The organism is Thalassotalea algicola (assembly GCF_012932965.1).
In the GTDB taxonomy this organism is placed as follows: domain Bacteria; phylum Pseudomonadota; class Gammaproteobacteria; order Enterobacterales; family Alteromonadaceae; genus Thalassotalea_F; species Thalassotalea_F algicola.
The window spans coordinates 57672-173014 of the sequence record NZ_JABBXH010000002.1; the positions used below are offsets into that span (position 1 = coordinate 57672).

The 115343-nt window shown below is 38.8% G+C and carries 102 protein-coding genes (2 of these 102 cut by a window edge); 71 read left to right on the top strand and 31 right to left on the bottom strand.

Features of this window, described 5'->3' with window-relative positions:
• The 3 genes from HII17_RS04860 to HII17_RS04870 all read left to right on the top strand — a co-directional run.
• Positions 1-570: the 3' portion of a hypothetical protein gene (locus HII17_RS04860; RefSeq protein WP_169074239.1), read on the top strand. It extends 6 nt beyond the left edge of the window; 570 of the gene's 576 nt are visible here — the last part of the coding sequence; its start codon lies beyond the left edge, outside the window; it ends in the stop codon at positions 568-570.
• A gap of 249 nt (positions 571-819) precedes the next feature.
• On the top strand, positions 820-2076 hold the full coding sequence (gene glyA / locus HII17_RS04865; RefSeq protein ID WP_169074240.1) for a serine hydroxymethyltransferase: 1257 nt from the start codon (positions 820-822) through the stop codon (positions 2074-2076).
• Positions 2077-2384: 308 nt separating this feature from the next.
• The gene (locus tag HII17_RS04870) at positions 2385-3146 is read left to right on the top strand and encodes a substrate-binding periplasmic protein (RefSeq protein WP_169074241.1); all 762 of its coding nucleotides are present in this window, start codon (positions 2385-2387) and stop codon (positions 3144-3146) included.
• Positions 3147-3303: 157 nt separating this feature from the next.
• On the opposite strand, the gene HII17_RS04875 is transcribed toward HII17_RS04870, so the two are convergent.
• The gene (locus HII17_RS04875; RefSeq protein WP_169074242.1) at positions 3304-5670 is read right to left on the bottom strand and encodes a hypothetical protein; all 2367 of its coding nucleotides are present in this window, start codon (positions 5668-5670) and stop codon (positions 3304-3306) included.
• A gap of 2 nt (positions 5671-5672) precedes the next feature.
• Positions 5673-6305 (bottom strand): cohesin domain-containing protein, encoded by a 633-nt coding sequence (locus tag HII17_RS04880; RefSeq protein ID WP_169074243.1) that lies wholly within the window; start codon positions 6303-6305, stop codon positions 5673-5675.
• 623 nt (positions 6306-6928) lie between these two features.
• Here HII17_RS04880 and HII17_RS04885 point away from each other — a divergent pair.
• Genes HII17_RS04885 through HII17_RS04895 form a run of 3 tightly spaced genes read left to right on the top strand, consistent with a single transcriptional unit; the run spans position 6929 to position 9642 of the window.
• On the top strand, positions 6929-8011 hold the full coding sequence (locus HII17_RS04885; RefSeq protein WP_169074244.1) for a 3-deoxy-7-phosphoheptulonate synthase: 1083 nt from the start codon (positions 6929-6931) through the stop codon (positions 8009-8011).
• 19 nt (positions 8012-8030) lie between these two features.
• Positions 8031-9158: a bifunctional chorismate mutase/prephenate dehydrogenase gene (gene tyrA, locus HII17_RS04890; RefSeq protein WP_169074245.1), complete on the top strand. Its 1128-nt coding sequence runs from the start codon at positions 8031-8033 to the stop codon at positions 9156-9158.
• Between the two features lie 7 nt (positions 9159-9165).
• The gene (locus HII17_RS04895; protein ID WP_169074246.1) at positions 9166-9642 is read left to right on the top strand and encodes a thioredoxin family protein; all 477 of its coding nucleotides are present in this window, start codon (positions 9166-9168) and stop codon (positions 9640-9642) included.
• Positions 9643-9706: 64 nt separating this feature from the next.
• On the opposite strand, the gene HII17_RS04900 is transcribed toward HII17_RS04895, so the two are convergent.
• A complete protein-coding gene (locus HII17_RS04900; RefSeq protein WP_169074247.1) occupies positions 9707-10342 on the bottom strand; it encodes a hypothetical protein in 636 nt (211 codons plus the stop codon).
• A gap of 66 nt (positions 10343-10408) precedes the next feature.
• Entirely contained in the window at positions 10409-11065 is a 657-nt protein-coding gene (locus HII17_RS04905) for a hypothetical protein (protein ID WP_169074248.1), read from the bottom strand.
• Positions 11066-11244: 179 nt separating this feature from the next.
• Here HII17_RS04905 and HII17_RS04910 point away from each other — a divergent pair, with 179 nt between their 5' ends.
• From HII17_RS04910 to HII17_RS04920, 3 genes are all read left to right on the top strand, one after another.
• Positions 11245-12297, top strand: a complete 1053-nt coding sequence (locus HII17_RS04910) for an efflux RND transporter periplasmic adaptor subunit (RefSeq protein ID WP_169074249.1) — start codon at positions 11245-11247, stop codon at positions 12295-12297.
• A 2-nt stretch (positions 12298-12299) separates the two neighbouring features.
• Positions 12300-15386, top strand: coding sequence for an efflux RND transporter permease subunit (locus tag HII17_RS04915; RefSeq protein ID WP_169074250.1), 3087 nt, complete (start codon positions 12300-12302; stop codon positions 15384-15386).
• Positions 15387-15556: 170 nt separating this feature from the next.
• Entirely contained in the window at positions 15557-16396 is an 840-nt protein-coding gene (locus tag HII17_RS04920; protein ID WP_169074251.1) for a DUF2059 domain-containing protein, read from the top strand.
• Positions 16397-16468: 72 nt separating this feature from the next.
• Here HII17_RS04920 and pheA read toward each other — a convergent pair whose 3' ends face one another.
• Together pheA and HII17_RS04930 are read right to left on the bottom strand one after the other, a co-directional pair.
• A complete protein-coding gene (gene pheA, locus HII17_RS04925) occupies positions 16469-17644 on the bottom strand; it encodes a prephenate dehydratase (RefSeq protein ID WP_328824467.1) in 1176 nt (391 codons plus the stop codon).
• A 190-nt stretch (positions 17645-17834) separates the two neighbouring features.
• Entirely contained in the window at positions 17835-20201 is a 2367-nt protein-coding gene (locus HII17_RS04930; RefSeq protein ID WP_169074253.1) for a penicillin acylase family protein, read from the bottom strand.
• Positions 20202-20499: 298 nt separating this feature from the next.
• Between HII17_RS04930 and HII17_RS04935 the strand changes: the two genes are divergently transcribed.
• The 8 genes from HII17_RS04935 (at position 20500) to HII17_RS04970 (ending at position 29122) form a co-directional block, all read left to right on the top strand.
• Entirely contained in the window at positions 20500-20853 is a 354-nt protein-coding gene (locus tag HII17_RS04935) for a hypothetical protein (RefSeq protein ID WP_169074254.1), read from the top strand.
• Between the two features lie 195 nt (positions 20854-21048).
• Positions 21049-22962 carry a putative bifunctional diguanylate cyclase/phosphodiesterase gene (locus HII17_RS04940; protein ID WP_169074255.1) on the top strand — a complete coding sequence of 638 codons (1914 nt, stop codon included), beginning with the start codon at positions 21049-21051 and terminating at the stop codon, positions 22960-22962.
• 126 nt (positions 22963-23088) lie between these two features.
• Positions 23089-24291 (top strand): aminotransferase class V-fold PLP-dependent enzyme, encoded by a 1203-nt coding sequence (locus HII17_RS04945; protein ID WP_169074256.1) that lies wholly within the window; start codon positions 23089-23091, stop codon positions 24289-24291.
• Between the two features lie 2 nt (positions 24292-24293).
• The gene (gene sufU, locus HII17_RS04950; RefSeq protein ID WP_169074257.1) at positions 24294-24710 is read left to right on the top strand and encodes a Fe-S cluster assembly sulfur transfer protein SufU; all 417 of its coding nucleotides are present in this window, start codon (positions 24294-24296) and stop codon (positions 24708-24710) included.
• 24 nt (positions 24711-24734) lie between these two features.
• A complete protein-coding gene (locus HII17_RS04955; protein WP_169074258.1) occupies positions 24735-25739 on the top strand; it encodes an XdhC family protein in 1005 nt (334 codons plus the stop codon).
• 25 nt (positions 25740-25764) lie between these two features.
• Complete coding sequence (locus tag HII17_RS04960) at positions 25765-26370, top strand: nucleotidyltransferase family protein (protein ID WP_169074259.1); 606 nt, start codon at positions 25765-25767, stop codon at positions 26368-26370.
• Positions 26371-26396: 26 nt separating this feature from the next.
• Positions 26397-26870 carry a (2Fe-2S)-binding protein gene (locus HII17_RS04965; protein ID WP_169074260.1) on the top strand — a complete coding sequence of 158 codons (474 nt, stop codon included), beginning with the start codon at positions 26397-26399 and terminating at the stop codon, positions 26868-26870.
• Positions 26870-29122, top strand: coding sequence for a xanthine dehydrogenase family protein molybdopterin-binding subunit (locus tag HII17_RS04970; protein ID WP_169074261.1), 2253 nt, complete (start codon positions 26870-26872; stop codon positions 29120-29122). Before HII17_RS04965 ends, HII17_RS04970 begins: the two co-directional genes overlap by 1 nt.
• A 73-nt stretch (positions 29123-29195) precedes the next feature.
• Here the strand turns inward: HII17_RS04970 and HII17_RS04975 are convergent, their stop codons facing one another.
• On the bottom strand, positions 29196-30383 hold the full coding sequence (locus tag HII17_RS04975) for an HD-GYP domain-containing protein (protein ID WP_169074262.1): 1188 nt from the start codon (positions 30381-30383) through the stop codon (positions 29196-29198).
• Positions 30384-30538: 155 nt separating this feature from the next.
• Here HII17_RS04975 and HII17_RS04980 point away from each other — a divergent pair, with 155 nt between their 5' ends.
• The 7 genes from HII17_RS04980 to HII17_RS19305 all read left to right on the top strand — a co-directional run bounded on the left by HII17_RS04980 (position 30539) and on the right by HII17_RS19305 (position 36816).
• Entirely contained in the window at positions 30539-31090 is a 552-nt protein-coding gene (locus HII17_RS04980; RefSeq protein WP_169074263.1) for a DUF2058 domain-containing protein, read from the top strand.
• A 126-nt stretch (positions 31091-31216) separates the two neighbouring features.
• A complete protein-coding gene (locus HII17_RS04985) occupies positions 31217-31585 on the top strand; it encodes a glutaredoxin family protein (protein WP_169074264.1) in 369 nt (122 codons plus the stop codon).
• 74 nt (positions 31586-31659) lie between these two features.
• Positions 31660-32664 carry a protein-methionine-sulfoxide reductase catalytic subunit MsrP gene (gene msrP, locus HII17_RS04990; protein WP_169074265.1) on the top strand — a complete coding sequence of 335 codons (1005 nt, stop codon included), beginning with the start codon at positions 31660-31662 and terminating at the stop codon, positions 32662-32664.
• A 35-nt stretch (positions 32665-32699) separates the two neighbouring features.
• Positions 32700-33281: a protein-methionine-sulfoxide reductase heme-binding subunit MsrQ gene (msrQ, locus tag HII17_RS04995; protein WP_169074266.1), complete on the top strand. Its 582-nt coding sequence runs from the start codon at positions 32700-32702 to the stop codon at positions 33279-33281.
• Between the two features lie 171 nt (positions 33282-33452).
• The gene (locus HII17_RS05000; protein ID WP_169074267.1) at positions 33453-34847 is read left to right on the top strand and encodes an amidohydrolase; all 1395 of its coding nucleotides are present in this window, start codon (positions 33453-33455) and stop codon (positions 34845-34847) included.
• Positions 34848-34862: 15 nt separating this feature from the next.
• On the top strand, positions 34863-36104 hold the full coding sequence (locus HII17_RS05005) for an amidohydrolase family protein (RefSeq protein WP_169074268.1): 1242 nt from the start codon (positions 34863-34865) through the stop codon (positions 36102-36104).
• 193 nt (positions 36105-36297) lie between these two features.
• Positions 36298-36816 carry a pilus assembly FimT family protein gene (locus tag HII17_RS19305; protein ID WP_169074269.1) on the top strand — a complete coding sequence of 173 codons (519 nt, stop codon included), beginning with the start codon at positions 36298-36300 and terminating at the stop codon, positions 36814-36816.
• A gap of 2 nt (positions 36817-36818) precedes the next feature.
• On the opposite strand, the gene HII17_RS05015 is transcribed toward HII17_RS19305, so the two are convergent.
• Genes HII17_RS05015 through HII17_RS05025 form a run of 3 tightly spaced genes read right to left on the bottom strand, consistent with a single transcriptional unit; the run spans position 36819 to position 39080 of the window.
• The gene (locus HII17_RS05015; RefSeq protein WP_169074270.1) at positions 36819-37679 is read right to left on the bottom strand and encodes an amidohydrolase family protein; all 861 of its coding nucleotides are present in this window, start codon (positions 37677-37679) and stop codon (positions 36819-36821) included.
• Positions 37680-37710: 31 nt separating this feature from the next.
• Positions 37711-38436: an SDR family NAD(P)-dependent oxidoreductase gene (locus HII17_RS05020; RefSeq protein WP_169074271.1), complete on the bottom strand. Its 726-nt coding sequence runs from the start codon at positions 38434-38436 to the stop codon at positions 37711-37713.
• Positions 38436-39080 (bottom strand): TetR/AcrR family transcriptional regulator, encoded by a 645-nt coding sequence (locus HII17_RS05025; RefSeq protein ID WP_169074272.1) that lies wholly within the window; start codon positions 39078-39080, stop codon positions 38436-38438. Before HII17_RS05025 ends, HII17_RS05020 begins: the two co-directional genes overlap by 1 nt.
• Positions 39081-39176: 96 nt before the next feature.
• Between HII17_RS05025 and HII17_RS05030 the strand changes: the two genes are divergently transcribed.
• The 4 genes from HII17_RS05030 to HII17_RS05045 all read left to right on the top strand — a co-directional run bounded on the left by HII17_RS05030 (position 39177) and on the right by HII17_RS05045 (position 43680).
• Positions 39177-40607 carry an amidohydrolase family protein gene (locus HII17_RS05030; protein ID WP_169074273.1) on the top strand — a complete coding sequence of 477 codons (1431 nt, stop codon included), beginning with the start codon at positions 39177-39179 and terminating at the stop codon, positions 40605-40607.
• On the top strand, positions 40607-41197 hold the full coding sequence (locus tag HII17_RS05035) for a hypothetical protein (protein ID WP_169074274.1): 591 nt from the start codon (positions 40607-40609) through the stop codon (positions 41195-41197). The genes HII17_RS05030 and HII17_RS05035 overlap by 1 nt, the downstream gene beginning before the upstream one ends.
• A 49-nt stretch (positions 41198-41246) precedes the next feature.
• A complete protein-coding gene (locus HII17_RS05040; RefSeq protein ID WP_169074275.1) occupies positions 41247-41672 on the top strand; it encodes a DUF3010 family protein in 426 nt (141 codons plus the stop codon).
• A 211-nt stretch (positions 41673-41883) separates the two neighbouring features.
• Positions 41884-43680, top strand: a complete 1797-nt coding sequence (locus HII17_RS05045; RefSeq protein ID WP_169074276.1) for an acyl-CoA dehydrogenase C-terminal domain-containing protein — start codon at positions 41884-41886, stop codon at positions 43678-43680.
• 77 nt (positions 43681-43757) lie between these two features.
• On the opposite strand, the gene HII17_RS05050 is transcribed toward HII17_RS05045, so the two are convergent.
• The gene (locus tag HII17_RS05050; protein WP_169074277.1) at positions 43758-44168 is read right to left on the bottom strand and encodes a hypothetical protein; all 411 of its coding nucleotides are present in this window, start codon (positions 44166-44168) and stop codon (positions 43758-43760) included.
• Positions 44169-44328: 160 nt separating this feature from the next.
• On the opposite strand from HII17_RS05050, the gene HII17_RS05055 reads away from it, so the two are divergent.
• Positions 44329-45495 (top strand): hypothetical protein, encoded by a 1167-nt coding sequence (locus tag HII17_RS05055; RefSeq protein WP_169074278.1) that lies wholly within the window; start codon positions 44329-44331, stop codon positions 45493-45495.
• Between the two features lie 5 nt (positions 45496-45500).
• Here HII17_RS05055 and HII17_RS05060 read toward each other — a convergent pair whose 3' ends face one another.
• From HII17_RS05060 to rpsT, 4 genes are all read right to left on the bottom strand, one after another.
• Positions 45501-46028: a TlpA family protein disulfide reductase gene (locus tag HII17_RS05060; RefSeq protein ID WP_169074279.1), complete on the bottom strand. Its 528-nt coding sequence runs from the start codon at positions 46026-46028 to the stop codon at positions 45501-45503.
• A 136-nt stretch (positions 46029-46164) separates the two neighbouring features.
• The gene (locus HII17_RS05065; RefSeq protein ID WP_169074280.1) at positions 46165-47766 is read right to left on the bottom strand and encodes a GMC family oxidoreductase; all 1602 of its coding nucleotides are present in this window, start codon (positions 47764-47766) and stop codon (positions 46165-46167) included.
• 139 nt (positions 47767-47905) lie between these two features.
• Positions 47906-49561 (bottom strand): dipeptidyl-peptidase 3 family protein, encoded by a 1656-nt coding sequence (locus tag HII17_RS05070; protein WP_169074281.1) that lies wholly within the window; start codon positions 49559-49561, stop codon positions 47906-47908.
• Positions 49562-49704: 143 nt separating this feature from the next.
• A complete protein-coding gene (rpsT, locus tag HII17_RS05075; RefSeq protein ID WP_169074282.1) occupies positions 49705-49965 on the bottom strand; it encodes a 30S ribosomal protein S20 in 261 nt (86 codons plus the stop codon).
• 245 nt (positions 49966-50210) lie between these two features.
• Here rpsT and murJ point away from each other — a divergent pair, with 245 nt between their 5' ends.
• The 12 genes from murJ to HII17_RS05135 all read left to right on the top strand — a co-directional run bounded on the left by murJ (position 50211) and on the right by HII17_RS05135 (position 64409).
• The gene (murJ, locus tag HII17_RS05080) at positions 50211-51800 is read left to right on the top strand and encodes a murein biosynthesis integral membrane protein MurJ (protein ID WP_169074283.1); all 1590 of its coding nucleotides are present in this window, start codon (positions 50211-50213) and stop codon (positions 51798-51800) included.
• Between the two features lie 94 nt (positions 51801-51894).
• On the top strand, positions 51895-52824 hold the full coding sequence (ribF, locus tag HII17_RS05085) for a bifunctional riboflavin kinase/FAD synthetase (protein WP_169074284.1): 930 nt from the start codon (positions 51895-51897) through the stop codon (positions 52822-52824).
• A 48-nt stretch (positions 52825-52872) separates the two neighbouring features.
• Positions 52873-55710, top strand: a complete 2838-nt coding sequence (gene ileS, locus HII17_RS05090; RefSeq protein WP_169074285.1) for an isoleucine--tRNA ligase — start codon at positions 52873-52875, stop codon at positions 55708-55710.
• Positions 55711-55804: 94 nt separating this feature from the next.
• Positions 55805-56302, top strand: coding sequence for a signal peptidase II (gene lspA / locus HII17_RS05095; RefSeq protein WP_328824471.1), 498 nt, complete (start codon positions 55805-55807; stop codon positions 56300-56302).
• Positions 56303-56307: 5 nt separating this feature from the next.
• On the top strand, positions 56308-56739 hold the full coding sequence (gene fkpB / locus HII17_RS05100; RefSeq protein ID WP_169074286.1) for an FKBP-type peptidyl-prolyl cis-trans isomerase: 432 nt from the start codon (positions 56308-56310) through the stop codon (positions 56737-56739).
• Positions 56740-56747: 8 nt separating this feature from the next.
• Positions 56748-57677 carry a 4-hydroxy-3-methylbut-2-enyl diphosphate reductase gene (ispH, locus tag HII17_RS05105; protein WP_169074287.1) on the top strand — a complete coding sequence of 310 codons (930 nt, stop codon included), beginning with the start codon at positions 56748-56750 and terminating at the stop codon, positions 57675-57677.
• 283 nt (positions 57678-57960) lie between these two features.
• Entirely contained in the window at positions 57961-58470 is a 510-nt protein-coding gene (pilV, locus tag HII17_RS05110; protein ID WP_169074288.1) for a type IV pilus modification protein PilV, read from the top strand.
• A gap of 1 nt (position 58471) precedes the next feature.
• Complete coding sequence (locus HII17_RS05115; protein WP_169074289.1) at positions 58472-59452, top strand: PilW family protein; 981 nt, start codon at positions 58472-58474, stop codon at positions 59450-59452.
• The gene (locus HII17_RS05120; RefSeq protein WP_169074290.1) at positions 59440-59955 is read left to right on the top strand and encodes a PilX N-terminal domain-containing pilus assembly protein; all 516 of its coding nucleotides are present in this window, start codon (positions 59440-59442) and stop codon (positions 59953-59955) included. The genes HII17_RS05115 and HII17_RS05120 overlap by 13 nt, the downstream gene beginning before the upstream one ends.
• 35 nt (positions 59956-59990) lie before the next feature.
• Complete coding sequence (locus tag HII17_RS05125; RefSeq protein WP_169074291.1) at positions 59991-63668, top strand: pilus assembly protein; 3678 nt, start codon at positions 59991-59993, stop codon at positions 63666-63668.
• Positions 63668-64087 (top strand): type IV pilin protein, encoded by a 420-nt coding sequence (locus tag HII17_RS05130; protein ID WP_169074292.1) that lies wholly within the window; start codon positions 63668-63670, stop codon positions 64085-64087. The genes HII17_RS05125 and HII17_RS05130 overlap by 1 nt, the downstream gene beginning before the upstream one ends.
• A gap of 1 nt (position 64088) precedes the next feature.
• Entirely contained in the window at positions 64089-64409 is a 321-nt protein-coding gene (locus HII17_RS05135; protein WP_169074293.1) for a TapY2 family type IVa secretion system protein, read from the top strand.
• An 84-nt stretch (positions 64410-64493) separates the two neighbouring features.
• Here HII17_RS05135 and HII17_RS05140 read toward each other — a convergent pair whose 3' ends face one another.
• From HII17_RS05140 to nadE, 3 genes are all read right to left on the bottom strand, one after another.
• Positions 64494-65075, bottom strand: a complete 582-nt coding sequence (locus HII17_RS05140) for a GspH/FimT family pseudopilin (RefSeq protein WP_169074923.1) — start codon at positions 65073-65075, stop codon at positions 64494-64496.
• Between the two features lie 90 nt (positions 65076-65165).
• Positions 65166-65723, bottom strand: a complete 558-nt coding sequence (locus tag HII17_RS05145; protein WP_169074294.1) for a GspH/FimT family pseudopilin — start codon at positions 65721-65723, stop codon at positions 65166-65168.
• An 86-nt stretch (positions 65724-65809) separates the two neighbouring features.
• Positions 65810-66643: an ammonia-dependent NAD(+) synthetase gene (gene nadE, locus HII17_RS05150; protein ID WP_169074295.1), complete on the bottom strand. Its 834-nt coding sequence runs from the start codon at positions 66641-66643 to the stop codon at positions 65810-65812.
• Between the two features lie 185 nt (positions 66644-66828).
• On the opposite strand from nadE, the gene glnB reads away from it, so the two are divergent.
• Complete coding sequence (glnB, locus tag HII17_RS05155; protein ID WP_169074296.1) at positions 66829-67167, top strand: nitrogen regulatory protein P-II; 339 nt, start codon at positions 66829-66831, stop codon at positions 67165-67167.
• Here glnB and HII17_RS05160 read toward each other — a convergent pair.
• Both HII17_RS05160 and HII17_RS05165 read right to left on the bottom strand, forming a co-directional pair.
• Positions 67160-68080, bottom strand: a complete 921-nt coding sequence (locus HII17_RS05160; RefSeq protein ID WP_169074297.1) for a ketopantoate reductase family protein — start codon at positions 68078-68080, stop codon at positions 67160-67162. The genes glnB and HII17_RS05160 overlap by 8 nt on opposite strands.
• Positions 68077-68433, bottom strand: a complete 357-nt coding sequence (locus tag HII17_RS05165; RefSeq protein ID WP_169074298.1) for a VanZ family protein — start codon at positions 68431-68433, stop codon at positions 68077-68079. Before HII17_RS05165 ends, HII17_RS05160 begins: the two co-directional genes overlap by 4 nt.
• A gap of 126 nt (positions 68434-68559) precedes the next feature.
• Between HII17_RS05165 and HII17_RS05170 the strand changes: the two genes are divergently transcribed.
• Together HII17_RS05170 and HII17_RS05175 are read left to right on the top strand one after the other, a co-directional pair.
• Positions 68560-69042 carry a YajQ family cyclic di-GMP-binding protein gene (locus HII17_RS05170; RefSeq protein WP_169074299.1) on the top strand — a complete coding sequence of 161 codons (483 nt, stop codon included), beginning with the start codon at positions 68560-68562 and terminating at the stop codon, positions 69040-69042.
• Between the two features lie 183 nt (positions 69043-69225).
• Entirely contained in the window at positions 69226-70575 is a 1350-nt protein-coding gene (locus tag HII17_RS05175; RefSeq protein WP_169074300.1) for a sodium-dependent transporter, read from the top strand.
• Positions 70576-70650: 75 nt separating this feature from the next.
• On the opposite strand, the gene HII17_RS05180 is transcribed toward HII17_RS05175, so the two are convergent.
• On the bottom strand, positions 70651-71337 hold the full coding sequence (locus tag HII17_RS05180) for a TIGR01621 family pseudouridine synthase (protein ID WP_169074301.1): 687 nt from the start codon (positions 71335-71337) through the stop codon (positions 70651-70653).
• On the bottom strand, positions 71337-72695 hold the full coding sequence (locus HII17_RS05185) for a Na+/H+ antiporter NhaC family protein (protein WP_169074302.1): 1359 nt from the start codon (positions 72693-72695) through the stop codon (positions 71337-71339). The genes HII17_RS05180 and HII17_RS05185 overlap by 1 nt, the downstream gene beginning before the upstream one ends.
• Before the next feature lie 189 nt (positions 72696-72884).
• Here HII17_RS05185 and gshA point away from each other — a divergent pair, with 189 nt between their 5' ends.
• The 3 genes from gshA (at position 72885) to HII17_RS05200 (ending at position 77233) form a co-directional block, all read left to right on the top strand.
• Positions 72885-74456, top strand: a complete 1572-nt coding sequence (gshA, locus tag HII17_RS05190; RefSeq protein WP_169074303.1) for a glutamate--cysteine ligase — start codon at positions 72885-72887, stop codon at positions 74454-74456.
• A 642-nt stretch (positions 74457-75098) separates the two neighbouring features.
• A complete protein-coding gene (locus HII17_RS05195) occupies positions 75099-75719 on the top strand; it encodes a transglycosylase SLT domain-containing protein (RefSeq protein ID WP_169074304.1) in 621 nt (206 codons plus the stop codon).
• A 119-nt stretch (positions 75720-75838) separates the two neighbouring features.
• Positions 75839-77233: a DEAD/DEAH box helicase gene (locus tag HII17_RS05200; RefSeq protein ID WP_169074305.1), complete on the top strand. Its 1395-nt coding sequence runs from the start codon at positions 75839-75841 to the stop codon at positions 77231-77233.
• 38 nt (positions 77234-77271) lie between these two features.
• On the opposite strand, the gene cobA is transcribed toward HII17_RS05200, so the two are convergent.
• Positions 77272-78072: a uroporphyrinogen-III C-methyltransferase gene (gene cobA / locus HII17_RS05205; protein WP_169074306.1), complete on the bottom strand. Its 801-nt coding sequence runs from the start codon at positions 78070-78072 to the stop codon at positions 77272-77274.
• 219 nt (positions 78073-78291) lie between these two features.
• Between cobA and HII17_RS05210 the strand changes: the two genes are divergently transcribed.
• The 5 genes from HII17_RS05210 (at position 78292) to HII17_RS05230 (ending at position 85451) form a co-directional block, all read left to right on the top strand.
• Positions 78292-79689 (top strand): M28 family peptidase, encoded by a 1398-nt coding sequence (locus tag HII17_RS05210; protein WP_169074307.1) that lies wholly within the window; start codon positions 78292-78294, stop codon positions 79687-79689.
• Entirely contained in the window at positions 79689-81011 is a 1323-nt protein-coding gene (locus tag HII17_RS05215; RefSeq protein WP_169074308.1) for a M24 family metallopeptidase, read from the top strand. Before HII17_RS05210 ends, HII17_RS05215 begins: the two co-directional genes overlap by 1 nt.
• A gap of 123 nt (positions 81012-81134) precedes the next feature.
• A complete protein-coding gene (locus HII17_RS05220; protein ID WP_169074309.1) occupies positions 81135-81863 on the top strand; it encodes a cupredoxin domain-containing protein in 729 nt (242 codons plus the stop codon).
• Between the two features lie 75 nt (positions 81864-81938).
• Positions 81939-84212, top strand: coding sequence for a bifunctional diguanylate cyclase/phosphodiesterase (locus HII17_RS05225; RefSeq protein WP_169074310.1), 2274 nt, complete (start codon positions 81939-81941; stop codon positions 84210-84212).
• Entirely contained in the window at positions 84213-85451 is a 1239-nt protein-coding gene (locus tag HII17_RS05230) for an outer membrane beta-barrel protein (RefSeq protein WP_169074311.1), read from the top strand.
• Between the two features lie 107 nt (positions 85452-85558).
• Here the strand turns inward: HII17_RS05230 and suhB are convergent, their stop codons facing one another.
• On the bottom strand, positions 85559-86362 hold the full coding sequence (gene suhB / locus HII17_RS05235) for an inositol-1-monophosphatase (RefSeq protein ID WP_169074312.1): 804 nt from the start codon (positions 86360-86362) through the stop codon (positions 85559-85561).
• A 477-nt stretch (positions 86363-86839) separates the two neighbouring features.
• On the opposite strand from suhB, the gene trmJ reads away from it, so the two are divergent.
• From trmJ to fdx, 10 genes are all read left to right on the top strand, one after another.
• The gene (trmJ, locus tag HII17_RS05240) at positions 86840-87607 is read left to right on the top strand and encodes a tRNA (cytosine(32)/uridine(32)-2'-O)-methyltransferase TrmJ (RefSeq protein WP_169074313.1); all 768 of its coding nucleotides are present in this window, start codon (positions 86840-86842) and stop codon (positions 87605-87607) included.
• A 19-nt stretch (positions 87608-87626) separates the two neighbouring features.
• Entirely contained in the window at positions 87627-88436 is an 810-nt protein-coding gene (gene cysE / locus HII17_RS05245) for a serine O-acetyltransferase (RefSeq protein ID WP_169074314.1), read from the top strand.
• 40 nt (positions 88437-88476) lie between these two features.
• Complete coding sequence (locus HII17_RS05250) at positions 88477-89238, top strand: substrate-binding periplasmic protein (protein WP_169074315.1); 762 nt, start codon at positions 88477-88479, stop codon at positions 89236-89238.
• A 177-nt stretch (positions 89239-89415) separates the two neighbouring features.
• Positions 89416-89919, top strand: a complete 504-nt coding sequence (gene iscR, locus HII17_RS05255) for a Fe-S cluster assembly transcriptional regulator IscR (protein WP_169074316.1) — start codon at positions 89416-89418, stop codon at positions 89917-89919.
• Positions 89920-89957: 38 nt separating this feature from the next.
• On the top strand, positions 89958-91172 hold the full coding sequence (locus HII17_RS05260; protein WP_169074317.1) for an IscS subfamily cysteine desulfurase: 1215 nt from the start codon (positions 89958-89960) through the stop codon (positions 91170-91172).
• Positions 91173-91190: 18 nt separating this feature from the next.
• Entirely contained in the window at positions 91191-91574 is a 384-nt protein-coding gene (gene iscU, locus HII17_RS05265) for a Fe-S cluster assembly scaffold IscU (RefSeq protein WP_169074318.1), read from the top strand.
• Positions 91575-91583: 9 nt separating this feature from the next.
• Complete coding sequence (gene iscA / locus HII17_RS05270; RefSeq protein WP_169074319.1) at positions 91584-91907, top strand: iron-sulfur cluster assembly protein IscA; 324 nt, start codon at positions 91584-91586, stop codon at positions 91905-91907.
• Positions 91908-91940: 33 nt separating this feature from the next.
• Positions 91941-92468, top strand: coding sequence for a co-chaperone HscB (gene hscB, locus HII17_RS05275; protein WP_169074320.1), 528 nt, complete (start codon positions 91941-91943; stop codon positions 92466-92468).
• 85 nt (positions 92469-92553) lie between these two features.
• The gene (hscA, locus tag HII17_RS05280) at positions 92554-94416 is read left to right on the top strand and encodes a Fe-S protein assembly chaperone HscA (protein ID WP_169074321.1); all 1863 of its coding nucleotides are present in this window, start codon (positions 92554-92556) and stop codon (positions 94414-94416) included.
• 2 nt (positions 94417-94418) lie between these two features.
• On the top strand, positions 94419-94757 hold the full coding sequence (gene fdx, locus HII17_RS05285; RefSeq protein WP_169074322.1) for an ISC system 2Fe-2S type ferredoxin: 339 nt from the start codon (positions 94419-94421) through the stop codon (positions 94755-94757).
• Between the two features lie 99 nt (positions 94758-94856).
• Here fdx and HII17_RS05290 read toward each other — a convergent pair whose 3' ends face one another.
• Complete coding sequence (locus HII17_RS05290) at positions 94857-95537, bottom strand: hypothetical protein (protein WP_169074323.1); 681 nt, start codon at positions 95535-95537, stop codon at positions 94857-94859.
• 251 nt (positions 95538-95788) lie between these two features.
• Here HII17_RS05290 and HII17_RS05295 point away from each other — a divergent pair, with 251 nt between their 5' ends.
• The 4 genes from HII17_RS05295 (at position 95789) to HII17_RS05310 (ending at position 103322) form a co-directional block, all read left to right on the top strand.
• Entirely contained in the window at positions 95789-96475 is a 687-nt protein-coding gene (locus HII17_RS05295) for an ABC transporter ATP-binding protein (protein WP_169074324.1), read from the top strand.
• A gap of 2120 nt (positions 96476-98595) precedes the next feature.
• Positions 98596-98952, top strand: coding sequence for an FtsX-like permease family protein (locus HII17_RS19375; RefSeq protein WP_408033881.1), 357 nt, complete (start codon positions 98596-98598; stop codon positions 98950-98952).
• A gap of 250 nt (positions 98953-99202) precedes the next feature.
• Positions 99203-100333 carry a GGDEF domain-containing protein gene (locus tag HII17_RS05305; RefSeq protein WP_169074326.1) on the top strand — a complete coding sequence of 377 codons (1131 nt, stop codon included), beginning with the start codon at positions 99203-99205 and terminating at the stop codon, positions 100331-100333.
• A gap of 316 nt (positions 100334-100649) precedes the next feature.
• Positions 100650-103322 (top strand): TonB-dependent receptor plug domain-containing protein, encoded by a 2673-nt coding sequence (locus HII17_RS05310; protein WP_169074327.1) that lies wholly within the window; start codon positions 100650-100652, stop codon positions 103320-103322.
• A gap of 167 nt (positions 103323-103489) precedes the next feature.
• On the opposite strand, the gene HII17_RS05315 is transcribed toward HII17_RS05310, so the two are convergent.
• The 4 genes from HII17_RS05315 to trhP form a co-directional block, all read right to left on the bottom strand.
• Positions 103490-104650: an HD-GYP domain-containing protein gene (locus HII17_RS05315; RefSeq protein WP_169074328.1), complete on the bottom strand. Its 1161-nt coding sequence runs from the start codon at positions 104648-104650 to the stop codon at positions 103490-103492.
• Between the two features lie 122 nt (positions 104651-104772).
• A complete protein-coding gene (locus HII17_RS05320) occupies positions 104773-105237 on the bottom strand; it encodes a four-helix bundle copper-binding protein (protein ID WP_169074329.1) in 465 nt (154 codons plus the stop codon).
• A 137-nt stretch (positions 105238-105374) separates the two neighbouring features.
• Entirely contained in the window at positions 105375-105623 is a 249-nt protein-coding gene (locus tag HII17_RS05325; RefSeq protein WP_169074330.1) for a YfhL family 4Fe-4S dicluster ferredoxin, read from the bottom strand.
• A gap of 197 nt (positions 105624-105820) precedes the next feature.
• Complete coding sequence (trhP, locus tag HII17_RS05330) at positions 105821-107185, bottom strand: prephenate-dependent tRNA uridine(34) hydroxylase TrhP (RefSeq protein ID WP_169074331.1); 1365 nt, start codon at positions 107183-107185, stop codon at positions 105821-105823.
• Positions 107186-107434: 249 nt separating this feature from the next.
• Between trhP and HII17_RS05335 the strand changes: the two genes are divergently transcribed.
• Complete coding sequence (locus HII17_RS05335) at positions 107435-108277, top strand: HDOD domain-containing protein (protein ID WP_169074332.1); 843 nt, start codon at positions 107435-107437, stop codon at positions 108275-108277.
• 87 nt (positions 108278-108364) lie between these two features.
• Here the strand turns inward: HII17_RS05335 and rdgC are convergent, their stop codons facing one another.
• Both rdgC and HII17_RS05345 read right to left on the bottom strand, forming a co-directional pair.
• The gene (gene rdgC / locus HII17_RS05340) at positions 108365-109294 is read right to left on the bottom strand and encodes a recombination-associated protein RdgC (protein WP_169074333.1); all 930 of its coding nucleotides are present in this window, start codon (positions 109292-109294) and stop codon (positions 108365-108367) included.
• A gap of 113 nt (positions 109295-109407) precedes the next feature.
• Positions 109408-111159: a sensor histidine kinase gene (locus HII17_RS05345; protein WP_169074334.1), complete on the bottom strand. Its 1752-nt coding sequence runs from the start codon at positions 111157-111159 to the stop codon at positions 109408-109410.
• A gap of 299 nt (positions 111160-111458) precedes the next feature.
• Between HII17_RS05345 and HII17_RS05350 the strand changes: the two genes are divergently transcribed.
• The 4 genes from HII17_RS05350 to HII17_RS05365 form a co-directional block, all read left to right on the top strand.
• Entirely contained in the window at positions 111459-112388 is a 930-nt protein-coding gene (locus HII17_RS05350) for a porin (protein ID WP_169074335.1), read from the top strand.
• Positions 112389-112623: 235 nt separating this feature from the next.
• Positions 112624-113319 (top strand): phosphate regulon transcriptional regulator PhoB, encoded by a 696-nt coding sequence (gene phoB, locus HII17_RS05355; protein ID WP_169074336.1) that lies wholly within the window; start codon positions 112624-112626, stop codon positions 113317-113319.
• Positions 113320-113323: 4 nt separating this feature from the next.
• Positions 113324-114628, top strand: a complete 1305-nt coding sequence (gene phoR, locus HII17_RS05360; RefSeq protein WP_169074337.1) for a phosphate regulon sensor histidine kinase PhoR — start codon at positions 113324-113326, stop codon at positions 114626-114628.
• 231 nt (positions 114629-114859) lie between these two features.
• On the top strand, positions 114860-115343 hold the 5' portion of the coding sequence (locus HII17_RS05365; RefSeq protein WP_169074338.1) for a PstS family phosphate ABC transporter substrate-binding protein. 482 nt of this gene lie beyond the right edge of the window; the window shows 484 of its 966 coding nt (coding positions 1-484); the start codon lies at positions 114860-114862; its stop codon lies off the right edge, out of view.

The following is a 115343-nucleotide window of genomic DNA, read 5'->3' on the forward strand; positions in this document are numbered from 1 at the left end:
GACAAAACGCCTTTAGATGAGCAATGGGATAGTTTAGTTGAAGACTGGCAATCTCAACCTTATGAAAAAGTAAATATTACTAAGCTTATTCATCAACTTAAAAAACGAACCTTATACGCCAAAAGTGTTTTAGGGTTAGATGTATTAGCGACGCTATTTTTATTTTCTGCCTTATTTTATGAACTAAAACAAGTGCCTGTAGATATTGCTACGGTAATATTTGTCGGAATTGGTGCGGTAGGTTCTTTGATATACACCATTGTCGAATTTAACATTCGCATTAAAACCTGGCGGTTAGATGCTAGTGATCCTAAGCAAGCATTTGAAAAAAACATCAGTGGTTTAAAAGGAGCAATTCAGTTTGCTAATCTTTGGCTTTATAGCTGCTATATTATTTGCCCTATTGTTAATTGGTATATCTGGGAGTTAAGTAAAACCAGTGAAAAACCAATACTACCTGCATATCTATTTGCCAATGGCCTAGTAGCAGTAATGCTCATTGGTGCCTACATCTATAAAAACAAACGACAAACTGAATTAAAACAAATGAATGATATTATCAACGGATAATCACTCTTTATTCTGTTTATAATTTTGTTTTTCTTGTTAGGTGTGAATTATATTTGTTGAATTGAGTTGTTTTCTGCCTTATATTGATTTCAGGTTTTCTGTGAATGATTGCATGAAATATTTTATAGCGACATTCATTGATATTTACCCGAAAAGTACGCGCTTTATCGTGTACAAATCAATCAAATTCGGGCAAAATATGCCGCCTTAAAATATCAACATTAACGTTATCACCACAGAGGATAAAACATGCTTACTCGTGATATGAATATTGCTGACTTCGATGCAGAACTATGGCAGTCCATGCAAGATGAAGTTGCTCGTCAAGAAGCGCATATTGAACTTATTGCATCTGAAAATTATACCAGCCCACGTGTACTTGAAGCACAAGGTTCACAGTTAACTAATAAGTACGCTGAAGGTTACCCAGGCAAGCGTTATTACGGTGGTTGTGAGTTTGTTGATAAAGCTGAAGAATTAGCGATTGAGCGAGCTAAAGAGTTATTTGGTGCAGATTACGCTAACGTACAGCCGCATGCAGGCTCACAAGCAAACGCTGCTGTATTCCAAGCATTAGTTACACCAGGTGCAAAAGTGCTTGGTATGAGCTTGGCACACGGTGGTCATTTAACTCACGGTTCTCATGTTAACTTTTCTGGTAAGTTATACGAAGCAATCCAATACGGTTTGCACCCAGAAACTGGTGACATCGACTATGAAGAAGTAGAGCGTTTAGCATTAGAACATAAGCCAGAAATGATCATTGGCGGTTTCTCTGCGTTCTCTGGTGTTGTTGACTGGGCACGTATGCGTGAAATTGCTGATAAAGTAGGTGCATACTTTATGGTTGATATGGCACATGTTGCAGGCTTAATTGCAGCGGGCCTTTATCCAAACCCAGTGCCACATGCACATGTAGTGACTACAACCACTCATAAAACATTAGCTGGCCCACGCGGTGGTTTAATTGTTTCTGGTTGTGGTGATGAAGACGTTTATAAGAAGTTAAATTCTGCAGTATTCCCAGGCGGTCAAGGTGGCCCATTAATGCATGTAATCGCAGCTAAAGCTGTTGCGTTTAAAGAAGCATTACAACCAGAATTTAAAGAATATCAACAACGTGTATTAGATAATGCAAAAGCGATGGTTTCTGTTCTTCAAGAGCGTGGTTATAAAGTGGTATCTAACGGTACTGAAAACCACTTATTGCTTTTAGACTTAATCGATAAAGACATCACAGGTAAAGATGCTGATGCAGCTTTAGGTCGTGCACACATCACAGTAAACAAAAACTCTGTGCCAAATGATCCGCGTTCTCCGTTCGTAACTTCTGGTCTTCGTTTAGGTACTCCAGCAATTACTCGACGTGGCTTTGGTGTTGAAGAGACTCAGCAATTAACCGGTTGGATCTGTGACATCTTAGATAACATGGGTGATGATGCGGTAATTGAGCGTGTAAAAGAACAAGTTTCTGAGATTTGCTCTCGTTTTCCTGTTTACGCTTAATTTGGAAGATTATTGATTAGCGAGTTATCGTCATAAGTACTCACGTATGTTTATACGCTATGCGTTTACTTATTAAGTATTCTCACTAAGAATGTCTTCGTTAAATTATTGTTATATATTAAAGGCCGCAATAGCGGCCTTTTTTTATTTTATTAATAACGTGGCGTGATTTTTCTGACTAAACAGACATAGTTAACTATACTTGATTGTGTTATACCCTGTAATTTGTTGATATTTAAGGACTGAAATCGATTCATTTATTTATAAAATATTACGTTCGCATATTTGATTTGGAGTAGGACAAATATATGTTAAGGCTTTTTATCTTCATTCACTTAATATTAATGTGCTTACCCCTGCAAGCTAGAGAATTTGTGATCGGCCTTAACGAGAGAGATGTATATCGATTTAAGAATGAACAGAATAAATGGGCAGGTATCGACATAGAATTGATCAATGCTATTGCCAATAAAACGCCATACACTTTCAAATATATTGAGATGACTTGGCCGAGAGTATTAAAAAGTGTTGAAAGAGGAGAGATCGATATAGCGCTTTCGACAAGTGTGACTGAAGACAGGGAAAAATATGCCTTGTTTTCCAATGAACCCTTTCGCTATAGCCTCCATATGTTATTTGTGCGTAAATCTAAACTTAAATCATTTAAATCAGTAAGCAAGTTATCTGATCTTATTAATGCCCCAGTAACTATTGGGGCATTACGCGGAGCAATTTATAGCGACGCATACCAACACTTATTAAATAATGATGCCTTTAAAAGTAGAATTGCATTTATTGATAACGACAAACGAATGCCTAATTTTGTATTGAAAGGACGAGTCGATGGATATATCGAGTCTGAGATTGAAGGCAAAGCATATTTAACGAAAAACCCAGCTTTTGAAAAGGAAATTGTACCGTTTATTTACTTGAATAAAGAAGACAATATTTCAGGTAAGTTAATGTTTAGTAAAAAAACGGTTTCTCAAGATACGGTAGATATATTCGATGTCGCACTTAAAGAAATACACGAAAGTGGTGAATATCAAGCAATTATGAGTAAATATTAACGTTGAAATATAGAAAAGTCATGATTTAATGGCTACTTCGCTGGCTGTTTTGATTGTTTTATGAAGTTTCATTAGTTGCTACTCGAATGCTTAAGTGTAAAAAGGGCAATGCTATTTTACATTGCCCTTATAGACGCTCAATTCAATAATCTTAAAATCACCCCGCAGGAGCACCTAATACTTTTCCATTGTCACGTAAGCTTTGTAGAAATGCTATTTGGACATTGATTTCGGCAAGACCTTCAGTAGAAAACTTGGAGATTGCCATAAGGTCAGTCGCCACTTGTAGAGCATCTTGCAAAATAAAATCAAAAGTAGCGGCAGTTGAATAGGTAATAACGCCAACAGGCTTAAATAAGTCGCTGCCCAAATTGATATTAGTGCTCAACTCTAGATCAATGTCTTTTCGCATTTTATCAACGTTAAGTAGTACGACTGACTCAAAGTGGTCGAGTATTTCTTGATCCAATGTTCCACCATCATAACCAAAGAATTGTAATTTGGCGGATATATCGAAACCACATCTAACGAACTCACTAACACCTAGTGCCGTGTAAGCCAAGCCATCCGGTGAAAAAGATAAGTATTCTCGACCTGCGCGATCTAAAAACTGCAGTATTGAGTCGCTTATTGAATATATCCCGGTGCCACCAAATTGTTCATAAGCAACGTGATTTTTGACTATTTCACCTATTAAATTTAAAACTTCAGGATGTATACAACCGTAACCTTCTGAACCACCAAATGCAGCACTTGGATCGATAAATGGTAGATGGTCGAGTAGTCGCTGTTCATAAATTGGGTCAACATTGTCGAGGAATGCTTCAGCGTATTGGTGAATAATTTCAGTAGCAATATCAAATAATTCTTGGCCTCTTTCATCTCCTATTGCTAGAAGCCGAGCTGCTGTAGTTATTATGGTACTAATATCGCTTTCGGCTTCGGATATGCCATGTTGTTTGAAATCAAGTGGCCGGCTTAACAATAAATTTGCTAACTCCATTGCATGTTCAAACGATAAATCATCATCTTGTCCAACATTAATGTCATATTGAGCCTGTTCGGTTTGGCATATATTTGTGAATTCGGCTACCCCCATTATTGTGGTTCTAGTTTGATCGAAAACGTTAAGACGACCAGAGAAGCCAGCTGGAGCATTAATAAAATGGAAGTTATTGTTGTTAATACTACCTGGGAAAAACCACCGGTTAATCGCTGGCGGTGAGTCAATTGTTAGCAGAAATGATAATTTGCTTATTTCGTCAGCATCCAACAATTTCCCATCTAGATCACTTAATACGAACTGGGCACTGGGACATTTTGCACCAAAATGCCAATCTAAGTTAAAGTAGCTAAGATGGTTAATGGGGAAGATCAAATCAAACATGCCATCTAAAAAATAAAGGTCTTGAACTGTTCCCTCTTTTTCATAGCTCCACTTACCAGTGTCTTCGTCATATGACCAAATAGGAATCGTATCGCCTACCTTGATAGTATTCCCTTCAGCATCTTGAGTGCCCCATTTCACTTGCATAGCAACTTCTATGTCTTGTGAAAAGCGTTTAACTTTATTTCCTGCGTCATCTTCAATGTTAATGGCGGCAAAACCTGCTGATTTAAAATTTATTTCACGTTCACCATCTTGGACTTCTCCATTAATACTAAAGCTTGTCGCATCAGCAATGACATTTAGACCACCTGGGTAGGCATCGAGAGCTTGTGCTTCATAAGGATCATAAGTAACTACTTTGAGTTTGGTTGCATCGATAAGGTTACCTGTACTGCCAGTCATTTCTGTGCCGGCAGGAATGCTTACACGAATTGCTGGCGAACCAAAAGCAACTTCACTAGTAAGTTCAATTGGTGAGACTACTTTGCCATCTTTAATGTTATTTTGAATTGACTGACTAGTTACCAATATACCTGGTGCAGCTTCCCCGTCTTCATCTTTAACTAACATAAGCTCGACATAGTAGTGCTGCTGATTTGGTGACAAAAGAATGGAGGCGCCAGTATCAATATAGCCGTCAGCGTTAGCGACGATCTTAATATCTTGACCTTCTTCAGGAGTCGCTCTTAGCTGTAAAGTCGCAAGTTTTATAGGTCCAGTAAGCGTCAGTGGATTAACCGTTTCAATATCTTCATTGACTAGCTCAGGGCCTGAAAAATTCAGCTTGACTGAGCTGCTCGCCTCAAGTTTTGTTGGATTAGCATTGCTGATAGCAACGACGATTTTATATTCACTTATTTCAGGTTCAGGCTCAGGCTCGGCACATCGAGGTAAAGTACAGCTTCGCTGACATAATCGACCATCAGTAATATTGATTAGCATATTACTATCGGCATCTCTTGGATCGTCAATATTAACGGCTGATTTACCACGATCTTTAAAAATCTGGGAGATATCGAGGCGGTCAATATCATTATCTTGATCAACGTCACATTTTGTCGCAAGTGCACTAAAGCATAGAGTGCTAAGTATGAGACTAAATAAAAGCTTTAGCGCCGTGTTTGAATGTCTCATGGTTATTCTCCAAAACGTGATTGGCAATTTGTACTGTGTTTTTGTTGCCGATATACAACAAACAAGCCGAACACCATTAATAGCCAGATATTAGGTTCAGGTACTTGGGTTGAATTGATATCAAAAGTCAGCGTATTCGCTGGACCTGAAAAGGATTCAATAAAAGGATCTGCACCGGTAACTAAAGCGTTGGCAATTGATATTTGAGTCGTCCCTGTTTGCTCAGTGAGGAATGATAGAGAGCCAAGAATGAAGTCAGTCCCTCCTTGTAGTGAAGATAAGTCGAATTCAGACAAAAAAGAAATTTCAGCAAAGTTTATATAATTGCCAAAGTCTACAGCATCTTGGATTGAATCTATTCCACCGCCCAATAAGCTGCCGAAACTTGCTGATTGAAGCGATAAAATCGCTGGGTCAAAGTTAATATCAACGTCATAACCGCTTACAACATCGAGCCCTAAATCTCTTACCCACAAATCAATAGTTAACGTGTCGCCTTGGTTGGGGCTAAATGTTGAGGCTTCTATGCTGATGATGGTTGCGCTTGCTTGGTTTTGCCATAGCACTAAAAATGCAATTAGCAGGCTACCAGCAGCCTTATTGATAAGTTTTTTTATTGGTAATTTGTAATTCATAAATAACTCCTTTTGTAGTGGTACTCCTAAAAGCCATAGTTAACTTGTTGGTGCGTATAATTGACACCGAACAATTTACTAACCGATGAAAAGGAGTATTTTACGGAGTTCATAAAATAGCCACTGGATTTGTTTGAATTTACTTGAATTAACTTGAAACTTTTCAAAAACAAGAAGTTATATTGATGTTTGCTGGAGAAATAATGTTAGGTTTTTTAGGAGGAACTTGATCTATTCTCGCGAACTCAATCAATTGTATTGATTTAATCAGTACGCAATTTTCTCTCTCATCGTTGAATATTTACATTTTTATCTTCGCTGTATATCACTATAAATAGTTGGTGTACCTAATAGTGTACAAAAGGTGAAAATAATACTTTACACTTATGTTGTTTACTTCTAGTATGTCAACAAATGAGCAGAGTAAAAGCTCAATAAGCAGTTTTGATTACACAACCCTTTTATTTAAAGCGACGATAATGCAGCATAATTTCCTCACAATTTGTTATCGATATCCGCGATATTACCGCTATCTAGGCTTTACCTACTTTATTAAGTAAGCATTGCTTACTGACCCCATTATTCTATATTTATTTTAATTAACGACTTCATTGGAAGATATTATGGCTACAGCACCTCACGTTAAAACATTGAACGATATTCACGTTAATGCAGAAGAAGTATTAATTACTCCTGACCAACTGCGAAAAGCATTGCCGCTAAGTAACGAAGGAAGAGAGTTTGTAAAAGCATCGCGACGCGTTATTTCTGACATTATCAACAAGAAAGATCATCGGCTATTAGTGATCAGTGGGCCTTGTTCTGTACATGATGTTGAAGCGGCAAAAGAATATGCGCACAAGCTCAAGGAATTAGCGGAAAAGCATAAAGACTCTTTATATGTTGTTATGCGAGTGTATTTTGAAAAACCACGTACTACAGTTGGTTGGAAGGGATTGATTAATGACCCTCATATGGACGGGTCATTTGATGTAGAAACAGGCCTGCTAAAAGCGAGAGAGTTGCTTATTTATTTAACAGAACTTGGATTACCGCTAGCGACAGAAGCACTGGATCCTATAAGTCCTCAGTACTTGGCTGAATTATTTAGCTGGGCGGCGATAGGTGCTCGTACAACAGAGTCGCAAACCCATCGTGAAATGGCTAGTGGTTTGTCAATGCCAATTGGCTTTAAAAATGGAACCAATGGTAGTTTAGATGTCGCGATAAATGCGTTGCAGTCGGCAGCATCTTCACATCGCTTTATGGGAATAAATAAGCAAGGTCAGGTGGCACTGATAAAAACTTCAGGTAACCCTGATGGTCACGTTATCTTACGTGGTGGTAAGCAACCTAATTATGATTCAGTTAATGTTGCATTGTGCGAACAAGACTTAACTGCTAAAGGTGTTGAACCTGCTATAGTGGTAGACTGTAGCCATGGCAATTCAAATAAAGATTATCGTAGACAGCCCTTGGTTGCAGATAATGTGGTCAACCAAATTTGTGAAGGCAATAAGTCAATTATTGGAATTATGTTAGAAAGCAACATTAATCCAGGTAATCAAAGTGCAAACTTACCTCCTGCTGAGTTAGCATATGGTGTATCAGTCACTGATGCTTGTGTTGACTTTGACAGCACTGAAGCTATTTTTGCACAGGCAAGTGAAAAGTTAGCGAGTGTTTTACCTAAACGATTTAGCTAATTAGTTAGCGAAAGACTATATGAAAGATATCTCTCAAGATCTAGCAAAGTACAGAAATAAAATCGACCAACTTGATAGTGAGTTGGTCGAACTTTTAGCTAAACGCAGAAAAATCACGACTAAAATTGGTGCATTAAAAAGTGAAGTAGGCATGCCTATCTATGCACCTGAACGTGAAGCTAGCTTGTTAAGCGAACGACGCTCACAGGCAGAAGATAAAGGTGTTAATCCAGAACTTATTGAAGACATATTGAGGCGTATGATGCGTGATTCATACTCTAGCCAAGATGAAAGTGGTTATCGATGTGTTAACTCTAAATGTAATGAAGTGATTATCATTGGTGGCCAAGGACAACTTGGCGGTATTTTTGTCGATTTGTTTAAACGCTCTGGATATAGCGTTCATATTATCGAAAAAGATGATTGGGATTATAGTGAGCAAATATTAGCTAAAGCTAGTTTAGTAGTTGTGGCAGTGCCAATACGTTTAACTGCTATGGTGATTCAGCGCCTTTCGAGCTTGCCCGACAATTGTATATTGGCTGATGTTACCAGTATAAAAGAATCACCATTGTATGAAATGATGAAGGTTCATTCTGGCCCTGTGGTTGGTCTTCACCCAATGTTTGGCCCAGATGTTTCAGGTTTAATTAAACAAACTATAATCATTTGTGAAGGGCGAGGGGAGTCTGACTACCAGTGGTTACTTGAGCAGTTTAAAGTATGGGGCGCAACGGTTTATCCTGTTTCTGCATTTGAACATGACAAAGCTATGGCCATGGTTCAAGTTATGCGTCACTTTTCAACAATTGCATATGGCTATCATTTAATGACCGAAGGGGCTGACTTACAACAACTGGTTGATATGAGCTCACCGATTTATCGCTTAGAGTTGATCATGGTTGGTCGTTTGTTTGCCCAAGATCCTGTTTTATATTCAGATATTATTTTTGCCAATTCTGATAATGTCGCTATGATGAAGCGCTTCGCCTATCGTTTTCTTGAATTACTAGAAGATGTCGAAACAGGTGATAAACAAGCTTTTGTCTCAATGTTTGAGCAAGTGGCTGATTGGTTTGGTGATTACGCTGATATTTTCTTAGCGGAAAGCAAAACTATGTTGCTGAAAGCGAACGAAATAAAATAGGAACAAAATGTTAAGAATAAAGCAATTTTTTGCATTAATAGTTGTCGTGCTTGGCCTTGCATCGTGCGCATCAACTAGTGATAAGCCTCAGGACCACATTGGTGAAATTAGTCAAGCTCAGTTAAATAAGCGATTTCTTATATTTAATAAGAATTATAAGGCGTTTGCATTAACCAAAGAGCAAATTGACGTAGTTAAGGCGTTACCGAAAGACTTATCGGTTGATATTTATTTTGGTACTTGGTGTCATGATAGCGAACGAGAAGTACCAAGAATGTTGAAGGCTTTAACACACAATAGCTCGGTGTCTATTAATTTAATCGCGTTAGATTATCAAAAGCAAGATCCGAAAGGGGAAGCGATAAAAGCTGGTATTAAATTTACTCCTACGTTTGTTATTAAACAAAAGGGGCAAGAAATTGGCCGGATTATTGAGCGACCTCAAATTGATTTAATTGCAGATCTTGCAAAATTTGTTGGTTAAATAGTCACAAATAAAACAAAAAAACGCCAGTGGTTAACTGGCGTTTTTTTTAGTTTTAATTGAATTAAAAGGCAAAGGCTAAGCCAATTGAAACAGCGGTATCTATGTATAATGCGTCATCGAATTCAGCCGCACAAACATCGTTTTTACAGAATAAATCTTCATCTTCATCGGTAAGTGTTGCATAGGCACGCAATTCGGTCGTTAAAGCAAAAAAGGGCGAAAACTCATAACGAGTACCAAAAGCAACTGTCGCAGAAGGGTAAAAACCGCTTTCATAGTCAGAATCTAAATAAGCACCACCTAAACCAAGTGAAAACGTGGTTACGTATGACTGCTGCCTAAATAGAGCAACGCCGCTAAAGTGCGTATACAAGATGTTTAGGTCTTCCGAACTACCGTCAATTTCACTGTCGAACTCATGGCTCACATAGTTAATTAGCACTTGACCTTGGCCGCTTCCTTGTGGGGAGTCTTTCCAAGAGAAGGCAATGCCAAAGTGGCCATCATTAGATAATTCAATTTCATCGCCACCTGTTGAACTAATGTCTGAGCCAAACATATAGCCAAAGTAAGGGGTAAATTCGTAAGTTGCATCGCCATTTACTTGGTTGGCATTGGCACTATAGCTAGTTGTTAGGCAAAGTGCTAAAAGTGCAAAAATGGACTTGGCTATATTTGTAGTGCTCTTGCTAAACATAAGCGTTTCCTTGTTCTTGTTTTATATATAGATTACACCGCATTACGGTTAATACAAGTTAAGTGGTTATTTTCCGTAGGAAACTAGTGTTTCAGAAGCATGCATTGTCAAAATCTGGATAAGTTTTGCGCCAGTGATGCTCATGGGGTTATTTTCCTTTAATTGTTCAGGGCTCAGTGAAAGCTTATTAACAATTATTTCCTCAATAGGTGTTTTGTTATCTTGAAGTTTTATATAAAGGTTTTCGATTACTAGTTTTTGAATATTTACATTGAATTCTTGACGGCCATTTAAGCCAAGTTTATTGCTCATCGCTTGACCAACTAATGTATCGATATCGGCAGAAAATTTTGCCAATGCAACTCTAGGTTGATTGATAGGAATAATGAATTCAACACTAGGTAAATTAACGTATTCAACAACAACGTTTCCTTTTTTCAAACTTCGTTTTTCATATTGCCAATTAATTTCATTTATTTTAATTGTTGCGCTATCTTTTTCTGTTACAGGGATGGTTAAATCAATATCAAATAAACTCCCTTGGTTATTCGCATTCATTAATTGAATATCGCGAAGAGCAAAATGACTGCCGCGTGGTAATTGTTGATTGATCTCTTGTTGGTATTGGACAAGATATTGTTGCATTGAACCATTGGCGGCATACCACATAAGTCCACCAAGTATTAAAAAAACGACAATGGCAAGGCTAGCTAATTTATTCACATTCAATTCGTTACTCAATTTGGAATGAAAATAGTATATATGATTTGCTTTAAGAAAATGAATTTCTTCGAAAATTGTCTATTTTTCGCCTAACGTCCTATATTTTCAGATGAATAACCTCGTTGCCTACGAATAAGTTAGGTATATTTCACGCTTCAAAATTTTAAGAATAAGTTGTTATGTCTAGCTCTATTAAAAACCGTTTACCATTTTTATTGATATTAGCATTGTTAGTCGCTTTAGTTGCTTATATTAACTGGCCAGCAGAACAGGTTCAGAAACAACGAAAAGCTAGGGTAGTCGCGGTTAAAGTAGCTAAGGTACAAAATGCTGACTTTAAAGATGTAATTGAAGCTCTTGGTAATGCGAGAGCGAATGAGCAAGTGTTAATTACTTCAAAATACGCAGATCTTGTCGATGAAGTTTCATTTCATGATGGTGCACTAGTTCGTAAAGGCGATATTTTGGTTAAACTTAATAACCAAGAAGAAGCGGCAAAGGTTAAAGAGTTAGAAGCTAACTTAGCTGAATCGGTAGCACAGCTTAATCGCTACCAAGATTTACTTAAAAATAAAGCGACGTCCAAATCTCAAGTAGACCAGCACGAAGCGCAAACTAAGGCGATCGCTGCACAGTTATTAAGCGCAAAAACAAAACTAAATGAATTAACCATTACCGCACCGTTTGACGGAGTATTAGGTTTTCGTCAAATCAGCGTTGGTGCCTATATTAAGTCGGGTGATGTAATTACCTCACTCGACGATTTAGGTATTGTTAAAGTTGACTTCTCAGTGCCTGAACGCTTTTATACGACGATCAAAATTGGCCAAGTGATAGAAGCAACTAATACTGCATACGTGAACAAAATATTTGCAGGAAAAGTGACGTCGATAGACCCTAGAATCGATAATGTCACAAGAATGGTAAAAATTAGAGCTGAAATTCCTAATCAAAATTATGAGCTTAGAGCGGGGATGTTGCTTAAAATCAAGGTAGAGCGCAGTATCGAGAAGGTGCTACAAATCCCAGAAAGCGCGATCATCCCTATTGAAGATAAACATTTTGTCTTTGTTATTGATGATAATAAAGCGTTGCGCAAACAAGTTATTGTTGGCAGACGAAAGCCTGGTATTGTTGAAGTTGTAGATGGCTTGATGGAAAGTGAATCGGTAGTCACTGAGGGGGCTTTAAAGCTTCGTGACGGCACTAATGTTAACGTGCTGGAGCAATAATTGTGATTCTATCGGATTTATCGGTAAAGCGCCCAGTCTTTGCCACTGTATTAAACTTGTTAATAGTCACCTTTGGTGTTGTCGCGTTTTTCTTGTTACCTCTTAGAGAATATCCTGATATTGATCCACCTGTTGTCAGTATTAATACGACATATCCTGGAGCCTCTGCTGCGATTATTGAAACTAAGATAACTCAGGTATTAGAAAACCGAATTAGTGGCGTCGAAGGGGTGAAAAATATTACTTCTAGCAGCCGAGTAGGACGCTCTAGTATTACGATTGAATTTGAATTAGATCGAAATATAGATGCCGCGACTAATGATGTCAGAGATAGAATTTCACGTGCGCTAAGGCAATTACCAGAGCAAGCAGATCCGCCAGAGGTATTTAAAGCTAATAGCGATGAAAGTGTCATTGTATGGTTTGTTATGCAAAGTGAAACCATGACGACCCTTCAGCTTACTGACTATGCTGAACGCTATATTATCGATCGATTTGCGGTAGTTGATGGCGTTGCACAGGTCCAGGTAGGTGGTGGTCGCACTTACGCGATGAAAATATTTTTAGATCGTGTGGCTATGGCTGCGCGAGGTGTGACGGTTGATGATATCGAATCAACATTAAGAGCACAAAACATTGAATTACCTGCTGGTGAAATAGAATCTATTGATCGAGACTTTTCAATACGTGTCGAACGAAGTTACCGTTCAGAAAGTGACTTTGCACGTATGGTTGTGGCTAAAGGTGCTGATGGTGAATTGGTTCGTTTAGCTGATATTGCAAAAGTTGAAGTTGCTGCTGAAGATGACGAAAACATGTTTCGTGGTAACGGTAAAAATATGGTTGGACTGGGCATAATAAAACAGTCTAAGGCCAACACACTTGACGTAGTCAAAGCTGCTCGCAAAGAAATGGCTAAAATTCGAGATTCATTACCTGTTGGTACCACTATTACCAATAGTTATGATTCATCGGTGTTTATACAAGGCTCAATTGATGAAGTATATAACACCTTGTTCATTGCCATGATGATGGTAATAACAGTTATCTTCTTGTTTTTAGGTAATATTAGAGCAACGTTAATACCCGCAGTAACAGTGCCCGTAGCACTAATTGGTTCAATGATGGTGCTTTCAGCGTTAGGCTTTTCAATAAATTTATTGACCTTATTAGCGCTAGTATTGGCTATAGGTTTGGTGGTAGATGACGCCATCGTCGTCCTTGAAAATATTTATCGTCGAATTGAACAAGGTCAACCTCCTTTATTGGCTGCTTTTGAAGGTGGAAGAGAAGTGGCATTTGCAGTTGTCGCAACAACATTAGTGTTAGTCGCGGTTTTTGTTCCTTTGATATTTTTATCGGGCAATATGGGACGGCTTTTTACTGAGTTCGCTTTAGCAATTGCTGCGGCAGTTGTATTTTCTAGTATTACCGCATTATCTTTGACACCTATGCTTTGTTCAAAAATGCTTAAACACCGTGAACGAAGTTCGTCTTTTGGTCAAATGTTAGACAAAGGTTTTGCACGTTTAGAGCAGGCGTATGCCAATTCTTTAAAGGGTACTATTAAACAACCAGCATTATTAGTGATGATAATTATGCTGTCGCTCTATGCGGTTTATAGTTTGTTTTTGTTATTGCCAAATGAATACACTCCTAAGGAAGATAGAGGTGATATTTTTATTCTGATGCGTGGCGCTGAAGGTGCAAGTTATGAAAACAACGTTAAGAATATGCAGAAAATTGAAGATAAGTTAATGGCTTATCAAGACAAGGGTGAGTTGGATCGGGTTATTGTGCGTGTACCTGGTTTTGGCGGTGCCGGCGGAATTGCAATTGTAGGTTTGCCCAAGTGGGGCGAAAGAGCGTTCTCGACATTTGAGTTTGCAGCTAATATAAACCAAGAATTATCTTCGATAACAGATGTCAGGGCATTTGCTATTTTAAGACAAGGTCTGGGGGGCGGACGTGGTGGGAACCAGCCCGTTCAATTTGTGATTCAAGGCAATACCTATGAAGAATTAGCAAAATGGCGAGATATATTATTAGCTGAGGCTCAGAAAAACCCCAAGCTGAGTGGGGTTCAAAGTGATTATAAGGAAACGTTTCCACAACTAATCGTCGAAATTGATCATAATCGAGCTTACGATTTGGGTGTACCAATAGGTGATGTTGGTAAAACTTTAGAGACCATGTTGGGACAACGAAAAGTGACTAATTTTGTTGAACGTGGGGAAGAGTATGATGTGATTATTGAAGGTAATGAAGCGGACTTTAGTAGTCCAAGTGATATCGACAATATCTATGTGCGCTCTCGTGAATCTGGCCAATTAATCCCGTTGTCGAATTTAATTACTATTACCGAAAATGCGACATCGTCTCAGTTAAATCGTTATAACCGGCTAAGAAGCGTAACGATAACTGCAAACTTAAGCGATGGTTATTTGCTTGGCGATGCTCTTGAATTTTTGAATGATGTAGTGAAAGAGCATTTACCAGATGAAGCTCAAGTTGACTATAAAGGCCAATCGCTATTGCTAAAAGAGTCAGGCGCGTCTGTACTATTTATTTTTGGCTTGGCCTTATTGATAACGTATTTTGTTTTATCTGCGCAATTTGAAAGTTTTGTTCATCCATTCGTTATATTGTTAACTGTACCGTTGGCATTAGTTGGTGCTTTAACTGGCTTAGAATATATGGGGATGAGCCTAAATATTTATAGCCAAATTGGTATTGTTATGTTAATCGGTTTAGCGGCCAAAAATGGTATCTTAATTGTCGAGTTTGCCAACCAACTTAGAGATCAAGGTGAAGAGTTTGAGCAAGCCTTAATTCATGCCGCGCAGCAACGATTGCGTCCTATCATCATGACGACATTCACCACAGTTATGAGTGCTGTACCTTTAGTTTTAGCGTCTGGCCCCGGGCACGAAAGTCGGATGGTTATTGGTGTAGTAATCTTTGCAGGGGTATCTCTAGCGAGTGTATTTACCTTATTTGTTGTGCCAGCAGCGTATTATTGGTTGTGTCGACATACTGGTTCACCACAAGCGATTGCACAAAAATTGGAAAAACTACAACGAAAATAATAGGTTAAATTAATGCTAAAAAGGCTAGCTATTCAGCTTGCCTTTTTAGGTTGCGAAAGAAAATTTCTTGGCTAGAATGATAGGGCGTATTGTTCGAGTGTTAGTATCTTTTTAATTTAACAATGCGTTAATGTTTCTCATTTTTCTACCCTGTTTTAATAAGGATTTTCGTGAAAAAGGTATTTCTTTTCTTCAATTGTTTACTGCTTTCCTTTTCAGTGTTCGCCAAGGTGCAACAGCCTGCAAAGGAACAATTATTAACGAGTTATTTTGAGATGATAGGTGTCAATCAGCTGCTAACTTCTGTACCAGCACAAGTTGAATCTATGTATCAAGATACGATTGCCGAGCAAGGGAAAGATGCCCCTGATAGTAAAATTCTTGCCGCATTAGTAAATGCGTGGAAACAACAGAATATTAAGAGCAATATTATTGCGTCAGTTGCTAACCGATTAGAGCATGCTCAGCTGCAGCAGTTAGTAAGTTGGCAAACTGGTGAACTTGCAGTTCAATTAAAAGCACAAGATGCGTTAGCTGAAAAAGATGATTTTGCGAACGAATTTTTTGCTTTTGCTCAGCAACTACCTCAAAGCTTACCGTCAAAAGAAAAAATGGCATTAATTAATCAGCTGATCGACTCTAAACAAATGATTGATTCTATGGTTGATTTAACGATTTCGGTAAGTGAACCAGTAATGATCGCATTATTGGCTTCGCCTTCGGCCAAGGAAGATGGTTTTAACTCGCAAGCCGTAAACGAACAGTTGCGAGAGCTTAGAGTATTGTTAGAAGAAGACTTATCTCAACAGATAGCATTGTTATCTTATTATTTATACCGTGATTTTTCTCTTGAAGATTTACAAGCTTATGTAGACTTTTACCAGTCAGATTTAGGCCAATTAGAATTAACTATTTTGTCTAACGCGCTTCACCAATCTATAGCGTTATGGCAAGCCAACTATCACAGTGAAAAATTAACGACTATGCCGCCTTTAGCTGCGCTCAATTAATTAAGTTTTCCTAACGTTACAATACATAGAGCCGCTAGTAGAATTATTCCACTAGCGGCTTTTATTTAGTTACTAAATTTCGCTACTAGGTACGCTTGTCGGACTAATATGTTCAATAGGGTAACAGCCGAGTACTTTGATAAACTTAGTTAACTCGGTTAACTCTGCGATTGCTTCTTGCATTGCCATAGTTTTATAGTTTGCTTCAACATCAATATAGAACATCTCTTCCCAAGGTCGGCCTTGAATTGGACGAGACTCAAGCTTACACATATTAATACCTTTATCCTTAAGTATTAATAAACATTCAACCAAAGCACCTGGTTTTTGGCCGGTTGCTAGAATAAATGTCGTTTTCGCTGGGATTTGTTCAGCAACATCGATTGGCTTACGAGCAACTAAGATAAAGCGGCTATGGTTTTCGTCTTGGTTAGCAATCGACTTTTCAAGTGCATGTAATTGATATAAATGACCACCTTCTTCACTGCCAATCACTGCAACAGTTTCATCTTGTAGTTCAAATACTTTAGCCATAGCATCAGCAGTACTATCGCAATACTCAATGCGCATATCGTGTTGTTTATCTAGGAAGTTACTGCATTGAGTGAACGGTTGCCCGTGAGCATAAATGGTTTGAATATTTTCTAATCGCGTATTTACTGCTGTTAGCAGGCAGTGCTCAATTGGCTGCGTAATTTCACCGACAATTGCTAGGTTAGTGTGTTGAAGTAGATCGTAAACTTCATTAATACTGCCTGAGCTTGTATTTTCGATAGGCAACATACCGTAATCAACATGGCCTGCTTCAACCAATTGCATGATTTCAGCAAAACTCTGACAGCCTGACTCAATAATGTTTTCGGCACGACGAGAAAAGTATCTATGACTAGCTAGATAACTATATGAGCCCTTATTTCCTAAGAATGCAACGCTTACCATTGGCATTTGTATGTTTGGATTGGTCAGTGTTTGTAAAAAGGCCTGCTGGTTTAATACTGAGTCTTCAATAATGGTTTGAAATACGCTAGTAACATAATGGGCATCTAAGCCTAGTTTTTTGCCATTGTTGATTAATCTAATGAGTAGTTCTTGTTCACGTTGTTGATCTCGAACTGGACGAACCTGATGTGCCTTACTTTTGGCTACATTAAGGGTTAACGCTCGACGTTTAGCAAATAATTCTAGCAACTGTTGGTCAGTATCGGTGATTTGCTCTCTTATTACATTAAGATCTAGTTCTTGCTCCACGTTCATTCCTCTGTCGTACTCATTAATTCAGGTAAAAAAAAACCTCCTGTTTAGGAGGTTTTTTGCTCGGTAAATTTTGCCACAAAAAACGCCCCTCAGCTTGCTGAGGTAAAAAAGAAAATAAAGAGAAATGCTGCGTTTTTTATGTTCATCGCTTTACTGTATCGACTGTATAACTAGAGTTCAAGCACTAATAACTTAAAAGCGTTAATTTATATTTGGTTTTACCAGGTAAAAATGGGCTAGGGTTGCCATTTACCCAGTCATTGTGCCCTTTACCAAAGTATGGGCTCCAAGGGTGCCCCGCTTGACTGGTTGGCATATGAAAAATACCAGACTCTTCATGTCCAGGCGACACAATCATACGTTCTGATGCGCCAAAACCACCTCCATCAACACGTGGCATAAAACCATCACCAGCTAATGGTTCCGCTGGCATATTTAAGTATTTACCAAAAATTGGTATCGCACTACTAAGGGGATGATTGATTGCTGCGGCATTTTCTTGTCCCCAAGTTGCTTTAGCTAAAGGCTGATCTTGAGTCATGTCTTCAAGTACCGTATCGAGTGCATCGTTGAACAGTGTTAGCCAAGTGTTTTCTTGAGTTAAAAAACCTTCCGGTTGCATTTCAACTAACTTCCAAAGAGATACTTCTAGTGGGTTACGCACTGTTTTGAATGAGAAATTTGCATCATAGTTTGTTAAATATGAATCTAATTGAGAAAAAACTCGACGTTTGACCTCTGTTTTGAAGTTCTTAACAATACGATAACCTACAGATTCAACGTTTGCAGATAATGTATCCTTAGTTAGGTATTGTTTCGCTTCTTGCCACAGTGGTTTTTGAGACAACATTTGCTCCGTTAGCACTTTTTCTTGGACTAATTTCTGCCAGCGTTTTAAATAAATAGCTTCGGTATCTAAGGCAATGGCTAGCAGGTCTTTTTCAGAAAATTGCTCTTTTTCAAATAGACGTTGCTTAATTTGTTGGCCCCTAGCACCTAGTGCATAGCCGCCGTTACCAATTTTTTTATACATCTCACCACCGACAATACGTGAGTTTGCGGTCCATAATCTACCGTCAGCAGGTGATTTTACGTTTGGATACTCATCAGGTGTTAAATATCCGTCCCACCCAAATTCACCTGTTGACCAATCTTTAGGTAATTCGTCAATTTCGCCACGTTTACGAGGAATGGGTCCCATAATTGTCCACCCAATATCGCCATGAATATCTGCAACCATCATATTTTGAGCAGGAATGCCGGATTGGGCTGCAATATTAAATGCTTGGTCAACATTTGTTGCAGACTCTAATTGTACATGAGCTAAATTGACGGCATTGATATCGTGAGCAACCCAGCGATAGGCTAGCAGTTTTCCGTCTGAATTCTCACCAATAACGGGGCCCCAAATGGTATCTTGTGTTTGAATTTCAATCGACTCTTGATCTTTTATTGCGATCATTTGGCTATGAGACGTAAAGTTTTTAAAGCCATCAGGTGTTAAATATTGGCTTTTATCTTCATTTGTTTCTAATACGATGACATCGCTCCAGTCACCGTAACTGTTGGTAAATCCCCAGGCAATGCTGCCATTACTGCCGACTACTACATTAGGCGTACCGGGTAATGTTGCACCTGTGATCTTTACTGTTTTATCGTTGCTGCTGTAAATCAAGCTTGCTCGGTACCAAGTATTAGGTACTCTAATTCCCAAATGCATGTCGTTTGCGACAATTGCACTACCAGTTGTTGATAGTTTTCCTGAAACTGACCAGTTATTTGAACCGACAAATTTTGGTTCCCGTTTTGAAATGCTTACTGTGCGCCCGTCGCTAGTTATTGTCTTTGGAAAGTTCGCTGGCATTGGTGATTGTGAAAATTGACTGCCGTCAATTGCTGCATCCCACTTACTACCTTTGGGTGTTAAAAAGGCAAATAAGTCAGCAGGTAATGCTTTTCTCATTATATCTAGGCTAAGTTCTCGTTCGCCTGCTGAATACTGTAAATCGAGGTACATGCTAAATACCGACAGTACAGTATCTTCCTCCTGCCAAAGCACAGGGGTTTGTTGAAGCAATAAGTATTCAAAAGGGTTAGCTCCTAGACGCTCTAGTCCTTGATTTACGCCTCTGGTGTATGCTTTTAGTAGTTCAAGTTCATGATTACCTAAGCTATTAACAATGGTTCTTGCGCGCTCTCTGAAACGATGAACTCTAATTTTTTTATCATAATCAAGTGCCATTTCGCCAAATAAACTAGACAACTCTCCTGCTGAATTGCGGCGAAGTAGATCCATTTGAAAAAAGCGCTCTTGCGAATGGACGAAGCCTAACGCCATAGCAGCATCATTTCTGTTTTCTGCTTTTATAGTTGCGATACCGAATTCGTCACGCTCGATATTGACTGTTGCATTTAGACCAAAGAGGGTGGCTTTACCTTCTAGTTGAGGTAGCGCGCTGTCTACTCGACTGTATAGCCAAGCGGCGCCAGTAGCCAAAAAAAACAATAATATTAGTGTAAGAGCAATTGCGAAGGGTTTGATATTTTTCATTATTATTTAACAGACAGATAGCAATTTAGTTAGCTTACTTAGTGTTTGTAGTTTATGCACTATAAATTTAAAAAGGGGCTAGATGAAAAGGTTAAGTAGATGTTTTTTATTTAGAAAAAAGATATACGATTTTTTTGGTAGAAGATTTGTAAATAGGATGTAATAATGTCCGCCCTCAGCGCCCAGCTGTGCTTCTAGGAAGACGATGTCTGTAGGTTGGAATGGATTTCTAATAGCCCTTAGCTATTTACGAACAACCCTAATGTACTAAGATAAAAATAATAATGACGGAGTTTACATGTCAGACAATCTAAATCGTTACATCCAAATTGGCGATTGGTGTTTTGAGCTAAAAATGGTTCGAGCATTAAAAGTTGATGAATATGGTAAACCATATAATGCAATCGCAAATTGCAACATTAATGGTGATTCTATGTATGTCGATGGATTAGTGACTAAGTCAGATGAAGAGTTTACTAAAGATGACTTTATGACGTTTTATAAGTTTACTGAAATGATGGGGTTAGATAACTTTGCTTACCATCGTTACCATAATGGCAAATCAGTAACTAAAGAAGTTAAAGTTAGAAAACCTGAACCTAAAGTTGAACAAAGCATAGAAGAACCTGCCTTTATCAAGTTAGTTAAATAACTAGTGTATTCTGTATACAACTATTTGAAGACATAAAATACCTGCCTTATAAACCAAGTAAAACTGTAACAATAATGGATCGTATGCTTAATTTTTGATACTATCCAGCGCAATTTTTGTACGTCGTTTTATGTGATAATTTTGTTGTATATCTTTAAACGAAAGTTTTATTTTCTTTTCAGTATCTTAGCAGTAATGACGCTTAGCATATTTTTTGTCGCGGCCATGTCGCCGCTCGAAATGTTTGTGGTCAGCGGCATAATTATCGCTATTTCTTTGTATTTGTATCGACGTCAAATAAGCTGGCAGTTGAGTCAGTTGTTAATGCATATGTTGTCGAATGACACCGAAACGCAACCAACGCTTGTTTCTAAATGGCTATCTTCAGTATTTTCACATCTAGAACGCTACGTTCTTCAGTTAACTAATGAACGTAATGGCTACATAGAAACGCTAAATGCTATCAATGATGCAGTAATTCGAACCGACGCAGCCGGGAAGATATCGGCAGTTAATAAAGCGTGCTTGGCGTTGTTTTCTTGTCAACAAGAGAACTTACTGCATAACGATTACGACTTGTGTCAGCGCGCCATTGAAGTACCTGAAGATCATGTGGATTTTCATGAGGTATTGAAAAAGCTTAGCGTTAAGCAGCGAACTAATTTATATAAATCAGTTTTTCATGTTGATATGAACAATCGCATTTTGGCGATCGAAAGACAGGTTACACCCGTATACAGTGGCGATGAGCTTATTGGCACTGTTGTGGTGCTTAGGGATGTCACTACAGCTGAAAAGCTAAGAAAACGTCTTCGTTTTCAAGCAAATCACGACAATGTCACAAAGCTATTTAATCGCTACAAATTTGAGCAACGATTAACTGATGCTTGGCATGATGCACAGGAAAATAGTGAGCAGCACGCGTTGCTGCAAATGGATATGGATCGTTTTAAGCTTATAAATGATAATGCTGGCCACGCAGCTGGTGATCAGTTATTACGTGACGTAGCTAATATTTTAAAACTCAATGTACGCTCAAGCGACATATGTGCGCGTATAGGCGGCGATGAATTTGCTATTTTGCTTTACCAAGTAACACCTGACATAGTGCAGTCAGTTATGAATAAGCTGAACTTGGCATTAAAACAATTACCATTTAGCGCTTCAGGACAAGTATTTGAAGTAGGCGCTAGTATTGGTGGTACTTTAATTAATGCCAAATCTCCACACATCACAGAATTGAAGCGCCAAGCTGATGCTGCTTGTTTTATTGCAAAAAACAAGGGTATAAATAACAATCAGCTCTTCAGTCAAAATGATGATCAATTAATGTCATTGCAACAAGAACCTCGTTGGGCTGCGCGAATACATCAAGCACTAGAAAGTGATGAATTTGCTTTGTTTTATCAATCTATACAAGCGCTTGATAACATCGATAACCCTAAACAACACATCGAAATATTACTTCGTTTACAATCGGGTGGTAAGCTATTGAGCCCTAACGTATTTTTGCCGGCGGTTGAACGCTTTCGTTTAACGGATAAAGTGGATTATTGGGTTGTTTCAAAAACTTTTGCTTGGTTTGAACAACAACCTGAACTTTGGCAAAAACAAGTCATAGCGATTAATTTGTCTGGCGATAGCATTACCAATGAACATTTCATTACCAAGGTGCTTGAATGCCAACGTAGCTATAACTTTCCATCATCAGCTATTTGCTTTGAAATAACAGAAACCGCAGCAATTGCAGATATGAATTTAGCACGTCAAATGGTCGATAGACTTCAAATGGTAGGATTCAACATCGCATTGGATGACTTTGGCAAAGGCTTTAGTACCTTTAGTTATCTAAAAAGTTTGCCTGCACAGTACATCAAAATTGATGGTAGTTATGTCGAGGAAATTCTGACAAGTGAAAGTGATCACTCCATCGTGAAAGCGATAGCTACTATGGCTAAAACCATGGATATGAAAACGATTGCGGAATTTGTGCAATGTGATGAAACTATGAACTTACTAAGTGATTTAGGTGTCGACTTTGTTCAAGGGTATGGTATCGCACTGCCTAAACCGTTAGCTGATTATCACAAAACTGAGCCAATTCATTAATAGTTACACAATGGCTTACTAGCAAAGTTTGCTATATAACACTTATTCGGTAAGCTATCGTCATTATAAGAATAACTTTGACTGTTATTGATGACGTTATCGAGCCCTTGGCGTAAAGATTTTGTAATGTTTGACGATTCACATTACCCATCTTCAAGCCTGCCTCCTTTACATTATTTAGACTCTGCAGCGACTTGTTTAATTCCAGAGCAAGTTGTCGCTGTTAATCAGCGTTATTTGCAATTTGAACACGCGAATAGTCATCGAGGTTTTTACCCCCTTTCTAGTGATTTAACTGATCGCGTAGAGAACACTCGTCAGCAAGTTGCCAGCTTTATTAACGCGCCCTGTGCACAACAAATTATATTTACATCCGGTGCGACATCAGCGATTCATCAAATTGTTCAAGGATACTTTGCAGACAAAATAGCCGCTAAGCATAATATTGTTACTACAGTTGCAGAGCATCACGCAAATTTTGTACCTTGGCAGCAACTTGCACAATCAGTTGGTGCTGAACTTCGCATAGCACCCGTAAAGGCAAGTGGTGAAGTCGATATTGAATTGCTAACCGAGTTGATTGACGAAAATACTTTATTGCTCACAATTAGCCATTTATCCAATGTAACAGGGGTCGAAAATCCACTTGAGCAAATTATTAACCAGATAAAGTCGATTAATAGTTCAGTTAAAGTGGTCGTTGATGGCGCACAATACATTGGTCATTATCCTTTAGATGTTTCAACGTTAGGTTGCGATTTTTATGTGTTTTCTGGACATAAACTCTATGCAGGATTTGGCGTTGGCGTATTGTTTTGCCATCAAAGAGTCATAGAAGCAATGTCACCTGTTGTTTTTGGCGGAGGGATGGTCGAACGTGTTACTAATAACCAAAGTTTATGGCAAACAGGTATCCGTAGATTCGAAGCTGGCAGTTTAAATGCTCAGGCTATCGTGGCGTTAGCTGCAGCTATAGAGTATATCCAATTTGCACGTAGCAATGATGCACAATTATATATGAGTGAGCTTTCCAACTATTTACGACAGCGTTTAAGCGCTATAGGGTTCTGTCAGTTTTTAGTAGCTACAGATAAAGCAACACCGATTGTCGGGTTTAATTTAAAAGGCATTCACAGTCATGATGTAGCATCTATTTTAGCCGAACATAATGTTGCGATTCGTGCGGGTCATCATTGTGCCCAACCATTACATAGTTATTTAAATAAAAACAGTAGCATCAGAGTGTCACTTGCTTTGTATAATGAACAGCAAGATATAGATGCTATGATTGATGGACTTGAAAAGGCACATACAATAATGGCGGTATAAAGATGCAAACTACGCTATATCAACAAGCGCTGTTAAGCCATCATCAAAACCCAACAGGGTTTCAACACAATATTAAGCCTAGCGCAGAAAGTGATGGTTATAACCCTGCTTGCGGGGATGAAATTACAGTAAAAATAAGTACTGAGAAAAATACAATTACAGGTATTTCATTTGAAGGTGAAAGTTGTGCAATTTGCCGAGCGTCTGCTTCGATTATGTGTCAACAAGTATCATCGCTGTCTGATGTGCAGGCTAAAGAATCTATAGCACTTATTGAAAGTTCATTTGCACAAAAGGTGCCGTTTGCTGAAGCACTATCACCATTAAATGGGGTGTTTGATTTTCCGGTACGTCAGCAATGTGCTTTACTACCTTGGCAAACGTTAAAACAGTGTTTGTCACAATTCAAAAACTCATAAATTTATTTAGCACAAAATACAACTATGCAAGAAAACTGGTTAGAAATATCCGCTCAATTTAACACTAGAGAAAGATACGTACTGGCGGTAATTATTAACACGCAAGGTGCAACTTACCGAAAGGCTGGCACACTTATGTTGATAAATGAACGTCAGCAGTGCACCGGTTTACTAAGCGGCGGCTGTTTAGAAGCTGACATAGCTCTGCACGCGCAAGCGGTTTTTAGCGAGCAAAATGTTAAATTGCTCGAATATGATTTAACCGCCGATGCTGATTTACTCTGGGGACTCGGTCTTGGCTGTGAAGGCGCTATTGATATTTTATTGTTACCATTATCTCCAGAAAATAATCACTTAGATTTTAATGTTCTACTGACAACCATCGAGCAACGAAAACAAGGTCGATATTGGATTTCACTTCCAGAAAAAGGCGAGGAATTAGCGTTTCTCGCTAAGGCTATTTTTAGTGGACAGCATAAGGTGCCAAAAGAGGCTAATACAAGTAGTGGTCGGTGGCTTTCTATTCCTGTTACTCCCGCTATCTCGGTCGCAATATTAGGTGCTGGCCCAGACGCTATACCCCTTGCCAATATGGCAATTCAAATGGGGTGGCAAGTTACGGTTCATGATCATAGAGAAAATGCGTTAGCTGCCATTGATTTTGACTTGGCGGTTAATAAAGTAAAATTGAGAGCTGAAAATAGTCAGTCTGGCTATTTTAAACAATTTAATGCGGCGATAGTGATGACGCATAACTTAAGCTTTGATCAGCAATATTTGGCAACGCTACTAACTAGTGAAGTTTCCTATATTGGGTTACTCGGGCCGAAAGCTAGGCGGGACAAAATGTTAGAAACTGTGGGTAGCAATTATGCATCGCATGCTGAACGTGTCTTTGGGCCGGTTGGTTTAAATATTGGAGGAAGAAGTCCACAAGCGATAGCTTTATCAATATTAGCCGAGGTTCAACAACAGATGTCATCTCTGTTATCGGTTAGCCAACTTGATATGGCCTATGTACAACAATAAATCTCACACAAAACATGCAAACGACTTGGCAATTATTATTATAGCCGCCGGTAATTCAAGTCGTTTAGGACAACCAAAGCAACTTGTACATTTCCAAGGCGAGCCGTTATTGCTAAGACAAATTAATTTGGCATTAAGTGTTAGTGATAACGTATATGTAGTGCTTGGCAGTCAATCAGAAAAGTTTCAATCCATGCTAGAAAATATGCCTGTTAACGTGATCGACAATGAAAATTGGCAGCAGGGTATGGGCAGCTCAATTGCCTGTGGTTTTGCACAAATTGGGTCGGTTGCCGCAGCAATGTTGTTATTAGTTGATCAATGGCGAGTAACAACTGATGATTTAGTATTATTAGTGCAATCTTGGCAGCAGCAGCCAGACAATATTCATGCCTGTAGTTGGCATAATCAAGAGGTAGGGAGTGAGAAAGAAAATGTAAGCTTCGGGCCTCCGGTAGTATTTCCGAAAGCATTTTTTACAAAATTAATTGGCCTTTCAGGTCAAATTGGTGCTAAACCTATTCTTAATAAGTATCTTGATCATGTGCAGTTTCATCAAATACGCAATGCTGAATATGACTTAGATACACCATCACAGTTAGCAGCAATAAAAGAATTAGAACAACAATAAAATAAGGCTATCAAGGAAATTAAACCATGATCACCCTCAATGTTAATGGAAAAGCGCATCAATACGATGATGATGAAAATATGCCGATTTTATGGGCATTAAGAGACATTTTGAAATACACCGGAACCAAATATGGCTGCGGCAAAGGGCTATGTGGTGCATGCACTGTGCACTTAAATGGCCAACCAATTCGTTCTTGCGCAACACCGGTTTCTGCCGTTGGTGATCAAAAAATTACCACGATAGAAGGACTTTCTGAAAAAGGTGACCATCCTGTTCAACAAGCTTGGCAAGCGTTAAATGTACCGCAGTGTGGTTATTGCCAATCTGGGCAAATAATGTCGGCGGTAGCTTTACTAGAAAATAATCCTAAGCCTGATGATGAGCAAATTGATATGGCCATGAGTGGCAACATATGTCGTTGTGGTACCTATGAGCGTATTCGTAAAGCCATCCATTTAGCTTCTGATTTAGCGATTGAAGTTAAAGGAGGCAAATAATGAAAGTCATTGAAAATGTCAGCCGCCGAAAATTTCTCAAACAATTTGGTATTGGATCTGGTGCGTTAGTCTTAGCTGTTAACTTTCCGGAAATCTCGTTTATGCCAAAGGCGTTAGCAAGTGGTGCTGCGACGAAGTTCGAACCAAGTGTTTATGTTCATATTAATAGTGACAATACTGTCGGTATCGTTGTCCATCGTTCCGAAATGGGGCAAGGCATTAGAACCAGTATTCCGATGATTGTTGCGGATGAATTAGAAGCTGATTGGCAGCAAGTACAAGTCATTCAAGGCTTAGGTGATAAGAAGTATGGTAGCCAGAATACTGATGGTTCACGCTCTGTGCGTAGATTTTATCAACCGCTAAGGGAAGCTGGAGCAACGGCTCGCACTATGTTAGAACAAGCCGCAGCGAGCCAGTGGCAAGTGCCAGCCAATGAATGCTATGCCAAAGAAAACCATATAATCCATAAGCCCAGTGGAAAGAAGGCAAGCTTTGGTTCTTTAGTAGCGATAGCTGCAACTTTACCAGTTCCAGAAGCTAAAACGCTTGTGCTCAAAGATAAGAAAGATTTTAAGTTTATTGGTAAATCTAATGTTGCTTTAGTTGATGGTCATGATATCGCGACGGGTAATACAACTTATGGTTTTGATGTTGATCTTCCTGATATGGAGTATGTGGTTATTGCTCGTCCACCTGTGCTTGCTTCAAAACTTGGAAGATTTGATGCCAGTAAAGCGAAGAAAATTAAAGGCGTAGTAGATGTTGTTGCTTTGGACAATATCGAAGAGCCGCCTTTATTTAAACCGCTTGGTGGCGTTGCCATTATAGCGACTAACTCGTGGGCGGCGATGCAGGGTCGTGAAGCTTTAGAAATTGAATGGATAAATAGCGGTCATGAGGTTTATAACTCAGACACTTATAAGGCTGCTCTGGCTGCAAGTTGTGATAAAGCTGACACAGTACTGCGAAAAAAGGGGAATGTTGATAAGGCGCTCGCATCGGCTGAGAAGGTATTGGCGGCTGAATATTATGTGCCCGAATTGATACATGCTCCAATGGAGCCACCAGCAGCAACGGCACATTATCATGATGGTATTTTTGATATATGGGCATGTACACAAACACCGCAATCTGCGCAAGGTACAGTGGCGCAGCTTCTTAAAGTTGAACCTGAAAAGGTTAATATTAATGTGACATTATTGGGTGGTGGTTTTGGCAGAAAATCAAAACCAGACTTTGTTGTGGAAGCAGCACTAATGTCAAAGCTTCGTGGTAAGCCTGTAAAAGTTTTATGGACGCGAGAAGACGAAATAAAAAATGGTTACTATCACGCTGTTAGTTATCAAAAACTCAAAGCAGGCATTAGCCAAAATAATGAAGTAACGGCATGGCAGCATAATGTTGCGTTGCCAACTATTGGCGCAACTTTTAGTAAAGGAGCTAATGTTATAGGCTCAGAGGCAAATTTAGGCCTCATTGATATGCCGTATGACATTGCTAATGTTCAGTGTGCGGCAGGTAAGGCTGAAGCACATACGCGAATAGGTTGGCTGCGTTCTGTTACAAATATCAATCAGGCATTTGCGGTGTGTTCATTTGCTGATGAATTAGCTAATCAAGCTGGTGCTGATCCTAAAGACCACTTAATAAAGTTAATTGGCTCAGATCGACAAATAGATTTGGCTCAGGAAAATGCAAAATACGGAAATTACGGCGAAGAACTTTCACGCTATCCGATAGACACTGCAAGGTTAAAAGCAGTTGTTGAACGCGTTGCAAAGCTCGCAAAGTGGCAAGAAAAACGGCCTAAAGGAAAAGCACTTGGTATCGCAGTACATAGGAGCTTTGTCAGCTATGTTGCTTGTATAGCTGAAGTTTCTGAAGCAGCTAGCGGAAAAGTTAAAGTTGATAAAGTTTGGTTTAGTGTAGACTGTGGTACGGCTGTTAATCCTGAACGTATTCGTTCGCAAATGGAAGGTGCTGCTGTTTTTGGTTTATCGTTGACTTTCTTTGGCGAATTAACGGCTAAAGATGGCGTGATAGAACAAAGTAATTTTCATGACTATCCCATGGCAAGAATAACTGATACGCCAGAAACAATTGTTGATATCGTTGAAAGTGAGCATCCTCCAGGTGGTGTCGGTGAACCAGGCGTTCCGCCTGTTGCTCCTGCTATTACCAATGCTATTTTCGCATTAACAGGTAAGCGTTATAGAGAACTTCCACTTGTTAAACAAGGTATTGTTTAATCGTAGGACATTAACCAATGGAGTTTAATTAAGCATATGGCGCTGGGTGAATACCTTGCGCCATTGCTATTCTTTATAAACTAATTTTTCTGATAAGTTTAGGTAGGTTTAATTGATAATCTTCGCTGCGCACCGCAGACAAAATGGTTGCTGAACCTTCTGTAAGATCATAATTTTTTGGTGTAATTAAACTGTTTATTTTGGTGCTATAGATGGTCGTTATTTTGGGTTTAAGCGGCTCATCTCTGTTGCCTTCAGTGACTACGGCTAATTTATCATTCGATAGTTTTACTAATGATCCAACCGGGTGAACGCCCAAAAATTTGATAAATTGTTGAACTAATCCTTGGTCGAATTTATCTTCATTCGATAATAAGTGTCGCAGTGCAACCATAGGTGGCACACCTTTTTTATAGGTTTTATCCCCTGTCATCGCGTCATAGACATCAATTATTGCTGTCATACGAGCAAGTTTTGATAGTTTATTTTGCTCTAATCCTCTAGGGTAACCGGAGCCGTCGAGTCTTTCATGGTGATTGGCGAGCATATCGATGACAATATCGTTAAGAATATTGTCACGTTTACCTATTTCTAGCCCCCAGTGAATATGCTTTTTCACGACCGACATTTCATTATCTGTTAGGCTTTCGTTTTTTTTGAGAATTGCGCTCGGGACTTTCGCTAAGCCGATATCATGAAATAGTGCCCCTAAGGTAACTTGCTTAACGGTGGCCTTTTTTAGCCCTAAATAAAGGCCAAAACCACACATCAAAATTGCGGTATTGATCGCATGCTCCCACTGATAATTGGTTTGCTGACGTATACGAGTCAAAATGGTGATTGCATATTCATTACGAAATACCGACTCGGTTATTTCATCAGCTAATACGAGAATTTTTTCAGTGGTTAGTTTTTGTCCGCCCGCTGCTTGAGCAAAGATCTTTTTTACATTTTCTGTGGCTTGGTCGTAAACTTGTTTTGATTGCTCAAACTCTTCTGCCACTGAAATTAAGGCGCCTTGTGGCTTATCTTTTTGCGGAGTTGTGTTAATTGGAGCTTCATTAGTGGCTGATGCTTGGGCTTGCTCAGGATCGAGTTTGACCACAACACTAACAGCCCCTTGTTTTTTCAAAAGCTCTATAGTGCGAGGAGAGTTTACTTTGCCTTGGTTTTTAACTTTATGTTGCGTATTTTTAAGTCTGATGTCTTGAACGAACATACCTACTTCGAGTTCGTCTATCGCTAAAGTTTTAAGCATCATTTACAACCAGCTTATTGAGTATTTTTATTATTATAGTTGTTTATAGTTGCTTATTTTTACAGCGGATTCAATTTTTGTTTTTATTAGGTGGTGTACATAGGTGTTTACTGTCTTTATTTTTGATAGCATAGCGGCAAAATTTGTGAGGTATTGATATGGCATCTCTTCAAGATCAACTACTAAAAGCAGGCTTGACGACAAAGCAAAAAGCACGGCAAGCGAATACTGATAAACGAAAGAAAAATAAGCAAAAACGTAGCGGAGCTCAAGTTGAATCAAGCATTCAAGAACAAGTGAAGCAAGATATTGCTAAGCAAAAAGCTGAAAAGTTGGCAAAAGATGCAGCGTTAAATGCTGAACGTCAGCTAGAGCTTGCGGCTAAAGAGCTTCATCAACGAATATTACAAATACTGACTCACCACCAAGTTAAAGGTATTGAAGGTGAAACAGAGTATAATTACACCTTTGGCAGTAAAATCAAAAAACTTTTTGTCAATGAGCAAACACAAAAGGCACTTGTTAATGGTCGTTTGTCTATTTGTGGTTTGGATGATGTCACTTATGTTGTTACTGCAGAGACTGCGGAAAAAGTTGCAACATTAGATGAGAATGTTGTGCTATTGCAAAATGATAAGTCGGCAACTGATGAGGTTGATGAAGACGATCCGTATGCTGCCTACCAAATTCCTGATGATTTAATGTGGTAAACATATCTCATAAATAACTAACAGCAAAGTGTAAATGGACTGGCTTTGTTGTTAGGTCTGTGTGAGTTGGGCTAAGCATCAGAATATGCTAATATCCGCGGCTTTTAATAGTAATGGGTATAGATAATGGCAATTATTCGTTGGTTTGTTGGCCAAATTATTTTATTTATCAACTTCTTAACTTTCCCTAAGTCACCTTCGCTTTCTGCTGAGCAACAAGCACAAATGGCAGAAAAGTTAAAACAGTTAAGTTTGTATCAATTACCTGCTTGTCCATTTTGCGTTAAAGTTCGTCGAGCAATGAAGCGAGAAGGTATTGAGTTACCTATTCGAAATATACAGGATAAGCAGCACAATTATCGTGATGAATTAATCCAAGGTGGTGGGAAAGCAACGGTACCTTGTTTAAAGATTGAAACTGCAGATAATGATGTTGAATGGTTATATGAGTCCAGTGATATTATCAATTATTTAAAAGCCAAAGTGGCTAATTAAAATTTTTTAGCAACATATCAGGTCTATTAAAATAATGCTGACAAAATGTCAGCATTATTGTTTGTGGAGATGGTATGTTAATCAAATCAAAAAAACCTTATCAATTAAGTGAAGCACAAGTCACCGACGAGCAAGTTTATATCAACCGCCGCCAATTATTAAAGTCTATGGGCTATATTGGAGCTGGTAGTTTACTTGCAAAGCCTGCAAGCGCTTCACCTTTAGATTTTTGGAATAGTGCAGAAAAAAGCAAGTTTCAATATCGTAAATTAGACTTTAAAATATCTGAAGTTTCACAAGAGCAATTAACGCCAGAAGCGAAAGTTGCAAGCCATAATAATTTCTATGAATTTGGCTTAGATAAATCGGATCCCGCAAAAAATGCTCAAGACTTTAAAGTTAATCCGTGGCAACTCTCGATCTCTGGGTTGGTCAACAAACCACTTACTCTAGATTATGATGATTTGTTTAAACGAGTGCCGCTTGAAGAGCGTATTTACCGTTTACGATGTGTCGAAGCCTGGTCAATGGTTATTCCTTGGGTTGGTTTTTCGTTAGCAGAATTAATCAAAAAAGCAGATCCAAAAAGCAAAGCGAAATATGTTGCTTTTGAAACCTTACACGATCCTAAACAGATGCCAGGCCAAAGAAGTCGCAGAATTGGTGGCGGGATTGATTACCCTTACGTTGAAGGGCTTCGAATTGATGAAGCAATGAATCCGTTAGCATTTCTCAGTGTTGGTTTATATGGAAAAACTCTTCCCCCTCAAAACGGTGCGCCTATTAGGCTGGTAGTACCGTGGAAGTATGGGTTTAAGAGTATTAAATCAATCGTTTCTATTAAACTTGTTGATAAAATGCCACCAACAACATGGAACTTATTAGCGCCAAGAGAATATGGTTTTTACGCGAATGTAAACCCTGATGTAGCTCATCCCAGGTGGAGTCAAGCAAGTGAAAGGCGTATTACATCTGGCGGTTTGTTTGCACGCAACCGAATTCCGACTTTACCGTTTAATGGTTATGGCAATGAAGTTGCACATCTATATAAAAATATGGATTTAAAGCGCTTTTATTAAATTTCAAACAGAGGCTTTTTACCTGAGGTTTTAAAATGCTTACAAGCGTTAAAATTATCGTGCATTTGGCAGCACTTTTACCATTAGTTTGGTTATATTATGGGGCAATTAACGATACGCTAGGCGCAGACCCTGTTGAATATGTTATTCACTTTACCGGTACCGGAGCGTTAAATATTTTGCTTTTAACCTTGGCACTTAGCCCAGCCGCAAAATTTTTTAAAAAGCCTGTGCTTATTAAATTAAGAAGGTTGGTGGGTTTGTGGGCATTTACTTATGCCATTTTTCATTTATTAAATTTTATATTCTTTGAGCTCCAATTTGATTGGCGGCTACTTGTTAGTGAAATCGTAAAGCGGCCTTATATAACCGTAGGTATGATGGCGTTTCTAATATTAAGTTTATTAGCTTTTACATCAATAAATCGCATTAAACGAAAAATGGGTAAAAATTGGCAGCAATTGCATAACTGGGTTTATATTGCTGCTATTGCTGTCGTTATTCATTTCTATTGGTCAATCAAGTCAGATATTTATCAACCGGCTTTATATGCGTTGATTCTGCTTTGGTTATTGTCGTTACGCAGGTCGCGAATCAAAGTTTGGTTATTTAAGTAATCGACATTAATCGTACTGGGCAGGTATTCTGTCGCAATTTGTATCTAAATATTTAGCTTGTGTCTTGTTGTTAACATTTATTCATACTAATGTAGTCGGGTTAACTTTCATATATAACTATATTGCTCGGCTAGCTCCCTCTGGTAAAGAGCAAAAATACAGGAAATAATCATGCAAAAACTGATTCCATCTATGGTGATGGTAGCTGTTTCTGTTGCTTTAACTGGTTGTATGCAATCGGAAAAACAGGACGCTAAGGTTACTATTAATAAATACCCATATCCAAGCACTTATCAAGTGTTGCCTCAACAAAAAACTGTCATTCAAAATGCTACAGTATTAGTAGGTAACGGTGAGCGATTAGATGATGCTGACGTATTGTTTGTTGATGGCAAGATTGCACAAGTAGGCAAAGATTTAGCTGTTGATGGCGCCACTATTGTTGATGGTCAAGGCAAGTGGGTTACACCGGGTGTAATCGATGTACACTCTCATTTAGGGGTTTACCCAAGCCCGTCGGTAGAGTCGCATTCTGACGGCAATGAAATGACATCACCTAATACGTCTGAAGTTTGGGCTGAGCATAGCGTTTGGCCACAAGATCCTGGCTTTCAAGCGGCACGTGCGGGTGGTATTACTACGCTACAATTATTGCCAGGCTCCGCCAACCTCTTTGGTGGTCGTGGTGTAACGTTGAAAAATGTACCAAGTCATACCATGCAAGGTATGAAATTCCCTACAGCACCTTATGGTTTAAAAATGGCGTGTGGTGAAAACCCTAAACGAGTTTATGGTAATCGTAAGCAAGCACCGGGTACTCGAATGGGGAACATGGCGGGTTACCGTATGGCTTGGGCAGAGGCTACTGAATACAAGCGTGCATGGGAAAAATATGATGCTGAATATGCGGCAGGTAAAAACCCAGAAGCACCCGTACGTGATATTGAGTTAGACACTCTTAGAGGTGTGCTTGATGGAGAAATTTTAATTCACAATCATTGTTACAAAGCAGAAGAAATGGCAATGATGATTGACCTAGGCAAAGAGTTTAATTATCACTCAGGTACATTCCATCACGGTATTGAAGCATACAAAGTTGCAGATATGCTAGCTGAAAACGGTAACTGTGCTGCTATGTGGCCAGATTGGTGGGGCTTTAAAATGGAAGCTTACGATATGGTTGAAGAAAATGTTGCTATTGTTGATGCCATGAAAAACTCTTGTGCTGTTGTTCACTCAGATTCAAGTACTACAATTCAACGCTTAAACCAAGAAGCGGGTAAAATTATGTATCGCGCTAATGAGAATGGCTTTAAGTTAACAGAGGCTGATGCAATTCGATGGATCACTAGCAATGCCGCTAAGTCATTAGGTATCGCAGATAAAACAGGCAGCCTTGAGTCTGGCAAAAATGCGGATGTCGTATTATGGAATACCAATCCGTTTAGTGTTTACGCGCAAGCGGAACAAGTATTTGTTGATGGTGCAAAAGTTTATGACCGTCATGATGAAAAGTATCAGGCCCAAAGTGATTTTATGCTTGGGCAAGAGTTAATTCAGGAATAAGGCGAGGAATAGACAATGAAATTATTTAAATCTTCTTTAATCGCCTTAGCACTTGCTTCGGCAACTGCTGCAAATGCAGCGAGCTTGGCAATAACTAATGCAAAAGTACACACCGTAACTGAAGCTGGTGTTTTAGAAAATGCGACAGTTGTAATTGATAATGGCGTCATTACCGCCATTAACCCTGAAACAGTGACGGCAGACCAAACGTTTAATGCACAAGGTAAAATATTAACACCAGGGTTCATTGTTTCGATGAATCAATTAGGTCTAGTGGAAGTAGGTGCTGTAGCGCGCAGTCGCGACGCTGGTGAGAAAAAAGCTGACATTACTTTTGACGCAAGCTTGGCGTACAACCCAAAGTCTACTGCTGTTGCGTTTACTCGCAAAGGTGGAATTACTCGCAGCGTTGTTGCCCCAAATGGCGGTGATGATATGTTTAAAGGCCAAACTTTTGTTGTTAATTTAACGGGAGATTACGATAGCGTAATCGCAAGCCAACAAGACGTTGTTCTTGAGCTAGGTAGCAAGTCAAAAGGTTCACGTGCAACTGATTTACAAAAGCTAACCCACAAGCTTGAAGATGCACAAAAGGCACTAGATAAAGCAGCGAAAGCCAAGAAATCAGATAAGAAAGACAAAAAAGAGCCTAAGCGTGGCGAACAAGCGATTAACCAAATATTAAAAGGTGAAAAATCGTTATTGGTTCATGTTGATCGTGCTACTGATATTCTAGCTATGCTGGCGCTTAAAGAACGTTTTAACCTAGATTTAGTATTATTAGGTGCGGCAGATGCGATTGTTGTAGCTGATAAAATTGCACAAGCAAAGGTACCAGTTGTAATGAATGCCATGCGTAATCTGCCTGGAAGTTTTGACTCACTGCATGCTCACTTAGAGAATGCAGGCAAGTTAAGTAAAGCTGGCGTTAAAGTTGTGCTCACTAAGAATGACACCCATAACGGGCATCAGCTTCGTTTTAATGCAGGTAATGCAGTCGCAAACGGCATGGATTACGATCAAGCTTTAGCATCGGTTACCGCGAATGTAGCGGATGTATTTGACTTAGATAGTGGTCGAATTGCAGTAGGCAAACCGGCTGATATCGTATTGTGGAGTGCCGATCCATTTGAACTAAGCAGTAGTGCAGAAAAAGTTTGGATTAATGGTGAAGAGCAAGTACTAGAGAGCCGCCAAGACAAGCTTCGTGATCGTTATATGACACAATCAGTTATGCCTAAAGCATATACAAAATAATATGCAATTGACGCTGTTTTAAAAGGGACTTATAGTCCCTTTTTTTATGGCAGTTAGCCAACGTATAATGATGGTGATCACAATTACATGTGAGCACTGTTAGCGTTACTAGTTTAATCGCCTAATGTATTGAATAGTTGTTACTAAAATGTATATACTTTGGCGATTTTAATTATTATATAGTAGTACGAATATGGTAAATTCATCGCAAGCTCGCGGTTTCACTTTGATTGAGTTGGTAGTTGTGATTGTCATTCTAGGCATTCTAGCAGCAACCGCTGCACCCAAGTTCTTGAATTTATCAGGTGACGCAAAAGTAGCTACGTTACAGGCGATAAAGGGCACAATGGAGTCAACGATAAAACTAGCTCAAGCTAAAGCTCGGGTAAGTGGCCTGAGTCCTGTAGCTTCTAATCCAGGTGCCGGTCAGTCTGCTTATGTTGTTGACTTTGGATTTGGTTCTGCAGAAGTCGATTTTAGAAATCTATGTCCTGAAAGCAGTGCTGAACTTGGTAATCAGTTAGATATGAAAGATTTTATCGATATTGATGCACAAAGCTTTGAACCGACAGTAACGACCAACCAATACACTTTTATAGGTTATGATATCCCCAGTTCAAGTTCACCATTAACTAATCAAGGTTGTTATGTTATCTATGACTCATTTGGTGATCCTAACTGTACAGTTACTATAGTTACAGAAGACTGCTAGCATCAATCGCTAAAACGATAATAACGGCGTGCATTTTGGTAACAAAGTTGTTCTAACTCGTTAGAAGTAAGCCCGAATGCAACTCGATAGCTTTGCCATAGTTCTTGATAACTACAACTAAACAGCAATAATGGGAAATTGCTGGCGAGCATTACCCTATCCATTGAAAATATTGCTATGCAAGCCTTAATAACTCTTGTTAGTTGATGGTTAGAGTAGTGTCTTGAGAACATTTCCCACCCGGAACACTTTATCGTTACCTTTGGGTATTCACTTAATAGCCCCATTCCATCAAACCAAGCTTGGTTCTGCTTAGCTGTTAATTTCGGTGTACCGCAGTGATTAATGATGACGTTTAAATGCGGAGCGTTTTTTAAAAGCTTTTCAAGTAAAGACACTGCTGCTAGATTTGCTAGTGGCATTTGTAGTTCAAAATGTAAATTATTGGTCGCTAATGTTGCTAAGTTAGTTGCGGTATTTTTGTTGCTAAGAATTTGCTCTGCATCGTCATCTAAAATATGTCTTACGCCAACAATAGAAGAATAAGTTAATAGCTTGCTAACTTGTTTAATAAAATATTGAGGCGAACTGGTTAAATCTATTGACGCAACACTCTTGAAAGGCATAGTGTTCATCGACTCTAGCCAGGCTATTTCTTGCCACGGTTGTTCGTTATTAAACCCTGCTTCAATATGAACAAACCCCGCTAATTCCATAGGGGAAGCTAATTTCATATCATTTTCGTTAAAGTTTTTTTGAATGATAGGTTTGTCAGGCCAAAATGGCGGATTCTCTGACTTTAGCCAATGATAATTTCCTTTTTTTAAGTCAAAAAAATGAACATGAGGGTCAATAATTTTCATTAATTTTAATTTTCCCTTTTGCTTTTATCATTTACTGAGCGGTGTACCCGCCATCAATGACCTGAAGGCTACCGGTAATGAATTTGGCGTTATCTGACGCTAAAAAGTAAGTGAGTTCGGCAACTTCTTCAGGTTGACCTAACCGGCCAAGGGGTTGCAATTTAGCTTCTTCTTGATGAACGTCTTGTTTGTCAGCCCCTGACTTTTCAACATAATTATCTATGGCGTTATGATATAGAGGTGTTTCGATGGTGCCAGGGCAAACAGCATTTGCTCGAATGTTGAACTCTGCGTAATCTAAGGCGGTTGTTTTTGCCATAGAAGCAAGCGCTGACTTTGATAAGTTGTAGGCAAAAGAATTTCGCTTACCAATGAGGGCTTGGTCACTAGCTATGTAGATAATAACGCCATTTTTCTTAGCTTTCATGAAGGGTAGACAAGCCTTAGTCGCAGCGTAGGCGCCTTTGACATTGATATTAAAAACACGTTCGAGTGCTTGTTCACTGGTGTTTTCAATATTAGCTGAATAATGAATCCCTGCGTTGGATACCAATACATCAATGCCGTGTTTTTCACCTATGTTTTTTATTGCATTACTCACCACTGAAACGTCAGTCATGTCACATAAAATATGTTGGCCAGCAGAGCCTGATTGAATATCCAAATTAAATACTTGATAACCTTCAGCTACAAATTTATGAGCAATGCTCAACCCAATACCTGAACTACCACCCGTTATCACACATACTTTAGTCATTATTTTTTGCCTAGGTTATTTGCCGTTAAATAGCTTTGCATCATTAAAGTAATTTGCTCCGTGTTATCGTTTATCGAAATGGGAGAGGCAAGAGCAGGTGTTAATTCTCTATACAATATCTTTTCTATTAAGTTACTGATCAACACAAATATCGCCATATCACAGGCTGTTTTCGCGCATTGATGATTAATTTCATCTGGGTGCAACATCAATATTGCCGATATTCGATTATATTCAGCAGAACGTTCATTGAGCTTACTTGTTGGTAATATTTCAGGATAAAGTCTCGCATTAAGGTGCAAGGTTCTAAAAATCCCTGCGTTTTCTTGCAAAAATTTAGTCATTTTTTCGACTAGATAAGCGACTTGCTCGTTTAAGCTGTCTTTAGTATTTCGCTCCATCTTTTGTACCCATTTATCTAACTTGATACCAAAATTTTGGTACAAAAAGGGTAAAAGCGCTTCTTTATTTTTAAATCGTCGATAGAAAGTACCTACTGAAACACCAGCACGTTCTGTTATTTGCGCGACACTAATGTGCTCAAAAAATTGTTCTTTTAAACAGTCACTTAATGCTTGAAGTAGTTTGTCTTGAGTCTGTTGACTCCGGGTTTGCTTTGCTTGAATTATCGGATCGTTGTGCATGGCTCTTCATTACGAATGTGAATCTGGATTTACATATGTGGATAAATCCGATACATTACGTGGTAGTTTAATTCACAATAAAAGTAGGTGCAGTTTATGTTAACTGTTAATTTAAGTCGAGTCACAGTGTTTGCTCGTATACTACAACTAGTGGCATTGTCGTTTTTTAGCTTTAATTGCTTTGCGAAGGATAACTTTATTATTGATCAGCAAGAGGCTTTTGTTTTACACAACGTTAATCTAGTTGATGGTACGGGTAGCGAAGTTCAAAAAAACAAAGCTATTTTTGTTAAGAGCGGTAAAATTGTTGCCATTGAAAACGCGAGTGAGGAGGTGTCTGCAGATTATGTAGTGCATGACTTTTCAGGTTATACACTCACTCCCGGTTTTGTCATGATGCATGAGCACATGTTTTATCCTACAGGCAAGGCGAATTATACCGAAATGGTGTATAGCTTTCCTAAGCTATACTTAGCTGGTGGTGCAACGACTATTCGGACAGCAGGCACAACGGAGCCCTATGCCGATTTAAATTTAAATCAAGCTATTCAAGCGGGTAAAACTATCGGACCTGACATTGATGTAACCGCTCCGTATTTAAATGGACCAGGGCTTCCAATCAAAAAAATTAAAGCGTTAGAAAATGCCGACGATGCCGAGCGCATGGTGAACTATTGGTCTGCTGAAGGTGCTTCTTCTTATAAGGTGTATATGCATATTCGTAAAAGCGAGTTATCACGCGTGAATAAATTAGCACACCAAAATAACCAAAAAGTAACGGGTCACATTTGTTCTATTACATTTGAAGAAGCAGCTGATTTGGGTATTGACAACATTGAACATGGCTTTGTAGAAGCAAGTGATTTTGTTTTCAATAAAAAAGAAAACGAGTGTCCAAGTGGTAAATTGCAAACTGAGTCAATTTTGGCATTGGATAACGATGATGAAAAAATCAAAAAACTCATTAAACATTTAGTGAAAAATAATGTCGCGATTACCTCAACATTAACGGTATTTGAAACATTTGCTAAGTCACGCCCAATTGCTCCTAAACAAGCACTAGACGTATTAACCACGGATATTAAACACGAGTACTTAGGTCATTGGTCTCGCATTCAGGAAAGTGATAGCGACGTGTGGTTAAAGTTGTTGAAAAAAGAAATGGCTTGGGAAAAGTTGTTTGTAGAAATGGGGGGCCATCTAATGGTTGGCACAGATCCAACGGGTTATGGCGGTGTTATTGCTGGCTTTTCAAATATTCGTGCAATTCAATTACTTACAGAAGCAGGTTTTACGTTTGAGCAAGCAATTAAAATTGCTACCACTAATGGCGCAGAGTATTTGGGTAAGGCCGATACTATTGGTTCAATTGCTGTAGGGAAACGAGCTGACTTTGTGCTGGTAAACGGCTTACCACACATAAATGTTGCCGACCTTAATAAGATTGAGCGAGTGTATAAAGCTGGTATTGGTTACGACTCTCAAACAATATTTAACGCAATGAAAAATACCGTAGGTTTACATTAATGAAGTTAGTTTTGTTTGTTAAATTGGCTGTGATTTTTCTAGCTTGTGCTTTCTTAAATTTGCAGGCAAACGCAGCCAATACAATTAGTGCGAAGTATATGACAGGACAAACACAGGGGTGGAAATATGAATTGATTCCCTTTCCTTTATCCTTTGCTCCAGAAATTAAGTTAGTTGGTGAAGAAGAGCTCTACTTTGCACCAGGTATGTATGAGCCAGTCAACACTAACTTTTTCTCATACGTTTTTGTTTGGCAATTTGATGGTACAGATTTTCTCACGATTGGTGAGCTATCTAGATACATGAAAGCCTATTATAAAGGCTTATACAAAGCCGTAGCTAAACAACAGCAAGCTGGTGGTGAAAAAGTAGATATTAGTATTAAGGGGAGTAAAGCGGTTGGAAGTGGCAGTATCTTGTGGCTAGAGCCTTTTGTGACCAACAAAAGGCAAAAACTACACTTTAGTTATCAGCAATTAACGTGTCCCAACCAAAAGCAGGTACAACTATTCGTTCAGGTATCTCCTCAGTTGAAATCTAGTGAAATTTGGCAAAAATTGTCGGCAATTACAGCAAAAGGCTGTTCTTAGTTTGTAATGAAGCGCATAATAGCGCCATTAAAATTTAGAGGCTAATTCAATGAGAGTTTGTGGTGTAGAGCTTAAAGGTAATGATGCAATTGTTTGTGTTATGGCGTTGGAAAATGGCTTATATGATCTTCCGCAATTACGTGTACAGCGTTTGTCAATTACAGATGCTGGAGACGCTGAGCAAGTGAAGAAATTTCAGTTTTCATTTAAAAAGCTAATGGAAGACTATCAAGTTGAGAAGGTTGTGATTAAAGGTCGCGCGCTTAAGGGAAAATTTGCTGGTGGTCCAGTTGGATTTAAATTAGAAGCGGCAATTCAATTAATTGACGAATTAGATGTCCGTATTGTATCAGGCACATTTGTGAAAACTGCTTTAGCTAAAAGTCAGGTTGGTATCGATTTTAGAGATACAGGCTTGAAGAAGTTTCAACAAACTGCATTTGAAACGGTATTTGCTGATTTTGAAACGAAATAAACTGATTGAGTAAAAGATTTTAAGGAAACAGGGGAAGCAATTGCTTCCCCTTTTTTGTATGAGGCAGATCAATGACCAATCATAATCTATATTTATATTGCTCATATGAACTCGGTTTCTACTTTAAAAATACCTAGAAACGTGATTTAATCGAGAGATTACTACAAGTCCGACCACTTAAGTGTGGTGATATAAATTTGAGGAAGCAACAATGCCAGAGTATAACGCACCAGTGCGCGACATGAAGTTCGTGATGCAGGAATTGTTAGATTGTGAGACCCATTATCAATCATTAGGCTACGAAGATGCGACGCCAGACATGATTGATGCAATCATGGGTGAAGCGGCTAAATTCACCGAAGAAGTTATCGCACCAATTAACCAAATTGGTGATGAACAAGGTTGTACTTGGAATGATGGTGAAGTCACGACACCTGATGGCTTTAAAGAAGCCTATCAACAATATGTTGAAGGTGGTTGGCCTACTTTATCACAACCAATCGAATTTGGCGGTCAAGGTTTACCTCATTCATTGAATACTGCTATTGGTGAATTTAGCTCGGCAGCTAACCATAGTTTTGCAATGTACCCTGGTTTAAGCCATGGCGCTTTGGCAACATTGGATGCTCATGGTACTGAAGAACAAAAAGCCATGTTTATGCCTAAGTTAGTCGAAGGTACTTGGACAGGTACAATGTGTTTAACTGAACCTCATTGTGGTACAGATTTAGGCATGTTACGTACAAAAGCTGAAGCTAATGAAGATGGCAGCTATTCGTTGACAGGTACAAAGATTTTCATTTCAGCAGGTGAGCATGACTTATCTGACAATATTGTTCATATTGTTATTGCTCGAATTCCAGGCTCGCCTGAAGGTACCAAAGGCATTTCATTATTTATTGTCCCTAAATTCAACGTTACTGCAGATGGTGAAAAAGCTGAGCGCAATGGTGTAACTTGTGGCTCTATCGAACATAAGATGGGTATCAATGCGAATGCTACTTGTGTTATTAACTTTGACGGCGCGAAAGGGTACTTAATTGGTGAAGTAAATCGTGGTCTAAATTGCATGTTTACTTTTATGAATGCGGCACGTTTAGGTGTGGCGAATGAAGGTGTTGCAGCAGCAGAAGCTTCTTTCCAAGGGGCGTTGGCTTATGCTAAAGATCGCCTTCAAATGCGTTCGTTAACAGGCCCTAAGAATCCATCAGGCCCCGCAGATCCAATTATTGTTCATCCTGATGTTCGCCGTATGCTACTGACTCAAAAGTCTATTGCTGAAGGTGGACGTGCATTAAATAGTTATTTAGGCCAGTTAGTTGATATCGTTGAAGTTGGTACAGACCCTGCACAAGTAGCAGAAGCAAATAGTAAGCTTGCGTTATTAACGCCAATTGCTAAAGCATTTCTAACTGAACTTGGCTTAGAGTGTACTAGTCACGGTGTTCAGGTATATGGTGGCCATGGTTTCATCAAGGAATGGGGCATGGAGCAGCTAATGCGCGATACTAAGATCAGCTGTCTATATGAGGGTACAACAGGTATTCAAGCGTTAGATTTATTAGCACGTAAGATTCTCGGTTCAAAAGGTGAGTTAATTAAACCATTTGCAGCTGAAGTCACAGAGTTTTGTACTCAAACTATCACTGATGAACAAATGAGTGAATTCATAAAGCCAATGATCACTATTGCACCTAACTGGCAAAAGATGACACAAGAAATTGGCATGAAAGCGATGAAAAATCCAAATGAAATAGGTGCTGCATCGGTTGATTACTTAATGTATTCAGGTTATCTAACACTTGCTTACTTCTGGGCTAAAATGGCTAAAGTAGCTTTTGACAAACTAGCTGAAGGTACAGATGAAAAAGCATTCTACGAAGCGAAAATTAAGACAGCTCGTTTCTATTTTGCTCGTATATTGCCGAGAATTCATGGCCATGCGGCTTGTATCGAAAATGGTGCAGACTCGATGATGGCGCACGATGAAGAAGAGTTTATGATATAAACCTTAAGTCATTTAGAAGTAAAAACGTCAGCTTTGCTGGCGTTTTTTATTTGCTATTTCTAATCTATAACTAACAATTAGCACGCAGTGGCTTCTAGTTGTTTAATCTTATCTTTTGCTTCGTCATAATCATCAAAGAACTGATGCTCAATACCAACCTCACAATAAATATTTTGTAATTGATGTTCGATTAACGTACGAGCGCTTGATTGGACAAAAACGATAGCCGAAAAGTTAAGGCCACGTGACTTTCGGTAGTGGGTTACTGCATACATTTGCTCTAATGCTTCTGGCGTAAAGATGCTTTCTTCACGCATTATGATGATTTGTTGCCAACTTGAATCATTCATTTGATCTATAGCGGCAGTTAGAGCGAGTTGGTAATCTTGTATGGTTTCTTTATTGAAAGGGCCTTGTGCGTCAACGATTAATGTATTTCCTTCACATTTTATTTCAAATGAGCCGTGTCGACGGTTTTTATCAAACATATACACTCCCTATAGTACTTTCAAAACTATAGCGAGTTCTTCCTGCGAATAGCAATAGCTTTTGCAGTAATTTACATACGAAGAATTTAGTAGACATTATTGGATGTTAACGCTACTTTTAATAAATAAGCATTGGAAGTTCTGCGTAGAAGGAGTTTATATGCGATTAATTTTACTGGTATTGATGACATTAGTTGTCAGTGGTTGTAGTTATCAGAAGCTTGCTGAACAACCTCCAGCAGTATCAATACCAATTAATCACCAAATATTTGATACAACAGAAGTTTCTGTAACTTCAGAAGCAGAACTTTTTTATTTAACCCCTTCGCAACAATCTAATTTTTTTGCTTATTTTAATAAAGAAATCTCAAAAGGAAAACTTAAACACGAAGCGATTAGTGACTATTTGCTTAAGCATTTAACGAATTTTTCTTATTACGGTGAAACATTAGCCGCGTCTCAAGCATTAGGCCAAGAAAAAGGGAATTGTATGAGTTTAGCTATTTTAACAACTGCGTTAGCTAAGCTCGTTGGGGTTGAGTATGGGTATCGGGAAGTGATTACTTTACCGGTTTATAAAAAACAAAATAACCTGATTTTGTCTTCTATTCATTTACAGACCAAGCTATTTAATCCAGAACCCAGTGACATAGTACTTAAAAGTGTAGCAGGACGTTCAGGTATTTTGATTGACTACTTTCCTAATGCCAGCAATATAAAAAGTCGCTACCTTAGGTATCCGCAATTTATCGCTATGTATTATAAAAATATTGCATCTGATGCTTTAGTGGAGGATCAACTAAGCGTGGCATACGCCAACGCCATGCGTGCCTATCACTTTGACGGCGGTAATCCAGAAGTGCTTAATTTAATGGCGGTTATTCACCGTCGAGCAGGAGATGAACAAACTGCAGAGCAAATTTATCAAACAGCAAGAGCTATTGATGAAGATAACCTATCTTTGCTGAGTAATCATATTACTTTGCTTAATAGCCAACAGCGTCAAGAAGAGGTGTTGGCACTGAGAAAGCAAATAGATAAGTTAGACGATAGAAACCCATATAGTTGGTTAGAGCAGGCGTATGTAGCTCATAATCAAGGCAAAATGCGTGACGCTGAACGTTACTATAAAAAAACCCTCGAATTAGCGCCATATGTAAACCAAGCCTATTTTGGTTTATATCAAGTTTATATGTCTAAAGATCAAGAACATAGAGCAAAAGCCACGCTTGCCCAAGCGTTAGAGTGGACACATGATAATAGAGAACGTAAACAGCTTAAATACAAGCTCTATGGCCGCAATATCATGTTAAAAGCAAATGAATAATAGTTTCATTTTGTCATTTCTTTTATTGCCAGCGCTAGTCGAGGATCATTTATATCTGAGCTTGTATATTTAAAAATAACGTCACCATGACGGTTTATGAAAAATGTCGTTGGTGTGCCGACTACACCATAACTGGTAGCGATATGCTCACCATTAACTGCGGTTACAAAGTTATGGCCTCGTTCGTCAATAACATTTTGCGGCATAGCACCAGGATCTTCATTGAAGCTAATTCCAATTAAGCTGACATTATCGGTTTTATAACGCTCCGCTAACTCGACTAACTTTGGTTGTAGCTTTTTGCAGTATGGGCACCAAGTAGCCCAGAAATGTAAAATAACGGGCTTGCCTTTATACATTTCCCAACTAATAACTTCGCCGTTTTGTTGCTTGAGCTGCCACGATGGCGCTTTAATCTTGTTGGTTTGTTTGGGTGAATATTGGTCAGCTAATACGCTTTTTATATTAAGTAAGGAAAGTAAAGCAAGGAAAATTAGTGCGCTTTTCGGGAATTTAGATTTAATAGCAATCATATGATAGTCCTGATTAAGTTACAGCATACTAGACCGCTATTCCTCTAATTTATTTCAGGGCTAGTAAAATTAGTTGTCTGGCTGAAAAAAATCTACTACTTTTTATTCAACTGAGCCTGAGGGTATCAGCTTAGAATTATTGATAGGTTTGTAAGATACTGTCAGCTATTTTGGCGGCGATCATAATGGTCGGTGCATTTGTATTACCACTAATTAAGGTCGGCATTATAGACGCGTCTATGACTCGTAGCGCTTCGATACCATGGACTTTAAGTTCTTGGTCAACTACTGCCATATCATCACTACCCATTTTACAAGTGCCTACAGGGTGATAAATAGTATTGGCTTTGTCCTTTAAAAATTTCAAAATGTCTTCATCTGAAGTGCAGTTGTTTCCAGGGAATATCTCTTGGCCAATATCTTGTGCAATTGGTGGTTGTGCGAATATTTCGCGCATACATTTAATTGCTTTGATCATCAATGCCTGATCATCTGGATGATCTAGCATATTAATCTCAATTTTCGGGTGTAAATGTGGTGCTTTACCGAATAAGGTGACTTGGCCAATACTTTTAGGCCTGAGTAAACAAGTATGAATAGCGATACCATATTGGCATAGTAGCTTAATGTTTCTACCGTGATCGTCCATAGCGGCAGGAATGAAATGAACTTGCAAATCTGGGCGGTCCAGTGACTTATCACTTTTTATAAAGCCACCTGCTTCTGCGACGGCGCTGGTTAAAACACCACTACGTTCGGTAAAGAATTTTAATGCACTTGGAATTAGCTTGGTTAAGGCTTTAGGTCTATAGGCAATGATGTCAGTTTTTTTGTATTCATTTACAACAAGTACGTCTACGTGTTCTTGGAGGTTTTGACCAACACCGGGTGATTCCTGTATAAGAGGAATGTCATGTTTTACAAGCTCTTCTTTAGGCCCAATGCCGGAAAGCATCAAAATTTGTGGTGAGTTAAATGCGCCTGCACTTAATATTACTTCTTTATTTGCGAATAGTTGTCGAGTTTTCTGTTTAGTTTTAAATTGAACGCCAACGGCTTTTTTATCTTCTACTAATACTTTCTCAACTAATGCGTCAGTTATCACCGTTAAGTTTTTTCGGTCTAAGTTTGGTGTTAAAAAAGCTTTAGCAGCGCTACAGCGCATACCGTCTTTTTGGGTGACCTGAAAGTAGCCAACGCCTTCTTGTGTTGAGCCATTGAAATCATTGTTTGCAGGGTAACCGGCATTGATAGCAGCATCGATAAAGCGATCAAAAACAGGTAACTTAGAGCGAGACTCCGCGACATTTAGCGGTCCACCAACACCGTGATATTCATTTTCACCGCGTTCTTGGTTTTGGGTTGCTTTAAAATAAGGTAGCACATCGTCGTAGCCCCAACCTTCATTACCTAAATCGCGCCAAGTATCATAATCTTCTTTTTGGCCGCGAATATATAACATAGCGTTTATAGAGCTACTACCACCAAGTGTTTTACCTCTTGGATTGAATATTTGTCGTTGATTTTGTGTTTTTTCAGGAACTGAATTGAATAGCCAGTTGTACTTTTGGCTTTTCATTAATTCAACTACTCCAACAGGAGTATGGATCAGTGGGGAACTGTCTTTTGGACCCGCTTCAATTAAACATACTTGGAACTGGCCACTGGCAGATAGTTTGCCAGCTAAAGTACAACCTGCAGAGCCGCCGCCGATAATTATAAAATCAAAGCTTTTCATGATACACCTAATAATAACCTTATAATGATTTTATAGCGAAAATGAAGCTAAGTTGCGAGAAATAATTGAATCTTGTTGCTAAAAGAGCAAAAAAAGGCCGAAGCAGTGCTTCGGCCTTTAATAGGTGAATACCAATAGATTATTTCAGACCAAGCACCTGTTTACCTTGATCGAAAACAATGTCCACAGGAATATTAGCTTCTTCTAGTTTTGCAAGGCTTGCAGCCAGACCTGGTTTAATAAGACCTTTTTCTAGCACAAGCTGGTCGACACCTTGATAGTCGCCATTACCTTGAAGTGTAAGTATTAATTCAGACAAAGAGTCAATTGCAGCAGTCATTTTATCCATGTCTACGCTGTATTGGCCTTGTTCATTACGGCTAAATGCACCTTGCTCTTGGAAGTAATTAAAACGAACCATGTTTGCTTTACCATGAGCGGAACTAGCGCCAAATCGAACAGAACGGAAAATACCTGCCATGAATGTTACGTAATAATCTTCTAAGACACCTTCAGTAATTGCGCCTTTAGCTAGTAACTGTTTAACCATATACAGCCCTAGTACGTCAGCTTTACCTTCTTCAAGTGCTGAGGCATGTTCTTTTAATGCTTGGCGAACGGTGCCTTTGTCATTAATCGTGTTTTTGATACCTAAACCGTGAGCTACTTCATGGAACATTGTATTAGCAAAGAAGCCAGTAAAGGTTACATGCTTGCGTTGCTCTGGCACGATAAGTTCCTCGGCAATCGGTAGCATAATGGCATCAAACTTAGCGCGCATCGCATTTTTAAGTTGTAGACGTCTAGTACCTTTGGCTAGTTGAACTTCTTCATCGTTTGGTAAATTGATAGCGATAGTTTTGCTGCCAGCGTTAGAGTGACCTGCATAATAAATAACATCATATGCGTTTAGATCGGCATCTGAGCCTGGTGTTTCTTGCTTATACTTTTTAGCAACAGGTAGTTCTTTTTGTAATTCAGGCAAGTAAGCGGCATATTTTGCTAATCGCTCACTCCAGGATAAATCTTTGATTAGTACGTAAGATTCAAATGCTGCACGGTAACCGTATAGCTGATCTTCATAGGTTTCAATTGGGCCTATTACTACGTCGATTGGATTGGTTTTCATGTCCATCCAAGCAAAATCTGACGCTTGATATTCATCGGTTCGAAGTGCTTTAGCGCGCATTGTTAGATAGTTAGCAAAATCCTTGTTATCAGCAAATGTCGCGGCCTTTTCTAATATTGCTGCGGCACGGTTTATCTCATCACTGTAAATTTCAGAATATGCAATCGATGTTAATTCGCCATTACTATCACGTTGGATTACAGAGTATAAACCTTGTTTGTCGTTAACTTTAGCTTGTTCAAATTCAGCTTTTGTCATGTCCGCCGGATAGAATTGAGCACCGTGAGATTTTTTATCGAAGCCTGAAAGAAATACTTTATCGCCGTCTAAGCGATCCCAAGGGCCGTAATTGATATCAGCAAATGTCTTAACTTTTGGATCAGCGATACTTGCTAAAAATTCAGCTTTGCTTTGACCAAATGCTTGTTTCCAAAACAAATCATCCATAATTTTGGAAGCATCAATTAGCAATGAAAGCATTTGTTTTTGATTGTCAGATAAATGGCTTAAATCAGCACTCAAGGTAACTGTTTTGTATATATCTAAACGACTTTCATAGTTTTCGACTAAAGATGGAGTTTGTTGAGTTGTGTGTTGTTTTTCACCACAGGCGGTAAGTGCAGTTGTGGCCATTAGGACGACTGCAGCAATTTTGCTAAATCTCATAGTGTTCTTCTCATTTTATTAGACGGCTAGAGCGTAGAGAAAAATAACTATAAGTGCAAGTGCCACTAAAGTGATAGGTTAGGCTTTTGAACATAAAAAAACCGGCGATTAAGCCGGTTTTTCAAAGAACTTACAAAAACAAATTACAGTGCTTGGATAGCAGCATTTAAGCGACTCTTGTTACGAGCAGCTTTGTTTTTGTGGATAAGACCTTTAGTTGCGTAACGATCTAAGATCGGTTGAGCAGCTGCTAGTTCTTTTGTTGCCAATTCTTTGTCACCGGCTTCAATTGCAGCGATTACTTTTTTAACTAAAGTGCGCATCATTGAACGACGGCTTGCATTGTTTTGACGGCGCTTTTCAGATTGTACCGCACGTTTCTTAGCTTGCTTTGAGTTAGCCAAGGTGAACTCCTAAATATGATAAAATATAGCCTAAATTTAAGGCGACGAAATATGCCTGTTTTCTGCGTAATTGTCAAATGGTTTAGTGATTATTTTAATAAATAATCTGTAACCTGATTCGATAAATGAGCTTGTGGTGCCAAAATAATATGAAAATTAATGCTCAATATAGGCATTATCTACTTGTTTAAGACTTTGAGTTACCGTCATAATATTTGTTTGCAGAGATAACAGTTGGTTAAACGGTGAGTAAAAAGTTAATCAAGTCAGGCATTATTGTTAGCGCGATGACTATGATATCACGAGTACTAGGATTAGTGCGAGATGTCGTTATTGCTAATGTAATGGGAACAGGTGCTGGTGCCGATGTTTTTTTCTTTGCCAATAAAATTCCTAATTTTTTAAGGCGCTTATTTGCAGAAGGAGCGTTTGCTCAAGCTTTTGTGCCTGTACTAAGTGAATATCAAGCTCAAGATGAACAAAATGGTACCAACGAGACGCGAAAACTTATTGCACAAGTATCAGGAACTTTAGGCGTCGTTATTTCATTAGTTACATTAGTAGGCATGATTGCCTCTCCTGTAATTGTTGCTTTATTTGGTTTTGGTTGGTTTCTAGATTGGTTTAATGATGGACCTCAAGCTGACAAGTTTTTGCTAGCATCGAGCTTATTGAAAATCACTTTTCCTTACCTTTGGTTTATTAGTTTAACTGCGCTTGCTGGAGCTATTTTAAATACTTTGGGTAAATTTGCAGTAGCCGCCTTTACGCCAGTATTGCTGAATGTTTGTATTATCGCATGTGCTATTTATTTAACTCCGCTACTTGAACTACCCGCTTATGCTTTAGCATGGGGCGTATTTTTCGGTGGTTTAGTACAGTTCCTCTTTCAAATCCCTTTTTTATATCGAGCAGGAGTGCTCGTTAAGCCCAAGTGGGCGTGGCACTCAAAAGGCGTTAGCAAAATACGCAAATTAATTGTGCCTGCATTATTTGGTGTTTCTGTGACACAAATTAATTTGTTATTAGATACCTTGATCGCTAGTTTTTTAGTCACTGGTTCGATTAGTTGGCTGTACTATGCAGACAGATTATTGGAGTTTCCTTTAGGGTTATTTGGTATTGGTATCGCGACAGTTATTTTGCCAAGCCTTTCTGGTTTACATGCAAGGGATAATAAACAAGAGTTCTCAGCCACTATCGACTGGGGGCTGCGTGTTGTTTCTTTAATGGGAATGCCTGCGCTTGCTGGCCTAATGGTATTGGCTCAGCCAATCATAATGTTGTTGTTTATGCGTGGTGAATTTACGCAAACTGACGTGATGCAGGTCTCTTATGCACTATATGCATATTTGGCAGGGTTAGTCAGTTTCATGTTTATTAAGATTTTGGCACCAGGATTTTATTCGAGGCAAGATACGAAAACGCCAGTAAAAATTGGTATCAAAGCAATGGTGGCAAATATGGTGTTTAATTTAATGTTAGCCCCGTTTTTTGGTTATGTTGGTCTTGCAATGGCAACAACAATGTCTGCAACGTTAAATGCGTATTGGCTTTATCGCGGACTGAAAGCTGATGAAGTTTTTCAGTTATCAAAGACAACTAAGCAATATATTGTAAAGCTCATCGTTGCTGCAGGTATTATGGCAATTAGTGTGTACCAAGTTACGCCTAACTTTGAGCAATGGCTAACGTACTCGCTAAGTGAACTGACAATTAAGGTGTTTAGTTATATAGCGTTAGGGGTTGGAATTTATTTTGTTGTGCTATTTACCTTAGGTATACGCATAGATGACTTTAAAGTAGAGAAAAAGAGCACGAATATTACGCGCTAAGGGCTGATTCTTTGTTCAGACTAATATATAATTCGTCGGTTTTTTATTTGCACAAAGCCTGGCGTTTAGTTTGGGCAAGGTTTTTATCATTCGAATGCAGTTAGTTCGCGGAATACACAATATCAAAGCAGCCGACCATGGTTGCGTATTAACTATTGGTAATTTTGATGGTGTACATTTAGGGCACCGTCGCGTTATATCTGCATTAATTGAAAAGGCAAAGGTGCTAAACTGCGTGCCCGCGGTAATGGTTTTTGAACCTCAACCGCAGGAGCTTTTTAGCCCAGAAACGGCTCCGGCAAGGCTGACGCGTTTACGTGATAAGTATGCGTTGTTGCAAGAGTTAGGTGTTGAGCGTTTAATTTGTGTCAATTTTAATCGAGATTTTGCCAATTTAACTGCACAACATTTTATTGAGCAATTGTTAGTGCGTCAGTTGGGTATCAAACACTTAATTATTGGGGATGATTTTCACTTTGGGAAAAATCGTACTGGTAATTTCGAGATGTTATGCCAAGCAGGCGAACAGTTTAATTTTGGTGTGTCGGATACCGCAAGTTATAAGCTTGAAGAATGTCGAATTAGCAGTACTGAAATTCGACAGGCATTAGAGCAAGATCGCTTAGCAGATGCAAAAACTATGTTAGGTAGACCTTATTCGATACATGGCAGAGTGTTTCATGGCGACAAACGAGGTCGACAATTAGGTTTTCCAACAGCCAATGTAAAATTGAAACGGAGAGTTTCACCAGTTTCCGGAGTTTATGTAGTACAAGTTGTGACTGGATGTGGTAAATTTTACGGGGTGGCCAATATTGGTGCTAGACCAACTGTTGCAGGTATAAGACAACAATTAGAAGTTCATATTTTTAACTTTGCCAATGATATTTATGGTGAAGCGATAGAAGTGGTACTTTTGGAAAAAATAAGAGCTGAGAAAAAATTTGAAAGCTTAACTGAGCTTACTGAACAAATTCAAAAAGATAGCGAGCAAGCGCAACGCTATCTTGAACAAATAAAATAATTATCGTTACTTAACTAGTAAATATTGATTCAACGGATAACGAAATAAATGAGTGATTACAAACATACCCTAAATTTGCCAGATACGGCTTTTCCTATGAAAGGAAATATGGCAAATCGCGAACCTCAAATGTTAAAAGATTGGGCTGCGAAAGGCTTATATGGAAAAATTCGTGCTGCTAAGAAGGGTAAAAAGTCATTCATTCTGCATGACGGTCCTCCATATGCAAACGGTGATATTCATTTAGGTCACTCGGTAAACAAAATTTTAAAAGATATCATTGTTAAATCTAAAACCTTGTCAGACTTTGATGCGCCATATGTACCAGGTTGGGACTGTCATGGTTTGCCAATTGAACTTATGGTGGAAAAGAAAGTAGGCAAGCCTGGACATAAAGTATCTGCTGCTGAATTTCGTCAAAAGTGTCGCGACTATGCGGCGAAACAAGTCAATGGTCAACGCGAAGACTTTAAACGCCTAGGTGTGTTCGGAGATTGGGAAAAACCTTATTTAACGATGAACTTCGATACCGAAGCAAATATTATTCGTGCGTTAGGAAAAATTGCAGAGAATGGCCATCTACAACAAGGTTTCAAACCAGTTCACTGGTGTACAGACTGTGGTTCTGCATTAGCCGAAGCTGAAGTTGAATATAAAGATAAGCAATCTCCTGCCATCGATGTTGCCTTTAAGGTGATTGATGAAACGGTTGCTGATAAATTCTCTCACCCTGAAAATCATGCTGGTGAAGGTGATATATCTGTAGTTATCTGGACAACTACTCCATGGACATTGCCAGCAAACCGTGCTGTTTCTGTTCACCCTGAAGTTGAGTACACATTGGTTCAGTGTGAAAAAGAAGGTCGTAAGTTCCGTTTGATTTTGGCATCAGATCTTGTTCAAGATTGTGTGGATCGATTTGGCATTGAAAAATTTCATGCATTAGGCTTCTGTAAAGGAAAAGACATAGAGCTTGTTAAAGCTCAGCATCCATTCTATGACTTTACTGTTCCAGTTATCTGTGGTGAGCACGTAACTACTGATTCTGGTACAGGCTGTGTGCACACTGCACCTGGTCATGGTGTTGACGATTTCGTCGTTGGTAAACAGTACGATTTAGAAGTGGCAAACCCGGTAGGTGCTAATGGTGTTTACCTTGAAGGAACAGAGCTTTTTGAAGGACAACACGTATTTAAAGCAAATGCTAGTGTTGTTGACGTGTTAAAAGAAAAAGGCGCTTTATTGCATCATCACGCTTACGAGCATAGTTACCCGCATTGCTGGCGCCATAAAACACCAATTATCTTCCGTGCAACACCGCAATGGTTTATCAGCATGGACAAAAATAACCTGCGTGCTGACTCGCTTGAAGAAATTAAGAAAACGCAGTGGATTCCTGATTGGGGACAAAGCCGTATTGAATCAATGGTAGAAGGTCGTCCAGATTGGTGTATCTCTCGCCAACGTACTTGGGGCGTGCCAATTGCGTTATTTATTCATAAAGACACAGGCGCACTCCACCCTCGTAGCGTTGAGCTTATTGAAGATGTAGCGCAACGTGTTGAGCAGTCAGGCATACAAGCTTGGTTTGATTTATCAGCAGAAGAGCTAATTGGTAGTGATGCACAAGAGTATGTCAAAGTACCAGATACGCTAGATGTGTGGTTTGATTCTGGTGTAACACATTACTCAGTCGTTGATGCTCGAGAAGAGTTTGATGGTCGTGCAGATCTCTATTTAGAAGGCTCTGATCAGCATCGTGGTTGGTTTATGTCTTCAATGATGTCGTCAGTAGCGATGAATGGTAAAGCGCCATATAGCCAAGTGTTAACGCATGGTTTTACCGTTGATGTTAATGGTCATAAAATGTCTAAATCTTTAGGCAATGTGATCACTCCAGCTCAAATTACTAATAAGTTAGGTGCTGATATTCTTCGTTTATGGGTTGCATCAGTTAACTACACGCAAGAAATCACCGTATCTGATGAAATATTTAAGCGTCAGGCAGATGCCTATCGTCGTATTCGTAATACTTCTCGATTCTTACTAGCCAATATTAATGGTTTTGTGCCAGCAGAGCACTCAGTTGCTATTGAAGAGATGGTAGCCCTTGATCGTTGGGTTGTTGCGAAAGCTGCAGCGTTACAGGAAGAAATTGTTACCGCGTACAACGAGTATGAATTCCATCAAGTGGTTCATAAATTAATGAACTTTTGTACGACTGAACTAGGTGGTTTCTACTTAGATATTATTAAAGATCGCCAGTACACAGCTAAATCAGACAGTCACGCTCGTCGTTCATGTCAGACGGCAATGTACTTGATTGCCGAGTCGATGACTCGCTGGATGGCACCAATTTTATCTTTTACGGCTCAAGAAATTTGGCAAGCGCTTCCAGTACCTTCAGCAGGTAATCGTGATGAGTTTGTATTTACTGATATATGGTTTGACGGCATTGATGGCGTAACTAATCTAGGCGAACTAAGTGATGGCTTCTGGAACGAATTGCTATTAGTTCGTGCTGAAGTGAATAAAGCGCTTGAAAGCGCTCGTAAAGAAAAAACGGTGGGTAAAGCACTTGAAGCAACCGTAACCTTATACACAAATAAAGCGTTAGCAGATAAGTTAACTCAACTAGGTGATGAACTGCGTTTTGTGTTAATCACCTCTGGAGCAAACGTTGTGATTGTTGACGCTAAACCTGAAAATGCAATAGACACTGAAGTAGATGGCTTATGGTTATCTGTAGCTCAATCGTCAGGTAGTAAATGTGATCGTTGTTGGCACTTTACTGATGATGTCGGTGCGATTGAAGCGCATCCAGAGCTTTGTGGTCGTTGTGTAACCAACGTCGATGGCGAAGGTGAACAAAGGCAGTTTGCATAACTGGATTATCTAAGTAAACCATTTAAATAAACCGCTGTAAAAAGCGGTTTATTTTCATAAAAACACGATTAAATATTTAATTGAGATTGTTATAGTGAAAATTGATTTTTCAGGTTCAGCATTAAAGTGGCTTTGGCTGACCATATTATTTTTAATTCTTGACCAAGTTACTAAACATTGGGTAGCAGGTACGTTTGAATTGTATGAAACGTTACCCGTAATGCCGTATTTTAACTTGTTTTATACACATAATACTGGCGCTGCATTTAGCTTTCTAGCAGATCAAGGCGGTTGGCAGCGCTGGTTTTTTGCCATTATTGCTGCGCTTGCCAGCGGCTTGTTTACTTATTGGTTAGCGAAAACGCCAGCTTCAAACAAGGTACTAGGTATAGGTTTTGCGTTAATGTTAAGTGGTGCAATAGGTAACTTAATTGATCGAGTGCTGCTAGGTTACGTAATTGACTTTCTTGATTTTTATGTGGGTACAGCTCACTGGCCAGCGTTCAATGTTGCAGACTCTGTAATATTTATTGGCGCTGCACTAATGATTTATGATTCATTTACTAATGAATCTACAGATTCTAAGAAGTAAATTTTATGACTCAAATTAATTCAAATTCGAGCATTGTTGCTCACATAACAATGAAGCTTTCAGACGGCTCAGCTGCTGATAGCACCAAAGTAAATAATAAACCTGCTGTAATTAATATGGGCGATGAAAGCATATCGCCTGCTTTTGAAGCAGAGTTGTTGGGCATGACAGCAGGCCAAACGAAAGAGTTCACTTTATGTGCGAAAGATGCCTTTGGTGAAAAGAACCCTGATAATATCCATTATGTTGATATTACTAAGTTTGGTGCTGATACCCCTGCTGAAGTAGGTAGCATAGTTACCTTCACACAACCAGGCGGTATTGAGTTACCAGGAATGATCATTGAAGTTTCTGGTGGCTCTGTAACAGTTGATTTTAATCACCCATTAGCTGGTCAAGATGTCACTTTTGTGATTGATGTGGTGGAAGTAAAATAGGTACGACGATGGAAATTATCTTAGCAAATCCACGAGGCTTTTGCGCTGGCGTAGACAGAGCAATTAGTATTGTTGATAGAGCGTTAGATTTATTCGATGCACCAATATATGTGCGTCATGAAGTAGTCCACAACAAGTTTGTTGTTAATGGCTTGAAAGATCGCGGAGCAGTTTTTGTTGATGAGCTGCATGAGGTGCCAGATGACGCTACGGTAATCTTTAGCGCGCATGGGGTGTCTAAAGCGGTTAGAGAAGAAGCTAAAAGTCGCGGTTTAAAGGTATTTGATGCCACTTGCCCTTTGGTTACTAAAGTACATATGGAAGTATCTCGTGCTAGCCGCAAGGGAGTGGAGTGTGTCTTAATTGGTCATGCCGGTCACCCTGAAGTTGAAGGAACTATGGGCCAGTATGATAGTACTGAAGGCGGTATTTATTTAGTGGAATCGCCAGATGATGTTACATCTCTAAATGTGAAAAATTCTGATGAACTTTATTACTGTAGCCAAACGACGTTATCGGTCGATGATACTAGCGATGTAATCGACGCATTGAGACAAAAATTCCCTGCCATAGAGGGACCGCGTAAAGATGATATTTGCTACGCGACACAAAATCGTCAAGATGCGGTTAGGGCGATCGCTTCACAAGTAGACTTAATGTTAGTCGTCGGTGCAAAGAACAGCTCTAATTCCAATCGTTTGCGTGAACTTGCTGATAAAATAGGTACTACTTCATACTTAATCGATACCGCTGAAAATATTGATGAGTCTTGGTTAGCAAGTGTTGAATCTGTCGGTGTTACCGCAGGCGCATCAGCTCCTGAAGTGCTGGTAAAACAAGTGATAGACAAACTTAAATCCCTTGGTGGACATGAGGTTAGCGAACATCCAGGGCGAGAAGAGAATATTGTATTTGCCGTTCCCGCAGAATTGCGTTAGTCTTAAAGATGGACAAAAGTTAATCAGCGTTATTTTTATTCGATCGCAGTTTCGGATTTGCTAGTAACTTTAAAAGCAACCGTGGGTAGTAACTGTGTAGTGAGTATTTCACAAGCTACCCATTATATGGATATAGGTATGGGTTAATGCAGTTCACTATGGTGATATTTAACACATATGTTGGCCTTAAGGTATTTATTTTCTTAATAAATCGCCTCTTCCCTTTTCTGTGCCAAAAACTCTATACTTATCCTTTCGATTCATCTTGTTATGAGGTTTCTAGATGAGCTCAAAGCAGAAAGGCATGACATTTATCGAAGTGCTCGTTGCACTTTTTATAATCGTTACAGGAATTCTTGGTGCGGTTGCGATGCAGGCGTCTGCCAAAAAAGCAAGTTTTGATGCAATGCAACGTTCTTTGGCATCGAGCTTAGCTCAGGATATTCTCGAGCGAATGCGCAATAATAATTTTGCAAGCTTAGCTGCCTATAGTGGTACGTACGGCGATGGAACCGCACCTGTGCAAGTTTGTGATGAAAATAACTTTTGCAATGCAGCACAGCTTGCACTTCACGATGTGTATGAGTGGGAGCAAGCATTAATAGGCGGAAATGTAACTAACAATGCAAGCGGCCTAGTGGAAACAACGGGTTGCATTACTGTTGCAGGTAACCAAGTTGATGTTGTAATTAGTTGGGAAGGTAGGGAAAAAACTTCTGATGGAGCTAGTGAGAATTGTGGTGACGCGAGTGACAAGCGTCGGCAAATCGTAGTTGAGGCATTCATTTATTAATATGCTTAGCAAGAAACATTCAGGTTTTACCCTGATAGAAATTTTTATTTCATTGGCAATAGGCTTAGTGCTGTTTGCGGGTGTTATGAGTATTTTCGTTGGACTTAGAACGACAACAGCAGAGACATCAAGTTATGGCGCGGTTCAGGAAAATGGCCGTTTTGCTATTAGTATGTTATCAAATGATTTAATGATGCAAAATTTCTGGGGTGACTACCCAGGCACATTGGATGCGACTAATTTAATGGCTGCTTCACCTGGAGCTCCCGTTGGTGAGTGCACTGGTGGTGGGTCAAATAATGGCTCATTCCCTAGTGCCGTCGGACATTTTCGCACTTTATGGGGAATGACTGCTACACAAGCCAGCCATATGGGTTGTATTACCGATGCGAAAGTTAATTCAGATATTATTCAGTTAAAACGTGTAACTGCTTTTCCTCTACCTTCTGTCCCTCCTGCACTTCCTGTAGCTCCAGCAGGTAACTATTATTTTACTAGTAATTTAACAACTGCAGCATTTTTTTTAGGCGGTGGCGCTACGCCAAATATTGAAAACAGCAATACGTGGCAGTATCGACATCATGTCTATTATGTTAGAGAAGAAAGTGTTGGAACTGAGACTGTTCCAGTGCTTATGCGAAGACAATTAACGACAACTATGACTGGTGCGCCTGTTATTGATGGTATTGAAGTTATTCGATTTATGTATGGCGTTGATAGTGATGATGATGGCGTAGTTAATGCGTTTATTTCAGCGGACAATGTATCCGATTTGTTTTGGAATAATGGTAATAGTACTAATATATTAGCGGTAAAAATTTATGTACTAGCCAGAGATGTCCACCCTGATAGGAAGTATGAAAATAAAAATACTTATCAATTAGGAGATCTTGCTTTGACGTTTAACGATAATTATCGTCGCTTACTTTTTAGTTCAACAGTTACCTTATTTAATGCGAGAGTTGATGAATGGCCACCTTAAATAGAATATATTCGCCACGCTATAATCAGCAAGGCGTAGTTTTAGTTGTTTCGTTAGTTTTCCTTGTTGCATTGACTGGAGTGGCTGGGGCTTTGATGCAAAATAGCACTACCGATATGAAAATGTCTGGTGCAAGTCAAGATAAATTGATTGCCACACAAGAAGCTATTAGCGCTGTTGACGAGATTATTGAAGGGCAAGTTACTGCCGATTCGGGTGACAATAATTTTGCACAACCGATAGTAAAATATTCAGAAGGTGGCAACGAAGGTATCAATGTTATCGCTGACGTAACAAATAAAGATGATATTAATGAAGCAAATGTAGATATTGCCAATAATCCATATGGCCTTGAACCTGATTGTCCTCATTCAAGGTCGGCGTCATCAGTTCAAATATTTACCTGTAACGTATTAAGATTAAGGGTAAATAAAAGTTACGGTCGTAAAGGGAATAGCGATATCGATATTAATACCGGTATTGCTCAGCAATTATTAAAGTAGACTTGCCTAGCTGTCGAGTTGTTTAGGGGAAGATTATGAGAAAATTGATTTTAACCAGTTTGTTGACGTTTATGACAACATACGCAGTCAGTGATGATACTGAATTGTATATAAGTGAGTCGATTACAACAGCCGCAGGCTCTAAAAAAGTTCTAATTATTTTTGATAATTCCGGCAGTATGGGAACGCTTCATGACGTTAAGGAAGGTTACGATTCTAGTACTACTTATGATCCCGTTAAAGGGCTGACATCTTTTTCAGATAAGTTTATTTATTTTACTAAAGGTGGCGTAGATGCAGCTAGTGTTCCTGTACCAGATAGCCCTAGTGAAGCGCGTCGATTTTTAGATGATATCAATAATTGTGCTACGGCAAGGCATTTACTCGAAACTCAAGGTTTTTATACCGGACAAATTCGCGAATATACCCAAAAGGGTAATACAGGCACCTGGGCTGAAATTCCAGATAATAATGGCGCTAATGTTGAAATTGTAGACTGTCAAGATGACGTAAAGCTTATACCAGAAACCTTTACTGATAATGATGGAAATCCGATAGTGCCGGCAATAGACTCGTCGATAAATAAAGGACTTGATCCCAATACGGGGACAACTTTTGATAGCCAAGGTACCAAACATCAAGGTTATCCTGTAGACGGTAGTAGTGACAAGAAGGATCCTACTTACTTTGGTACAAAAGCTGAATCTGAAGCTAGTGTTGATTGGTCAGGCGCATTAGTGACCTTATATACCGACAATTATTTACGTTGGTATCATAATGATGATATTCCCAATAAAAGTGAAACTCGTTTAGAAACTGCTCAGCAGAGTATCACTAGTGTAATTAATGGTACCCCGAACGTTGATTTTGGTATTGAGATCTTTAATTATAATAAAGGTGATGGTGCAAATGACTCTAATGGTGGTCGAATTGTCGCAGCCATCAATGAGATGGATCTCGACAATAAAGCTACTTTGCTCGATATTGTCAATAACAAGTTAACGACTTCTACATGGACACCTCTTTGCGAATCACTTTTTGAAGCCTCTCGTTATTTTGCTGGTGATTCGGTTGACTTTGGTGATGATGATAAAAACCAAGGGGGGAGTTATAAAGCAAACGAACCTCCAATGGACGCCGCCGCTGCAACGTCAAGTGTTTATAATACTCCGTTCGGTGGTTGTTCAGATTTAGTTCACGTTATTTTAATTACTGACGGTGAGCCTACTAATGATCATGGTGCTGATACGAAAATTAAAGCATTAACAAGCATAGAGCACAAAGAAGTAGGTGGTGAACTTCAATATGATGGTGATGGTAATCCGATTATGGAGACTCATACCTTTAGTGGTTCAGCGTACAATGACGATGGAAGCGGCAGTTATATGCCAGCGCTAGCTGAGTGGATGAATACTCGTGATGTTAACCCTAATATTGATGGCATACAGAGAGTCTCGATTTCAACTGTTGGTTTTAGTACAGGCGCAGCAGCAGCAGCAGGGCTATTAGAAGAAACGGCTGAATTAGGTGGCGGATCATTCTATTTTGCTGAATCAGGATTAGACCTTACTAACGCTTTGTTAGAAGACTTAAGAAAATTACCTATTACCAACCAAACGTTAACCTCAGCCTCCGTTGCAGCTAATAACTTTGACCGTACGCAAACACTAAATTCTGTTTACTATGCGATGTTCACTCCTCAATCAGGGCCGCGTTGGCAGGGAAACCTTAAAAAATACAAAGTAGCTAATGAGAAACAATATGGAAGTAATGGTAAAGCTGCGATAGATGAAGATTCAGGACACTTTTCCAAAACAGTAAAAAGCTATTGGTCTTCAACTGTAGACGGTAACAAGGTTGCAGAAGGTGGTGTAGCTGAAATGCTTGAAGCTAAAAGTAATCGAACTCTTTATTCTGATACTGGTGCTTCAAGTAGTTTTGAGACATTTAATCAAACCAATATTGAAAGTTTCTATGGGGGAAAAACAGAGGCTGCCACTGCATTAGGTGTTAACGAAGATGATTTAGCCGACTACATCAATTGGGCAATTGGTACAGACGTTGATGATGAAGATAATGATGATTCAGTAACCGATAAGCGCGGTGATATATTTGCCGACCCTCTACATTCTAAACCGCTAGTCGTGAACTATGGTGGTTCAGATGAAAATAATCAGGATGTTCGAATAGTGATAGGAACAAATGGCGGTGCGCTTCATATGTTCCAAGATAAAGGCAATACAGTAGACGAAAACTGGGCATTTATGCCGAATGAGTTTTTTGAATTAATTGCACCGCTAAGAAATAATGCTAGTGGTGGTAGCAAACTATACGGCATAGATGGTCAAATAACTGCATTCTTAGATGACAAGGCGGGAGATGGCACTATAGGTTCTGGCGATCGTGCATGGATATTCTTTGGTTTGCGAAGAGGCGGAACATCATATTATGCCATTGATATTTCTTCACCTTCTTCTCCTAAACTAATGTGGAAAATTGACTCTAGTACTTCAGGTTTTGGCGAGCTTGGTCAATCTTGGTCTAAGCCAAAAGTTATTTATAGCGAATTAAATTTATCCGGTGGCAGCGCTAAACCGACGCTATTATTTGGTGGTGGTTACGATACCAATAAAGACTCTAAAAGTGTCGGTACAGACGATTCACTTGGTCGAGCTGTTTATATGGTTGATGCTGAAACAGGAACGCTGGTTTGGAGCTTAGCACCATCTAGTGCCACAACAACGTTTACTGGCACCGATAGTATACCTTCATCAATAGGTTCTCTTGATAGCAATGCTGACGGCTTAACAGACCGTTTGTATTTTGGTGATACGGGTGGTGATGTTTGGCGTGTTGATATGCCATCTGAAAAAACAGATGATATTTCAGTTTTTAAATTAGCTGAACTTGGTGGCACAACAAATGCTGATGATAGAAGATTTTTCTATGAGCCATCTATTGTTAGAACTTTTATTTCTGAAACCATTGAAACGACCTATAAAGATGAGTTTGGAAACGATAAAAAGCAATATGAGCAGCAAGAACAACCATATGACGCATTATTGATTAGCTCGGGTGATAGAACCAACCCGTTAGGCACAGACACTAATGATAAGTTGTTTATGATCAAGGATGAAAATATAACAACGGATACATTTTCTGATAGTGAAGAGCCATTTAAACCGACAGCAATAACATTATCAGGCTTATATGACTATACCGATGACCCTTTTGGTGGTTATACACCGCCATTGTCAGCATCGGAGCAGGCTGAATTAGATGCGCTTTCTCTTGCCGTAAGCAAGAAATCTGGTTGGTATATCGATTTAACTCAGTCTGGCGAAAAAGGAACTGCTTCAGCACTAGCAATTAATGGTGTAGCTTATTTCACATCGTTTACTCCGCCAGACTTGTCTAATGTTGATAATGTATGTGTTGTACCAAGTGGTAGTGGTTGGCTTTATGCTGTGGATTTAGCGCTAGGTACTAAAATCTATAATTGGGCCGCAGAAGATGCTGATAATCGCAGCGACAGAATTGCTTATATTAGTGAGCAATTCTTAGGTGCACCAACATTGATTGTAACCGATGATGGTGATGCAGATACTGATGATGATGCTAAAGGCAATATAATTGTTGGCCGAAAAATTATGCCAGTAGGCTTTAGCTTAAAAACTATGCGCACCTATATGTATACCACTGAGGATCAGTAATGAAGGTTTCAAAAAAATTAACTAAGGGCTTTACGTTAATAGAGCTGTTGATTGCTGTTGCAATAGTCGGCATTTTAGCAGCGGTTGCTTATCCTGCTTATACCGATAGCGTTGCTCGTTCAAACCGTTCTGAAGGGCAGCGAGAATTACTGAGAATAGCAAATTTAGAAGAGCAATATTATTTGGATAATAGAACTTATACAACCGACATGACGGAGTTAGGGTTGGATAAAAGCCCATTCATTACGGAAAATAAGAACTACTCTATTAGCGCTACAATTAGTGATGGTGGCAATGCATTTACTTTAACTGCTACGGCTCAAAATTCTCAAGCTGCTAATGATGCAAGTTGTAAAAAGCTATTTGTGACCGATACTGGTGAGAAAACTGCAACTAGTACTGACTGCTGGGAGAATTAATATGTTAAAGCAAACGTTGAATATTGTTGGAATTATACTAACTATGACGAGTTTATCGTCATTTGCAGCAAAAAATATAGATAGTGACAAAGTATCGGTGAAATGCTTTGTCGACTTATATGGCGGTTCGCAAACAATTACTGGCGCCGTGGTAAAATCTAAACAAATAGGTAAATTAGCTAATAAACTGGTAAATAATAAAATATTTGTACCAGGGCATTCTAGAAAACAACAGATTTATAAAGTACATGAATGTGTTTTGTCGAGTGGTGAATTTAAAAGCGCATTAGCTAAAAAAGTTGACGAGGCTACACCTAAATAGTTTTCTTCTGTCTAAAAAAAAGGCCAATTGTTTAATGCAATTGGCCTTTTTTATTTAAACTAGGTCTACTAAATTAAAATGCTTTTATGAACAAGAAACTTCGTCACCTGCTCTTGTTTCATCTTTACCATCATTATCCGTATCTGAAGTGGTCGCTACGCGTCCTGATGCAGTTATCACGAGCCCACGATTTAAGTCCGCCCCCTCTGAGGGGCAAAAGCCAATCAACCCTGATGTGGCACTTATCATTTGACCTGTTGCGCCATAAACTATATTTGTTGCGGCAAAGGTCAATTTGTCGCCATCTCTAACAGCATCTTTTACTGTTATTAATCGTTCGTTTACCGCGTCATATGCAGTATTTGCAGCGGTATTGGTAAAAACTGATATTTGACCTGTCCAATCATTCCCACAGGTATTATCAGCCTTGAGAGGGCAGACAGTTACATTACTTTCAGTATTAATCGCAGCGTTTCGTGCTGTTAGTAATAATCTATTAACTTCAGATATTTGATTATCTACCCTCATTTGGGTGTTGAAATCATTTAACGCAGGTACGCCAATAGTGATGACTATAGCAACAATAGCTATGCCCACCATTAGTTCGATTAAGGTAAATCCTTTATTCAAATAATATTGGAACCGGGAGGAAAGATGATTAGCCATACTACTTACCTGTGCAAAAAATCCATTCGTCCTTTATTTATAACATTATCAATTATTGGTAGCTAGCAGATATTGTGTTTTGTACGATTTTTATTCACAGTCAAGTGGCTTACCTGATCTATTTTCTTCTATTCCGTCTAAGTTGCTATCTGTCGATAAATAAAACCTACCGGAAATGGCGAGAATAATTCCACGAGCAAGCTCATATTTATTAGTTGGGCAATAACGAAATGTTCCATTACTTAAACCACTTAAGTTACCTGTCGGCGCATAAGTGACTTTATCTCTAAATTTTGCGTATAAGAGTTTATCACCATGTGAAATACCTTCTTTGGTAAGAATAAGCCGCTCACTAATACTATCGAATTGCTGATTATCGTTTAGATCGATGAAAATACTTAACTCGCTATTCCAATCCCCATTACAAATGGTGCCGCCCTCCAACGGGCAAAGAATGGTATTGCTGCCGGAATTTATTGCGTTATTACGCGTAACTAGCAGTAAACGTTGTAGTTGATGAATTTCGTTGTCGACTCGCATTTTGATAATGAAGTCTTGATAACTTGGCAGGGCAAATATTAATAGAGCACTGACTATGCTCAGTGAAACCATCAGCTCTAGTAGTGTCAATCCTTGACTATTTCGCATAATAAATCCTTTATTAGCTACTAAACAAAATTCCTTTTGTCTTATATATAGTAGCTAATAAAATATTTTGCAAAATAGTAGTAAAACTAATCGTAGATAGTAGGAATAGTTAAACGCTTATGCTGTGTTCTAGTGTAAATATCGATGATAGAATTTTTAACATGGTCAGGCACTTCTTTACCTTCGAGAAAATCATCGAGCTGATCGTAACTTAAGCCAAGTGCATCTTCATCTTTCTTGCCGGGGTCCAAATCCTCTAAATCGGCAGTAGGCGCTTTTTCAACTAGAATAGCAGGTGCTCCTAAATGTTTAGCTAACTGTCGAACTTGGCGCTTTGATAATCCAAATAAAGGTACAAGATCACATGCCCCATCGCCCCATTTTGTGAAAAAGCCGGTAATGTTTTCCGCTGAATGATCTGTGCCAATCACTAGGCCGCCTAATATTCCTGCAATATGGTACTGTGACACCATGCGAGCACGAGCTTTTACATTACCTTTAGAAAAATCGATACGATGTTCATCTGCATGTAGTAATTTAGCATTATCAAGTGCAGTTAATGTCTCTTGATGGACACCATCAACACCTGGTTTTACATTGGTAGTGACAATATGGCTTGGTTTGATAAAAGATAGCGCTTGTTGTGCGTCTTCTTCATCTGCTTGGATACCATAGGGCAATCTTACCGCGATAAATTGATACTCATTGGTATTGTGCTCGCTATTTAATTCGTTAACAGCAAGTTGAGCCAAACGACCACAAGTTGATGAATCTACACCGCCGCTAATGCCAAGTACTAAGTGCTTTAATGAAGAACCTTTTAGTTGTTTTTTTATGAATTCGACACGCCTTTTAACTTCAAATTCTACATCTATTTCCGGCAATACTTTCATCTCATCAATGATTGCTTGCTGATCCATTTGTTTTCCTATTTTACTCTGGCATTAAATTGTTCGTAGTGTACCAAAAAGGACTAGGGAAAGGGGAGACGATTTATAAATGAAAAAAATTCACATATAGCTGATATAAAGCATTTAGCTTTATGTATTTTCCTTTTAGAATGAATGGGTAATTGATTTAAAGTATAAGCATATAGGAATTGCTGATGAAAAAAATTGAAGCGATTATTAAACCCTTTAAGTTAGACGATGTAAGAGAAGCTCTTGGTGAGTTGGGCATTACAGGTATGACGGTACAAGAAGTTAAAGGTTTTGGACGTCAAAAAGGGCACACTGAACTATACCGCGGCGCCGAATACATGGTGGATTTTTTGCCTAAGGTAAAAGTTGAAATTGTTGTTGCGAAAGAAGATGCAGAGCGATGTGTTGAGTCTATTATTGAATCTGCACATACGGGAAAAATTGGTGATGGAAAGATATTCGTTACTGATGTTGAACGTGTTATTCGAATTCGAACGGGCGAAGAAGACGAAGCTGCTATTTAATTAATGCCTTAACTTTCGTTGTTAAATGCTGATTTACAGGTGCATTAAGGTTATGTTGCTGAGCTAGCTTAGCAATATAGCCGTTTATATTATCTACTTCGGTCTCGCGGTTTGCCAGAATGTCGGAAAGCATAGAAGAGCTATTCAGCTGGGTACTTTTCGCTACCTTTAATGCTGTGTCTATGATGTCTTTTGCAGAGAGTTTAATATTTTCTTTTTTTGCAACTTCAGATACTTCGCTGGCAATTTCTTTAATCAAAGGTTGATACTTTTGATTTATAACATCACCATTTTGTATGTTATTAATCGCTGTTATTGGGTTTATTACACAATTTATCGCCAACTTGAACCATTGTTTTTCAACTATATCTTCGTGCCAGTAAAGCTTAGGAAACGCTTGATTTAGCGTTTTAAACCAAGGTGGTGGGTTACTAAGTATGGAGTTACTAGAGCCGATATCGCAGTGACCTATTCCAGTATGAATAGCATGTTGTTTTGTTGTACGGTAACTACCGTGGGTAGTTAGCAAAGTAAAAATATTTTTTTTATCTAAAGTACTATCCAGCCTATTAATGATACCCATTCCATTATGACAAAGGACAATTGCCGTATTTTTTGAAATTAACGTACTTAATTTTCTGAGTTGTTCGACGATATGTATTGATTTTAAACAAACTAAAATTAAATCGGCACTAACGATATCGCTTTCTAGAGCGAGGTTACAACGATAGCTATAACTTAATCCATTTGCGTTAGTGAACGTTAATTGCTGTGACTGTGCAGTAGAGGTTTTTGTGGTTTTTAATAGCGATAATTTGATATGTGGAGATTTATTTAGGTAATAACTCCACAGAGAGCCAATAGCACCTTGGCCAACTACAACGACTTGAAGGGGAATTGGCATGTTATTCATAGCTGTGTTGGCTTTTTCCCATACACAATCCAAACCGACTTCAATAAAGCAAACAATAGAATACCTACTATGTCGGCGACAAAATCTTTTACTTCGCCATTTCTAAAGCCTAAGTAGTACTGACCAACTTCACTAAGCCCTGCATATATTATTAAAGCGAATACTAGCGGTGTCATGGATAATTTAACAAAACTGCTAAGTATCCAGGTGAGAATAAAAAAGCCAATGCAATGGCCAATAGTATCAACTTGTGTGTTTTTAAATATGGTATCTCTAATTTCTGGAGAAATAGATAAAGCCAATACAAAAATTATCAACATTGAGAAAAAGAGAATATGGTGAAGGTTTTTCAAAGGTCTGCCAGTATTTATATTTAGAGCCTGGATAATAGCATGAAGCCCAAAATAAAAAACGCTGGTTTCACTAGAATTAAAGGAATATTTTGATAATATGGCTGGAAATTTTTATGAGAGAAAGCCATGCCTTCATTTGATATTGTTTCAGAAATAAATTTAGAAGAAGTACGTAACGCGGTAGAAAATTCAACGCGCGAATTGAGTACTCGATTTGATTTTCGCGGTGTTGAAGCAAGCTTCGAGTGGAAGTCCCCGGCAGTTTCAGTAAAAGCTGAAGGTGATTTTCAAGTTAAGCAAATGGTCGATATATTAAGAAATCAATTGGTTAAGCGAAAGATCGACCCAAGATCTATGCAAATCTCTGACCCAGAGTTTTCGGGTAAAAATTGCATGCAGCGAGTTACTTTCCAAGAAGGGATTGAAAAAGATGTTGCTAAGAAAGTCGTGAAACTCATTAAAGACAGTAAAGCAAAAGTTCAAGCGGCAATACAAGGCGAGCAAGTTCGTGTAACAGGTAAAAAACGTGACGATTTGCAGTCTGTAATGCAGCTGGTAAGGGAAGCTGAATTTGAACAGCCTTTCCAATTTAATAATTTTCGCGATTAAGCTGGTAACCGATAAAACGAGCCTTGGGCTCGTTTTTTCTATCTAGCTGTAATTATTAAAGTAATTAATAGTTTACAGTTCATGCCAATTAAATTCATACATTACTCACCGTAAAGTGCTTGTCTTTATCATAAGACATTAAGTAAATTATGGCGTTTATATAATAATAAAAGTTGAAAATTCATGGGTGTTTCAAGAGGCGAGTTTAGCTCGCGCATAGGCTTTATAATGGCTGCGGCAGGTTCTGCCGTAGGTCTAGGAAATATATGGGGCTTTCCTACGCAAACGGCTAGCAATGGTGGCGCAGCGTTTGTTTTAGTTTATTTAGTGCTAGCGTTTTGTCTAGCTTACCCTGCATTTATGGCTGAAATTCTAATCGGTCGCTATGGTCAAGCGAATGCCGTGACCTCAATGCAAAAAATGTCACGTAGCATATTTCAAAAACGCTTTGCTTTTGTTGTTGGTTTCGGCGGCATTATTTGTGCCGCACTTATTTTAAGTTTTTATGGCATTTTAGCTGGCTGGATGATGTCATTCGCAGTTGAGCCAATCGCACTCTTCATGGGCGCAGAAAATGTTGCTGAATGGGTCGTTGGCAGCACAGTAGGTCGAAATGTGTTGTTTACTTCAATCTTCATGTTATTGACGGTTTTTATTATTCGAAGTGGCGTTGAAAACGGCATTGAAAAATGGTCTAAACGCTTAATGCCAATGATGATTGGCTTGCTAATCTTACTTATTGTTTATGTAATGACGCTCGAAGGTGCTGCACAAGGTCTTAATGCCTATCTAAACCCTGATATTAGTCGAGTATTAGAGCCTGACTTGTTATTAAGTGCACTTGGGCAAGCATTCTTTTCTTTGTCACTAGGTACTTCTGTAATGGTGATTTACGGCTCATATATTTCTAAACAAGAAAATATGGTAACGATTGGGGCGCAGGTGACGCTAATCGACGTATCTATCGCCTTTTTAGCGGGCTTACTAATCATTCCATCTATGTACGTAGCTCAAGCACAAGGTGTACAAATATTTGCTGATGATGGTAGTTTAATTGCTGGCCCTGCATTGGTATTTACAGTGTTACCAAGTCTATTCGAAGGCATGGGAACATTAGGCTTGTTTGTTGGTTTAGCCTTTTTCGTATTAATGTCAGTTGCGGCATTAACATCTTCTATTTCTATGTTAGAAGGTCCTGTTTCATATTTGGTTGAACGTCATGAAATAGAGCGTAAAACCGCGACTACTTGGACAGGAATCGGTATCTTGGCAATTAGCTTTGTTATTATTTTTAACATTAGTTTTATGTTGGATTTCGTTGCGACGTTAGCAACAGAATACGGCCAGCCTATTATCGCTATGTTGTGTTGTGTTTTTGCTGGTTGGATTTGGCAACGTAACAGTTTGTTGGAAGAAATTAAGCTTGGGTATGAAGAAGCAGAATCTAGTTTATTCTGGAAAATTTGGCCTTGGTACATCAAGGTTGTTTGTCCAGTAGCTATTGCAGCCGTGTTTATTCACAGCCTTTTATAACCAACTGACTATAAATTAAGAATTAAAAAGCCAGTCTAATGACTGGCTTTTTAATGTTGGCGTAGCAATAATTCACTAGATTTTAGGCCAAGGGTGCTGCCATGGTTTTGTTATAGAACTTAGCCAGTGTTGGCATAGTTCGTCAGTGAATCGGGCACCTTGATTAGGAGCTAAACTGTAGTCAAATAATCTATCATTTAATGTAAAGCGTAATGCGTAGGCATGTAAATAACCTCGATCACTTTTTGACTTACCGTACAACTCATCGCCTAAGATGGGAGCACCTATACTTGCTAAAGCAACTCTAATTTGATGAGTTTTTCCACTATGCGGTTTTAAGAGAAAACCTCGGATACTTGGCGCTAAACTATATGAATGAAATTGTGTGATCGCAGGGTTGTTTTGACTTCTTAACAGCTTCCACATGCCACGTCGACTTTTAGTCATGTCGCCTTTGATTAATCCTTGCTTTTTTTTAGGCTTACAATCGCTAATTGCGATGTAATATTTTTCTACTTGATGATGACTGAATAACTGCTGAAATAGCTTAGCTGATTCTGCCGTTCTTGCAAAAATCATAAGGCCCGACGTCAATTTGTCGAGCCGATGAACGGGATATAAATCGGTTATACTTAACTCTTCTTTTATTTTTGAAAATAGGCCACTACCAATGTTCCCTTCATCATGGAAGTTAACATTGGCGTATTTGTTGATAATTAAAAACTCTTCTTGTTTATCAATCAACTCAAAGCAATCATTCATTAGAAACTTAAGCCAATAAATATATAGAGCACAAGAGTAATAATTGCCCCTATAAGCGCATAAGGTAACTGAGTTTTAACGTGTTCATAATGATCGCAGCCACTCGCGATAGAAGCGACAACCGTGGTATCTGAAATAGGCGATGCATGATCACCAAACACGCCACCACCTAACACTGCAGCAACTAAAAATGATATTGGTAAGCCAGTTTCTAGTGCAATTGGTACTGCTATCGGCACCAATATAGCAAATGTACCCCAGGAGGTACCGGTAGCAAATGCCATAATGGCTGCTACGATAAATATAATCGGGGCAATAAGAAATAGCGGTACTTGAATATTCATTAATTCACTGACATAAGCCCCTGTACCTAACGCTTTAATAGCGTCACCAAAGGCAAACGAAAGTACCAAAATAATCACTGCTGGTGCCATATAACCTAGACCATTAACAAATGTTTTGGCAATTTCCTTTACGGTCAATAACCGATAATAGCTAATCATGGTAATAACTAAAGCAGTCGCGGTAACGATTGCCAAGAATACTGAGAATGAGCCAGAGCCGCGTCTCATATCGCCATCACCTGTGATAAATAAAAGTGACAAAGTAATCGCAAGTAATGAAATTAATGGTATCCACATAACTCTAGCAGGCCCGAGTTTATTATCTGTGTCTTGGTTGCTCAGTTCGACTTTGCTTTCAGCGTTAGCCATTGGACCAAACACCTTGCCAGAATATGCCGTGTAATAAGCTAAAGCCACCGCAACTATTGCATAAAAATTATAGGTGACAGTGCCGATAAGCACACCAACAGGGTCGTCAAACGAAAAGCCATCAAGTAATCCTAGAACGTAGGCGCCCCAGCCGTTAATTAAGAAGAGAATACTCACAGGCGCACAGGTTGAATCGATTAAGTAGGCTAGCTTTGCGCGGCTAATTCTGTGTTGGTCAAATAGTTGTTGGCTTGCCATACCTGCAGTGAACATACTTAAGTTAGTATCGGTAAATATACTAGTGCCGATAACTGTTGGTAACATGCTGGCCTGCCGTTTACTTTTAACCAAGTTCAGGTTTGCTAAATGCAAAATAAAGCCATTTACTGCACCAGATTCACTTAACAGTTTGACCATGGCTCCAATAAGTAAACTAAATGAAATAATATATAGATTGCCAGTCGACGAAAAAACGTCAGCGAAACCTGCAATTGTTCCCATAGCACCGTCAATAGGTTGCCAATTGGCCACCATGACATGGCTTAGTATCACACCACAGAGTAGTGCAATTAAGGCATTTTTTCGCCAAATGGCTATGATAATGGCAACCAGAGGAGGAAGTAAGCTTAATGGTGTATCGTGCATATCTTATTCTTTTTATTTATGGAAACAGGGAAGAGCCCTTAATCCCGCTATTTTGGCACTGTCTTGGTAAAATCGCTACTAAGTTTTTTGTTACTTATTTAACTGATTAAATGCTAGCGCATTGAATTTTCATCCATTACCCTTACATAGTTAACAAATCATAAAAAAACGCTATGCGGCGGAGCTATTTTGACTACAACTTTAACTGATTATTTGACAGCCCTTTCAGCTCCAGAAAATTTATCGGCTGTTTCAGGTATAAAACGCGGTATTGAAAGAGAGGCGTTACGTGTCGTCAAGGAAGGGCGTTTGTCGGATATGCCACATCGTCAAAACTTAGGCTCTGCACTTACTCATCCATTTATTACGACGGATTACTCTGAAACCTTATTAGAGTTTATTACGCCCGTAGAAGCTGATGCGGAAACTACACTCGCACAGTTAAAGGATATCCAACGATATACTTATGAGCATATCGAAGGTGAGCTTTTATGGCCGCTAAGTATGCCTTGCTTTGTTGATGATGATGACAAGATTCCATTGGCGCAATACGGTAGCTCTAACATTGGAAAGATGAAAACGGTTTACCGTCAAGGTTTAAAAAATCGTTATGGCAGTATGATGCAAGTGATCGCTGGGATTCATTTCAATTTTTCTTTTTCAGAATCATTTTGGAAGACTATTCAACAAATAGACGGTGACACAAGAGATTTGCAAACCTTTATTTCTGAACGTTATTTTGCGTTGATTAGAAATTACAAAAGATTATGTTGGATGATCCCGTACTTGTATGGAAGTTCACCTGTTATTTGCGGGTCATTTTTACAAAATAAACCGCAGCAGTTGCCTTTTAAGCGTTCAGAAAATGGCTATTTATACTTAGAGTACGCAACATCACTTCGGATGAGTGACTTAGGTTATACGAATAGTGCCCAATCATCTTTAAACATTTGTTATAACGATCTAGACAGTTACGTTACTGGAGTTAAGGAAGCTATATCACTGGTATCAGATGAATTTGAAAATATTGGCGTTAAAGTTGATGGCCAATATCGACAGCTTAACGGTAATGTACTGCAAATTGAAAATGAACTTTATGCACCTATTCGTCCTAAGCGAGTGGCAAACTCAGGCGAAAAGCCTTCTGAAGCATTAAAAGAACGCGGTGTAGAATATATTGAAGTAAGAGCATTGGATGTAAACCCTTTTTCAGATACTGGCATTAGTTTGCAGCAAGTTCGTTTCTTGGATGTGTTTCTTACTTATTGTGCATTAGCGCCAAGCGCAGCCATGACTGCTGAATTGCAAAAGCGCTATGAACATAATATGGATGAAGTTGTATTACGTGGCAGGGATCCTGAATTAAGACTAAATGATGACAATCAATGTAAGTCGCTAGTGGAGTGGGGAACCGAATTGTTTACAGAGTTTGAACAAGTTGCACAGTTATTAGACACAGCGTATCACTCAGAGCATTATACGCAAGCGACATCGATTGAACTTGAAAAAGTAAAAAATAGTAGCTTAACGCCGTCGGCGAAAATTATCGCTTTGGTTGTAGAACAAAATGTTAAATTTGCCGAGCTGGCATTAGAACTGGCCGAGCAATATCGTAATGAGCAGCTTTCAATCGACTATCAAAACTTTAGTTACGAACAGTTAACTAACGCTGCAGTGAAATCACATGAGGATCAAAAAGCGATAGAACAGGCTGACGAGTTAGATTTTGATAGCTTTTTGGCAAACTACTTTGCGCATTAAGATATATCGGCAGAAGTTACAGACAAAAAAAAGCGCGTTAGGGCAACGCGCTACTAAAATCACGAAAGCAGTCCAGGGAGGTTTTGCTCTCAATAGTTAAGACTGCGCTTTTGTTAAATAGTTCAAAAAATGTTCAATAATATTTCAATAAAATTTAATGTTTCTTAAAACCTTTTGTGAATCAAAACCTTCCAAAAATATTTTGATTAATTCTTTTCGTAATTTTCAGGCAAAAAAAACGCGCTTATCATAAGCGCGTATAAATTTCATGAAACACTAAGGGAAATATAAGTCTCTCAATAACTCAGACTCATGTGTTTTAATTTAGTTCAAAAAATATTCAAAAATAAATTTGAGGTAAAAAAAAGCGCGTTATTAAAACGCGCAGAATATAAACATGAAACACTAAGGGAGTAAGCCTCTCATTAAGTAAGAGTCAACAAATCTTAATAAGTTCAAATTAATTTAAAAAAGATAAAAAAAACGCGCCTTAATAAGGCGCGAACTATAAATAAAGGGAAAATATAACAAAAGTCTCTCGTTTAGTAAGAGCATCACCTTCCTAGAAAGTTCATAAAATTTGAGATTTTTTTTCAATGCTCTGGCATGATAACGACAATCACGTTAATACCTTATGAATAAATGCGTAAAACAAAGCTATTTTTTTCTAGCATTATTGCTGTTCTATTATTAACTAGCTGTGCTACTCCGCCGCCTAAAAATCCAGAGAATGTTTGTGAAATATTTCGAGAGCATCGTGACTGGTATTTCGCTGCAAAGGATGCCCGTGAACGGTGGGGCGTACCAATTCATGTGCCAATGAGTATGATGTATCAGGAAAGTTCATTTAGAGCAGATGCATTGCCTCCTAGAGACTATTTATTAGGTTTTATTCCATGGGGCAGAGTGAGTAGTGCGTACGGTTACTCACAAGCTAAGACTATGACGTGGGATGATTATGTGCGCGAAACAGGTAACTCTTGGGCTGATCGTGACGAGTTTGAAGACGCGATTGATTTTATGGGCTGGTTTATATTCAAAACGCAAAAGCTCAATAAAATTTCTAAATGGGATGCGTACAATCAATATTTGAATTACCACGAAGGTTGGGGCGGCTTTAAACGTAAAACTTATAAAAAGAAAGCTTGGTTAGTAAAAGTCGCTAGAAAGGTCGACAATCGAGCAAAGCGTTATTCTAGTCAGCTAAAAAGCTGCGAGGCAGATTTAAATAAAAGTTGGTTATGGCGGCTGTTTTTTGACTAAAAAGGCCGACAGCTCTTTTTAAATATCGTAATCAAAGCAACGCGGAGTTTATCTTTATGGTAAACTCCGCGTTTTTATATTCTATGCTTGTTAAAAGCGTCTAACTGTAAAGGCAATTCATGTTATTTTCCGACCTTGGGCTTGCGCCGCAACTATTAAAAGCAATCGAAGAACAAGGATACAGTTCGCCTTCACCGATACAAGAACAAGCAATTCCTGCCGTACTTAAAGGTAGAGACGTGATGGCCGCAGCTCAAACGGGGACAGGTAAGACTGCTGGTTTCACTTTGCCTATTTTGCAACAGTTGAGCGATAGTAAAAAAAGGGCATCTAGCAATTGCATTAAAACGCTAATTTTAACGCCAACACGTGAACTTGCTGCACAAGTAGCTAAAAGTGTTGAGGTGTATAGCCAGCATCTAGATATTTCTAGTGACGTAGTATTTGGTGGTGTGAAGATAAACCCACAAATGATGCGTTTACGAAAAGGCGTCGATATTTTAGTAGCGACCCCTGGTCGTCTATTAGATTTGTACCAACAAAATGCCCTTAAGTTTAATGAAATAGAAATGCTGGTATTAGATGAAGCTGATCGCATGTTGGATATGGGCTTTATTCGCGACATCAAGAAAATATTGGCTTTGCTGCCTAAAAAACGTCAGAACCTTTTGTTTTCAGCAACGTTTTCTCCAGAAATTCGCGAATTAGCCAAAGACTTGGTACATAAACCCATCGAAATATCGGTTAATCCTGAAAACTCTACAGCTTCAACTATAGAACATTGGTTGGTTGCAGTTGATAAGCGAAAAAAATCCGCCCTACTTAACAAATTGATTGTTGATAATAGCTGGCAACAGGTACTGGTGTTTGCCAGAACTAAACATGGTGCCAACCGTTTAACTCGATATTTAGAAGCAGAAGGGCATAAAGCCGCAGCGATTCATGGTAATAAAAGCCAAAGTGCACGTACCAAAGCACTAGCTCAGTTTAAAGATAAGACTATTCATATACTTGTTGCTACTGATATTGCGGCACGTGGTATAGATATCAGCCAATTGCCTATAGTGGTAAATTTTGATCTGCCAAATGTACAAGAAGACTATGTTCATCGGATTGGCCGAACTGGCCGCGCGGGTGTTGATGGCCAGGCTATCTCTTTAGTTTGTGCAGATGAATACAAACAGTTAGTTGATATCGAGTATATAATTCAACAGCATATTCCGCGTAAAGAAGTGGAAGGTTTTATTCCTGCCAATCCGCTTGAGCCTTCTCGTTCAATAAGGCCTTTAAAGGCGAAAAAACCTAAGAAGCCGAAAAAACAAAAAGAACATCAAGACGGCCAGCGTTCAGGTGAAAACGCTCGAGGTCATAAGCCGAAAAGTAAAAACCCTCGTCATCAGTCGAATAAGAGCAACCGCACAGATAAGTCTGGCAATGTGCCACGCAAAGGGCGCGGTGGGAAACCTAGTAGCAATAACAGCAATAACAATAGGCGTCGACCAGCGAATAAGTAGTATTTTCGTTTGCCAAGTCTATAGCTGCCTGTTGCAAGCTATTTGCTTGGCTTCAAGTAACCTAAATTCGCTACAACGGCTTGGTCGAATGTGTCTACTACATCGCCAATAATAATTAAGCTGGGCGGCTTAATATTATGCTCAGCCACAAGGCATTCAACGTTTTTTAATGTGCCACTCACTTGCTTTTGCAAAGGTGTAGTACCACGTTCAATAATTGCGATTGGTGTATCTAGGGAGCGGCCAGCATTGGCTAATTGTTCTACGATGATATTTAAGTTTTTTACACCCATATAAAACACAACTGTTTGCTGTTTATCACCTAAAATTTCCCACGGTAAATCTAACGTTCCATTCTCTTGAATATGACCAGTAATTAACGTGCAAGCTCTCGACACCTGTCGATGAGTTAGCGGAATACCGACATATGCCGCACACGATGAAGCAGCAGTCATACCAGGTACTATGTGGCATGCAACACCTCGGCTTAGCGCATAAAGTGCTTCTTCACCGCCGCGACCGAAAACAAAGGGGTCGCCCCCTTTCAGCCTGAGCACTCTCTTGCCTAATTTCGCTTGTTCAACAATGATTTGATTAATACCCTGCTGTGGTACTTTGTGTTCGGCTTGTTTTTTCCCTACATAAATTTTTTCACAATTGCTTGGTAGCAGTGCAAGAATTTCATCACTAACTAAACGGTCGTAGATGGCTACTTGAGCTTGGCCAATAAACCGATAAGCTTGCAGGGTAAGTAAGTCAGGATCGCCAGGCCCTGCACCGACTAGTGCAACTTCACCAGACATAAATTGCTGTTTATTTGGGTTTAAGGTAATAGACATGTGAGACTCTGTTTTCTAGGAAGTAATGCAAATACGATATATTAGCAGTTTATATAATTGAATTGATAACTTAAGGTGGTTTTATATAGCTAATAGGAATAAATCTGTTGGCTACCTTGATAATTGGTAAATTGGTCTAAAACAACTATTGTTGATTTATTACTCTGTGGTAGTTTTTTGAGACTACAACTATTTATAACAACAATAAGCTTGAATCCTATGATTGCCAAACCAAAAATTCATTTACTCCCTCAAACGCTATTGCCAATTGCTATGCTAGCCTCTGCATCTGTATTTGCTATGCAGGTGCCACCAAGCGAACAACCAGTTTTACGTGATATCCAGCAACAAGTAAGTGCCGATAGGCTCAAAACTGATGTGACTAAGCTAGTAAGCTTTGGAACGCGACACACGCTTTCAGAAACAAAGTCAGATACTCAGGGGATTGGAGCCGCTAGGCGTTGGATAAAAGCTGAATTTGAAAAAATTTCAAAACAATGTGGTGGTTGTTTGGAAGTTGTTTACCAAAAGCAAACATTTTCAGGTGAAAAGCGAATACCAAATCCAACTGAAGTCGTAAATGTCGTCGCAATCCAGCGTGGCAGTATAGATCCTAATCGTTATATCGTAATGAGTGGTGATATTGATTCAAGGGTTTCAGATCCGCTCAATTTCACCAGTGATTCGCCTGGTGCCAACGATAATGCTTCAGGTGTGGCCGGTGTTATTGAAGCAGCTCGCGTGTTATCAAAGCATAAGTTTGATGGAACTTTAGTTTATGCAGCTCTTTCAGGAGAAGAGCAAGGGCTATTCGGCGGTAAAATAATGGCAGAGATAGCCAAAAAAGAAAATTGGCGAGTAGAAGCTGTTATTAATAATGACATGATCGGCAATATTTCAGGAATTAATGGGGTCATAAATAATACAACCGCTCGTGTATTCTCTGAAGGTGTTAGGTATGTTGAAACGGCTGAAGAGGCAAGAAAACGAAGATTTACGGGTGGCGAAGTAGATTCGCCGTCGCGTAATGTCGCTCGTTATATTGATAAAATTGCCGATGATTATATTCCGAACTTGGATGTCATGATGGTTTATCGTCTTGATCGTTTTGGTCGAGGGGGTCACCACCGACCGTTTAACGAAGTCGGTTTCCCTGCGGTTCGTATTATGGAAACCAATGAACATTATGACAGGCAACATCAAGACTTGCGCATCGAAAACGGTCGGGAATATGGCGACATACTTGCTGGCGTTGATTTTGATTTTAATGCCAAGCTGACGTCGTTAAATGCAGTGACAATGGCCTCGATGGCATGGGCACCTGCACCACCTGCAAATGTTAAAATTGCTGGGGCCGTAAAGCCATCAACAACACTAAGCTGGGAGAAAGCCCAAGGCGAGATGGCTAAAAACTTAGCGGGTTATCGTGTACATTGGCGTTTGACTACAGATGCTACATGGACCAAAAGTCAGTTCGTTGGAAATATCTCTGAATTCGAACTAAAAAATATCGTCATTGATAATTACTTCTTTGGTGTAAGTAGCGTATCTAAAGATGGTTTTGAGTCACCAGTTGTTTTTCCTGGCCCTGCTGGCTCTTTCGGTGGCTATAAATAATGAAGCATGTTTCATATTTCCTACTTATCTGTTGTATAGGGTTGCCTGCTATAGCTGATGACTGGCAGCCGCTCCCTTTAAGAGAGCGAGCAATACTCATTGATCAAATAATGGAAAAACGCATTGAGCACTTAATGCCCAGTATTATGGAGCAAACAAAACTCGATATGTGGATCTTAATTAGTCGAGAGTATAACGAAGATCCCGTGCTTAAAACCTTACTTCCAAGTACTTGGCTATCAGCAAGAAGACGAACAATATTGGTCATAGTCAATGATGAACAACAGGGTATTAAAACCTATGCAGTGGCGCCGTATAAAGTAGGGAACCAATTTGTTAAGTCGTGGGATAAAAAGCAGCAACCTAATCAATGGCGTGCCCTAACGGCTCTTATCGATAAATACCAACCGTCAACAATTGGCCTGAATGAATCTAAACACTGGGCACATGCTGATGGTTTAGTGGCGACAGATAAAAAGGAATTTTTACACCACTTACCCGATAAATATAAGTCTCGTTTAGTGTCGGCAGAATCCGCGGCAGTGAGTTGGTTAGAACAGCGTATACCTGAAGAAATCACGATATATAAACCATTGGTTGCGAAAGCACACCGCATTATTGCCGAAGCCTTTTCAAGTAAAGTTATAACGCCAGGAGTTACCACCACTGATGACGTGGTGTGGTGGTTACGAGAACAAGTGATTAATTTGAAATTGAATACTTGGTTTCATCCATCTGTTTCTCTTCAGCGAAGTAACGCTGTCAAATTCGATCATGAAAATAGTTTTACTAATGGTTATGGTAATCAGGTTATTCAACAAGGTGATTTGTTGCACGTTGACTTCGGCCTAAGTTATTTGCGTTTACATACTGATACTCAGCAACACGCTTATGTGCTAAAAGATGGTGAGAGCGATGCTCCCTTATACCTTAAAAAGGCATTCGCAATGGGCAATCAATTACAGGACATTTTTACCAAAGAGTTTAAAGTTGGTAGAACGGGTAATGAAGTGCTTGAAATATCTCGACAAAAAGCAATTGACGCAAACTTAAAACCAACCATTTACACCCATCCTTTGGGTTACCATGGTCATGCGGCTGGTACCACATTAGGGATGTGGGATAAACAAGATGGTGTTAAAGGTAGTGGTGACTACCCATTGCATATTAATACGGCATACTCGATAGAATTAAATAATGCAGTTACGATTCCTGAATGGAAAAAGGAAGTTCGTATTATGCTTGAAGAAGACGCCTTTTTTGACAAAAGCGGTGTTTGGTACTTATCGGGTCGACAAGAAGAATTACTATTAATTAAGTAGTGCGCGTTAAAAAGTGAATTAATTTGTAATTAATTCATGGTCTCTCCTTTCTACTAAGATAACAGTAGCTAGGAGCCATTTACGGATAACTTAATTATTTATCTAGTGTGGACTTAATCAGTAATGACAAATCAGTTTGAAGAAACAATGTACATTGATGAAATCAGTATTAACAATAAGCGAGTTAGCTTTATTACTAAATGTGTTGCACTTTTAGGCACATTTTTATCAACCTCGAGTTATTGCGTTAATGCAAGTGAGCTGACATTAAACGTGGTTACCCCTAGCGGTAGTCCTGCAACCGATATTGTTTCTTTTATTCGTCCAACTAAGGGTATTAATGGTTTACCTTTGAATGATGTTCCTTTGTACATCGGTCAACAGGATAAGAAATTCGCACCGTACATTACTGTTATGCAAAAAGGGCAGTCAATCAATTTTGTAAATCATGACGATATAACTCATCATATTTACTCGGTTTCCGGTGAAAACCGATTCGAATTTAAAATAAAAGCCGGTGGCGAGATCACCACTCAACCTCTACAAAGTGCAGAAGAAGTTGCTATGGGATGTAACATTCATGATTGGATGAGTGGATATGTGTTGGTTGTAGATACACCTTACTTTGGCAAGACCAATGAAGATGGGCAGATAACCTTTGATTTGCCTGAAACTGGTGAATACGAACTTTCTTTATGGCACCCGCAACTTGATGTTACTAATAATCGTATCAAACAGCTCTTGAACGTTACACAAGCTAATGTAAATATTAGTATTTCGCTTCCTCAAAACTTATTGCCTATTCCTGAGCAAGTTGGGCAAGAAGATTTTGACTTTTTAGATGAGTATTAAACCCCTGTGAATTTTATCAAAGTGCGAAGTTTACAAAGTAAAATATTGATACTCTTTATTTTTTTACTATTTGTTGTGCAATTAGTCTCTTTTTTTTCAACGTATCGTGCCAATGAAAAATTAGAGTCGGCGCAGCTCAATAATCGCATCAGCAATGCTATAGATGTATTTCAAACTCAAATCAATAACCGTCGATATTATTTGTCGGCATTTGCTGAGACTGCTGCAAAAGATTATGGACTTAAATCGGTGCTAGATGAAGACAATAAAAGCTTCCTCGTTGCACTTAATAATCACAGAAAGCGAATCAACAGTAATTTAGCAATGGCTGTTGATAATGATGGTTTAGTCTTTGCTCAGCTTGTCACATACCAAAATGATGATGGCCAAGAAAAAGTCAAAATAGGGGCAGGTCAAGGCTCTACTTTTGCTATTAATAGCGACCTTTTTACAGACGAAAACGCACAAATTGTCATGCTTAACGAAAACTTGTACCAATTAAGCCTTGCACCTATTAAAAGTGGGGCTCGAATTATTGGGTGGATTGGTTTTGGTTATCTAATTGACGTCGAACTGGCCTCAGAACTTGCTACGCTGACAGATGTAAACATCGCTTTTGCTATAAAAAATGAAGAGAGTTTTAATGTTCTCGCAAGCTCCGTTGAACAGCAATACCCCAATAATAGTCCTATATTTTCAGGCATTATAGCAAATACTGAAGCTCGATATATCTATCACGAAGCGACGCTTGGACCTATGGGTGATAAAGAGTTGGTGGCGCTTCTATTTAAATCTAAAGTCGATATTCTTGAAGTTGCCGGAGTTGATTGGTTGCGTCTTACATTGCTAATTGTCATTACTGTTGCTCTGTCTGTTACGGGCGCACTTGCAATAGCAAGAAGTATTACAAAACCAATTACGCAATTAGTGAGTCAAGTTAAAGCGATTACAAGAGGGAGTTACGATGGCAATGTAACCGTTGATGGTAGTGCGGAGCTTGAACAGTTATCTGATGAATTTAACCATATGACTAAGGCGATTATTTCTCGAGAAGAAACTATTAGCTTTCAGGCTTTTCACGATCCCCTTAGTCATATGCCAAATCGAAACGCGTTGATTAATGCATTAAATGAACACGAGAAACATAAGCGAGACTTTTTAGTACTGCAAATTTGTTTTTTAGATGCAGACAAAATAACCGACACATTAGGCTACAAAGTAGGTGATGATGTTGTTAAGCAAGTTGCTCATATATTACAAAATTCAACATTACCTGTTGTTTGCTTCCATTTAGGCCGAGAAAATTTTGTGGTAATGGCTGATGAAGAAACAGTCCAACCGATAGCAGAAAAATTACTTAATGAACTTAATATTCAATGCGAGTTTGACAATATTAGTCTTAACTTACAATTTGTTATGGGGGTTGCTATTTCGTCTTTGCATAGAGGAAGTAGTGGTGCAGAGTTATTACAAAAGAGTAACGTAGCCTTACAACACGCTAAGAAAAATAAGAAAGTTTATCAAGTATATGACCCTCAATTCGATATTAATGCGCTAGAACGACTATTTTTAACTAATAGCCTGAAACAGGCGATAGAAGAAAACGAGCTCGTATTATTTTATCAGCCTAAGTTGTGCTTGAAGACTATGACTATCTCACATGTCGAAGCGCTTGTTCGTTGGCAGCATCCAGAAAAGGGCCTAATTCCGCCAGATTCATTTATTAGTATTGCAGAAAAAACGGGTCAAATGGATGCATTGACGCGTTGGGTTACAAAAGCTGCGGTAGCACAATATGTCTCTTGGTTAGAGCAAGGTATCGATATCAATATAGCGATTAATATATCTGCTCAAAACATTTTGGATAAAGACTATCCTAATTTTGTCATTGCGCTAAAAGAGCAGCATCAGCTACGCGACAACGCCATTACACTTGAAGTTACTGAAGATGCTGTAGTGGCTGATCCAGAAAAAGCGACTGAAATTCTCTGCTTTTTATATGCTCACGGATTTAAAATCTCAATAGATGATTACGGCACAGGCTATTCATCTCTTGCTCAGTTAAAACAGCTACAAGTACAAGAATTAAAAATTGACCGCTCTTTTGTTCAACATTTAGCTACAAATGAAAACGATCAAATCATCGTTCGTTCGACATTAGAATTGGCACATAACCTGGGGTTAAGTGTGGTAGCAGAAGGGATCGAAGACGATACTGCTTTGCAGTGGTTAAAAGCTCAAGGGTGTGAATTGGCGCAAGGTTATTTTATTAGTAAGCCATTGCCTGCGGAAACACTGGATTTATGGATGAAAAATACGCCATACCATATAAATAAGATCGAGGTTTAAATGGTTAAGCTTGTTGTAGGCGGAGCGTTAATATTTTTTAGTTCTATAACATTTGCTGTGGAAACGTCTCTTAAAGGAATTCTAGATGTACACGCTTACCATGTGAACAACACTAGCGACGCATACAGTTACTTGAAAGGCGATTATGGAAAATTTCGTTTTGATACGGGTACTGGTTTTGCGCTCGCCCAATTAGGTATTCGATATGAACTTGAGTGGCAAAATAACTTTTCTGCCACGATAGTAGGTAATGCATTTGCAGATCGAGGCAATAACGAGATTGGTATTACTGAAGCATTTGTTCGATATAAAGGTTTGCCAAGCCAAAATGGCTGGCGCTTCCAATCAAAGTTAGGCGTCTTTTATCCAAGTATTAGTTTGGAAAATGTCGCAACGGCTTGGTCCACTCCCTATACATTGACATCAAGCAGCTTGAATAATTGGATCGGTGAAGAGCTTCGTCATACGGGCGTGAACTTTTCGATAGAAAAGCTCGGAAAAGCGTCTAAATCTTCTCATTCTTTTTCAGCAGATTTATCACTATTTCAAAACAATGATACTGCAGGCACCATGCTTACCTGGCATGGCTGGACAATGGGCAGTAGACAAGCTTTATTACATGAAAAACTGGTTGTTCAAGATTTTCCTGCACGCGATAACCTACTGGCAGAACAAGCTGCAAAATCAGACCCTTTTATTGAGATAGATCACCGTTGGGGTGCTCATATAGCAACATCATGGCGGATAGAAAATAAACTTAAACTAAACCTTGGTTACTACGATAATATGGCTGAAGAAGGGTTAGTGGAACATGGTCAATATACCTGGGCGACCGATTTTATCCATGCTGGCTTGAAATATAAATTGACTAAGCAATGGGAGCTGATCAGCCAGTATATGAAAGGTGATACGGCAATGAAATCATTGACTGGCATTGATGTAGTAAAAGCAGAATATGACAATATGTTTTTGATGATGAGATATCAACGCTTAGCGCATCACGTAGCAATGAGGTTTGAGCATTTTAATGTTGACGACCAAGATGAAACGATAGGTGATAACAATAATGAGAATGGCAATGGTGTCACCTTATCTTATCGTTATCAGTTATCGAAAAAACAATTCATACTTTCGGAATTTAACTGGCTACGTTCAGAGCGTCCTTCAAGATCATACGAATTGCAGCCTGTAGATCTCGTTGAGCGCCAATACCAATTAGCTTATCGTCTCTATTTTTGATGTTCAGAGAGTTGATATAAAGTAGAAATTAAGACGTGAAAAAAAAGCCGCAAATAGCGGCTTTTTTATGTTCTTTACTTTTTTATGTTCTTTAATTGAAGAAGCTATTATTTAGCTAAAGCATCGCCTAAATAAGGACGAATGTCTTTCAAAATTTCTTTTAGGACCTTTGTGCTACCAGCAACAATATTGCCCGATTTAGCATGGTTATGACCACCAACAAAGTCAGTCACTAGGCCACCAGCTTCTACTACAAGCAATTCACCAGCAGCTGTATCCCAAGGTTTTAAACCTATTTCAAAGAAACCATCTACGCGGCCAGCGGCTAAGTAGGCTAAGTCTAATGCCGCAGAACCTGCTCTGCGCATATCTGAAGTTTTAGTAAATAGTGTCTTGAACATGTTTAAATAAGCGTCAGTGTGCTGCTTATGTTTGAACGGGAAGCCAGTTGCTAGTACAGAACCATTTAGTTCTTTAGCACTTTTAACACGAATACGGAAACCATTAAGTTGTGCGCCTTTACCGCGACTAGCAGTAAACAGCTCACCACGAATCGGGTCATAAATAACAGCTTGATCTAATTTGCCTTTAACTTTCAATGCGATTGAAACAGCAAAATGAGGAATGCCTTTTACAAAGTTTGTAGTGCCATCAAGAGGGTCGATGATCCATTGGTAGTCTTGGTCTTTACCATTAATAACGCCACATTCTTCACCTATGATGTTGTGATCAGGGTAAGCTTTTTGAATTGCGTCTACGATAACTTGTTCTGCTTGTTTATCAATATTGGTAACAAAATCATTGATACCTTTTGATTCAACTTCTACTTTATCTTGCTGCTCAAATGAGCGAGCAATCACGTTTCCAGCCGAACGCGCAGCGCGTACAGCGATATTAAGCATTGGATGCATATAACTACCTATAACTTGTAAAACAGCATGTGAAAGAACTAAGCTTGGCAAGCACACTCGTTGCCAACGCGGCGCGCATTCTAACAGCTTAAAATATTAAAAACCATCTTAATCGGTGATTAATTGTACAAATTTTCACCTAGCTTTGAAAAATATCCATATAATCATCAACTAAGTCTTTATAGTTCTATTCAGAACCCCCCTTATATCGATAGCACCTTTTCTCCGATGTGCAGCCAATCAGCAGAAATCGTATAACATTTAACATTTTCTGTAACATCCAATTGCGCGAGTATTACGAAATACGATCGTGAGTAGTTATGAATAAAGCCTTTAGATTTATTGAATTAGAACAAAAAATACTAATTCATAATGAATCAAAATAGCGGCGTTTAATTATTAAAGGCAAAATACAGCATTAAACTAGTTTTCAATTGTGTTAATATACAGCCATTTTTAGCCATCTAGATAGTTATAATGACTAACGAATCAACACAAAAATCGCCTAACTTGGCGAACGTAAAAATTGTCCTAGTTAATACGTCGGATTGCCGTAATATCGGTTCCGCCGCTAGAGCAATGAAGACTATGGGATTAAGCGAGCTTGTACTGGTTGATCCAATTGAAATGCCTAATGGCCAAGCACAAGCCTTAGCAGCCGGAGCAACTGATGTATTGGCCAATGCTAAGGTTGTTAATACTTTAGAAGAAGCAATCACAGATTGTGGTTTAGTGGTTGGTACTAGTGCTCGTTCTCGCACTTTACCTTGGCCAATGTTAGAGCCTCGAAGTTGTGGTGAAAAGCTTATTGAAGAAGTGACAGACTACCCAGTAGCACTGGTTTTTGGTCGTGAAAGTAGCGGCTTAACTAACGAAGAGTTGCAGTTGTGTCATTTTCATGTGCAAATTCCGGCTAACCCGGAATATAGCTCACTAAACTTGGCAATGGCGGTTCAAACATTAAGTTATGAAGTGCGTATGGCTTATTTGGCTGCTCAAAATAGTCAATTTAAAGCTAAAGAAGATGAAGAAGAGTACCCAGTTGTTGATGAAACGGAACGTATGTTTCAGCATTTTGAAGATGCATTGAAAGCAACTGGTTTTATTGTGCCAAGCCATCCAGGGCTAGTGATGACTAAATTACGTCGTTTTATTAATCGTGCTAGACCGGACACAAAAGAAGTTAAAATGTGGCGTGGCATACTGTCGTCAGTTGAGAAATCAGCAAAACGAAACGCTGATTAAGAAATAAATAGGAATATATATGTTTAGCCGAATCAAAGAAGATATTAACAGTGTCTTTGATCGAGATCCTGCAGCAAGAAACTGGTTTGAAGTTTTAACGAACTACCCTGGAATGCATGCTATTTGGATCCATCGGTTAAGTAATAAACTCTGGCGAAACAACTGGAAATTAATTGCCAGATTGATTTCTACTTTTTCTCGTTGGTTAACGGGTGTTGAAATCCACCCTGGAGCAACATTAGGTCGTCGTTTCTTCATTGATCATGGAATGGGTATTGTTATTGGTGAAACGGCGGAGATTGGTGATGATGTCACTCTATATCATGGGGTAACGCTTGGTGGAACAAGCTGGAGTGCTGGCAAACGTCACCCAACGCTGGAAGATAACGTGGTTATTGGTGCTGGTGCACAAGTTTTGGGGCCTATTACTGTTGGCAAAGGCGGTAAGGTCGGCTCTAACTCGGTAGTTGTTAAAGATGTACCAGAAAATGCAACAGCTGTAGGTATCCCTGGAAAAATTGTAAATCCAAATGGAAAGTCTAATGGCAATGGAAAACGTGACGCTGTCGCCAAAAAATATGGCTTTGACGCTTATGCGGTTTCAGAAGATAACCCAGATCCTGTTGCTAAAGCGATAGGTCGCTTGTTAGATCATATTCACCTAATGGATAATAAAGTGACTGACCTTTGCAAAGAAGTGAATCATCTTGGCGGCAATGTTTGCGATGCGGAATTACCAGAACTAAGTGTTGGCGAATTCGTAGAAGATGAAAAAAAGGCCGCGGAGCGCAGAATGAAAGAAGTTGAATCTTTTGATCCTAATATTTAATTGCTAGGATTAATGTAAATATCTGCAATAGTTGAGCCTAGTGAAATTAAAATTTGCCACTCTTTTTCTGATGCTTTTTTCGGTAAGTGTCCTTGCTACTGAAAAGCTCGTTATTGCAGGCGATAATTTTCCTCCTTATCTAGATAGAACAGCTGCTAATTATGGTTGGGCTTGGCACATTGCTCGATTAGCACTAGAGCAAAGTCAGATAAATCACCAATTCGAGTTTGCACCTTGGGCGCGTGTCCTGGAATCTGCTGCTCAAGGGAAAAGGTGGCAAGCTGTTTTTCCTGCTTATTATTCTGCAGAGCGTGCTAAGCACTTTTATTACTCTGAACCAGTGATATCTACCCAGCTGGGTTTGTTTAAGTTAAGGAAAAATAAGGACATCATATTTAATGATGACTTTTCCAGCCTCGACGGCTATACGATTGGTAACTGCCGAAATTGTGCTGTGCGGGAAGATTTTGATGCTAGCACCACGATAGATAAAGTAGTGACCAACAACCTTGAATCAGGTATACGAATGTTGCTAGCTGGTAGAATAGATTTATTAGTGGGTAATTACCATGTTAGTCAGGCTAAAATAGTGGAGCTACTGAAAGAAGATACTAGCTATAGTTTGACGATTGAAGATATTGAATTCATGTTGCCTGTTATTCAAGAAAAACCACTTTATTTAGCTATTTCGAAGCAAGTAAAGGGGCATAAAGAGTTAATTAAACGCTTTAATAAGTCGCTAAAAAGTGTGAAAACTCAGGCCGAAGTACTGCAAATATATCAATTGAATGAGCCTCATTAAATCGAGTATAATACACGTCCTTCGTGATGCTAACCTATTACTTGATTAAAATAGTCAAGTATTCCTTGACTCAAATTCCAATAATTAGATAAAATACCTGAGTAGTTTGGTCGGGTATTTATTTGACTAATTTACTAGGATATATATAATTGCGCAGCGAATTAACTAGGGCACATTATGAAATTAACTTCCAAAGGGCGTTATGCCGTTACAGCTATGCTAGATGTTGCAATTCATGCGGCTTCTGGACCTGTGCCTCTAGCTGATATCTCAGAAAGACAAGGGATTTCTCTTTCTTACCTTGAACAATTATTCTCTAAATTACGTAAACATGGCTTAGTCAGCAGTGTCCGAGGACCTGGCGGTGGTTACCGTTTAGGCATGTGCTCAGCGCAAATTGCGGTTGCTGATGTTATTAGTGCTGTAGATGAAAGCGTAGATGCCACTAAGTGTATGGGAAAAGGTAATTGTCAAGGTGGTCACCAGTGTTTAACTCATAACCTGTGGGCTGATTTAAGTAATAGGATTGAAGAGTTTTTGAAAAACATCACTTTGTCTGAGCTCGTTGAACAAAGAGATGTTAAATCGGTTTCAGAGCGTCAAGACGGTCAGCAACTTGCTGCCGCTGATAATAGCCTTGAAACCTTGATTGCAACTAGAAATATAGTACACGACTGGTAGTCGCCAGTTAGTGTTTAAAGTTTGGAGACAATTTTTCCATGAAACTACCGATTTATTTTGATTATTCTGCAACAACGCCTGTTGATAAGCGCGTTGCTGAGAAAATGATGGAATATATGACTACTGATGGTCATTTTGGTAACCCTGCATCACGTTCTCACAAGTTTGGCTGGCAGGCAGAAGAAGCGGTAGATATCGCTCGTAATCAAATTGCTGATTTAATTAATGCTGACCCTCGTGAAATTGTAATTACCTCTGGCGCAACTGAATCAGATAACCTTGCCATTAAAGGTGCTGCGCATTTTTACAGCAAGAAAGGTAAACACGTCATTACTTGTAAGACCGAACATAAAGCGGTTTTAGATACTTGTCGTGAACTAGAGCGTCAAGGCTTCGAAGTAACTTATTTAGACCCTGAACCGAACGGTCTAATTGATTTGAAAAAGTTAGAAGCGGCTATGCGTGATGACACTGTTGTTGTTTCAATCATGCACGTAAACAACGAAATTGGCGTCGTACAAGATATCGCTGAAATTGGTGAAATGTGTCGTGCACGTAAAATTGTATTTCATGTAGATGCAGCGCAAAGTGCGGGTAAGTTACCAATTGATATGCAGACGTTAAAAGTTGACCTCATGTCATTTTCTGCTCATAAAATATATGGCCCTAAAGGTATTGGTGCATTATACGTTCGCCGTAAACCGCGTATTCGCCTAGAGTCACAAATGCATGGTGGTGGTCATGAGCGTGGTATGCGCAGTGGTACTTTAGCAACACACCAAATCGTTGGTATGGGCGAAGCATTTAGAATTGCTAAAGAAGAAATGGCACAAGACTTAGTGCATGTTACAAAAATGCGAGATCGTTTATGGAACGGCTTAAAAGACATGGACCAAGTATTTGTTAATGGTGATTTTGACAAACGTTATCCAGGTAACTTAAATGTTAGCTTCAACTTTGTTGAAGGTGAGTCACTGATTATGGCATTAAAAGATTTAGCGGTTTCTAGTGGTTCAGCTTGTACTTCAGCCAGTTTAGAACCTTCATATGTTTTAAGGGCGCTAGGCTTAAATGACGAATTAGCACATAGTTCAATTCGCTTTAGTTTTGGTCGATTCACTACTGAAGAAGAAATTGATTACGCCATTGAGCTTATCCAAAAAGCCATTGGTCATTTAAGGGAAATGTCACCGCTATGGGAAATGTTCCAAGACGGTGTTGATTTAGAATCTGTTGAGTGGGTAGCGCACTAAGCGCATAGGAGTTTTAACATGGCTTATAGCGAAAAAGTAATCGATCATTATGAAAACCCTAGAAACGTAGGTTCACTTGATAAAAATGACCCTCAAGTTGCAACGGGTATGGTAGGTGCACCAGCATGTGGCGACGTAATGAAACTGCAGCTTAAAATTACCGATGAAGGTATCATTGAAGACGCAAAGTTTAAAACTTATGGTTGTGGTTCAGCTATTGCTTCGAGTTCACTTGTTACTGAGTGGGTTAAAGGTAAAAGTATTGAAGAAGCAGCTGAAATTAAAAACACTGCGATTGCTGAAGAGTTAGCACTTCCTCCGGTAAAAATTCACTGTTCGATTTTAGCGGAAGACGCTATCAAAGCAGCGATTGAAGATTACCAAAGTAAAAACGACGGCTAAGGATATTCCATGGCAGTTACTATGACCCCGTCTGCAACCGAGCGGGTAAGATCATTTTTAACAAACCGAGGCAAAGGCTTAGGCCTTCGCCTTGGCATAAAAACGACTGGCTGTTCAGGCTTAGCGTATGTTTTAGAATTTGTTGATGATTTAAATGAAGATGATCAACTTTTCGAAATTGACGACGTTAATATTATCATCGATGGTAAAAGCTTAGTTTACCTAGACGGTGTTCAGTTAGATTTTGTTAAAGAAGGTTTGAACGAAGGCTTTAAATTCACCAACCCAAACGCCAAAGGCGAATGTGGTTGTGGTGAAAGCTTTAATGTTTAACTTCACTTTTAATAGACACGGTTCGGAGTTGTTTTGAATTATTTTCAGCTGTTTGGTTTCGACGAAAAATTCAATTTAGATACCGCGCAATTAACGCAGGTTTATCAAAAGCTACAAAAAAGTGTACATCCTGATCGCTTTGCTCATTCATCTAGCCAAGAGCAAATGCTGGCTGTACAGAAGTCATCGATGATCAATGACGCTTATCAAACATTAAAAAGTCCACTGAAGCGTGCAGAGTATATGTTGTCGTTACGTGAGACACCAATGCCTAATGAGCAAGCATCATTTAAAGATAATGCCTTCTTAATGCGTCAAATGGAACTGCGTGAAATGCTAGCAGAAGTTAAATTTGCTGACGATATTGATGCCGCCGTATTTGAAGCGAATCAAGTGCTCGAAACTGAATTTAACGGTTTATACAAAACCATGCAGATTCAATTAGCAGAAAACTCTGCTGCATCTAATCAAGCTGCATGTGAAATATTAAGAAAATTAAAATTTTATCAGAAGCTTCATATTGAACTAGATCGTCTGGAAGATTTACTTTTTGAAACGTAACCAGCACTGGTAAAATGGCTAGCAATAGCTATGATGTAACCCATAAAACGCCACATCATTTAAACTGTCAAAATAAGAGTAGATAATGGCCTTATTACAAATTGCCGAACCTGGGCAAAGTACTGTACCGCACGAACATAGATTGGCAGTGGGTATTGATTTAGGTACCACAAACTCACTAGTCGCTAGTGTTCAAAGTGGTGAAAGCCTTACCTTAAAAGATGAAAATAACCAAGATATTCTCCCTTCTATCGTTAGTTATCAAAGTGATGCAACGCTAGTAGGTTTGCCTGCGAAAGCATTGGCAATTTCAGACCCTCAAAATACGATTGTTTCGGCTAAACGATTAATTGGTCGTTCACTAGCTGATATTCAAAAAAAATACCCGTCGTTGCCTTATACATTTTGTGGTGATGAAAACCACCCAGAGCTTGTGACACGTAAAGGGAATATAAACCCTGTTCAAGTTTCTGCTGAAATTTTGACTACTTTACGTGAAAGAGCAGAAGCGAGCTTAGGTGGTGAATTAGTAGGCGCAGTTATCACCGTACCTGCTTATTTTGATGATGCGCAACGACAAAGCACTAAAGACGCGGCTAAATTAGCTGGGCTTGATGTTTTACGATTGCTCAATGAACCAACAGCAGCGGCTGTCGCATATGGCCTGGATACTGGTAACGAAGGTGTTATTGCCGTCTATGATTTAGGTGGTGGAACATTTGATATTTCAATTTTACGCCTAAATAAAGGGGTATTTGAAGTACTCGCTACGGGTGGCGACTCTGCATTAGGTGGTGATGACTTTGATTTAGCATTAGCCGACTTTCTCGTTGCTGAAGCTGGCTTGCAAAGACCAATGTCTCCTTCAATGGAAAGACAGATTACTCATCAAGCTTGTTTGGCGAAAGAAGCATTATCAATAGCAGATGAAGCGGTTGTTTCATTAGCCTTAGAAAATGAAAAAAACTGGCAATATACGATTACAAAAGATGTATTCGACAGCTTAATTGCTAAGCTAGTAGCACAAACACTACGTGCTTGTCGTCGAGCGATGAAGGATGCGGAAGTCGCAACTGATGAAGTGATTGAAGTGGTTATGGTTGGCGGTTCTACTCGTGTGCCCCTTGTAAGAACTGAAGTTGAAAAATATTTTGGTCAAACTCCTTTAACCTCAATTGATCCAGATAAAGTAGTGGCTGTAGGCGCTGCAATTCAAGCCGATATTTTAGCTGGCAATAAACCTGATAGTGACATGTTGTTGTTGGATGTTATTCCCTTGTCTCTTGGTTTAGAAACAATGGGCGGCCTGGTAGAAAAAGTGATTGCTAGAAATACCACTATTCCTGTAGCAAAAGCGCAAGAATTTACCACCTTTAAAGATGGTCAAACGGCAATGTCTATTCATGTGCTACAAGGTGAACGTGAGTTGGTTGATGCATGTCGTTCATTAGCTCGCTTTGAATTGCGCGGTATCCCTGCAATGGCAGCAGGCGCAGCTCATATTCGAGTAACCTTTAAAGTAGATGCTGACGGACTATTAGAAGTTAGTGCAATGGAAAAATCTACAGGTGTTGAGTCGAGTATTGAAGTGAAGCCTTCTTTTGGATTAGATGAAGGCCAAATCGCAACAATGATTCAAGATTCAATGAGCAACGCTAAAGATGATATACAAGCACGTATGCTAAAAGAACAACAAGTAGAAGCCGCGCGTGTACTTGAGTCTGTGCGATCAGCTTTAGCTGCAGATAAGCAGCTGTTAAGCGAAGAAGAATTGCATAACATTGAATTTGCGTTATCAACTCTGGACAATGTAGCCAAAACGTCTGATATCAAAGATATTGAAAAACAAATAGAAATCGTAAACCAAGCAACCGCATCGTTTGCCGAAAAACGTATGGATTCTTCGATTCGTGCTGCGCTTGCTGGTCAGTCTGTAGATAAGGTGTAAAAATGCCACAAATTATTTTCTTACCCAATGAAGACCTTTGCCCTGATGGCGCAGTGGTAGAAGCTGAACAAGGCGAGAGCGTTTTAGATGTCGCTTTAAAAAATGGTATTGGTGTTGAACATGCATGTGAAAAAGTATGTGCTTGTACAACTTGCCATATGATAATTCGAGAGGGCTTTGATTCGCTAGACGAGTCAGATGAATTAGAAGACGATATGCTTGATAAAGCATGGGGTCTTGAACCTGAATCACGTTTAGGTTGCCAAGCGGTAATTAAAGATGAAAACTTGGTTGTAGAAATTCCTAAATACACGGTTAATATGGTCTCAGAAAACCATTAGTAAATTTCTTCTAGATTAATTTTTGAAAAGGGTAATAACAGCATTGTTATTACCCTTTTTGTTCTTAGGAGGGATGCAAAATAACAAATGCATTACTATTTATTTTGAGCTGCTAATCGCTTCATGAACTTTGTAATTTGAAAATGTGTCTGTTGAAACTTCATTAATTTCAGTAAAAAATGCAAAGGTGCCTTTCATTTCCATATTATGCTGTTTAGGCAAAATATGATCATCAATGTTGGTAAATATAATGGTAAGTTTAAATTCTGAAATATTGGCGCTGAATACAGGTGAAAACTCTGCAGTATTTTCGATTATAAGTTTCTCTATATAGGCTAATTGTTTGTTATAAAGAAGCTTTCCCGTTAATTTTCCTTTTGAACTTTCTCCCAATTTTTTAAGGTAGACATCAAAAATCACTTCAATATCTAAGTCACTTTCTGCTGAGAATTTAATAGACTCTTGGTTAATAAGCTCTTTTAACGCGATGGAAAAATTGTTTCCTTGTTTTTTATTTTCTGCTTGCTCGAGCTTTTTAGCTACAAATTTTTTTATTTGTTTTGATGTCGGTTGCTCATCATTAATACGTACTAAACTCCAACGTTTTTCAAGCTCATTACTTGGATTGTATTGCTCAATACTGCTCGTAATTTCGCCTTCTTCATTTTCGTATCGTTCGACCTGAAATGCCCACATATTGCGTTGAGTTTGCTCAAATTTGGTAATGGCTTGAGAAATTTTTTGTTTTAATTGGTTGTGTTTACCTTCAGTTAAATTCATTGCTTGGCAGTTTATTGAAAGTGCAAGAAATGCTAAGGAAAAACAATTTTTGTAAATCATGCTGTTTATTTGTTGATAATTAACTTGGAATTAAAATATAGGTATACGTGTGAAATGTTTGTGAAATGGATTTTGTCAATTACGACAAAGAGTTCAAATAACAATTTTATACTTACGCCGCATTTATTTCACATCTACTTCACAAGACAAGCGCTACGTTAGACCTGTTTTATTTATCACGGGAATAGTTCATGTCTAACCATATTGAATTAAAAGGTATTAGTCAGTCATTTGAAATTAACGACTCAAAAATAACCTTGTTTGAACATTTGGATTTATCTATCTATCAAGGTCAGTCTTACACTATTACGGGCCCTTCAGGTGCCGGTAAATCTAGCCTATTAATGTTGGCCTCTGGATTAGAGCAAGTCACATCTGGGAGTAGTTCGTATATTCAAGGTAGCCAAATTGGCCCCTTAAGCGATTTAAGAACCGATAGTGGCTTTATCTTTCAGCAATTTCATTTATTACCTGAACTAACGGCAATTAACAATGTTGCCCTGCCGTTGAAGTTAAGAGGTGATAATCAGGCGTTAGTTAAAGCGGAGGCTTGGTTAAATAAAGTTGGATTAGGGCATCGAAGGGATCATAAACCTAGTGAGCTAAGCGGCGGCGAGCAACAAAGGGTAGCAATAGCTAGGGCACTAGTATTTGAGCCTAAATTTATTTTTGCAGACGAACCTACGGGAAATTTAGACCAAGCTAGTGCGAATGAAGTGGCGAATATTTTATTCGATTGCTGTCTAGAAAATGGTGCTGCACTTGTATTAGTGACCCATTGTAATGAGTTGGCAAGTAAGGCACAGCATACGTTTTTATTAGCAAATGGTCAGTTGATAACTAAGGCGAATAATACGCAAGAGGTGTTGTCATGCTAGCGACTAATTTTATGCTTGCATGGCAGTTTTATATGCAAGAATTTACTCAACCTCACCAAAGGTTACTGCGCTGGGTTCAAGGTGTATTGCTACTGTTCATTGTCACGCTGAGTCTGTCTAGCCATAGTATTCAAGAGTATTTACAACAAAACTTACAAGGGCTGTTAGGCGCTGATGCGGTTATTAGTCAAAAACAACCACTATCCGCTGAACAATTGAAAGAAGTGTCATTGTTTGTGGATAAAGTCGCAATGACACAACAGATACAAACGATGCTTACCTATCAAGGCAATTGGCAACAGGCTCAATTAAAAGCGGTTGATCATCAATACCCATTACAAGGGGAACTTGTAACTTCTACTAGTTTACAAGGAATTGGTGAAACGAGTTTATCGGGGCCCGAAGTCGGACATATGTGGATAGATGCAAGGTTAATGGCGAGTTTATCGTTAGATATTGGTGATGAAATATCGATTGCCAATAAGGCATTTACTGTTTCTCGATTACTTCAACATGAGCCTGATCGTTTAATGGAAGGGCACAGCGTAGCGATGAGAGCAATGATCAACGCTAGTGATATGCAACAATTGGGCTTTTCAAATGATCTTATCCGATATCGCTATCTAATGAATGCTAATACTCAGCAAATAGATGAACTCATCGCCTGGCAACAAGAAAACCTTCCGGCGGCAGTACTTCATCACAAACAAGGGAAACATCCTCTAGCATTGTTTTGGCAACGTACAGAAAACTTTATGGGGCTTGCCTCTATCATTTTGTTTTTTATGGCGGCTATAGCTATAGAGCAACTTTCACAAGTGTTTATGAGAAAGGAACAATTTTTTTCAGCGGTTTGTTTGAGTCTCGGAGCTTCAAAGTCAACAGGTATTCAAGTGTCTATATATAAATGGCTTATAGGAATTCTGCTATTAATTCCGATAGTTATCGTTTTTTCTACAGCTTTTCATTGGCTAATAATTAATTTTTTGAAAGAAACTTTTGTTAACTTGGCTTGGCAATGGCAGCTGCCGTCTATGTTTAAGCCAATTAGTTTTGTTATTGTTGTTTTTGCAATATTCAATGCGCCTGTATGGTTTGCAACTTATAGAAGTTCTATTGCGCAACAGTTTAGAGGAAAACAAACTGTTATAAGCCACTGGTTAAGTAAATTATGTAGTATTTTGGCTTTGTGTATAGTGGCCTTTGTTTATTCTGATAATGGCTTATTAACCTTAATGATGGTGTCGGCAATTATGCTGACAATTGCTTTGATGGTAGTGATTAGCTGGGGAAGTCTAACGCTCGGTGAAAGTGTCACTCAGCACGTATCTGGGTTATTTCCTTTTGCATTATTTATGATGAAACAAAGACTGCTAAGTAAAAGCACACAAATATTGGGAATTGGCTTATGTGCATTTTTACTGCTATTTACGCTAATGCTGCTTAAAGATTTAGGAGCAAGTATGTCAGCATATCAACGCCAGCACGACGGTAATGCCTTTATTTCTCAGGCAAGTCAAAAGCAGATGTCTTTTGTTGAAGACTGGTCGGAAGAACACAATATTCGCATACGACAAGTAAAACCTTACATGCACGCGAAACTAATAGAAGTAAATGGGCAATCATTGGCTGAATTTAGTGATAAACCAAGTGAGAGTCTAGCTACGCTGAGTAAATCAATTCGTTTGCATTGGAGTAAAACTATACCAACAAATAATCGAGTAGTCGAAGGACGCTGGTGGCAGGAAAAGAATACCAACTGGCAACAAGTGTCCATCGAACAAGAAGTCATGACCGATTTAGGCCTTCAGTTAGGGGATGAGCTGGCTTTCTTCATTAATAACAAAAGTTATACGTTTGAAATCACTGCAAGCCACGAATTTAAACCCGGTGCTGGCTCAATTACATTTTGGGTGCAAATGCCTCCTTCAGCACTGACTCATATACAGGCGTCTCAATACTATATGGCAAGTATAGAGCTTGATGAAGCACAATGGTCGTTATTAGCGCCGCTTTGGCAGAAATTTCCAACGCTTCGAATGGTGTCTTTAAAGGAAATAACACAACGTTTCGATAAAACTTTAGCGATGATTACTAAGGTTATCAGTGGCTTTTCACTCATGATTATTTTACTTGCCGGAGTAGTTATTTTGGCTTCTATTAATGCTTTAGAGTCGAAAGAAAAGAAAAAAAACAGTGTAATTATGAGTTTTGGCTTTTCTCGTGCTACCTGCCTAAAACTTAATATAATTGAATGGTTAGTTACTGCATTCATTACCGCTATAGGTGCAATTTTAGGTACGTACATTGCTGGGCAATTAATTTATCAATCCCAATTTTCTTTAAATTATAACCCCAACTTTATTTGGTTGGCGTTAACCTTATTAATGATTCTTTCACTGACTACCGCTCTTGGTGTATGGGCGAGCAGGAGTAGCTTGAAGAGCTCGATTAGGCAATTAATATCAAACACTTAATTTAAGTGTTTGATATTGAATTCTAAATGGGGTTTGAAATATAAGTTAAGTGTTAAAATTTTTGGCTAGTCACACTTTCATTATGTATTCATTGAGTCGTTATTTGACTTGAGGCTGCGGTTAACTATAGTGGTTAAAGTATAGCACTATTGGTCATGTTAGAGATTTTTATAAAGGGCAAGTCATTAAGGGAATTAATTGAGACTAAGAAAAGTATATCCATTGCTTTTGAATTAAATAAGGCTGCTTTATGGAATTTGATTTACATTCATTAAGGTCAACCCTAATTGATTTAGGTTTACTGATTACAACTCTCGTTGTGTTTGTTAGAAATCGTAAGTTAAGTGGCACATCTGATGTAGTTTTATTCTCTTCATTGTTATTACTCAATTCAATCATCATGTTTGCTGGTGCAGATGAAAGTTGGTTATCGCATACGGCAAACTTTAGCCTTATTTTAGCCTTCGCTTTTTGTTATTCAGCCGTATGTAAACTTATTGTTAAGCAAGTTAGTTGGCGATTAATCATTCCTTGTTTGCTTGGTTATATTGTTTTAATAATTGCTTACTTCTCTGTCGAACTTTCTTCATTAGTTCGTGCATTTTATACCACGATAGCCTGCATCTACCTCACAGGACTGATTTGTAAAATATTACTTAAAAATAGAACAAACGCCGACAGTCCTTCAACTAGTTATTTATTGATTGTCTTAATATTAACCGTTATCGCATTTGTTTTTAGATTGGCGGCTTTAATATTTCCCGAATTTATTTCAACAACGATAAACAGTATTAGCATTATGGTGTTGTCGAACTTGTTCTTATTTCTTTCTTTTGGATTATTATTACTTATTTTCGAGGTCATCAATAATAAGCTGCTGACTAAATCTGAATTAGATTATTTATCGGGTATTAAAAATAGAAGAGGTTTTTTTAAAGCGTTGATGCGCAAAAGAGATGAAAATACACCTTATGTACTTTCAATTCTCGATATCGACCATTTTAAAACCGTAAATGATACATACGGCCATGATGCCGGTGATATTGTCATTAAACACATAGCAGATAAATTGACTGAAATGACTTCGTCTAAAGATATCCTCGCGCGATTTGGCGGTGAAGAGTTTTGCTTGTTAATGAATAACGATGATCAACAAGCATTGCAGCGCTTGGAAGAAATCAGACGTTATTTTGAAAAAGAAAGTATTAATTATCCTGGCGGCGACATTCAAATAACTGTGTGTATTGGCTGTGTTAAAACTAACCTTATTTTTGAAGAAATGATCCAAAAACTTCTGTACTTTGCTGATATAAGTTTATACAAAGCGAAGCAAACAGGAAGGAATAAAGTCGTTTGCTTTGAACGTCTAGTGGAAAGCTAACATAATTAAAATCGTTAATAATCAATTGCTAGCCTTCCTAAGCTGTAGTTAACCGCCTTGTAAATTCTAATTTAGCTCACCTTAATATTCGTTTGATTTAGTGAATTTATATTTATCAACCTTCTTTGTATTGCAGCTGTATTACTCTGGCTAATAGTTCAAGGCAAATAATATCGATAAATTCGTATTTAAATGTTCAGTTGATTGATCATGTGAATTCTCCTGTCTATATTTTAAACAACACCTTGTAAATATTATTAATATTTGGATTGGGGCAAAGGTGTTTCAACTACTATAAGAACAATATGGATGACATATGACACATAAAACAAGAGTTGGCGTTTTAAGCGCCTTGGTTGCGACAAATATGCTCGCACCCCAAACCCTATATGCTGAAGAGCAAGCGGCGGAGGAACAAGAAGTAGAACTTATTTTAGTTACGGGTAGTTTTGTAAGGCGAAGCGAAAATTTTGAATCCCCTTCTCCACTAGCAGTAGTCGATAGTATTGCTATTGATGCGCTAGGCGCAAAAAGTATTGGCGATATTACACAAACACTGACGATAAATACTGGCGCTGAAAATACGCCGGATGCTTTTACTCAAAATGCTACCGCTGGTACGTCAAACATGAATTTGCGTGGACTCGGTGTCGCATCAACGCTTGTGTTACTTAATAACAAGCGTCAAGTGGTCAATGCTCAGCCTAACAATGGTGGCGTTAACTTTGTCGATACCAGCTCGCTTGTACCTATGATAGCTATTGGTCGCATGGAAATCGTCAAAGATGGTGCTTCTGCGTTGTATGGCTCTGACGCTGTAGCGGGGGTAGTGAACTTTATTACTAAGAATGATTACGAAGGCAGTAAGGTTACTTTTGAGTATCAAGATGGTAAGTATGGCGACAATAAAGAGTATGTCATACAAGGACTATGGGGAACCGTAGGAGACGATAGCAGCGTCATGGCCGCTGTAAGTTATACCAATCGCTCACCTATGTTTACCTCTGACAGACGCTTAAGTAGAATTCAAGATGATACGAGTTCGCTAGGCAACCCAGGTTCTTTTTTCCTTGGTACAACACCTTTTATTGATCCAACTGGCTGTGAAGAGTTTGGTGGCTACCCAACATTACTTGCGCCTCCAGGCACAGTTCCTGGCTTGGATATCGGATTTTGTGGGTTTGACTTTGGTGATACATATTCTTTTGTGCCAGATGAAACAAGAGTTTCGTCATATTTTAAAGCGACTAAAGATTTATCAAGTAGCTTAAAGTGGACTACAGAGGTGAGTTACGCAAGGAATAGAGCAAAACGTGGTGGCTCGCCGACGTTTCCTATTTTGACGTTCCCAACAGTGCCAGTAGACCATCCAAGTAATGTGTTTGGTGCGCCGGTATCGTTCTTTGGTCGTGCAGTGGGTAATGGTGGGGAAGGAGACCCAGCGCATACAGAGTCAGACACTTTCCGCTTAAGTACTATGCTTACCGGTGAGTTAGAAGACGGTTTCTGGGAGCTAAGTTATACCGCCGCTAGAAATGACTTTTTATTTACAGTAAATGATACCTTAGCGCAAGAATTTCAAAATGCTTTACGAGGTTTTGGTGGACAAGGTTGTGATCCATTTACCGGTGCAGCAGGTGTTGGCCCGTGTGAATACTTCAACCCGTTCGCCACTTCTTACACGGTGCTACCTAATTCACAAAGCGTAATAGACTCATTTACAGGTCGACAAGAGATTGATTCACAGGCAAATACTGAGGTAGCTGAGGCATTGATTTCGACTGATTTATTTGAAATGGATGCTGGCCCTGCAGCAATTGCTGTTGGCGTTCAATACCGTTATCAAGACCTTGAGCAAGATTACGATTCTTTATCTAATCAAGATAGATTTGCTTTTGTCATTGGTAACCCGGATGTTTATGGTGATCAAGACGTTTGGGCAGCATTTGCTGAACTTGCGTTACCAGTAACAGATGATTTGGATATACAGTTAGCCTTGCGTTATGAGGATTATGGCGGTTCAACTGGTGATACCTTAGATCCTAAGTTAGCTGCTTCTTGGCGGGTAGCGGAGAACTTTTCTCTGCGTGGTTCCGTTTCAACATCATTTAGAGCTCCCTCTATTTTCCAACGTGATGGTGGCGGAACGAGCTTGAATCAAATGACGGATCCATTAACTGGTGCAGCTGCATTTGCTGCAGTGCGAGCGTCAGGTAATGAGGAGCTGGAACCGGAAGAGTCTACTGCATACAACATTGGTTTTTCATTTGAGCCGGTAAGTGAGTGGTCTATTGAACTTGATTACTGGAATTTTGATTTTACCGACTTGATTATTCAAGAGAACTTCCAAGCGATATTAAATGAAAATCCACAAGACCCTGAGCGTGTAGTTCGAGCAGGTGATCCGCTTAACGGTCCTTTACTGCAAGTCAACACAACATATGTAAATGCGAGCTCTCTTGAGACATCAGGGCTAGATATTGTTACAAGCTACAAAATTGATACTGAATATGGACGGTTTACACCTAGTATCAATGCGACATATATTTTGGCTTATGATCTTGATGATCCGCAATCAGGAGATATCGATGGTTTAGGCCTACGTAATTATTCCAATATTGGTGTTTCTACGCCGCAGCTAAGAATGAATGTCGCACTAAATTGGTCTGTTGAAAACCATTCTGCGAACATTTTTGTACGTTATATTGATAGTTACGAAGATGATCAAAACTGTGCTGATGGCACTTTATTCTCTGAAGCATGTACTGTTGGTTATAAAGATGTAGATGATCAAGTAACTGTAGATGTTCAATACAATGTTAACTTGAGTACTTATTTCGACACAGATAATAGCTATGTATTAACGTTTGGTGGAACTAATGTGACGGATGAAGATCCTCCGCAAGTATTTACCAATAGTGGTTTTGATTCAAAAGTTCATGATCCGCGTGGTCGTCAGCTATACGCAAGAATCGCTATGGAGTTTTAGGGAGTATTTTAGTTAGTTAATCTAAAAAGCCTTTTAATTAAGCCTTTGAATTATCAAGGGCTTTTTATTTTGGCGCATGCTGGTGTTAAATTTATATAATCCCAACTTGGTTAAAAATAAATAGTAAGAATTGAAACAAACAGAAACTCTATTTAATTTGCTGATTCTTAACCTTCCATTATCAACATTTCTGTAATTTTATTTAAGTCTAAATCGAAATCGTCAGCGCGCACTGCTTTGACAATTTTATCATCAGATTTACTTAAATCGATATCATGAATATTAACGAAGTGCTTATGTTTAGTACTATAAAACGATCTTACTTTAGGTTTTATAGGATCGTTGGGGTTTCTCCGCTCAACAATAGCAAGCTTTTTAGATTCAAGCTGAACTAAAGAGCCAATTGGGAAGGCGCCAATACAGCGAATAAATTCGTCCACTAACTCGCCGTCGAGATGATTATCTTTAACTAATTCTTTTAAAATGCTAAATGCCTTTAAGTGAGTAAAACCTTGTTTATAGCAGCGATGGGCAGTAAGAGCGTCGAAGATATCACAAATCGCTATCATACGACCGAATTTAGTAATGTCGTCGCCTTTGACTTGGTTAGGGTAACCAAAGCCATTAATTTTTTCATGATGTAGTGCTGCGACTTCAAGGCTTAAAGGAGATATACCTGGAGTTTTCTTAATAATATCAATAGAGTGACTAGCATGAGTTTTCATTATGACAAACTCTTCGTCTGTGAGCTTTCCTGGTTTATTTAAGATTTTATCCGGGATCATAATCTTACCAACATCATGTAAAAACGCGCCAACAACTAATTGCTGAACTTTGTCTTTATCGACCTTTAGATGTTGGGCAAAAATACACATTAATACGCTTACTGCGACAGAGTGCTCTAGTAAATATTCATCTTTCTCACGAATATTAATCGCACAAGCAAGAGAGCTAGGACTATTTACCGCTTTATCAATTGTTTGTTGAGTTATTTCATTAATTGGCGCTAAATCAATTTCGCTGTCGTTTAAAGCATCCTCAAATATTTTCTTTTGGATTTGTTTTGATTGATTAAATATTTCTTTTGCTTCGTCAAAGTCAACTGCAGTTAATTGCTTGTGTTTTGGTTTCGGTTTTGTTTTAGATGGCGATAAAGTTTTATCTGTATCAATGATTACCGACAACACACCTTTGCTTTTAAGGTTCTGAATAACGCCTTCACTTTTAATATGACTAGATTTAGTCAACGTAAAGGTGCCATTTTGTGAGGCTATCTCGACAACATATTGGCCCACAGTGAGCTCTGTAATACTAACTTCAACTTTCATCGTTTACGGTACAGCCAGTCTTATGTGAAAGATTAATATGATATAAGTGAATTATATAACTATTTTCACCTTATGCTCTAGCATAGTTAATATTTAACTCTGCTAGCGCCGTCAGTTTGCAATTATACGAGCTTATTAATTTCTTTAATGCACTCTAAACAAGACTGCTCACACGCTTTGCAGTTAGAGTGTGTATCTGCATGTTTGCCACATTCATCTGCGCAAGTTTGACAAACATCCCTACAGATCTTAGCTACGGCTTTAACCTGAGGAGAGTCGTAAGTAGCCATTTTAGCTAATGCGCGGCACATAACGATCATTTCATTTACCGTTTCTGCACAACGAGCAAGTGATACATCACCGGTTTTAAATAGCTCTATACAATGATCTATGCATTCGTCACCATGTTGCGCACATTCATTCGAAATGCGGATAAGTTCTTTATAGTTGTTTGCTTGGTGATGATTATGGTGAACGTGCTCTTTTCCTGCAAAAACTGGCACGGCAGCAAGTGCAGCAGAGGTCGCAACAAGACCTTTTAGAAGATTACGACGCGTTGTTTCAGATGAAGCGTTAGATGACGACATTAACTTATGCCCTAATTATTATTTTTATTATTTTAATAAGATACTACTTAATATATTGAAATAAATAAAGTTGCTTCATTAGAGCACTGTTGAATTTGAGGGAAGTGTTTTATTTGAATAGTATGATGAGCTTCAATTTATTTATTGTAGAGAAATTGATACTTTTCTAATAATGACTCGGCGGTTTCCGGTCTTTCTGGATCTTCTATAATACAGTCAATAGGACACACTTTTACGCAGGTAGGTTCGTCATAGTGACCGATACACTCTGTACATAGGTCAGGGTCTATTTCATAAATTTCTTCACCTAATGCAATCGCTTGGTTTGGACATTCAGGCTCACACATATCACAGTTGATGCAATCGCCTTCGATTAGTAATGCCATTTCGTGGTTTGCCCTATAGATCAGTTGAAGAATATTTGGCCGCGAATTTTACTCGACAAAAACCATAACTACAAAGCTGAAGTTATTATTTGCATAACGTCTGCTGTTAACTTGAAAGTGTAGATTACTGTTATTTTTTATTGGCTATTCGCCGCCTATAGCCACTAGTTAATTGCTTCCAAAGGAAAGCGACAGGTTTATCCTGCCGCTTGATTTTGAGCAAATGGGTGACGTGTATTTTCACCATCTTCTAAATGACGCATCAGGATGCCAAATTCTAAATCAAGCTTAGTGTCCAGAGAGATTGTTACTTTATGGCCAGAGCCTTTTGCATCGAGAATAACTTCGCCTTTTGGTGTTTCCATATGAGTAAGAGTAAAGGTTTGACAACCGCTTGGGGTCATTAACTCTAGTTCATCACCCACTAGAAACTTATTCTTCACTTCAACTTCAATTAAGCCATTTTCCTCGTTTCTGCCAGTAATTTCACCTACAAACTGTTGGCTATCACTTTTCGAATAACCGTAGTCATAGTTTTGTGTGTCACTGTGTTTATGGCGCTGTAAGAAACCCGATGTATATCCGCGATGAGCTAAGTGCTCGAGTTCCTTATTCAACGCTTGATCAAATGGCTTGTCTGCCATCGCATCTAAAATTGCTTGGTTATAGACTCGAGCTGTGCGAGCACAATAATAGAAAGATTTAGTGCGGCCTTCTATTTTTAATGAATGCACGCCCATTTTTACAAGTCTGTCGACATATTCAACGGCACGTAAATCTTTTGAATTCATGATATAAGTGCCATGCTCATCTTCAAATGCTGGCAAGTACTCTTCAGGCTTATGTTCCTCTTGAATCAGCAATACATCTTCAAACTCTTTGCCCGCATGTGGGTCAAACTCTTGCGCAGGCGTTGCAATAATATCGCCAGTTTCGGTTTCTGTTGCCGCGTGAACATTGTAGTTCCACCTGCAAGCGTTTGTGCATGTGCCTTGGTTTGGATCGCGTTTATTCATGTAGCCAGACAATAAACAGCGACCAGAATAAGCCATACAAAGTGCACCGTGAACAAATACTTCAATTTCAATATCTGGGCAGCGCATGCGAATTTCTTCTATTTCATCGAGCGATAATTCTCGCGAAAGTATGACGCGTTCGATTCCTTGATCTTGCCAGAATTTCACTGTTGCCCAGTTAACAGCATTTGACTGTACAGAAAGGTGTAGTGGCATGTCTGGAAATGCTTCTTTTGTCATCATTATTAAACCTGGATCAGACATAATCATCGCATCAGGTTTCATATCGATAACGGGCGTTAAATCTTTGATAAACGTTTTAAGTTTGCTGTTGTGAGGCGCAATATTGTTTACCACATAAAACTTTTTACCCAGTTGGTGAGCTTCGTTTATACCTTGGGCTAAATTTTCATGGTTAAACTCATTGTTTCTAACTCGTAGAGAATAACGAGGTTGCCCAGCATATACGGCATCTGCACCGTACGCAAAGGCATAACGCATATTTTTTAAACTGCCGGCAGGAGACAATAATTCTGGCTTTAACATAACACTACTTCTGGGAACAAATTAGTTCGCATATTCTAGGGTTGTGTCTAAGCATAGCAATGAAAATTGACTCTTCCATATCCTTATTTGACCTAAGATTGATGTACATCAAAATTCAAATAAATAGCTCGAAAGCGGATTAAATTTCAGCTATATGAAAAGATATAATTAACTCATTAAAATTATTGGCTTATCTTTTTGGTTTTGTGCTATTTTTTAGTTAAGCCTACGAAAAAATAAGGATACTTCATGTCAACAGAGAATGCGCTATATACGATTTTAGTGGAAAAAATAAAACATGATGCGCTAGTGCTGCCTACTTTGCCTGAAATAGCACTGAGAGTTCGAGAGGCTGCAGATGACCCAGAAATTAATTTGAATCAAATGAGTGATATTATCTCTCAAGATCCTGCGTTATCTATGGGCATGTTAAAAGTGGCAAATAGTGCGGTAATGGGGCGTTCGGTTAAAGTAGAGACGGTTAATCAGGCCGTTACACGGATTGGATTGAGACAAATAAAGAGTATTGCGACAGCAATGGCGATAGAACAAGTATTTGTTTCTGAAAATGATATTGTTGCCATGTATTTGCAAAAATCTTGGGACAAAACAGTTGATATTGCCTCGGTAGCAATTGCCTTGATGACAATTTTTTCCAAAGAACATAAACACACCTCTTTGGCGTTAGATACCTTAACTTTGGCAGCACTTGTGCATAATATTGGCGTTTTGCCTATTCTTACTGAGGCTGAAAAGCATCCAGATGTATTTGCTAATCCAACCTTTTTACAACAGGCAATTTTAAAGTTAGGTAGTCGTATAGGCGCTGAAGTGACTAAAGCATGGGGCTTTTCAGAAGAGCTGACAGTCTTGGTTCAAAGTTGGAGTGATTTAACTGTATTGCCGGCAGAAGCACATTACTTAGATTTTATTCGTGCTGGTGCTGTTTATCATGGCATTTTCAAAAACCGTTCAACGCAGGAAGCGCTGTTACGTAGCTATGTAGCAAAAGATATTTTACCTGATGAGAACTTCATGGAATCAGATGAATTTAAAGAAATGTACGATGGTGCGAGATCTATGTTTAGCTAAGTAGCTAGCCGAAAGCAGAATTACTTTTGGATTGACATTAAAAAAGGCGCGAATAGCGCCTTTTTTTCTAGAAACCAATAATATTAATTATTTTTCTTCTTCATCGAGATAATCAGTGGTTTTCAAAGAAAACTCACCTAATAAATCAACAATAAACCGATTAATCTCACCGGCCATTAAGGTAAAGTCTGCATCTATTCTTGCAACTATGTCATCTTTGTCGATATCGTCATTTTGTTCGTGCAATACGTCAAAAAACTTAAGCTTTTTAATCGCTAAATCATCACATAAAATACAGGAAAGTGCGTCATCCCATTCAATAGCAACTTTTACAGCATATTTTTCAGCGTCAATATGTGCTTTGATTTCGTCACTTGATAAATCTTGGTTCTTAACACGAATTACCGCACCATCATCACCTAATGCGTTAAATTCAGCTTCCATACCTAATTGGAAGTTTTCACTTAAGTTTTGCTCGGTAATCCAGTCGGTCATTACTTCATCTGGTGCTTGATCTGGACTAAAACTGGTTACAGGTAGCGTGCCCAATACTTTTCGCAATAACGCTAAGAAATCTTCAGCTTTACCACGTGAACTTGAATTAATAACGATAATATTATGCTCTGGTGAAATATAACCGTGCGTATCATTAAAGCGGCTAAAAGCTCTTGGTAACAATTCAAAAGTAATATCTTCTTTAAATTGCTCTTTTTCTTTCTTAGTCGCACTTCTCCCTTGCTCTTCTTCAAGTTTTGCACAACGCTCTTCAAGCATTTCTTTTATTACCGGAGCTGGGAGGATTTTCTCTTCCTTGCGAGCGCACAGTAAATAGCTACCGCTAGCACCATGTACTAAGGTATTACCATGTTTACCTAAGGCATTTACCCAGCCAAAGTGTGACTGTTCTGTAGATTTACAAGGTGTAAAAGGATGCTCTGATAAATGTTGTTCTAGTTCTTGCTCTGTCCATTTGAAAGGGCGAGTAAAGGCGAAGAAATAAAGGTTTTTAAACCACATGAAGGCGTTCCTTTAGCTTTATATTATTAATAAACGGACGGCATCATACCTTAATTAGATTTTGGGATCACCCGTTATACTTGGTTCAATTTAGCAAAGAGTATTGCGCTAATTTATTTCATGTTGGCGAATTCGATATCAAACGTTAAGCCTTCGCCTTCTGCGCTTGTTGCTTTGATTTTTCCATTTAAAGTATCTGTGACTAAGCTATGGATAATATGCGTGCCTAACCCTGAACCGCCTTGTCCTGCTTTAGTTGTGTAGAAAGGGTCAAATATGCCAGGCAATGCATCTTGTGGTACACCAACACCATTATCTTGATATTTCATATGCAGGAGTTCGTTGTGATAGCTAATATCTATCTTAATTTCACCGCGATGTCTGCCTTCAAAACCGTGGATAATTGAATTGATTATGAGGTTAGTAACGATTTGTGCGATTGCACCAGCATGCACATACATTTCTATATTGTCTGGACAGTTTACCTTTACACTGTGGGTTGTTTTCTTGAGTTTTGGGTGTAGTGACTGGATAACTTCATCGACGTACTTAGCGACATTGAGTTGACGAATTTTATCGCTTGTCTGATCGACTGCTACTTGCTTGTAGCTTGAAATTAAGTCAGATGCACGGGTTAGGTTATTCATTAATAAGTCGATACTTTGCGTCGCGTTATCGATGAAGTCTTCCATACCCCGTTTAGTAATCGTTTGTCCGCTAATTTCTTCTTTAATTTTCTCTAAAGCGTCAGATAAGTAGCTGGTTGAGGTAATGCTAACACCAATAGGTGTATTTATTTCGTGAGAAACTTCAGCAGATAAACTTCCTAGTACGGCCATTTTTTCTGCACTTAATAAACGTTCTTGTGCTTTATTTAGTTCTAATACCGATTCTTTTAGATCTTTATTGGTATGAGTAAGCGTATGTTCGGTTTGACGTCGACGATTGTTCTCGTCTTTTAACTGATCTTGTTGTTTCAGTAATTCCCGTTGCTGCATCTCCATTTTTAACATGGTAGTGCTCAGTGAAGAGGTCTTTTTAGCAACTTCTTGCTCTAATAATAAATTCTGTTCATCTAATCGTTGGTTCGCAGACAAAATTTCGCTTTGAGCTAAGGCCAGCTTCTCTTTAAATTGTACGAGCTCGTCGATTAGGTTGTTATACGCATCCTCTAAGATATTAAGCTCGTTTTTCTCAAAGTTCATTGAATGAAGTTTTGATGCTTCAGGGTCGTCCAAATCAAGTTGATTAATCTGCTCGGTGAGCTCATTTAATGGTGCGGTTAGTAACTTATTAAAGGCTAAGGTAAAAAGGAACACCAATGCCGCAGTTTTTACCATTGCATTGCCAATTAAGAAGTACAGGCCAACTTCGATTCGATTGAAAATTACCTCATTGCTTGAAAGTAGGGTTACTGAGCCTACTTTTGTTGTGCGACCAGAAAATTCAAAAATAAGCGGGAATGTATGGCCAAATAATCGCCCAGAAATAGAGCTCATATTTTGCGTTTCGCTTGTGGCATTTATATTAGTAGCAGACTCGTAATTAAAGGCTGTATCTTCTCCAATTTCACCGAGTTGGGTAATAACTTGATCATTTTCATCGGTAACCTTAATACCTTTAATCATAGGTATGGCTACTAAACCCTCGGCAATATCGATGGCTTGCTGTGTGTTTAGCTCCCACACTGCTCGGGTTAAACTGCCACTAAAAGTTTTTTCTAGTGTTAGTAGCTCGCTGTTAATATGGCTTTTGGCATTAAAGTATTCAGCAAATATCTGTACGCCAGTCACTATTAACGTTAAGAGAAAATATAATGACAATACTCGGGACAGTAATTTGCGAGAGATACTAGTAACTTTCATTTAATGCCTTCATATTTTTTTCCACTAATTATTGATTCTAGTCATTTTAGCTAAAGTTAACAGTATTTTTTCATGCTAAGTAACTGTTTTAATGCCAACAATAGCTGTAAAACTATATTTTTGAACTATATTTACCCTTAATAAAGCAGTTGATTTACAAGGCTGTAACATAAGTAACATAAAAACTACTTTAAAAAGTCATAAAAATTTAAAAAAAAATACACAGTGTAATAAAATTGTCATATTTAATTGTCACAATGCGCGGCAATTACATGACCTATATAAACAAAGGTATAAATATGAAATTCACTAAGCAAGCTATCGCATTGGCGATTTTATCAGCATCAACTTTTGGCGTTAATGCAGCAACTGTTGAACTCTATGGTAAAGCAAACCTAACCCTTCAAAGTTCTGATGAAGGCGACGGTTCGTTTACTGAAGTTAAAAGTAACGCGTCACGTATTGGTTTAAAAGGTACGCATGATTTAGGTAATGGTTTATCTGTTGTATATAAAGCTGAATTCCAAGTTGATATGGACGGCGACAGTGACAAAGGTGATAGCATTACTGATCGCAACCAATATGTTGGTTTGAAAGGCGACTTTGGTGAAGTTCTTATTGGTAAAAATGATACGGTAACAAAACAGTCACAAGGTAAAGTTGATTTATTCAGCGATTTAAATGCCGACATTAAAGTGCTGTGGAAAGGTGAAAACCGTATGTCTGATTCAGTGACGTACAAATCGCCAAAATTTTCTGGCTTCCAGTTTGGTATGACATATATTGCGGAAGATAGCGTTGATGGTGATGACGCAATTTCAGCTGCTGTAACTTATGGCGATAAAGGACTTAAAAAATCTAAGTTGTTTGCTTCAGTAGCGGTAGATTCAGAAGTTAAAGGTTATGACGTTGTTCGTGCAACGGTTCAAGGCAAGCTTCAAGGCTTTACTTTAGGCGCTATGGTTCAAACACAAGAAGCAGTAGACAGTGGCACAGAAACTGATGGTTTCTTAGTTTCTGCAAAGTATGGTTTGACTAAAGCAGTTGCATTAAAAGCACAAGTACAAACAGCAAATACAGACGGTGGCGATGACAAGAGTGGCTTTACGTTAGGTGCTGACTATAAACTTGCTAAAAGTACAAAAGCATTTGCTTACTACACGACTTTCGATATGGATAGTGGTGCTGATGAAGATTATCTAGCTGTTGGCTTAGAATATAAGTTCTAGGTTATTAAGTAAGCTTTCAGAATGAAAAAGTCGCTTTTTAGCGGCTTTTTTCTTGCTAATTTCATGATATTACATAATCATTTCAAATAATGTGCTTATTGTAATAAAAGTGTCATTAAAGTTTATCACAATGTTCTTAATTTTTAGGATTTGCTGCCCTTTCGTCGTAAGCTTTTTTGCTTCGATAGTTAAGTGAGTTCGGCATTAGATTTTGGCTATATCAGGTACATTTTGAATGAACAGACAGATTTTAGTAGTTGAAGACGAAGCCCCAATCAGGGAAATGATTACTTTTGTGTTAGAGCAAAATGGCTTTAATGCAGTGGAAGCACAGGACATTGATCAGGCAATGGCCAAAATCCATGAACCATACCCTGATTTGATATTATTAGACTGGATGCTTCCTGGTGGCACAGGTGTTAAGCTTGCTAAAACACTGAAGCAAAATGAATACACACGTAATATTCCTATCATTATGTTAACTGCACGCGCAGATGAAGAAGACAAGGTGAAGGGATTTGATGCGGGTGTTGATGATTACGTGACTAAGCCTTTTTCACCCAAAGAGCTTATTGCCCGTATTAAAGCAGTGATCCGCCGCGTGTCACCAACTGCGTTAGAAGAAGCCATCGAGTTTCATGGCATGAAACTCGACCCTGTTGCGCACAGAGTCTCGATTAATAATAGTGATTTAGATCTTGGCCCTACTGAATTTCGACTGCTTCACTTTTTCATGACCCATACAGAGCGTGTTTATTCTAGAGAGCAATTACTAGATAATGTTTGGGGAACCAATGTTTACGTGGAAGATCGCACCGTTGATGTGCATATTCGTCGATTAAGAAAGGCTATTTCAGGTAAAGGGCATGAAGATTTCATTCAAACCGTTAGAGGCTCAGGCTATCGTTTTTCAGGTAAGGTATTAAATTAGTTGTATGCCAATTAGACTTTCTATTAGTCAAGTCATCTCTCGACTCATCATTGTTTTTTCTTTAAGTGCTCTATTAGGATATCTAATAGGGCACATTTTACTTATGATGCTGCTTGCGGCAGTAGGAGTAATAGCTTACCAATACAAGCATATTTTTATGCTATCGAGTTGGTTATGGGAAACAAAAGCTATTTCACCTCCAGAAGGTGAGGGCAGTTGGGGTCGTATCTTTGATGGTCTAGATCGTTTGGTAAAAAAACACCGTAAAAAGCAAAAGCAATTAAATGATCGGATTAGACGTTTTCGTGATGGCGCGGAAGCAATTCCTGATGCGGGCATTGTCTTAGGGCGAGATTTATCGATTCAATGGAGTAACAAACGAGCAAATAGGTTGCTTGGTTTACGTTGGCCTACAGACCAAGGGCAACGTATTGATAATTTACTTCGTGCACCTGAGTTTTCTGAGTACCTTGAAAGAGCTGATTATGATTTACCTTGTGTACTAGCATCACCTATAAATGCCAACATTCAGCTAGAATTGCGATTTATGGATTACGGTAAGGAGAATATTCTTTTACTTGCCAGAGACGTTAGTAAAGTACATCGTGTCGAAGCAATGCGTCGAGATTTTGTGGCAAATGTATCACATGAATTAAAAACGCCATTAACCGTAGTACGAGGTTATGTTGAAATGATTCAAGCTTCCGAAGGTGACTTCGACCCTCATTGGCAACAAGCTTTTGATACTATTGAAGGACAAGTTTCCAGAATGGACAGACTTGTAGAGCAATTGTTGGTGCTTTCTCGCGTTGAAGTTAATACCGAAAATGACGTTAAACAACCGCTAAATGTGCCTGAGATATTGAGTAACTTGCTCAATGATGCGCATTGGTTAAACCAAGAAAAGCAGCATGAAATAAGCGCTGATATCGATGAAAGTATTGGCGTATTGGGCGTTGATACTGAATTAAAAAGCGCATTCGCCAACTTAATTTCAAATGCGGTGGCCTATACTCCTGCTAACGGCAAGATAACAGTGTCATGGCAACGCTTTGGTCTTAAAGCAAAATTTACTGTTAAAGATAATGGTACGGGTATTCGACCAGAAGATGTGAATCGATTAACCGAACGTTTTTATCGTGTAGATAAATCTCGCTCACGGAATACTGGAGGCTCAGGCCTAGGCCTTGCCATCGTTAAACACGTTTTACATCACCACAATGCTGAGTTAATTATTAATAGCCAGTGGCAAAAGGGTAGTGAGTTTTCAATTGTCTTTGAAGAAAGCTCAGTAATCACTCTGAACTAGTCCTTTTTAAATTCTTAATTTTTAAAAGCTGATGCAGCATTAACATCAGCTTTTCTTTTCATATAAATTTTCTGTCGCTCTGTAATATAAGTGTAATAAAGAGGAAATATAATTGTCACAATTGCTTTATATAGTAGTCACAAATTTTACATACAAGCTGTTTAGGCAAAGACAAATTAAGCCTTGTTTAAACATTTTGCTATTTTACTTAAACGCTCATTGGAGAATATTATGAGTTTCAAACGTGCATTAAGCGCAATTGGTTTAGCAAGTTTAGTGAGCTTCTCTGTTCTTGCTGTAGACAAAGACTTACCTGAGTACTCAAAAGTAAGCGGTATCTCTGGTAACTTATCATCTGTTGGTTCTGATACGCTAGCTAACATGATGACGTTCTGGGCAGAAGAATTTAAACGTACTTACCCTAACGTAAACGTTCAAATTCAAGCGGCAGGTTCTTCTACTGCTCCACCAGCACTTACTGAGTCTACTTCAAACTTAGGCCCAATGAGTCGTAAGATGAAGTCTCGTGAAATCGAAGCATTCGAAAAGCGTTACGGTTACAAGCCAACTGCTGTTCGCGTTGCAATTGATGCGCTAGCAGTATTTGTTCATAAAGATAACCCAATTAAAGGGTTACGTATCGACCAAGTGGATGCAATCTTCTCTAGCAACCGTAAGTGTGGTGCAGATAAAGATGCTGACCGTTGGGGTGACT

Excerpts from the sequence above, each read along its gene's own strand:
- glyA (WP_169074240.1), top strand. The coding sequence starts at position 820 with ATGCTTACTCGTGATATGAATATTGCTGACTTCGATGCAGAACTATGG.
- HII17_RS04870 (WP_169074241.1), top strand. The coding sequence starts at position 2,385 with ATGTTAAGGCTTTTTATCTTCATTCACTTAATATTAATGTGCTTACCC.
- HII17_RS04875 (WP_169074242.1), bottom strand. The coding sequence starts at position 5,670 with ATGAGACATTCAAACACGGCGCTAAAGCTTTTATTTAGTCTCATACTT.
- HII17_RS04880 (WP_169074243.1), bottom strand. The coding sequence starts at position 6,305 with ATGAATTACAAATTACCAATAAAAAAACTTATCAATAAGGCTGCTGGT.
- HII17_RS04885 (WP_169074244.1), top strand. The coding sequence starts at position 6,929 with ATGGCTACAGCACCTCACGTTAAAACATTGAACGATATTCACGTTAAT.
- tyrA (WP_169074245.1), top strand. The coding sequence starts at position 8,031 with ATGAAAGATATCTCTCAAGATCTAGCAAAGTACAGAAATAAAATCGAC.
- HII17_RS04895 (WP_169074246.1), top strand. The coding sequence starts at position 9,166 with ATGTTAAGAATAAAGCAATTTTTTGCATTAATAGTTGTCGTGCTTGGC.
- HII17_RS04900 (WP_169074247.1), bottom strand. The coding sequence starts at position 10,342 with ATGTTTAGCAAGAGCACTACAAATATAGCCAAGTCCATTTTTGCACTT.
- HII17_RS04910 (WP_169074249.1), top strand. The coding sequence starts at position 11,245 with ATGTCTAGCTCTATTAAAAACCGTTTACCATTTTTATTGATATTAGCA.
- HII17_RS04930 (WP_169074253.1), bottom strand. The coding sequence starts at position 20,201 with ATGAAAAATATCAAACCCTTCGCAATTGCTCTTACACTAATATTATTG.
- HII17_RS04935 (WP_169074254.1), top strand. The coding sequence starts at position 20,500 with ATGTCAGACAATCTAAATCGTTACATCCAAATTGGCGATTGGTGTTTT.
- HII17_RS04940 (WP_169074255.1), top strand. The coding sequence starts at position 21,049 with ATGACGCTTAGCATATTTTTTGTCGCGGCCATGTCGCCGCTCGAAATG.
- HII17_RS04945 (WP_169074256.1), top strand. The coding sequence starts at position 23,089 with ATGTTTGACGATTCACATTACCCATCTTCAAGCCTGCCTCCTTTACAT.
- sufU (WP_169074257.1), top strand. The coding sequence starts at position 24,294 with ATGCAAACTACGCTATATCAACAAGCGCTGTTAAGCCATCATCAAAAC.
- HII17_RS04955 (WP_169074258.1), top strand. The coding sequence starts at position 24,735 with ATGCAAGAAAACTGGTTAGAAATATCCGCTCAATTTAACACTAGAGAA.
- HII17_RS04965 (WP_169074260.1), top strand. The coding sequence starts at position 26,397 with ATGATCACCCTCAATGTTAATGGAAAAGCGCATCAATACGATGATGAT.
- HII17_RS04970 (WP_169074261.1), top strand. The coding sequence starts at position 26,870 with ATGAAAGTCATTGAAAATGTCAGCCGCCGAAAATTTCTCAAACAATTT.
- HII17_RS04975 (WP_169074262.1), bottom strand. The coding sequence starts at position 30,383 with ATGATGCTTAAAACTTTAGCGATAGACGAACTCGAAGTAGGTATGTTC.
- HII17_RS04980 (WP_169074263.1), top strand. The coding sequence starts at position 30,539 with ATGGCATCTCTTCAAGATCAACTACTAAAAGCAGGCTTGACGACAAAG.
- HII17_RS04985 (WP_169074264.1), top strand. The coding sequence starts at position 31,217 with ATGGCAATTATTCGTTGGTTTGTTGGCCAAATTATTTTATTTATCAAC.
- msrP (WP_169074265.1), top strand. The coding sequence starts at position 31,660 with ATGTTAATCAAATCAAAAAAACCTTATCAATTAAGTGAAGCACAAGTC.
- msrQ (WP_169074266.1), top strand. The coding sequence starts at position 32,700 with ATGCTTACAAGCGTTAAAATTATCGTGCATTTGGCAGCACTTTTACCA.
- HII17_RS05000 (WP_169074267.1), top strand. The coding sequence starts at position 33,453 with ATGCAAAAACTGATTCCATCTATGGTGATGGTAGCTGTTTCTGTTGCT.
- HII17_RS05005 (WP_169074268.1), top strand. The coding sequence starts at position 34,863 with ATGAAATTATTTAAATCTTCTTTAATCGCCTTAGCACTTGCTTCGGCA.
- HII17_RS19305 (WP_169074269.1), top strand. The coding sequence starts at position 36,298 with ATGGTAAATTCATCGCAAGCTCGCGGTTTCACTTTGATTGAGTTGGTA.
- HII17_RS05015 (WP_169074270.1), bottom strand. The coding sequence starts at position 37,679 with ATGAAAATTATTGACCCTCATGTTCATTTTTTTGACTTAAAAAAAGGA.
- HII17_RS05020 (WP_169074271.1), bottom strand. The coding sequence starts at position 38,436 with ATGACTAAAGTATGTGTGATAACGGGTGGTAGTTCAGGTATTGGGTTG.
- HII17_RS05025 (WP_169074272.1), bottom strand. The coding sequence starts at position 39,080 with ATGCACAACGATCCGATAATTCAAGCAAAGCAAACCCGGAGTCAACAG.
- HII17_RS05030 (WP_169074273.1), top strand. The coding sequence starts at position 39,177 with ATGTTAACTGTTAATTTAAGTCGAGTCACAGTGTTTGCTCGTATACTA.
- HII17_RS05035 (WP_169074274.1), top strand. The coding sequence starts at position 40,607 with ATGAAGTTAGTTTTGTTTGTTAAATTGGCTGTGATTTTTCTAGCTTGT.
- HII17_RS05040 (WP_169074275.1), top strand. The coding sequence starts at position 41,247 with ATGAGAGTTTGTGGTGTAGAGCTTAAAGGTAATGATGCAATTGTTTGT.
- HII17_RS05045 (WP_169074276.1), top strand. The coding sequence starts at position 41,884 with ATGCCAGAGTATAACGCACCAGTGCGCGACATGAAGTTCGTGATGCAG.
- HII17_RS05050 (WP_169074277.1), bottom strand. The coding sequence starts at position 44,168 with ATGTTTGATAAAAACCGTCGACACGGCTCATTTGAAATAAAATGTGAA.
- HII17_RS05055 (WP_169074278.1), top strand. The coding sequence starts at position 44,329 with ATGCGATTAATTTTACTGGTATTGATGACATTAGTTGTCAGTGGTTGT.
- HII17_RS05060 (WP_169074279.1), bottom strand. The coding sequence starts at position 46,028 with ATGATTGCTATTAAATCTAAATTCCCGAAAAGCGCACTAATTTTCCTT.
- HII17_RS05065 (WP_169074280.1), bottom strand. The coding sequence starts at position 47,766 with ATGAAAAGCTTTGATTTTATAATTATCGGCGGCGGCTCTGCAGGTTGT.
- HII17_RS05070 (WP_169074281.1), bottom strand. The coding sequence starts at position 49,561 with ATGAGATTTAGCAAAATTGCTGCAGTCGTCCTAATGGCCACAACTGCA.
- ribF (WP_169074284.1), top strand. The coding sequence starts at position 51,895 with ATGCAGTTAGTTCGCGGAATACACAATATCAAAGCAGCCGACCATGGT.
- ileS (WP_169074285.1), top strand. The coding sequence starts at position 52,873 with ATGAGTGATTACAAACATACCCTAAATTTGCCAGATACGGCTTTTCCT.
- fkpB (WP_169074286.1), top strand. The coding sequence starts at position 56,308 with ATGACTCAAATTAATTCAAATTCGAGCATTGTTGCTCACATAACAATG.
- ispH (WP_169074287.1), top strand. The coding sequence starts at position 56,748 with ATGGAAATTATCTTAGCAAATCCACGAGGCTTTTGCGCTGGCGTAGAC.
- pilV (WP_169074288.1), top strand. The coding sequence starts at position 57,961 with ATGAGCTCAAAGCAGAAAGGCATGACATTTATCGAAGTGCTCGTTGCA.
- HII17_RS05115 (WP_169074289.1), top strand. The coding sequence starts at position 58,472 with ATGCTTAGCAAGAAACATTCAGGTTTTACCCTGATAGAAATTTTTATT.
- HII17_RS05120 (WP_169074290.1), top strand. The coding sequence starts at position 59,440 with ATGGCCACCTTAAATAGAATATATTCGCCACGCTATAATCAGCAAGGC.
- HII17_RS05125 (WP_169074291.1), top strand. The coding sequence starts at position 59,991 with ATGAGAAAATTGATTTTAACCAGTTTGTTGACGTTTATGACAACATAC.
- HII17_RS05130 (WP_169074292.1), top strand. The coding sequence starts at position 63,668 with ATGAAGGTTTCAAAAAAATTAACTAAGGGCTTTACGTTAATAGAGCTG.
- HII17_RS05135 (WP_169074293.1), top strand. The coding sequence starts at position 64,089 with ATGTTAAAGCAAACGTTGAATATTGTTGGAATTATACTAACTATGACG.
- HII17_RS05140 (WP_169074923.1), bottom strand. The coding sequence starts at position 65,075 with ATGGCTAATCATCTTTCCTCCCGGTTCCAATATTATTTGAATAAAGGA.
- HII17_RS05145 (WP_169074294.1), bottom strand. The coding sequence starts at position 65,723 with ATGCGAAATAGTCAAGGATTGACACTACTAGAGCTGATGGTTTCACTG.
- nadE (WP_169074295.1), bottom strand. The coding sequence starts at position 66,643 with ATGGATCAGCAAGCAATCATTGATGAGATGAAAGTATTGCCGGAAATA.
- glnB (WP_169074296.1), top strand. The coding sequence starts at position 66,829 with ATGAAAAAAATTGAAGCGATTATTAAACCCTTTAAGTTAGACGATGTA.
- HII17_RS05160 (WP_169074297.1), bottom strand. The coding sequence starts at position 68,080 with ATGAATAACATGCCAATTCCCCTTCAAGTCGTTGTAGTTGGCCAAGGT.
- HII17_RS05170 (WP_169074299.1), top strand. The coding sequence starts at position 68,560 with ATGCCTTCATTTGATATTGTTTCAGAAATAAATTTAGAAGAAGTACGT.
- HII17_RS05175 (WP_169074300.1), top strand. The coding sequence starts at position 69,226 with ATGGGTGTTTCAAGAGGCGAGTTTAGCTCGCGCATAGGCTTTATAATG.
- HII17_RS05180 (WP_169074301.1), bottom strand. The coding sequence starts at position 71,337 with ATGAATGATTGCTTTGAGTTGATTGATAAACAAGAAGAGTTTTTAATT.
- HII17_RS05185 (WP_169074302.1), bottom strand. The coding sequence starts at position 72,695 with ATGCACGATACACCATTAAGCTTACTTCCTCCTCTGGTTGCCATTATC.
- HII17_RS05195 (WP_169074304.1), top strand. The coding sequence starts at position 75,099 with ATGCGTAAAACAAAGCTATTTTTTTCTAGCATTATTGCTGTTCTATTA.
- HII17_RS05200 (WP_169074305.1), top strand. The coding sequence starts at position 75,839 with ATGTTATTTTCCGACCTTGGGCTTGCGCCGCAACTATTAAAAGCAATC.
- cobA (WP_169074306.1), bottom strand. The coding sequence starts at position 78,072 with ATGTCTATTACCTTAAACCCAAATAAACAGCAATTTATGTCTGGTGAA.
- HII17_RS05210 (WP_169074307.1), top strand. The coding sequence starts at position 78,292 with ATGATTGCCAAACCAAAAATTCATTTACTCCCTCAAACGCTATTGCCA.
- HII17_RS05215 (WP_169074308.1), top strand. The coding sequence starts at position 79,689 with ATGAAGCATGTTTCATATTTCCTACTTATCTGTTGTATAGGGTTGCCT.
- HII17_RS05220 (WP_169074309.1), top strand. The coding sequence starts at position 81,135 with ATGACAAATCAGTTTGAAGAAACAATGTACATTGATGAAATCAGTATT.
- HII17_RS05230 (WP_169074311.1), top strand. The coding sequence starts at position 84,213 with ATGGTTAAGCTTGTTGTAGGCGGAGCGTTAATATTTTTTAGTTCTATA.
- suhB (WP_169074312.1), bottom strand. The coding sequence starts at position 86,362 with ATGCATCCAATGCTTAATATCGCTGTACGCGCTGCGCGTTCGGCTGGA.
- trmJ (WP_169074313.1), top strand. The coding sequence starts at position 86,840 with ATGACTAACGAATCAACACAAAAATCGCCTAACTTGGCGAACGTAAAA.
- cysE (WP_169074314.1), top strand. The coding sequence starts at position 87,627 with ATGTTTAGCCGAATCAAAGAAGATATTAACAGTGTCTTTGATCGAGAT.
- iscR (WP_169074316.1), top strand. The coding sequence starts at position 89,416 with ATGAAATTAACTTCCAAAGGGCGTTATGCCGTTACAGCTATGCTAGAT.
- HII17_RS05260 (WP_169074317.1), top strand. The coding sequence starts at position 89,958 with ATGAAACTACCGATTTATTTTGATTATTCTGCAACAACGCCTGTTGAT.
- iscU (WP_169074318.1), top strand. The coding sequence starts at position 91,191 with ATGGCTTATAGCGAAAAAGTAATCGATCATTATGAAAACCCTAGAAAC.
- iscA (WP_169074319.1), top strand. The coding sequence starts at position 91,584 with ATGGCAGTTACTATGACCCCGTCTGCAACCGAGCGGGTAAGATCATTT.
- hscA (WP_169074321.1), top strand. The coding sequence starts at position 92,554 with ATGGCCTTATTACAAATTGCCGAACCTGGGCAAAGTACTGTACCGCAC.
- fdx (WP_169074322.1), top strand. The coding sequence starts at position 94,419 with ATGCCACAAATTATTTTCTTACCCAATGAAGACCTTTGCCCTGATGGC.
- HII17_RS05290 (WP_169074323.1), bottom strand. The coding sequence starts at position 95,537 with ATGAATTTAACTGAAGGTAAACACAACCAATTAAAACAAAAAATTTCT.
- HII17_RS05295 (WP_169074324.1), top strand. The coding sequence starts at position 95,789 with ATGTCTAACCATATTGAATTAAAAGGTATTAGTCAGTCATTTGAAATT.
- HII17_RS19375 (WP_408033881.1), top strand. The coding sequence starts at position 98,596 with ATGATTATTTTACTTGCCGGAGTAGTTATTTTGGCTTCTATTAATGCT.
- HII17_RS05305 (WP_169074326.1), top strand. The coding sequence starts at position 99,203 with ATGGAATTTGATTTACATTCATTAAGGTCAACCCTAATTGATTTAGGT.
- HII17_RS05310 (WP_169074327.1), top strand. The coding sequence starts at position 100,650 with ATGACACATAAAACAAGAGTTGGCGTTTTAAGCGCCTTGGTTGCGACA.
- HII17_RS05315 (WP_169074328.1), bottom strand. The coding sequence starts at position 104,650 with ATGAAAGTTGAAGTTAGTATTACAGAGCTCACTGTGGGCCAATATGTT.
- HII17_RS05320 (WP_169074329.1), bottom strand. The coding sequence starts at position 105,237 with ATGTCGTCATCTAACGCTTCATCTGAAACAACGCGTCGTAATCTTCTA.
- HII17_RS05325 (WP_169074330.1), bottom strand. The coding sequence starts at position 105,623 with ATGGCATTACTAATCGAAGGCGATTGCATCAACTGTGATATGTGTGAG.
- trhP (WP_169074331.1), bottom strand. The coding sequence starts at position 107,185 with ATGTTAAAGCCAGAATTATTGTCTCCTGCCGGCAGTTTAAAAAATATG.
- HII17_RS05335 (WP_169074332.1), top strand. The coding sequence starts at position 107,435 with ATGTCAACAGAGAATGCGCTATATACGATTTTAGTGGAAAAAATAAAA.
- rdgC (WP_169074333.1), bottom strand. The coding sequence starts at position 109,294 with ATGTGGTTTAAAAACCTTTATTTCTTCGCCTTTACTCGCCCTTTCAAA.
- HII17_RS05345 (WP_169074334.1), bottom strand. The coding sequence starts at position 111,159 with ATGAAAGTTACTAGTATCTCTCGCAAATTACTGTCCCGAGTATTGTCA.
- HII17_RS05350 (WP_169074335.1), top strand. The coding sequence starts at position 111,459 with ATGAAATTCACTAAGCAAGCTATCGCATTGGCGATTTTATCAGCATCA.
- phoB (WP_169074336.1), top strand. The coding sequence starts at position 112,624 with ATGAACAGACAGATTTTAGTAGTTGAAGACGAAGCCCCAATCAGGGAA.
- phoR (WP_169074337.1), top strand. The coding sequence starts at position 113,324 with ATGCCAATTAGACTTTCTATTAGTCAAGTCATCTCTCGACTCATCATT.